This window comes from Microbacterium sp. CFSPD4_SD4 (assembly GCF_057364585.1).
The window spans coordinates 1-94,303 of record NZ_JBNFOC010000010.1; the positions used below are offsets into that span (position 1 = coordinate 1).

Below are 94,303 nucleotides of genomic sequence, written 5' to 3' on the forward strand. Positions count from 1 at the left end.
CCCTCGTCCTCGTGCTCACGGGCAGTTCCGCCGCCAGCCGGAGCTCGCCGCCGCGCCGCCGCACCCGCCGACCCCGCCGACGCTTGACGGCCGGCCGGCGCCGGGGGTTGGCTGAGCACATGGAATCCACTCCCGCCGCCTGGGCACGCGCCGACACCTTCCTCGCCGACATGCTCGTGGGTCCGGACCCGGCCCTGGCGTCGGCCTTGGAGGCGCAGCGCGCGGCGGGGCTGCCCGAGATCGAGGTCGCGCCGGTCGCGGGGAAGCTGCTGAATCTCCTCGTGCGGATGAGCGGCGCCCGCCGCGTGCTGGAGATCGGCACCCTCGGAGGCTACTCGACGATCTGGATGGCCCGCGCCGTCGGACCGGCGGGACAGGTCGTGACGATCGAGGCGGAGGCGGACAACGCCGCCGTCGCCCGGGCGAGCATCGACGCGGCCGGAGTGGGGGACCGCGTCGACATCCGGATCGGTCGCGGAGCCGACGTGCTGCCGACCCTCGCCGGCGCCTTCGACCTCGTCTTCATCGACGCCGACAAGGAGTCCAACACCGTGTACCTGGACTGGGCCGCGAAGCTCGGTCGCCCGGGCACCGTTGTCGTGCTCGACAACATCGGCCGCGACGGCGAGATCGTCCGCGACGACTCGACGGACCCCAAGGTGAACGGCACCCGCGCGGGGCTGCGGATGCTCGGGGAGGACCCGCGCTTCGACGCCACGGCGCTGCAGACGGTCGGGATCAAGGGATGGGACGGCATCGCGCTCGCCCTCGTCGTCTGACGCGGGCGGATCCCCCCGGCTCGTCTCCGGGTGCGGTCCGACGCCGGGGATAGACTGGGCGCGGATCGACGACGCTCCACACACCCTTCCATCCTGAGCAAGGAGCACATCAGTGGCACTGATCGAGGCTGTAGGCGCACGCGAGATTCTCGACTCGCGCGGAAACCCGACCGTCGAGGTGGAGGTGCTCCTCGACGACGGCATCGTGCAGCGCGCCGCCGTCCCCTCCGGTGCCTCGACCGGCGCCTTCGAGGCGTACGAGCTGCGGGACGGCGACAAGAGCCGCTACGGCGGCAAGGGCGTGCTCAAGGCCGTCGAGGCGGTCATCGACGAGCTCGGGCCGGCCATCGAGGGCGTGGAGGCGAGCGAGCAGCGCATCGTCGACGAGATCCTCATCGAGGTCGACGGCACGGACAACAAGAAGCGCGTCGGCGCCAACGCCATCCTCGGCGTGAGCCTCGCGGTCGCGAAGGCCGCCGCGGACTCCGCCGACCTGCCGCTGTTCCGCTACCTCGGCGGTCCGAACGCGCACGTGCTGCCCGTGCCGCTGTTCAACGTCATCAACGGCGGAGAGCACGCTGACAACGGCATCGACATGCAGGAGTTCTTCCTCGCCCCGATCGGCGCGGAGACCTACTCCGAGGCGCTGCGCTGGGGCGTGGAGACCTACCACGTGCTGCGCGCGGAGCTGAAGGCCGCCGGCTACGCGACGGGTCTCGGCGACGAGGGCGGCTTCGCCCCCGACCTGCCCAGCAACCGCGAGGGCCTCGACTTCCTCGTCAAGGCGATCGAGAAGGCCGGCTTCACGCCCGGCACCGACATCGCCCTCGGCCTCGACGTCGCCGCGACCGAGTTCTTCAAGGACGGCGTCTACCGTCTCGACAACAAGGACTGGGACGCCGCCGCACTCACCGAGTACTACGTCGGGCTCGTCAACGACTTCCCGATCGTCACGATCGAGGACGCGCTCGCCGAGGACGACTGGGACAACTGGAAGCACCTCACCGAGGCCCTGGGCTCGAAGGTGCAGCTGGTCGGCGACGACCTGTTCGTCACCAACCCGCAGCGTCTCGCCGACGGCATCACGCGCGGCGTCGCCAACTCGCTGCTCGTGAAGGTCAACCAGATCGGCACGCTCACCGAGACGTTCGACGCCGTAAGCCTCGCGCAGCGCTCGGGCTACACGGCGATGCTCTCGCACCGTTCGGGTGAGACCGAGGACACGACGATCGCCGACCTCGTGGTCGCCACGAACGCCGGCCAGATCAAGGCGGGTGCCCCGGCGCGCAGCGAGCGCGTCGCGAAGTACAACCAGCTGCTGCGCATCGAGGAGGAGCTGGGCGACGCGGCGGTCTTCGCCGGCCGTTCCGCCTTCCCGCGCTACCAGGGCTGAGCGCCCGCGACAGCGACCACGCCGCATCCGCGGCACGACCGCGCCGCCCGGATGGCGGCTGACACGAAGGAGGAGCCGTGGCACGACGACCGGCTCCTCCTTCGCCGTCGATCGGGGCGGCGACGCCTCGCTCGACGTCCTCGTCGCGACAGCCGCGGAGCGGCGCCCCCGCCGCACCCCGCGTGGACGTGCGCGAGTGGGCCTCGGGCATGCGGCTCTCGGCCTTCTCCGTGATCATGCTCTCCCTCGTGGTGCTGGGAGCCTGGGTGCTCGTGCCCACGCTGGGCACCTTCATCGACCAGCGCCAGAAGATCGCGGCGCTGGAGCAGTCCGTGCAGGTGAGCGAGGACGAGATCGCCGCGCTGACCGCGGAGCGCGAGCGCTGGGACGACCCCGCGTACATCACGACCCAGGCCCGTGAGCGCCTGTACTACGTCAAGCCGGGCGAGGTCGTGTACCTCATCGACAACGACCTCGATCCCTCCACCCTCCCGCGCGAGCAGGAGCCGGTGAGCGACACCCTCGAGGAGAAGCCCGCCGACTGGATGCCGCAGCTGCTGCGCACCCTCGTCTCCGCGGGACTGAGCGACACCGCCGTCCCCGCAGGCTGAACCCGGGCTCCGAGCATCCTCCCGGACGGCTCCCCTACGCTGGTGGGGTGACCACCCCGCCGTTCCCCGCGCCCACCTCCGCCGAGCTCGCCGTCGTCTCGACCCAGCTCGGACGCCCCGCCCGCGGTGTCGTCGGCATCGCGGCCCGCTGTCGGTGCGGGAACCCCACGGTGGTGGCCACCACCCCGCGCCTGCCCGACGGCACGCCGTTCCCCACGTTCTACTACCTCACGCATCCGGCGGCGACCGCCGCGATGTCGACGCTCGAGGCGAACCAGGTCATGCCCGAGCTCGCGGCGATGCTCGCGGAGGACGAGACCGTGGCCGCCGCGTATCGGTCCGCCCACGAGGCGTACCTCGCCGACCGTGCGCAGTTCGGCGAGGTGCCCGAGATCGACGGGATCTCCGCCGGAGGCATGCCCACCCGGGTGAAGTGCCTGCACGCCCTCGCCGGCCACGCCCTGGCGGCGGGAGCCGGTGTGAACCCGATCGGCGATGCCGCGCTGGCCCGCAGCTCGTGGTCTCCCGAGGTCTGCCGCTGCGAAGAGCCCGGCGCCGCGCTCCGCGACGATCCGGCACGTTCGGCATGACGCGGCGGCGGATGCTGCGCGGCGCCGTCGCCCTCGTGGCGGTGGCGGCATCCGTCCTGCTCCTCGGTTCCACGGCGACGCCGACGCCGACGCCACCTCCGGTCGCCGACGACCCGGCCGATCCGGTGCGGGCGGCGGAGTACTGGCTGGACGGTGCCCGCATCCGCGACGCCTGGCAGACGACCCGCGGGGAGGGCGTCACGATCGCCGTCATCGACACGGGCATCGGCAAGGTGCCGCAGGTCTTCGACGAGGCGGTCGTCGGGGGGACGGACGTGTCCGGAGCCGGGACGCCGGACGGACGCACGCCGCTCGGCGCCGTCGACGGCAATCACGGCTCGTGGGTGGCGTCCCTCGCGGCAGGACGCGGCAAAGCCGACGGCACCGGCATGATCGGGGTCGCGCCCGAGGCGGAGCTTCTCTCGATCTCCGTGGGGTTCGGCGCCGCCGCGGCGGTGCCGTTCACCGAGCAGGTGGCCACCGGCATCCGCTGGGCTGTCGACCACGGCGCCGACATCATCAACCTGTCGTTCACGACGAACACGCTCGACTGGGATCAGAGCTGGGACGACGCCTTCCTCTACGCGTTCGAGCACGACGTCGTGGTCGTCGTCGCGGCCGGCAACCGGGGGAGCGGCACGAACATCATCGGCGCGCCCGCCACGATCCCCGGCGTGCTCACGGTCGGCGGCGTCGACCAGACCGGCACCGCGAGCATCGAGGCCTCGACGCAGGGCATCACCATCGGCATCTCGGCGCCGAGCGAGGGCCTGCTGGGGGTGTCGGCGGACGGCGAGGTCGTCTCCTGGAGCGGGACCAGCGGCGCGGCTCCGATCGTCGCCGGCGTCGCGGCGCTCATCCGCTCGGCGCACCCCGACATCTCCGCGAACGACGTCATCAACCGCATCATCAAGACGGCGATGCCGGTGGCGGATGCGAAGAAGCCGCGCGATCCGCTGTACGGCTTCGGCCTGGTGGACGCGGAGGCGGCGATCTCGGCGAACCTGCCGTCCGTGAGCGAGAACCCCATGGGCGATCTCGCGGAGTGGGTGCGGCTGTACCGCCGCGCCGACAGCGAGCCCACGCCCGAGCCGTCGCTCGCCCCCGTGGAGGTGCCGCCGCTGCCCGACGCGGATGCCCCCACCGACCCCGGTTCACCGCTGCTTCCCAGCGCCGACTCCCTGCGCTACGGTACCCTGCCGCTCATCGCCCTCACGGTCCCTGGTATCCTGGTAGCGCTTGGCGTCACCGCAGCTGCCCGGCGCATCCGATCGGCGCGCGTTCCCGTACGCCACAATCCCGACTCCGAGGAGTAGTTCTTCTGTGCCTCAGAACAGCACTGTGCCCAAGATCCTGATCGTCGGCGGAGGGTACGCAGGTTTCTACACCGCGTGGAAGCTCGAGAAGCATCTGCGCAAGGGCGAGGCCGACGTGACCATGGTCGACCCGCTGCCGTACATGACGTACCAGCCGTTCCTCCCGGAGGTCGCCGCCGGATCGATCGAGGCCCGGCACTCCGTCGTCGCGCACCGCCGTCACCTGAAGCGCACGCACGTGCTCACCGCCAAGGTGACGAACATCAACCACGCGCAGAAGGTCGCCACCATCACGCCGCCCGTCGGCGAGCCGTACGAGTTCGCGTACGACCAGATCGTCGTCACCGCGGGCGCCGTCTCGCGCACGTTCCCGATCCCCGGCATCGCCGACAACGCCATCGGGCTCAAGACGATCGAAGAGGCCGTCGCCATCCGTGACAAGGTCATGTCGAACTTCGACAAGGCCGCCTCCCTCCCGGCTGGCCCCGAGCGCGACCGCCTGCTGACCGTCGTCGTCGTCGGCGGTGGCTTCGCGGGCATCGAGGTCTTCGCCGAGCTCCGCTCGCTCGCCTCGTCGCTGGTGAGCAAGTACCCGCAGCTGACCTTCGACGACACGCACTTCCACCTCATCGAGGCCATGGGCCGCATCATGCCCGAGGTCTCGCTGAAGACGAGCGAGTGGGTCCTGAAGGACCTCGCCACGCGCGGCGCGAACGTTCACCTCGACACCCAGGTCACCGGTGCCATCGACGGCAACGTCGAGCTGTCGACCGGCGAGGTCATCCCGACGGACGTCATCGTCTGGACCGCGGGCGTCATGGCCAACCCGACCGTCGTGCGCGGCGGCGACCTGCCCGTCGAGGAGCGCGGTCGCATCCAGACCCGTGCCGACCTGCGCGTCGGTACCCCCGAGGCGTTCGTCGAGGGTGCCTGGGCCGCGGGCGACGTCTCGGCCGTTCCCGACCTCTCGGGCGGCGGCGTCGGCGGATTCTGCGTCCCGAACGCGCAGCACGCCGTCCGGCAGGCGAAGCTCCTGGCGAAGAACCTCGTCGCGGTGCTCCGCGGGGAGACCCCCAAGGAGTACTTCCACAAGAACCTCGGTGCCGTCGCCGGCCTCGGCCTGTACAACGGCGTCTTCCAGTCCGGCAAGATCGCGCTGAAGGGCTTCATCGCCTGGCTCGCGCACCGCGGCTACCACGGCTTGGCCATGCCGACGTGGGAGCGCAAGTGGCGCGTGCTCTGGGGCTGGTGGAACAACCTGTGGCTGGGCCGCGACCTCGTGAACCTGCAGACGGTGCAGAACCCTCGCTACGTCTTCGAGGAGTTCGCCGCCCGCCCGCGTCCCGCGGCACCCGCCGACGCCACCCCGGCCGCCAAGGCGCCGGCCGCTGAGAAGCCGGCCGCTGCGCCCGCGGCGGAGACGCCGTCTGAGATCAAGAAGCCGGCCGCCAAGCGGCCCGCAGCGAAGAAGGCTCCGGCCTCCGTTGCGAAGGACTCCGCGGAGACCGCTGCGGCGAAGTGACCGTCCGGTTCTGAGGAGAAGGCCCTGAGCGCGTGAGCGCCAGGGCCTTCTCCTATTGACCGGGGACGGGAGTTGGTCGCGTAACATCTCACATTGTACGCTCGCAGGGGTGCTCAGGAGGGGTGTGTGCGAGGCACCCCCGATGCGGGGAGGAGGTCCGGTGAGCGCGCACGGGGGAGAATCACCGACCGTCAGTGTGTCGATCCGGACGGGTCCGGGCGAGGACGCGCATGCGGCACAGCTCGCGGCACGGCTCGACGGCGCTCCCGTCCGCATCTGCCCGACGGGCGCCGCGGCATGGCGGCCCTGGACGCGACGAGCCACGCATCATCTCGTCCTCGACGCTGCGGTGCGCCCGCACCCTCACCTTCTCGCCCAGGTGCAGGAAGCCGTCGCCGCGCAGCCTCGGGCGGTCCTGAGGCTCTTCACCCGCAGTGACGGCTACGCCTCGCATGCGTCCCGGGTGGCGGCGTTCTCCGGGTGCTCGTGGTTCGTGCCGCCGGGCCCCGATCCGTCGTCCGTCGCCGTCGTGCTGCCGATTCCCGAGGCGGCGGAGTTCGCGCGTTCCGTCCCGGGTGGCGATCTCGAGCCCGTCGGGCTGCTGCTGCAGCGGTTCGCGGCGGAACAGGGCCTCAGCCTGCTCGCGAGCACGGCCGATCTCGTGCAGCTCGAAGGGGCGGGGGCGCACGCTCCGGCCACCGCCTTCTTGTCTGCGGCGATGGCGCCGGCGGACTGGTGGCGGCGGCCGTCGCTCGTGTCGCCGTCGTCGATCCCGGTGGTCCATCTCCGGGACGGCGAGCCGCTGTCGTACGAGTCCGTGCCGGGCACGCCGGATGGTTGGCGTCTCCGCACACGCCGGGAGGTGCCGACGCCGCACGCCCGACGGCTCGCACGAGTGATGCAGGAACGCCTTCTCGGCACGGAGGTGGCCCGCAGCCATCTCCGCGCAGCGGCCGTGCTCCTCGGGGTGGCGGGAGTGCTGCGCGACCAGCTCCTCCTCGCCGCGGGGTGGGGCCGGCCGTCCGATGAGTTCGGCACGGCGGTGGCGCGGGAGGCCGCGGCGACTCTCGCCCTCGGGACGCTGGCGGAGGCGGTCCCGGCTGCGAGTCGACCGGATGGTGCCGCAGAGCTCCGCGACGCCTTCCGGGTGCTGTACGACGAGATGACCGCGATCCTGGGCACGGCGCCTCCCCGGCCGCGCGTGGAGCCGATCCATAGGCCGCCTCGCTAGCGTGTCGACCGCAAGGGGAGTACTCCCGTCTGCAGCGACGTCGTCATGACGGGCATGTCATCGTGCCCCGGCCCGCTGGCCCGCGAGGGTGGAGGAGACCTTGGCACCCGAATCGCGGGCTGCCCGGAACCTTGCGTCGACAGAGGTCGCGGAGAACGGCGGTCCGTCCCACGAAGGGACCCCCATGTCAAAGCTCTCCCGCCTGATCCGCCTCGCCACCGACGCCATCGACGCGAAGGGGGGAAGCCCCGGGGTGCGCGGCGGCGAGGGCGCGCGTGCCTCCACCGACTGGAGCGGGATGATCCGCGGCGCGGTCGACGCCGTGCGGGGCACCGATCCTCAGGGGCAGCGCCCGACCGCGCCTCCTCCCGCGTCCCCGGCGCCCACCCCTCCCGCCGGACGAGCATCCGCCGCAGGGGCGTACGCCCCGCTGCCCGCTCCCGCGTCCGGTGGTGCGTCGGACGTCTCCGCGGCGGACCGCGCGGCCATCGCCCGGTACGACTACCTCCTGCAGACAGCGGATCCGCATCGGATCGAGCAGATCCATCGCGAGGCCTTCGCGCGCCTCACGCCGTCGCAGCGCGCGCACGTCGACGCCCGCATGCGGGCGGAGCTCCCGGTGGAGGAGCGACCGCGCTCGTCGTCTGCGGACGACCTGGCCCGCGCGGCCGGACGGGCCGAGGCGATGCAGCCCGGCCGCCTGCGCGGACTCCTCTCCCGCGCCCGCGGCGGCGGGGCCGCGGTCGCGGCGGGCGGCGCGGCGGTCGGTCTCCTCGGCGTGGTGGCCGGCGGAGCCGTCGTGAGCACCGTGGCCGCACCGCTCCTGGAACAGGCGGCGGGGCTCGGGGTGGACTTCGACGCGCTGGCGCAGGGCATCGACCTGGATGCGCTCGCCTCCGGCGTCGACATCGACGCGCTGGCCGGCGGCGCCGACGAGATGCTCGGCTCGGCCGGCGAGGCCGTCTCGGGTCTCGGCGAGACGGCGACCGGCTGGGGGGAGCGGCTCGGCGATCTCGGTATCCCCGGGATCGGCGACATCCTCGGCCGCTGACGGTGCCCCCGCTGGGACTCGAACCCAGACTGAGGCGATTTTAAGTCGCCTGCCTCTGCCATTGGGCTACGGGGGCTGCGCCGCCAGCCTATCGTCGGCGGGGTCGTGACCCGGCGGGGCTCAGGCCGTAGGGTGGGGGAGTGCTCGACCTCACCGACGAACTGAGCCCCGTCCCGGGTGGCCCCGCGGTCGCCCCCGAATGGGAGGACCCGGGCCGCTACTGGCCGCGCCTGTCGGCCGCGACCGGGCACCTTCCGGCGCCCGTGGCGGTTATCGATCGCGAAGCGCTGCGCTACAACGCCATGGACCTGCTCGTCCGTGCCGGCGGTCTGCCGATCCGCGTGGCGTCGAAGTCGGTGCGGGTGCGTGCGGTCCTGGATGCCGTGCTGCGACTCCCGGGTTTCCGCGGGATCCTCGCGTTCACGCTGGAGGAGGCGCTCTGGCTCGCGGAGACCCACGACGACATCGTCCTCGGCTACCCGACCGTGGACCGCGCGGGCATCGAACGGCTGTGCGCCGACGAGCAGGCGGCGCAGCGCATCACGCTCATGATCGACGACCCCGTGCACCTGGACCTCGTCGACAGCGTGGTGGCCCCGTCCGCGCGCCCCGAGCTTCGCGTGGCCATCGACGTCGACGCGTCCTGGCGATCCGCGCTGCTCGGTCACATCGGCGTCCGCCGATCGGCCCTCTTCTCCGCCGGGGAGGTCGCCGCGTTCGCGCGGACGGTCGTCGCACGCCCCGGCTTCCGCCTCGTGGGGCTGCAGATGTACGACGCCCAGATCGCGGGACAGGGCGATGCCGGTCCCGATGGACCGCTGATCCGTCGCGTCCAGGCCCGCTCGCGCGAGGAGCTGCGGGAGCGAAGGGCGGCGATCGTCGCCGCGGTCGGCGCCGTGACGCCGCTCGAGTTCCTCAACGGCGGGGGCACCGGATCCCTGGAGTTCAGCGGCAGCGACGAGTCGCTCACCGAGGCCAGCGCGGGCAGCGGTCTGCTCGGCGGACACCTGTTCGACGGGTACCGGTCCTTCCACCCGGCGCCGGCCGCGGCCTTCGCCTTCGACGTCGTGCGCCGTCCCGCTGCCGACATCGCCACGGTGCTGGGCGGCGGCTGGATCGCCTCGGGTCCGGCGCTGGCCTCGCGACAGCCGCGCCCGGTGTGGCCGGCGAACCTCCGCACGCTTCCGCGAGAGGCTGCCGGCGAGGTGCAGACGCCGCTGCAGGGGCCGACAGCGGCGACGCTCGGCGTCGGCGATCGTGTCTGGTTCCGTCACGCCAAGAGCGGCGAGCCGGCCGAGCGCATCGCCGCGTACCAGCTCGTGTCCGGCGACGAGGTCGTGGACGAGCTGCCGACGTACCGCGGCGAGGGGAAGGCGTTCCTGTGACGAGAATCGGCGGCACCTGGCAGAACTGGGGCCGGTCGGCGTCCGTGCGCCCCGTGCGGGTCGAGCGCCCGCGCAGCCCCGAGGGCGTGCAGCGTGCGGTGCGGGCAGCGGTGCGACAGGGGCTCACGGTCAAAGCCGTCGGCGCCGGTCACAGCTTCACCGGGATCGCCATCGCCCCCGGTGTGCTCCTGGAACTGGACGACCTGCAGGGGCTCGTGTCCGCGGACGTCGCGAGCGGACGGGTCACGCTCCTCGCCGGTACCCGGCTGCACCGCATCCCCGGGCTGCTCGCCCGCTACGGCCTCGCGATGGAGAACCTCGGCGACATCGACCGCCAGTCCATCGCCGGTGCGATCTCCACGGGCACGCACGGCACCGGCGCCGGTTTCGGCGGACTCGCCACCCAGGTCGTCGGGGTGACCCTCATCACCGCCGACGGGGAGTTCCTCCGCATCGACGAGGCGCACAGTCCGGAGCTCCTGCCCGCGGTCGCTCTGGGGCTGGGCGCGCTCGGCATCATCGTCGAGGTCACCCTGCAGTGCGTGCCCACGTTCGTGATGCATGCGGTCGACGAGCCGCTGCCGCTGGACGAGGTGCTCGGCACGATCGACGAACGCGTCCCCGCCGCCGACCATTTCGAGTTCTACTGGTTCCCGCATACCGACGTCGCGCTCACCAAGCGGCAGTCGCGTCTGCCGGAATCGACGCGACGGAGGCCGCTCCCGGTCGTGGGCCGGTGGGTGGATGAGACCCTGCTCGCGAACGGCGTCTATCGCGTCGTCTGCGCGGCGGGACAGGCGGTGCCGGCGATCACGCCGCCGTTCAACCGGCTCGCGGTGCGGCTCACCGGCGACCGTGAGTACACCGACCTCTCGAATCGCGTGCTCACCCAGAGCCGGACCGTGCGCTTCCGCGAGATGGAGTACGCGCTGCCGGCGGCCGAGGTGGTGCCCGCGTTCCGCGCCCTCCAGGAGCTCATCGCCGAGCGCGGCTGGCGGATCGAGTTCCCCGTGGAGGTGCGCTTCGCTGCCGCCGACGACCGCTGGCTCTCCACCGCGTACGGCCGCCCCAGCGCCTACATCGCGGTGCACCGGTACTGGCGCGCGGACCCGACGGCGTACTTCGGTGCGGTCGAGGAGATCATGCGGGCCCACGGCGGCCGCCCGCACTGGGGCAAGCTGCACACCATGACCAGGGAGACGCTGCGGGAGAGCTACCCCCGCTTCGACGACTTCGTGGCGCTGCGCGACCGCCTCGATCCGGATCGCCGCTTCACGAACCGCTATCTGGAGCGGGTGCTGGGACGCTGATCGGGGGCGCTGGTCCGTCGCATCCCCAGTCCACGTGCAGGCACCGCGTCTAGGATGAGAGAAATACGGGAAAGGGTGGGGCACTGATGGAATGGCTCGTGCCGGTACTGATCGTCGTCGGGGTGATCCTGCTCGTCGGCGTCTATCTCTGGGCGACGTACAACTCGCTGGTGCAGCTGAACGTCCGCGTGGACGAAGCCTGGAGCGGCATCACCGTCCAGCTCAAGCGCCGAGCCGACCTCATCCCGAATCTCATCGAGACGGTCAAGGGCTACGCCTCGCACGAGAAGGCGGTGTTCGAGAACGTCACCCGCGCCCGCGCCGAGACCCTCTCCGCCGGCAGCCCCGGCGAGGCGGGGATCGCCGAGGGGCACCTGCAGCAGGCCCTGCGCAGCCTCTTCGCGGTGGCCGAGGCCTACCCGCAGCTGCAGGCCAGCCAGAACTTCCTCCAGCTGCAGCAGGCCCTCGTCGACACCGAGGACAAGATCCAGGCCGCGCGGCGCTTCTACAACGGCGGCGTCCGCGAGCTCAACACCAAGATCAAGGTGTTCCCCAACAACCTCTTCGCCAAGGGACTCGGCTTCACCGAGCGCGAGTTCTTCGAGGTCGCCGACAGCGGCGCCATTTCCGAGCCGCCGCGCGTGCAGTTCTGATCCTCGCCCTCACCACACGGTGAGGGCGAGTTCGTCTGCGGTGATATCCACGCCACCGCGCACGCTCCACGCGGTGCTGCGGTAGGTGACGGTGCGCGCGGCGCCGTCCTGGCCGGTGCCGGTAACGGTCGCCTCGAGGATGCCGTCGTCCGCGGTGAACCCGCCGGCGGAGAGCGTCACCGCAGGGAACCGCTCGACGCGGAACGCCACGTGGGAGACGTCCCGGAACTCCGTGCCCCACGGGATCCGGATGCCGCAGTTGTCGGGAATCGCGTGGCCCTCGGCGGTGCAGGTCTCCAGGTAGCCGTCGAGCTGCGTCTGCGCGGCCTCCGTCGCCTCCGGGCGGAGTTCGGCGGTCACGCGTGCGGTGGCGTCGTCGCCGGGGAGGACGACGGCCTCGGTCGTGCCGGCCAGCAGCGCCCGCGGCGCGGCCGCGACCGGGTACACGCCAGGGAGCAGAGCGGTGTCTTCGGTCACCGGGAGGACCGCATCGCCGACCTGGACCGCCGTCCCGATCGTCGTCGTGGCGCGGAGGGCACCGAGTCCGGAGGCGTCGACGGTCCAGCGGCCGCTCTCCGGCGTCAGCCGGACGCGCGCCTGGTGCTCGTCCCCGTCGAGTCGGAAGCGCACCGTCGCGGACGCGTCACCGTCTCCCTCACGCACAGCGGTGACCTCGGCGTCCGCGATGGTCGACGAGGCTCCGGCGAACGCGGTGAGGGCGGCGTCGGACACCGCGGTCCCCGTCGCCGCGACCGCCTCGGGATCGCCCGACTCCAGCGCCCGGAGATAGGCCAGCGCTGCGTCCTCCGCGGTCGGCGAGCGGAGCGCGGACAGCCCCCACCACACCGCCCCCGCGACAGCGACGGCCACGACGACACCGCCCAGGAGCCACCAGCGACGACGGGTCACGCGACGGCCTCCCGGACGTGGACGTGACGACGCACCGTGTCCGGGGCGGTGGAGGCGAGCGCGGTGTGGACGGCAGCGGTCGCATCGCCCCATCCGGAGACCGACACCTGTTCGAGACCCTGCCACCGCGCGGCGCGGAGGAGCTCCGCCGCGATCGCCTCGGCGTCGCCGGGACGCGCCTGCGGCTCCCACCACGCCGACTGCACCTGCAGCGTGGACGTGCCGCGGTCGGCCTTGAGGTCGACCCGCGCCACGATCCGGTCGCCGACGAGCACGGGCAGCGAGTAGTAGCCGTAGCGGCGCTTCGCCGCCGGCACGTAGATCTCGATGCGGTAGTCGAGCTCGAAAGCCCGCAGCGCGCGTTCCCGGAACCACACCACCGGATCGAACGGAGTCAGCAGGGCGGCGGTCTCGACCCGGCGCGGAAGAACTGCGTCGCGATGCCGCCAGGCGGGGAGGGGCCGGCCACCCCGCTCCCAGCCGCGGACGGTCACGGGCTGCACTTCCCCGGCGTCGACGAGGTCGGCGATCGCCCCGGTCACCGCGGCACGGTCGCGGAGGCGGTAATAGTCGGCCAGGTCGGCCGCCGTCCCGACGCCGCTGGACCGCGCGGCGCGTCGGACGAGCTCGCGGATGGCGTCCTCGCGCGGGATCTCGCGGGACCGGATGCGCTCGGGGATGACCTGCTCGGCGAGGGCGTAGGTGCGCTCGAACCCCCGGCGCCCGCTCACAGCGACGTCGCCCGTGCGCCACAGATGCTCGAGGGCGAGCTTGACCTCGTCCCAGTCCCACCAGGTGCCGCGCTCGCGCGGGGCGTCGGCACGGAGGTCGACCGGGCGGAGCGGTCCGCGCGCACGGAGCTCGTCCTGCACCCACTGCACCGTCCGGGCGTTCGTTCGGAGCCAGGAGTCCTCCGCGGACCAGCGCCGCCGGAAGTCGTCCATGCGGAACCGCCACAGGGGCCAGTCCTCGACGGGGATGAAGGTCGCCTCGTGGGCGAGGTACTCCACATAGTGCGTCGTGCGCGACAGGAAGAGGCGGTCGAGGAGTGCGGGATCGTAGGCGCCGAGCCGGGAGAACAGCGGGACGTAGTGCGACCGGGCGAACACGTTGACCGAGTCGATCTGCAGCACGCCGAGCCGGTCCATCACCCGGTGCAGATGGCGACCGGAGACGGTGGCCGGGCGTGCGCGGGTGAAGCCCTGAGCGGCGAGGGCGATCCGTCGTGCCTGGGCGGGACTGAGGGTGTCGGTCACGCCGCCAGCGTATCCCCGCTCTCCGACATCGTTGTGGCGTGCAGGATGCGTCGAACGGCATACGGCATGACCGTAGACTGAGGCGATGAGCGAGGACCAGCGACCCCGGCTGCGCGATCTGTTCCGTCCGCGCCCCGTGGTGACCGATCGGACCGTGACCACCGAAGCCGACGAGGCGGTGCCGCTGCCCCTGCGCATCACGGCGAGCTACGCCTGGCGCCTGCTGCTCATCGCAGCGGCGGCCGGCGTCTTCATCTGGCTGGTGATGCTGCTCAAGCTCCTCGTCATCCCGCTGATGGTGGGCATCCTCATCACCGCCCTGCTGTGGCCGGCGTTCTCCTGGATGCTGCGTCACGGATTCCCGCGCTGGCTCGCGATCGCTGTCTCCCTCATCGGCACGATCGCCATCGTCACCGGGCTGATGTGGCTCGTGGTCTGGCAGGTGCGCGCCCAGCTCCCGGACGTGCAGCAGCGCACGACCGAGGCCTTCGACCAGTTCCAGGTGTGGCTGCACGACGGTCCGCTGAACCTGTCGGACACGCAGATCGCGAACTACCTGCAGCAGGGCCTCGACTTCATCAGCGAGCAGGCTCAGGTCCTCTGGACGGGGGCCCTCGCGATCGGCACGACCGTCGGGCACGTCGCCACCGGCGCGCTGCTGTCGCTGTTCATCCTCATCTGCCTCCTCGCCGACGGCGCCGGCATCTGGCGCTGGACCCTGCGCATCTTCCCCCGGAAGGCCCGCCCCGCCGTCGACGGCGCCGCGCGCAACGGCTGGACGACGATCGTCAACTACGCCAGGACGCAGCTCTTCGTGGCGACGATCGACGCGATCGGCATCGGCCTCGGCGCCTTCCTGCTCCAGGTCCCGCTCGCGCTGCCCGTCGCCGTTCTCGTGTTCCTCGGCTCGTTCATCCCCATCGTCGGTGCGGTGGTGACCGGTGCCGTGGCCGTCTTCCTCGCGCTCGTCTACAACGGGCCGTGGATCGCCCTCTGGATGCTCGTCGTCGTCCTCGCCGTCCAGCAGATCGAGGGCCACATCCTGCAGCCGATCATGATGGGCTCCGCCGTCAAGGTGCACCCCCTTGCCGTCGTCCTCGTGGTCGCGGGCGGCGCGATGATCGCGGGCATCCCGGGTGCCCTGTTCGCCGTCCCGCTGGCCGCGTTCGTGAACGTGGCGGCGGTGACCATCAGCTCGGGATCCTGGCGCACCGGCGTCGGGCCGAGTGGAGATCTGATCTGGAGCACAGTTCCGCGTGAGCGGAGACGGAGGAATCGATGAGCGCAGTCCCCAGCCTGACCGAGTTCCAGGACGCGGCTCGAAGTCTGGCTGAGGTGATCTCGCACACCCCGACGCTGCCCTCTCGGGCGCTGTCCGACGCGCTCGGTGCCCCCGTGCTGCTGAAGATGGAGAACCTGCAGCGCACGGGGTCCTTCAAGATCCGCGGCGCGGCGTACCGGCTCTCCCGCCTCAGCGCGGAGGAGCGCTCCCGTGGCGTCGTGGCGGCCTCGGCCGGGAACCACGCGCAGGGCGTCGCTCTGGCCGCCCAGGCGCTCGGCATCCCCGCGACGATCTTCATGCCGCTCGGGGTCCCCGTGCCGAAGCTCCTCGCCACCCGCGGCTACGGGGCCGAGGTGGTGCTCGAGGGGGAGACCGTCGCCACGTCGCTGCGCCTGGCCGCCGAGTTCGCGGAACGCACCGGCGCCGTCCTCATCCACCCGTTCGACCACCGGGACATCGTGATCGGGCAGGGCACCCTCGGTCTGGAGCTGCTGGAGGATGCGCCCGAGATCGACACCGTCGTCCTCGGCATCGGCGGAGGAGGGCTGATCGCCGGCGTCGCCGCCGCGGTCAAGGCCAAGGCCGCCGAGCTCGGACGGACGATCCGCGTGATCGGCGTGCAGGCGGAGAACGCGGCCGCGGTGCCGCCGTCGCTCGCGGCCGGGGAGCCGGTCGACATCGTCACGCGCCCGACCATCGCCGACGGCATCCTCGTCGCGCGCCCGGGAGCTGTGCCGTTCGAGATCATCAAGGACCTCGTCGACGAGGTGGTGACCGTCTCGGACGACGACCTCGCGCGCGCCATGCTCGTGCTCCTGGAGCAGGCCAAGGTCGTCGTGGAGCCCGCCGGTGCGGCGGGCGTCGCCGCGATCCTCTCCGGACGTGTGTCGGCGACCGGCACGACGATGGCCGTGCTGTCGGGCGGCAACATCGACCCTCTCCTGCTGCAGCGCGTGGTGTCGCACGGCCTCGCCGCCTCGGGGCGGTACCTGACGATCCGCATCCCGCTGCCGGACCGTCCCGGCCAGCTGGCCCGCGTGTCCGAGCTCATCGCGGAGGCGGGAGCGAACGTCATCGAGGCGATGCACACGCGTCACGGCCACGGACTGCAGATCAGCGAGGTCATCCTCGAGCTCAGCGTCGAGACCCGCGGGGCGGACCACTCGGCCCACACGCTCGACACCCTCCGTCGCGCCGGCTTCGCCCCCATCGTCGTCCAGGACTGACCCCCGGACGCGCGACACCCCCTCGACCGTGGCGGTCGAGGGGGTGTCTCGTGAGGGCGCGTCAGCCCGTGTAGGTCTCCACCTTCACGATCTCGACGCTGATCGAGCGGCCGTTCGGTGCCTCGTACGACGAGGACTCGCCGACCTTGAGGCCGAGGATCGCCTGGCCCAGCGGGCTGGCCTCGCTGTAGACGTCGAGGTCGCTGCCGGCGGCGGCGATCTCGCGGCTGCCGAGGAGGAAGACCTCCTCGCCGCCCGCGACGATCGCGGTCACGACGGTGCCCGGCTCGACGATGCCCCGGCTGGCGGGGGCCTCGCCGACCTTGGCGGTCTTCAGCAGCGCCTCCAGGGTGCGGATGCGGGCCTCCTGCTTGCCCTGCTCGTCCTTCGCCGCGTGGTAGCCGCCGTTCTCCTTGAGGTCGCCCTCCTCGCGGGCCGCCTCGATGCGCTTGGCGATCTCGTCGCGACCGACGGTGGAGAGGTGTTCCAGCTCGGCGACGAGCCGGTCGTAGGCTTCCTGCGTGAGGAAGGGGACCTGAGCATCGGTGGACATGACGAAGCTCCTTCTATCGGGATCCCGCCGAGATGCCGCGGGGGATATGCCAAGACGCCCCGGCACGGTGCCGGGGCGTCGTCTGTCTGGCATCAGTCTAGGCGACCCAGCAGGTGTTCACCAAACCTGTCGTGGCCTCCGCGACGGTCGGGATGCGCTCCGCACGGGTGAGCGCATGGGCGTCTCCCGCCGGGATCTCCACGATCTTCCAGCCCACGACGCCGAACTCCTCGTCGAGGGCCTCGAGCACGCACACGACGTCCTTGCCCTGGACGCCGGTCACCTGGAAGCGCACGTCGACGGCGTGCTCGTCCACGAGCTCGAAGCCCAGATCATCGGCGTCGACCGAGCTCAGCGACTGGCCGACGATGGACCACGCGAGGGCCGCGAGGAGGAGGAGCGCGACGGCCCCGGCGAGGAACCACGGCCACCGGCGGCGGCGGGTGCGGCCATAGCGTTCGTCGAGCTGGAGGGCGGTCGTCACAGGTGGGGTCTTCCGGTCGTTAGGCTGGTGATACCAGGTTATGCGACCTGCGTACGAAAGGCCGATTCATGCGCTTCCTCTCCGAGACCCCGATGCCGACACCGTCGATGACGGTGGCCCCGGAGTCGGTCACGCCGGGCTTCGCGGGCTTCGCGGTGATCGTCATCGTGCTCGTCGCCGTGATCCTGCTGATCTGGGACATGAACCGCCGGATCCGCCGGGTGCGGTACCGCGAAGAGGTGCGCGAGGAGCTCGACGCGGAGGAGGCCGCCCGCGCCGCCGAAGACGCCCAGGACCAGGGTCGCACCGCACCGGAAGCGCCCGACGAGGAGCCGCGCGAGCGCTGACCCCCGCTCAGGGCGCGCCGAGCGACGGCGAGAGCGGGTGCAGGGCGATCAGCAGGCACGCGGTCCAGTGGCAGAGGAAGGCCAGGACCGTGCACACGTGGAAGATCTCGTGGAAGCCGAAGTGGCCCGGCCACGGGTTCGGCTTCTTCAGCGCGTAGACGATGGCGCCGCCCGTGTAGAGCAGACCGCCGACGATCACGAGCACCATCATGGCGACGTTGGCGTCGAGCAGGTCGACGATGTACATCACCGCGGCCCAGCCGAGCAGCAGATACAGCGCGACGTAGAGCCAACGCGGCGCGTGGATCCAGAACACGCGGAAGAGGATGCCGAGCAGGGCCCCGCTCCAGACCAGGGCCAGCAGCAGGACGCCCTTGGCCGGCGGCAGCGCCAGGGTCGCGAGCGGGGTGTACGTGCCGGCGATGAGCAGCAGGATGTTGGCGTGGTCGATCCGCTTGAGGACGCCCTTCACCCGGGGCCGCCAGTTGAAACGGTGGTACAGGGCGGAGTTCCCGAACAGCAGCAGCGAGGTGGCCATGAAGACCACCGCCGCCCACTTGGCCGCCGCTCCCTGGGACAGGGTGACGAGGACGATGCCTGCGGCGATCGCGACGGGGAACGTGCCGGCGTGGATCCACCCGCGCCAGGTCGGTTTGATCTCGGTCGCCGCGTCGGCGGCTGCCGCTTCGAGCAGCGGCAGCTTCGGGAGGTCGGCGCCGGTCTGGTCGGAAGTGCTCACGTGCTCACTCTAGGCGGGAGCGCATGCCCGTCTCCGTACATGTCCCCAGGTTCTGCACCGGCGCGGAAGGGCGGGGCAGGGTAGCGTAGGTGGGTGATGTCACGCGAGAGCCCGGGACGGGGACCGCTGTACCGGCTGTACACCAGCCGGCTGCGTCGCCACCTCGATCCGGCCTCGGTTCCGCACCACGTCGCCATGATGATCGACGGCAACCGCCGGTGGGCGCGGCAGCTCGGTTTCGACACCCCGGCCGAAGGGCACCGTGCAGGCGCCGCCAAGATGCAGGAGTTCCTCGGCTGGTGCGATGAACTCGGGGTGCGTGTGGTCTCGCTCTACCTCCTCTCCAGCGACAACCTCCGCAAACGGGACTCGGCCGAGCTCGCCGACCTCATCGAGATCATCGCGGAGCTCGCCGAGGCGCTCTCCCAGAAGGGGAACTGGCGGGTCAAGCACGTCGGCCGCTCCGACATCCTCCCCGCGGAGCTGGCGCGCGTGCTCGCCGATGCGGAGGAGCGCACGAAGGACCACACCGGCCTGCACGTGAACCTCGCGGTCGGGTACGGCGGCCGGAACGAGATCGTCGACGCGGTGCGCAGCATCATCACCACACACGAGGCGTCGGGCGGCACGCTGGAGGACCTCGCGGCGCAGCTCACTCCGGAGATGATCGGGGAGCACCTCTACACGGGCGGCCAGCCCGATCCGGACCTCGTGATCCGCACGAGCGGCGAGCAGCGGCTGAGCGACTTCCTGCTGTGGCAGAGCGCGCACAGCGAGTTCTACTTCGTCGAGGCGCTCGGGCCCGATCTGCGACAGGTCGACTTCCTCCGCGCGATCCGCGACTACGCCGACCGCGACCGCCGCTTCGGTCGCTGATCCGGGAGCCGCGGGGCGTGGCACAATGACGCAGTGAGCGCTTTCGACGACTACCTCAGCACGTTCGACGCGGAGCCCGGCTATCTGAACTGGGCGGCGTTCGGCCCCGTGTCGCCCTCCGTCCGTGCCGAGGTCTTCGCCGACGCGGACCTCCTCGGGAACGGCCGGCCGTCGTCGCTGGCGCTCGTGGGGGAGCGGATCGGACAGGCGCAGGAGGTCGTCGCCGAGCTCCTCGGGGCGGAGTCCGCGGAGGTCACGCTGCAGCCGTCGTCGACGCACGGCCTCATGCACGCGCTCTACGGGGTCTCCGGCGCGGTCGTCGCGAGCACTGCGGAGTTCCCGAGCGTGAGCCTCACCCTGGAGCGCGCGGCGGCCGCGTCACAGCACGCGGTCACGCCCCGCTGGATCACGCCCGACGACGGACGCGTCACCCCCGACGCTGTCGCCGCCGTCCTCGACGACGATGTCGTGGCCCTGGCCGTCAGCCACGTCGACTTCCGCACCGGGTACCGCGTCGACCTCGCCGCGCTGCGGGACGTCCTCGGCCCGGACCGCCTCCTCATCGTCGACGCCGTGCAGTCGTTCGGCGTGATTGACGCCGACTACAGCGTCGCGGACGTCGTCGTCGGGCACGGCTACAAGTGGCTGCGCGCGGGCCGGGGCACCGGGTTCGCCTGGTTCTCGCCGCAGGCGCGTGAACGGATCGTGCCCGTGCTCTCCGGCATCACCGGGACGGCGGCGACCGGGCTGGTCGTCGACGAGCGCCCGGCCCCGGCACCGGACGCGAAGGCCTACACGATCAGCGTGCCGGACACCCTCGCGGCCGGCCGGCTCGCGATCGGCGCGCGGGACGTCAGGGACGCCGGCGTCGCGGCCATCGAGGAGCGGCTGTCCGCGCAGGTGGACGCGGTGATCGCCACGGCAGACCGCCATGGGATCGCCGTCGCCTCGCCGCGCGAGCCCCGCGAACGCGCCGGGATCGTCGCGCTCGCTCCGGAGGAACCCGCGCGGCTCGCCGCGGCTCTCGCCAACGCCGGTCTCGTCGTGACCGCTCGGGGCGGGTCGATCCGCGTCGCGCCGCATGCCGGCACGGACACCGAGACCCTCGGTCTGCTCGACGAGGCGCTCGGGGCCTTCGGCAGGGAATCGTTCATCGTCCCGTAACGAATCGCTGGCGTGTCGAGGCCGGGGAAAACCCTCGGGCGGCCGTACCTTCAAGGCATCGGGCAAGGCGCCCGGTCGGGTCGGCCTCAGGTTCGCGACTCGTGACCCCCTGGTCGACTCGTTCGAATAGCCGGGAATCCCCGGGTCGGGAGTGGGTCGTGACCACACGTACAGCGCAGCAGTCCACCAGCATCGCGCAGCAGTCCACCCGTCAGACGCCGAGTCAGGCCGCGGCCGCAGAACCCGCTCAGGATCTGCGCACCTACGTCCTCGACACCTCGGTCCTGCTGAGCGATCCGCAGGCGCTCTTCCGGTTCGCGGAGCATTCCGTGGTGCTCCCGGTCGTCGTCATCACCGAGCTCGAGGGCAAGCGGCACGACCCGGAGATCGGGTACTTCGCCCGCCAGGCGCTGCGGCACCTCGACGATCTCCGCGTCGAGCACGGCCGCCTCGACTTCCCGGTGGAGGTCGGCGAGGGGGGCACGCTCCGCGTCGAGCTGGGCAACGCCGACCTCTCGGTCCTCCCGGCCGGCATCCGCCTCAGCGACAACGACAGCCGCATCCTCTCCGTCGCGATGCACCTCGCGCAGGACGGCCAGGACGTGACCATCGTCTCGAAGGACCTGCCGATGCGGGTGAAGGCCGCGTCCCTCGGGCTGCGTGCCGAGGAGTACCTCGCGGAGCAGGCCGTGGACTCGGGCTGGACCGGCATCGCCGCCCTCGATCTCTCCGGCGACGACATCAGCGACCTCTACGAGAGCGAGGTCGGGCTCAGCGAGGACGTGCACGGGCTTCCCGTCAACACGGGCCTCATCATCCACTCCGAGCGCGGGTCCGCCCTGGGTCGGGTCACCGGTGACGGCGAGTTCCGGCTCGTCCGCGGTGACCGGGACATCTTCGGCATGCACGGGCGCTCCGCCGAGCAGCGCATCGCGATCGACCTGCTCCTCGACCCCGAGGTGGGCATCGTGTCCCTGGGCGGGCGCGCGGGTACCGGCAAGTCGGCGCTCGCACTGTGCGCGGGGCTGGAGGCCGTGCTGGAGCGCCAGCAGCAGAAGAAGATCATCGTCTTCCGCCCGCTGTTCGCCGTGGGCGGCCAGGAGCTCGGGTACCTGCCGGGCGACCAGGGCGAGAAGATGAACCCCTGGGGTCAGGCGGTGTACGACACCCTCGGCTCCGTGGTCTCGGGGAACGTCATCGACGAGGTGGTCGAGCGCGGGCTCCTGGAGGTGATGCCCCTCACCCACATCCGGGGACGGTCCCTGCACGACGCGTTCGTGATCGTGGACGAGGCGCAGTCCCTGGAGCGGAACGTGCTGCTCACGGTGCTCAGCCGCATGGGCCAGAACTCGCGCGTGATCCTCACCCACGACGTCGGGCAGCGCGACAACCTCCGCGTCGGCCGGCACGACGGTATCGCGAGCGTCATCGAGACCCTCAAGGGACACGGTCTCTTCGGCCACGTCACCCTGACCCGCTCGGAGCGCTCCGCCATCGCCGCCCTCGTCACCGACCTCCTGGAGGGCGGCGAACTCAGCTGACCCGAGCCGTCGGGCGGGCTCTGCACGACCCGGGCCCGCCCGCACGACCTCGTCCCGCCCGCACGACCGCGCCCCGGCTGTGGGCCCCACCGGCCTCTTCGATCGTGCATCCGTGTCGGGCTCGTGCATCCGGAGGTCCAGATGTCACGTCCCACGAGCGGGTGGATACACGGCCCCGTCGGATGCACGATCTCCCGGATGCACGATCCGACGACAGTGGTGGGTCGATCAGGGGTGTCCCGCCGTACAGGCGTATCCAGCTCGTGCATCCGTGCCGCGGCCCCTCGGACGTCGGTAGCGACACCTGCACGATCCTGCACTGTCGGCCGGCCGCTGCGGCCCGAGGGGTCGTGCGGATGGAACGGGGTCGTGCGGGCGGAGCCGTGGTCAGAGGCGGTCGTTCGCCCGACGCAGGGCACCCTCGATCGCGGCCTGGACCGTCGGCCAGTCGTGCACGACCTGGGCATAGTCGAAGCGCAGCGTCTCGTACCCGAGTCGCGAGGCGGCGGCGTCGCGGGCGAGGTCGCGGTGGCGCATCGCCGGGGCACCGTGGTGCTCGCGGCCGTCGACCTCGATGATGAGGCGACCGTCGACAACGAAGTCGACGCGGCCGACACCGGAGATCGTGACCTGCGTCGTGAGCTGCACGTCGAGGATGTGGAGACGGAGGCGGAGGAGGGATTCCAGGCCGCTGTCCGCGTCGGAACGGGCGAAGTCCACGAGCCAACGCGCGGACCGGGGCAGCGCGGCGCGGATCCGGGCCCGTGCGGCCCGCCCGATCAGTCCCTGCCGCCAGGCCGACTCGAAGGACACGAAGAAGGCCTCGTCGCCCTCGCACACGTGCAGATGCCGAAGCGCGTCCTCGACAGACACGATGCCGAACCGGGTGCGTCCCTCGAAATGATGCGGGATGCACCGGCACTCGATGTGCGGGTGCGCGCGGCCGTTGCGACCGAGCCAGACGTGCGGTGCATCGCTCTCCGACAGCACCCAGACTCCGTGGGCACGGAGCGCGGTGCCGCAGCTGATGGCCCCTCCGTGGGCAGCCGCCGTGAGCACCGTCGCGTCGAGGTCGTGACTGGCGAAGATCCCCGCGCGGACCCGATGGATCCGACCGGCGCGCACCGCGCGGGACAAGGCGGAGCGGGAGATTCCGAAAGCCCCGAGGTCGCGGCCGCGGGCGATGCCTCCGAGACGGTGAAGGGTCGAGACGGGATCGAGCATTCGCCGATTCTGCGTCCTCCGGTGTCTCGGCGGGGCCCGAAGGGCGTCATGGGGACGAGTCGGGGTGTCCGGGGATCCGTGGAGGAAGAGTCACCTGCACGATCCGGAGCCACGGGTAGTCCTGATCCGGGGATGCCGTCGTGCAGACGGAACGTGGTCGTGCATCCGGGCCAGGAACCGAGACCGACGGAGAACGGGATCGGAGATGGACGGAGACGGGACGGGGCCGGAGACGACGGATGCCGCGAGGACCGAGGTCCTCGCGGCATCCGTGTCGGGTGGGGATCAGCCCGGGTGGGTCATCGACAGGAGGTCGAGCTTCTCGTCCAGCTGCTCCAGCGTGAGCTCACCGCGCTCGACGTAGCCGAGGTCGATCACGGCGTCGCGCACCGTGATGCCCTTGGCGACGGAGTGCTTGGCGATCTTCGCGGCGGCCTCGTAGCCGATCAGCTTGTTCAGCGGCGTCACGATCGACGGGCTCATGCCCGCGAAGGCGGCGGCGCGGTCGAGGTTCGCCTGCAGGCCGTCGATGGTCTTGTCGGCGAGCACCCGCGAGGCGTTCGACAGCAGACGGATCGACTCGAGCAGCGCGGTGCCCATGACCGGGATGGCGACGTTCAGCTCGAACGAACCGGAGGCGCCGGCCCAGGCGACCGTGGCGTCGTTGCCGATGACGCGCGCGCACACCATGAGCACGGCCTCGGGAACGACGGGGTTCACCTTGCCCGGCATGATCGAGGATCCCGGCTGCAGGTCGGGGATGTGCAGCTCGCCGAGACCGGTGTTCGGGCCGGAACCCATCCAGCGCAGGTCGTTGTTGATCTTCGTGAGCGACACGGCGATGGTGCGGAGCGCACCGGAGGCCTCGACGAGACCGTCGCGGTTCGCCTGCGCCTCGAAGTGGTCCTTCGCCTCGGTGATCGGCAGCTCGGTCTCGGCCGCGAGCAGCTCGATGACCTTCTGCGGGAAGCCGAGCGGCGTGTTGATGCCCGTGCCGACGGCCGTGCCGCCCAGAGGCACCTCGGCCACGCGGGGGAGCGCCGACTGCACGCGCTCGATGCCCAGGCGGATCTGGCGGGCGTAGCCGCCGAACTCCTGGCCGAGCGTGACGGGCGTCGCGTCCATGAGGTGCGTGCGGCCGGACTTGACCGCGTCCTTCCAGAGCTCCGCCTTGGCCTCGAGCGCGACGGCGAGGTGGTCGAGCGCCGGGATCAGGGTGTCGATGAGTGCCTGGGTGACCGCGATGTGCACCGAGGTGGGGAACACGTCGTTCGACGACTGCGAGGCGTTCACGTGGTCGTTGGGGTGCACGGTCGAGCCGAGGATGCGGCTCGCGAGCGTCGCCAGGACCTCGTTCATGTTCATGTTCGACGAGGTGCCGGAGCCGGTCTGGTACGTGTCGACCGGGAACTCGCCGTCGTGGCTGCCCGCAGCGACCTGGTCGGCGGCCTGGGCGATCGCGTCGGCGATGGCGCCGTCGAGCGTGCCGAGCTCCTTGTTCGCCAGCGCGGCCGCCTTCTTGATGCGCGCGAGTGCGGCGATCTGCGTCGACTCCAGGCCCTTGCCGGAGATCGGGAAGTTCTCCACGGCGCGCTGCGTCTGCGCCCCGTAGAGCGCGTTCACGGGCACTCGCACCTCACCCATGGTGTCGTGTTCGATGCGGTACTCGGTGTCGGTCATTCCGAACCCTCCTTGGTTGCGGGGTCGATCCCCTCGGCTTCGATGCCGACCGTGATGACAGGCGCTGCCTCACCCTCGGCCAGACGATAGTTGGCGCCGACGATGCCGAGACGGCCTTCGGCGACGGCGTTGCTGATGATCTCGGACGACTGCAGCAGGTCGTTGACGGTGTTGCGCAGGTGCTCGCGTCCGACGAGCTCCGCATCGATGTCGGCCACCGTGCCGCCGCCGCTCTCCGCGAGGACCTTGCGCGCGGCAGGGACGATCGGCGCGATGAGCTTCCAGATGTGCGGGGGGAGCGGGTCGGCATCGATGGCGGTGCCGTCGATGGCGGCGCGCACCGCACCGCAGGAGTCGTGTGCGAGGACCACGATGAGCGGCACCTCGAGGACGGCGACCGCGTACTCCAGGCTCGCCACGATCGACTCGCCGATCACCTGCCCGGCGTTGCGCACGACGAAGAGGTCGCCGAGGCCGAGGTCGAAGATGATCTCGGCGGCCAGGCGGGAGTCCGAGCAGCCGAACAGCGTCGCGACGGGGTGCTGGGCCGCGGTGAGGTCCTTGCGGCGGTCGACGTTCTGGTTCGGGTGCTGGGGCTCGTCGCGGACGAAGCGACGGTTGCCGTCCTGCATCTGCTTCCAGGCGGCGGCGGGGGTCAGCGGGTGGGTCATCGGGCCTCCGAGACGGTGCGGATCTGGGGGATGAGCGACTCCGCGAGCTCGGCGGTGGAGTCGGCCGAGCGGGAGCCGTAGAGAAGCACGTAGTCGTCGCCGGCCTGGGTGCCGAGGGCATAGGTGACGTTCGCCTCCGCGCCGGCGGACCCGGGCCGATAGACGTCCCACTCCCGGCCGCCGATGCGGATGGTGTCGGTCGGGGCGACGCCGTTCAGGCGCTGCGGGGCCCACGAGGCGTCGGCGTCGAAGGCCTGGGCGAGCTTGATGAACCCGCGCTCGTCCTGGGCCGCGGGGGCGAGGGTGACCTCCCAGACGACGGGGGCTCCGCTCTGGAGCTCAGCGGCGTTCACCCGCCAGAAGTCGTCCGTCTCGGGGACGATCGCCGGGCTGCCCATGGACGACTCGACGTCCGCGGCGATGGCGGCGACGTCGATCGGCTTCGCCGCGACCGGCTCGCCCCGGGGGACGAGCGCGATGATGACGACGACGACCGCGAGGGTCACCACGAGCGCGGCGACGAGGTTGCGGACGGTCTGGCTCGACCGGTAGGCCTTGCTCGACGCGGCCTTGCGTGCGGCGGTCTCGTCGAGCGTCTCCGGTCGACCGAGGTCGGCGTTGATCGCGGGGCCCTTGCTCATGACGCGTCGCTCTCGTCGGTGGTGGCGGTGCGCGCGGCTTCGAGGCGACGCTTCGCGCCGAGCAGCCACTCCTCGCAGCGGGCGGCCAGGGCCTCGCCGCGCTCCCAGAGCGCGAGTGAGTGCTCGAGGGTGGGCGCCCCCTGTTCGAGCTCGGCGACGACCCGGACGAGCTCGTCACGGGCCGCCTCGAACGACAGCGTGTCCACAGGGGTGTCGTTCACGGCGCTCACTCCTCCATCCTACGTCGTGCCCCGGACGCCGCCCGCTCAGGCGCCTTCCGCGATCTCGCCCTCCGAGCGCACCGCGAGCGACCCTCGGTCCACCGTGAGGGTGAGCGCGCTGCCCGCAGGCGCATCGGCCGCATCGCGGAGGATGACGCCGCCCTCCAGATGCGCGATCGCGTAACCGCGGGCCAGAGTGGCGGCGGGGGAGAGGGCGCGCAGCGAGGCGCGCAGTTCACCGGTCCGCCGGCCGGCGTCGTCGAGCTGCCGGGTGACCGCGTCGCGACCGCGAGCGAGAAGCAGGAAGGTCTCCTGCGCACGGCTGTCGATGATCGGATCGGGCGAGCGCAGCACCGGCCGGGACCGCAGCTGCTCGAGCTGGGCGATGTCGTGCGTGAGGCGCTGCGTGAGGCGGGTGGTGGCCCGGGACCGCAGCTGCGCGATGAGTGCGCGTTGCTCCCCGACGTCGGGGACGACGCGCTTGGCGGCATCGGTCGGCGTCGAGGCGCGGAGATCGGCGACGTCGTCGAGGAGGGGGTGGTCGTTCTCATGGCCGATGGCGCTGACCACCGGTGTGGAGGCGGCGGCCACGGCTCGGACGAGGCGTTCGTCGCTGAAGCCGAGGAGGGTCTGCGGGTCGCCGCCGCCGCGAGCGATGATGATGACGTCGACCTCGGGGTCGGCGTCCAGACGGGCGAGAGCCGCCAGCGTGTCCGGCACGCAGCGATCGCCCTGCACCGCGGCGTACGCGGTCTTGAACCGCACCTGCGGCCAGCGCAGCTCGGCGTTGCGGTGCACGTCCTTCTCGGCGTCGGAGCGCTCGCCGGTGATGAGTCCGATGACATGGGGGAGGAACGGCAGGCGCTTCTTGCGTGCGGGATCGAAGAGGCCCTCCTGGCGGAGCTGCACCCGCAGCCGCTCCAGGCGCTCGAGCTGGTCGCCGAGCCCGACGTGCTTCATGGCCGAGACCGCGAAGCTGAAGTCCCCGGAGCGGACGAAGTAGTCGGCCTTCACGGCGGCGACCACGTGATCGCCCACGCCCAGGTCGGCGGGGATGCGGCCGCGCACGCTCGACCAGACGCGGATGGAGATCTGCGCGTCGGACCGGGTGTCCTTGAGGCGGGCGAAGACGTTTCCGGCGCGCACGTTCCAGGACGTGATCTCGCCCTCGACCCACACCGTGTTCCATCGCGCCACGAAGTCGCGGATGGTGGCGTTCAGTCGGGCGACCGACGTCGGCGCCTGGGCCGTGGAGTCGCGCGGGGCGACGGCATCCGCCGGCGGGGTCTCGCCCGGTCCCGTCGTCGCTTCGAAGACTGTCATCTGCTCCCATTCCTGCCTGCGCGCTCACCGGCCCCGCCCAGCCGCACGACGGTAGAATCGAGGGGTGACTTCGACTGCCGTTCATCTTCCCGCTCCTCGCATCCCACGAGTGCGCGCCGCGGCCGGGCGGCTTCAGGATAACCCGGTGCCCGGACACAAGCGCGTCCTGCTCGCCGCCCCCCGCGGCTACTGTGCAGGCGTGGACCGCGCCGTGGTCGCTGTGGAGAAGGCGCTCGAGCGCTACGGCGCCCCCGTCTACGTCCGCAAGCAGATCGTGCACAACATCCACGTCGTGACGGAGCTCGAGGCCAAGGGGGCCATCTTCGTCGAGGAGGTCGACGAGGTGCCCGAGAGCGCGCACGTCGTCTTCAGCGCGCACGGCGTCTCCCCGGCTGTCGTCAACGCCGCATCCGACCGTGGCCTGCACGCGATCGACGCCACCTGCCCGCTCGTCACCAAGGTCCACCGCGAGGCCGTGCGCTTCGCGCGGGACGACTTCGAGATCCTGCTCATCGGCCACGACGGGCACGAGGAGGTCGAGGGAACGGCCGGAGAGGCACCGGATCACGTCACCGTCGTGAACTCCCCGGAGGAGGCCGACACCGTGCAGGTGAAGGACCCCTCGAAGGTGGTGTGGCTGTCGCAGACGACGCTCTCCGTGGACGAGACCATGGAGACGGTGAACCGGCTCCGCACCCGGTTCCCCGAGCTGCACAACCCGCCGTCCGACGACATCTGCTACGCCACCCAGAACCGGCAGGTCGCCATCAAGAAGGTCGCCCAGGGTGCTGATCTGGTGATCGTCGTGGGGTCCGCCAACTCCTCCAACAGCGTGCGACTCGTCGAGGTCGCGCTGGAGTACGGAGCCAAGGCCGCCTATCGCGTGGACTACGCCGAGGAGATCCGTCAGGAGTGGCTCGACGGCGTGGAGACGGTCGGCGTCACCAGCGGCGCGTCGGTCCCCGAGGTGCTCGTGCGCGAGGTGCTCGACGCGATCGGCGATGCCGGGTATCGCGACGTGGAAGAGGTCAAGACGGCGGAGGAGGACCTCATGTTCTCCCTGCCGAAGGAGCTCCGTCAGGACGCCACGGGCCAGCGCGACGCGCGCGCCCTCGGCGGCCGCGCCTCCGCAGGAGGGGGTGCGTAGCGGTGAACGCCGCGGAGGCGGAGCCGACCCTCATCGGGTCCGTGCAACGCGCTCTCCGCCTGGTCGACATCGTCGCGAACTCCCCGCGCCCCCTGCCGGCGAAGATGCTCTCGTCGATCACGGGCTTGACGCCGGGTACCACCTACAACCTCGTGCGCACGCTCGTGCACGAGGGGTACCTGAGTGCGGAGCCCGACGGCCTCGTGCTGGGGGACCGGTTCCCGTCCTTCCAGCAGCAGATCGGCTCCCGAGGCGTGTTCCTCGCCCGCGTGCGCGCCGCCTTGCGCGCAGTGACCGAGGACGTCGGCGCCACGGCCTACCTGTCGCGGTACGCGGATGGGGAGATCCACCTCGTCGACATCGTGGACGCCGTGCGGAACCCTCGGATCGAGCTGTGGGTCGGGCTGCACGCCAGCGCGCACGCGACCGCCCTCGGGAAGCAGATCCTCGCCGCCCTCCCGGAAGAGGACCGGCTGGACTACCTTGCCCGTCATCGGCTCGAGGAGCTCACGCCGCGGACGATCAGCGACCGGACAGCGCTCCTCACCCAGCTCGAGCAGACCCCGGGGTGGGCGATCGATCGCGAGGAGTACGCGATCGGCGCGACCTGTGTCGCGGTCCCGGTCATCGCCCCGGGCTTGACGGCATCGCTGGCCGTCTCCCTCCCGGCCGACCAGGCGGTGGTCAACCGGCGGCTCGTCTCGAACCTGCAACGCGCCGCCTCTCGGCTGTCGGTGCAGCTCGGGGCCGATGCGCTCGACACCGACGGGCCGGACGCCGAGTTCACCATCTGAATTCGTGACCCTGGTGCCCGCCACGTCGCTTATCTATGATCGAAGGCGTAGTGGCTGACAACGCCCTACTGATCGCCCATGGCGTCCCCAGCGCCGGCGACCGAACGGGATGAGGAGCGTCCCCAGCGCTCTCCGTCCGCGGCCCCGAGAAGTCCCCACTTCTCCGGGGCCGCTATCGGTTGGGCCCCCTTTTCCTGAACGGGCGGCTGAGCGCCGGCCGATACCATGGCGGCATGACCGACCAGCGCCCCCGCTACGGGGAACTCGCCACGCCCGAGGAGCAGCGGAGGGCCGCGGGGCTGCCGCCCGTGGCTGAGGTCGTCGCCCCGTCGGCTCCCGTCGCGGACCCCGCGCCCGCGGCTCCTGCTCCGGCGCGCCCCTCCTCGGTGGATCGGTTCGCGACGATCGCGCTGCTCGCCTACGGCCTCGTGAACGTCGTCGTCACCGGCCTGTCCTACCTCGACATCGTCCCCGTGATGAATCAGACCATGGGGATGCTGGGCATCGAGGGCGAGTTCACCAACTACGCCGCGGGCCGCACGTGGGGCACGATCGCGGCCGTCGTGCTGGCGGTCGGCTGGTGCGTCACGGCAGCCCTGTCGATCCGTCGCCTGCGTCGTGGCCGCCTCACCTGGTGGCTCCCGCTCGTCGGAGCCGTCATCACGCTGGGCATCGCCTCGTTCTGCCTCGTCGTGCCGATGATGGGCGACCCGGCCTTCATCGCCTACCTCGACCAGGCGACCGGGGTGCGTTGATCCCGAGCACGCAGACGAAAGGGGCCCGGCATGATGCCGGGCCCCTTTCGCGTGTCTGGTGGTGTCAGCTCTGCGACTGGCCGTACGAGCCGAGCTGGCGGGTGGACTCGACCACGCGGGCGGCCATGGCCGACTCCGCGATCTTGCCCCAGGCGCGCGGGTCGTACTGCTTCTTGTTGCCGACCTCGCCGTCGACCTTCAGCACGCCGTCGTAGTTCTTGAACATGTAATCGGCGATGGCACGCGTGTAGGCGTACTGGGTGTCGGTGTCGATGTTCATCTTGATGACGCCGTTGGCGACCGCGAGGGCGATCTCCTCGTCGGTGGAGCCGGAGCCGCCATGGAAGACGAGGTCGAGCGGCTTCTCGCCGGTGTTGTACTTCGCGGCGACCTCGGCCTGGATCTCGCCGAGCAGCTCCGGACGCAGCTTCACGCCGCCCGGCTTGTACACGCCGTGGACGTTGCCGAAGGTGAGCGCGGCGATGTAGCGGCCCTGCTCGCCGAGGCCCAGCGCCTGCACGGCCTGGTCCACGTCGGCGAACGTCGTGTAGAGCGCCTCGTTCGAGCCCTCGTGCTGCACCCCGTCCTCCTCGCCGCCGACGACGCCGATCTCGACCTCGAGGATGGCGTTGATGGCCTTCATGCGGGGGAGCAGCTCCTTGGCGATCTCGATGTTCTCCGCGAGCGGCACGGCCGAGCCGTCCCACATGTGGGACTGGAAGATCGGGTTGCGGCCGGCCTTGACCTCTTCCTCCGAGGCGGCGATGAGCGGTTCGACGAAGCCCGCGAGAGCGTCCTTCGGGCAGTGGTCCGTGTGCAGGGCGACGGTGACCGGGTAGTTCTTGGCGACCTCGGTGGCGTAGCGGGCGAAGGCGAGGGCGCCGGTCGCGCGGGCCTTGACCGTGTGACCGGCGAAGTAGTCGGCGCCACCGGTGGTGACCTGGATGATGCCGTCGGAGCCGGCCTCGGTCAGGCCCTGGAGGACGGCGTTGATCGTCTGCGAGCTGGAGACGTTGAACGCGGGGTACGCGAAGCCGCCTGCCTTCGCGCGGTCGAGCATGTCGGCGTACTGATCCGGGGTGGCGACGGGCATGAGAACTCCTGCGGTAGGTGAAGCCGGGACAGCTGCCACTCTATCGGGGCGGGTGTCCGGCTTCGGCAGGAGGCGTCGCGCGTCGGTGGGCGCCGTCCTTCGGTGGTGTTAAGAATCGCGATTTCTTCCTCGCGTGCGGGCGGAAAACGAGCCGAACGATCCCCTGCTCGCGGATAGGCTGGGGATCATGGTGAGTCTGACTGCCGACCTGAGCCCGCTGCGTCCCGACCGTAACCTCGCGATGGAGTTGGTGCGCGCGACCGAGGCGGCGGCGATCCGTGCCGTTCCGTTCATCGGTCGCGGTGCGAAGGAGGCCGCCGACGGCGCCGCCGTCGACGCCATGCGGGCGTTCCTCGGGACTGTCGACTTCCAGGGACGCGTGGTGATCGGCGAGGGCGAGAAGGACAACGCCCCGATGCTGTTCAACGGCGAGGTCGTCGGGACCGGACGGGGGCCGCTCTGCGACATCGCGGTGGACCCGATCGACGGCACGTCGCTGACCGCGGCCGGCCGGCAGAACGCGCTCTCCGTGATCGCCGTGTCCGACCGCGACACGATGCTCGACGCCTCCAGCGTCTTCTACATGGACAAGCTCGTCACGGGGCCCGCGGGCGTCGGCGTGGTCGACATCCGCCTGCCCATCGGCGAGAACATCCGCAAGCTCGCCGGCGCGCTGGACAAGCCCGTCGACGAGATCGTCGTCTCGGTGCTCAACCGTCCGCGGCACGAGCAGCTCATCCAGGAGATCCGCGACGCCGGTGCCGGTACGCGTCTCATGAGCGACGGCGACGTCGCCGGTGGCATCAACGCCGCCCGCCACGACGCCCGCACCGACATGTGCGTCGGCATCGGCGGCAGCCCCGAGGGCATCGTCACCGCGTGTGCGATCAAGGCCCTCGGCGGCCACATCCAGGGACGGCTCTGGCCGCGCGATGACGACGAGCGCCAGCGCGGTATCGACGCGGGGCTCGACATGGACAAGGTCTACGAGGCGGACGACCTCGTGCAGGGGAACAACACGATCTTCGTCGCGACGGGTGTCACGGACGGCCAGCTCGTGGCCGGGGTCCGGCGGGAGCGCGGTTACGTGTACACCGAGAGCGTGGTCCTGCGCGGAGCCTCCGGCACCCTGCGCCGCATCGCGTCGGAGCACCTCGTCTCGAAGTGGCTGTGACGGCTCTCCCGCGAGCCTGACCTTTAGTGAGGTCTCCAGCCATCGTTACCGACCCGGTATCGCCTCCGGCACGGGTCGGGCCCGGTTCGGCGAGCCGCCGTGTCACAATTGTCACTGGGTTTGTCGCCGTCGACGGAGCCGCCAGGCACCGCAGGCACAGGAGGGCGAACGCATGACAACGCAGCACACGAGCGGCTCGAAGAGCGCCGCGCCGACCAAGATCATCACGACGAACACCGGACGCATCCTCCGGGTGAGCGCCGATGCGGAGGCGGCAGCCGTAGCCCCGCCGGCACCGGTCGCGCAGCCGGCCGTCGATCCGGCTCGCCGCGCCGACGTGCTGTTCCGCGTCCGTCGCGCCGAGGGGCACGAGGTGAGTGCCTGGTGGATGATCGGCGCCTTCCTCGCCACGAGCGGCCTCGTCATCGTGCTGCTCAGCGGCGTGCCCGGCGTCGCCTGACGCACGCACGGTCGGAACATCCGGTCGCTCTCGTCGTCACTGCTCCCGGTCGTGGAGCGCGGCGGCGTGGTCCAGTCGCGCGCGGACCTCGCCGACGTCGGCCTGCATCGCGTCGGCGGCCTCTTCGGCTTCGGTCGGGGCCAGAAGCTCCGGAGCGGTGAAGCGCCGCCCGTCCGCGGTGATCGGCGACGCCGGTGCCAGGGCCTCCGCATCGACGCCGGGGAACTGCCGGGCGGTCACGAGCACCCGCGACTCCAGGGACCCGGCGAAGCGGTTGTAGCTGTCGACCGTGCGCTCGATCGCCCGCCGCAGGTCGTCGGCGTGGCCCGCGAGGGTGCCGAGGCGCTCGTACAGCTGCGTGCCGAGCGCCAGCAGACTCCTGGCCTCGGTGGACACCTCTTGCTGGGTCCATGTGTAGGCGACCGTCTTGAGAACCGCCCAGAGGTTGACGGGGGAGGCGAGGGCCACGCGGCGGCTGAAGGCGTAGTCGAGCAACGTGGGGTCCTCGTCGATGGCTGCCGCCAGCAGCGACTCGCTCGGCAGGAAGCAGATGACGAACTCGGGGCTCGCGTCGAGGCCGGACCAGTAGGCCTTCTTGGCGAGGGCGTCGACGTGGGCGCGGACGGCGCGGACGTGCTTCTGCATGTGGGCGCGACGCTGGGGTTCGTGGGCGTCGCCGAGGGGGAGCGCCGAGGCCTCGAGGTAGGCGTCGAGGGGAACCTTCGCGTCGACGGCGATCGACGTGCCCCCCGGGAGACGGACGACCATGTCGGGCGCCCTGGCCGCGGTCGGAGGTGATCGTCGCCTGGAGGTCGAAGTCGACGTGTCTGGTCAGCCCCGCCGCCTCGACGACGCGCCGCAGCTGGGTCTCGCCCCAGACGCCGCGCGTGGACGTGGAGCGCAGCGCACCCGCCAGTGACTCGGTCGTCGCGCGGAGCGCCTCATCCGACTCCTGGGCGCGCCGGAGCTGCTCGGCGAGCGTGCCGAACTGTGCCTGCCGCTCGCTCTCGATCGCGGCGACCTTGGACTGCATCTGCTGGAGACTCTCGCGGACCGGCGCCAGAGCCTGCAGCACGGCGTTCTGCTGCTGGACGCGCTGAGCCTCCGCCCGCTGCTCGGAGCGGGCGTGCTCGACGGCGTCCCGGTAGAGGTCGTACTGGCGATCGCGGTCGTCTCGCGCGGCCGCCAGCTCCGCCTGCGTGCGTGCGATGTCGGCGGCGCTGCGACCGGCTCGCAGGAACCACCCGAGAGCGACGCCCGCGGCGAGGGCCACGAGCAGGAGAACGATCGACAGGGCATCCATGGCTCCATGATGCCGGGGGCGTCCGACATCGCCGGGAGGACGCGAGGTGCGTCAGGCGACGGCGCGCTCCAGTGCCGGCACGGCGGGCTCGGTCACGCGGAGGCCGAGGACATCGGCGAGCGCGAAGACATCCGCGGCTCCGGCCCGCGCGGCCGCGTCCACGATGATCTGGGCGCAGGCGAGGGCATCCGCCAGCGCGTCGTGATGCGAGAACTCGGCGTATCCGGCCGCCGCGGCGGCGAGAGGCAGACGGTAGGAGTCGAGCTGGTAGGTCTTCCGCGCCACCTGGAGGCTGCACAGCGACCGGTACGGCGGACAGATCTGACCGGTGACCTCGGTCGCTCGCCGCAGGACGTTCAGGTCGAAGCCGGCGTTGTGGGCCACGAGCACGTCGGCACCCGCGAAGCCGCACAGACGGTCGAACTGATCGACCCACGTCGCCGCCGACAGCACGTGCTCAGGGCGGATGCCGTGGATGCGGACGTTCCACTCCTGGAACTCGTCATGGCCGGGCGGGGGCTGGATCAGCCAGTTCGCGGTGGCGACGACCTCCCCGTCCCGCACCCGCACGAGTCCCACGGAACACGCGGAGGCCGGGCTGGAGTTCGCGGTCTCGAAGTCGATCGCAGTGAAGTCCAGTGGCACGTCCTCACTCTCTCCCGGGCCTCCGACGTCGCTGTGCAGGCTCGCCGTATGCTGGCCACATGGCGGACGAACTCGCGAGATCCTTCGGCGCGGCGGCCGGAAGCTACGAGGCCGGACGACCCGAGTACCCCTTCGAGGCCGTCGCCTGGATGCTGGAGCCGATGGCGGACGGTACGCGGCGGGTGGCCGATGTCGGCGCCGGGACCGGCAAGCTCACGCGGGCGCTCGTCGCAGCTGCGGACGCCGAGGTGGTGGCGATCGATCCGGACCCCGCGATGCTCGCGGCCCTTCGCGACGCCGTCCCCGGGGTGCCCACGTTCGTCGGGACCGCCGAGGGGCTGCCGCTTCCGGACGCGAGCGTGGACGCCGTCGTCCTGGGTCAGGCGTGGCACTGGGTCGAGCCGGTCGCCGCGTCGGCGGAGATCGGTCGCGCGATGCGCCCTGGCGGTGTGCTCGGGCTCGTCTGGAACCTCCGCGACGAGCGCGTGGACTGGGTGCGCCGGCTCACCGACATCATGCACGGCAGCAACGCCGAGATCATGCTCGCCGCGGGCGACCCCGTGGTGGCGGAGCCCTTCGGCGCCCTGGCGCAGGAGCGCTGGGAGTGGTCGCGCCCCATGACGCGGGAGCTCCTGCACCGCATGGCCGCGTCCCGCAGCGCCGTGATCACCGCCGACGAGGCCGAGAAGGACCGGATCCGCCGCGAGATGGACGCCCTGTTCGACGAGCTCGGCCTGCACGGGGACGGTGTGATCGAGGTGCCCTATGTGACGAGGGCCTTCCGCGCGGTCCGCGACTGAACAGGCGTCCGCGCCGCATCAGGCACTTTTCCCACCCTGCCGCCTGACCCTGCGTGGGTGCCTGCCCTCGCGAGGGTGAGGTGGGGGAGAGCGGCGCAGGTAGACTCATACCCCGTGGCTCTCACTATCGGAATCGTCGGCCTGCCCAACGTCGGCAAGTCCACCCTCTTCAACGCTCTCACCAAGAACGACGTGCTCGCGGCGAACTATCCGTTCGCGACGATCGAGCCGAACGTCGGCGTGGTGAACCTTCCCGACCCGCGGCTCCAGAAGCTCGCGGAGATCTTCGGGAGCGAGCGCATCCTGCCCGCCGCCGTGTCGTTCGTCGACATCGCCGGCATCGTGCGCGGGGCGAGCGAGGGGGAGGGGCTGGGCAACCAGTTCCTCGCGAACATCCGCGAGGCCGACGCGATCGCCCAGGTGGTGCGCGGGTTCTCCGACGACGACGTGGTGCACGTGGACGGTGCCGTGAACCCGGCGTCGGACATGGAGACCATCAACGCCGAGCTCATGCTCGCCGACCTGCAGACCGTCGAGAAGGCGATCACACGGTACGAGAAGGAGGTCCGCGGCAAGAAGATCGACCCGTCGGTCCTCGAAGCCGCGAAGGCCGCCAAGGACGCCCTGGAGCGCGGGATCCTGCTCTCCACGAGCGGCCTCGACCTCGAGCCGATCCGCGAACTCGGGCTCCTGACCGTCAAGCCCGTCATCTTCGTCTTCAACGTCGACGAGTCCGTGCTGACCGACGACGCCCGCAAGGCCGAGCTCGCCGCCCTGGTCGCGCCGGCGCAGGCGATCTTCCTCGACGCGAAGATCGAGTCCGAGCTCAAGGACCTCGACCCCGAGGACGCCGCCGAGCTCCTCGCCTCGACGGGCCAGGACGAGTCGGGCCTCGACCAGCTCGCCCGCATCGGCTTCGACACGCTCGGCCTGCAGACCTACCTCACCGCCGGCCCCAAGGAGGCCCGCGCCTGGACCATCCCCAAGGGATCGAAGGCCCCGCAGGCCGCCGGCGTGATCCACACCGATTTCGAGAAGGGCTTCATCAAGGCCGAGATCGTGTCGTTCGACGACCTCGTGGAGACCGGTTCCGTGCAGGAAGCCCGTGCGAAGGGCAAGGCGCGCCTGGAGGGCAAGGACTACGTCATGCAGGACGGCGACGTCGTGGAGTTCCGCATCGGAAACACCTCTGGCGGATCCAAGTAGCCGGGCGTCGGTCGAGTCAGTCCGTCTCGAGAACGCGACGATTCGACTTGAGCCCGAGAACGGGCGAGCGAGCGCCGCGACGACGACGTTCGGTCGCGGCGCGGCTGATAGCAGGGCCAAAACCAAGACTCGAAGGCGTGAAGGAGGCGATCAATGCGCGATGTGACTATCGTTGCGCCTCTCTCCTCATTGGGAGGCAAACGCTTCGAGCCCCAAGCTGAGCTCACTCTGCACGACCTCGCAACGACTGCGGCTGCCACCCTTCCAGGTGGACAGGATGAAGTTATCTTGATTCCAGAGATGCCTAGCCCACTGGGTCTCCCTGATTTCATCGCTTTGGCTGGGGGCACCACTGGATGCATCGCCGTCAGGCCGCGGGCGTTCAGCCGATTCTTGCCGAGGCAGATTGCCTCGTGCTCCATGCTCCACGCCGGACAAGCGCTGTCATCAGCGACAGTCGCGCGACGCATCGGCTGGTCTGTCTCCGCCCTCCAGCCGGTGCTGGCGCGTCTTGAGAAGGCTGGGTCGCTGAGCACGACCTCGCGCGGAACACCGAATCAATCCCGCTCTCGTGTCGATCGGCACCGTCTTTGCTTTTGTATACGAAAGATGTTTCTTGGCTACGGAACGCTGAGGCGTTCTGCTTCAATACAGAACCGCGTCGAATTATCATGCGCCCATGCGGTGACTGAGGAGCATGGTGGGGTCATCTCACGCGCATGGGGCGGAGCCGGGACAACTATCGGCTCGGTGTTTACGCTCGGGTAAAGGACTCCTTGCCCATGCGTCAAGCGTGTCGGGTGGGAAGACCGATCTGATTGCAGGCATATCCGCGGTGACGCGCCGACACGATCACCGCTAAGTTGACCGAATGAACGTCGCGAAGTACCACCACATCAACCCGCAATTTGTCTTGCGTCGCTTCGCCACCGTGGACGAGAGGATCCGAGTTATTCGCCTGCCAGGACGAACGGGCTACTCATCGCTCGTTAAGAACACCGGTGGTGAGAACCACCTCTACTCGATACCTGAGCATCCAAGTGGCGCGGATGTCTTCGAGAAGGCGCTTGGCGCGGGAATTGAGGGTGAGACATCAGCGATTTTCGACCGCGTCGGAGAAGGAGAGTGGCCGCTCCCACAGGATGCACGCGACACGCTCGCGGAGTTCGTTGCGTTGCAGATGCTGCGCGGTCCTGAGCGGCGGCGACAGATGGAATCGGCGGCGGGCGACATTCTCTCGAAGGCGGCTGGCCAACTGAGTAGAGAGGATTTCGCAAGGTGGGCGTCTGACACTGCGGGACGCGCTCTCACCGAGGAAGAGGTTGAGGAACGTAGGGCCTCCGTTTTCAGCCCCGACGGCCTGACCCTCCCGCAGACGGCTCGCGACCACATCGAGATGATGGGTGAGACGACTGGGGAGGTCGCCGGGTTCCTCGCCAGTCGTCCTTGGACGTTGGTCCCGTTCACAGACCGCTCGCTCATTACATCCGACGCCCCAGTGTCGTTGGTTGCCCACCAGCAATCAGGTTCAGGGCTGGGAGTGGGCGTCCGGACCGCTCGACTTGTGCTCTATCCGATGAGTCGCAGCATCGGCCTTGTGATGAGAGATCCTTTCGACGGTCGCAACCCGACGGACGATCTCAGCAACCTCGTTGAGAAGGCGCGCTCGGGCGTCCTCGACGACCGGTCACCTGGCACTGCGGATATCGAAAGATCTATGAATGCACGCACCGCGGCCCACGCGGCGAGCAACATTTATCATCACCCCGATGACGCTGAGTTCGTGCCGTCGGACTACCGGGAGACGCAGTGACCGACCGGATTCTTCGACGCCCAAGGCCTTGAGCCCAAGACCACGCAGTCGGTGACGCTTCAATCTACTCGCGCCTTTTAGGATGACATCGTGCACATACAACAAGTCCAGATCAAGCGACTTCTAGGCTTCGAGGCGCTCACGCTTGACGTGGACTCGAATCTTCAACTGATCGCAGGACCGAACAACGCAGGCAAGTCCTCGTTCATCCGTGTGCTCGAGACGTTCTTCTCCGATCCGACCGCAAGCGATTTCAGACAGCTGAAGCCCCTGAACGACTACTACGTCCAGGGCGGTCCCAGGATGTTGTCGAGCATCAAAGTCCATTTCGGTGGACTCACCGAAGCCGAAGTCGATGAGCTGAATGACGTAGTAAGCCGCGAGGGAACGTTCTGGGTTGAGATCACCTGCACGAGGAAGGGCAAGATCACCTACCGCACTTGGACAGGTACAGATGCGCGATCTCGCGAGATCTTCGAGTGGGTTCTGCAGTCGTTCGACTTCGTGAAGATTCCGTCCGTCAGAGTGAGCGGCGACGACGAACACGATGCAGACCGGTCGTTGGCGCGGCTTCATGACACCCTAGAAGGTGTGCTTATCCGATCGGGCAGCTCCCGTTCCACGCAGCTCCAAAAAGACTTTGCCAATGCAATGGAGCCGGTCGAGAATCTGGTGCGAGGGGTCCTCAACGAGTCAGTAAAGGCGGTGGCGGCCGAACTTCCGTTCCAGGATCCTGTTCTCGGAGTGGACCTACCGGCGTCTCAGCACGCGCTGCGCGGAATGCTCAGGGAAGCCGTGATCACCAGTCACGATGATGTCGTGGTGCCGATCGCCGAGCGCGGCACCGGATTCCAGTCGGCTTTGGTTCTCGGTATTCTTCGCTACGTCTCGTCGAAGAGCAGGCAGGCAGGCACCAGCGTTCTCTTCGCCATTGAGGAGCCCGAGGCGTTTCTCCATCCACAGACGCAGCGAGCGATGGCAAAGATCCTCAAGGACATCTCGGCGGAAGCCCAGATGCTCGTCACTACCCATAGCCCCGTGCTTGTTGACTCGTTCTCCGTTACACGGATCGCGCGCCTTCCCCTTAGCCCGGAGGGCATGACTTACTCGGCGTGGAAGCCCGACCTGGCAGTTGACGAAGAAGGACGGCTGACGCGTTACTGCGACGCCACCAACAGCGAGTTGGTGTTTGCCAGCTCCGTGATACTGGTCGAGGGGCACGGTGACAAGCTCGTCGTCGACTACTTGCTGGAGAGCATCACCGGTGGACCGGGTGGTCACTACGCCCTTGGTATCGCAGTGATCGAGGCTTCCGGGATCACGACGATATCGCACCTGCTCCGGCTCGCTCAGCTCTTTGGCGTCCGCGCCTTTGTGCTTACCGACAAGGACGGTGTCCACAAGAGCGGCGACAACAAACGCGCGCTGGTCGAGATTCTGAAAGCCAAGGATCCCAAACCGTCCGTGACCTTCCTCAATGGCCTGCGTGATCTCGCCGACCGGCCGGTGGCGACCCTTAAGGCAGCACTCGAGCACCAGCAGGAACTCAACACGATGCTGCAGCCGTGGGACGCGTTCGTGCTGAGCTCCGACCTCGAAGGCCTGCTCCTCGACGTCGTCCCGCAAGAGAAACTGGCGGAAATGCTCGGCCCTGATGAGGCCAGTGAAGTGAGCAAAGAGACCGCTGAGGAGTTCGCGACGGGGGCCGCGGGGCGTGAAGCGATGGCGGCCCACCTCGGCTCAAAAGGATGGAACTCTGATCGTAAGAAGTCCGGCAAGGCAAAGCCGCACATTCCGTCGGCGCTGCTGCGGCAGCATCTCGGCTCGGTCTCGAGCCAGCATCGCGCCATCAAACCGCTGATGACTTGGCTGAGGGCGATCGTAGTCGCCCATAAGCGCGCGCCGCTCTGACCATCCGATCTACAAGTTCGTCAAGCCTCGTGGTCAGCTAAGGGTTTAGCAACTACGGAACGTCGTGGAGTTCCGCTTCAACAACTGATAGCGTTCCGGCTTATCGGAAGGCGGGCGATGTCTCGATCGACAGCACGAACGGCAGCGCTCGCGTCCGTGGGGGTGGTGGCCCTGCTCTTGGTCGGGTGCGGCGCAGAAGGAGCCGCGGACACGTCGAGTGCTCCATCCCCGCCCGCGACCCGCGAGCCCGAGCCCGAGCCCGTGACGGCGGGGGCACCGGAGCCGACCACGACGGACCGCTGCGTCCGGATGTCCGAGGTCGTCAGCTACACCGACGACTGGCGGTGGGAGCGTCGGCAGCCGCTCGTCGACCTCGGCGCCAGGGAGTTCGCGCAGGGGGAGGTGACCCTCGATGACGACGGTCATGTCGTGACGTACACGGTCGCGCCCGGCGACGTCGAGGCGGTGATCGCCGAACGGCTCTGCGCCTACCCGTCCCTCGCCTTGCTGAATCACGTGCGCGATCTCTCCCCGGGGCAGGTGCTCTGGCTCACCCCGGATCCCGACTCGCCCTGGGTGCCGTACTTCAGCCCACTGGATGCCGAGGCCGGATTCGCACAGATCCCCTACCAGAACGCCATGACCGCGGCGGGTCTCGCGGTCGACGCGGGCGACATCGACGGCGTGCGTGCGATCTGGAACGACACCCTGGCGGGCATGTTCACCGACCCCGCCACCATCGAGGCCATCCAGAAGGTGGTCGACGCCGGGGACCCCGACGCGCTGCGCCAGCTCTTCTCCTAAGTCCGCCGAACCCGCGGCCGGAGCGAGGTCTGGATCCCACTCGGTTCGCCTGGGAGAGTGGTGGGATGCAGCAGGCAGAGACGAGTCGACCGCGGCTCCTGAGGAGAGCCCTGCCGGCGGTCGTCGTCGTGCTCGTGACATGGCTGCTCCTCTGGCTGGCTCAGGGAGTGCCGACCGTGTGCGCCCTCGCGTTCCCCTGCCCCACGCCGGACGTCCGTGTCGCCCCGGCCCTCCTCTTCGGCGGGCTGCTGCTCGTGCCGACGGCCGTCCTGCTTCTCACGTCCGGATCGCGCCACGGGCGGAGCGGGGTCCGCGCCGTGGCGTGGGTGCTCCTGGTCGGCCTGGCCGTCGTGGGCCTCGGCGCGGTGCTCTTCTCGGGCGGCTTCAGCATCGGTCTCGGTCGCTGACATGCGACGGCTCAGCGCCGCACACCCGCGTCCGGCCCATGCCGATCCTCGAACGCGCGGAGCGCGCGCCTCGCGCGGCGGGTCTCGACGATACCGACGATGATCCCGGCGGCGAACACGACGATGCTGAGAACGCGCCACAACCCGGCGGGCGCATCCAGTAGGAACGCGACCGTCCAGCCGACCGTCATCACCGAGGAGAACACGATCGCGTAGACGCCCCAGTTCCGCCGCCGTTCCAGCGCCATGCGCTGCTGGATGAGCGACGGCTCCGGTCCGCCCGCGGGCCCGCTCATACCCGGAGGGAGGAACCCTCGTCGCTCGCGGCCGGAATCGGGACCGCAGCGCCGGAGCGGGTGCGGAACCACAGGGTGAGCTCGAACAGGGCGCGCTCCATCGTGGAGGCGTCCGCGCCGTCGACGAGGTCGTCGAAGGAGTCGCGGAAGCCCGTGGGGGCGGCGGTGCTCCCCGTGCGGAACGACCGATAGCCCATCGACCAATCGGAGAAGAGCCGGGCGGTGATCGGCGTCTCCAGCAGGATGCGCATCGCGCGGTGACGCGGATCGTCGGCGATAGCGTCGACGAGTCGGCGCACGGCCTCGACCGGTCCTTCGAGGACCTGGAGGAAGCGTCCCTGGCGGAAGAGGAGGAGGCCCGTGATGTCGCGGGCCGCGTTCGACCGGCGGCACTGCTCGAGCAGCTGCTCCAGAGCGGTCTCCCGGAACGGCTGCGCCGCCGTGCTGGTGTAGACGAGGCGGAGCAGCCCGTCGGTCCTGGCCGCCGTCACCCCTGCACCAGCTCCGGAGCGCCGAGGGCGGCGTCGCCCTCCGAGGGGCCGGCGTGGGCGACGACCTCCGTGGTCGCGTCGCTCAACGTGGCGTGCAGACCGAGCGGCTGCGCGGACGCGGAGAACGCGGCGAAGCGGCCGTCGGGCTGACGGTCGACGTAGCCGAGGAAGTCTCCGCCGCGGCTTCCGACATGGAAGCCGTCCTCGACGCACGCCCAGAGGACATCCGATGCGGGGTGGGGGGAATCAGGCACGGCTCCACACTACGGCGGGCGGCCGACATCGCCGCGGGCCTTGCGCTGACCCGCCTCGATATGGCACACGCACCGAACGCCGCCTCAGTCGCCGGCGCGCGGTCGTCCCGGTTCCCGCCAGCGTGGCGGCACCGGGGTCGGGGTGATCGGCTCGACGCGGTCCGGCGTCGGCAGGCTCGACGGAACGCCGGCGTGCAGGACGAGCTCCTCGCCCGCGTGCCGGATCGTCACCGGATCGCCAGCGCTCAGCCGGTAGGTCGTCTCCGCCGGCGTGATGTCGACGTGCAGGATGCAGCCGTGCAGCCGCACGCCGAACGCGAGACGGGTCACCCCGTCCGGGAGCTGCGGCCGGAAGGACAGGCCGTCGTCTCCCTCCCGCATGCCGCCGTAGCCGGCCGTGACTCCCGTCCAGATGCCGGCGAGGGCCGCGATGTGCAGTCCCTCGTCCGTGTTGCCGTGGAGATCGTCCAGGTCGAGGGCCGCGAGCTCCGCGAGGTACGCCGATGCGAGCTCGAGATGACCCACCTCGGCGGCGATCACGGCCTGCGCGGCCGCGGAGAGCGAGGAGTCACGCACGGTGAGGGCGTCGTAGTAGGCGAACGCCCTGGCCTTCTCCTCCCACGTGAACTCCTCGTGCGCGGTGTAGAGCGCCAGCACGAGGTCGGCCTGCTTCAGCACCTGCTTGCGATAGAGGTCGAAGTAGGGGAAGTGACTGTGCAGCGGATAGTCGTCGGGGCCGGTGGCGTCGAAATCCCACCGGGCGTGCGCGGTGAACCCCGCCGACTGCGGGTGCACCTTCCGCTCCTCGTCGTAGAGCACGGTCATGCCGTCGGCGGCGGCCTCCCACGCGGAGATCTCGTCGTCGTCCACGCCGAGGCGGGCGGCGACGTCCGGATGACGTCGGACGGCTGCCGCGGCTCCGCGGAGGTTCCGGCGGGCGGAGAGGTTGGTGTAGACGTTGTCGTCGACCACGGCGGTGTACTCGTCGGGCCCGGTGACCCCGTCGATGTGGAAGCCGCCGTCGTCGTCCCGGCGCCCGAGGGACAACCAGAGGCGCGCGGTCTCGACGAGGATCTCCGTGCCCGCCTCCCGCTCGAAGTCCTGGTCGCCCGTCGTACGGACGTAGTGCATCACGGCGCCCGCGACGGCGGCGTTGATGTGGAAGGCCGCCGTGCTCGCGGGCCAGTACCCGGAGCTCTCGCGTCCGTCGATCGTGCGCCAGGCGAAGGACGCCCCGCGCAGGCCGAGCGTGCGCGCCCGCTCCCTGGCGTGATCCAGCGTCGCATGACGCCAGCGCAGTGCCTGGAGCGCGGCATCGGGAGCGGTCGAGGTGAGCACGGGGAGCACGAACGCTTCGAAGTCCCAGAACGTGTGGCCCTCGTAGCCCGAGCCGGTGAGACCCTTGCCCGGCACGGATCGAGCCTCGGCTCTCGCCGATGCCTGGAACACCTGGAACAGCGCGAAGCGCACGGCCTGCTGCAGCCGGGCATCGCCGTCGATACGGACGTCGCCGCACTCCCAGTACCGATCGAGGACGGCACGCTGTCCCGCCACGAGCGCGTCCCACCCCAGGCGAGCCGCTTCCTCCACGGCCTCCTCCGCGCGGTCACGCAGCGTCTGCGGTGCGAGGGACGCCGACCACTCGTGTCCGACGAGCTTGACGACCTCGAGCTCCTCGCCGGGGGCGAGGTCGACGCGGATGCGCGTGCGCGCCAGATCGTCGTCCACCTCGGTCGTCACGTCCGGCGTCCCCTCTCCGGAGATCTGCACGAGATGGTCCGCGCTCACCGCCACACGCAGACCGCTGCGGCGGGTGCGGTGCAACAGCGTGCTCCGCGCGCCGCGCTCCGATGCCGCGACGGCCTCCAGCGGACGGGCGAGGAGCTCCTGCACCCGCGGATCGTCATGGGTCACGGGAAGGGGCTCGTTCGCGAGCACCTCGGACAGCACGGTGACCGTGAGCGGAGCGTCGAGCGCCTGCACGCGGTAGCGCACGGCCGCCAGCGACCGGTGTCCCAGGGAGACCAGACGGGTCGAATTGATGTGCACCCGACGTCCCTCCGCTGACTCCCAGTCGACCTCCCGGTGGAGGGTGCCTTCGCGCAGGTCGAGGCGGCGGGTGTGCGCATGGACGGTCCCGTGCTCGACGTCGAACGGCTCGTCGCCGACCAGCAGGCGGATGAGCTGCCCGTTCGGCACGTTGATCACCGTCTGCCCCGTCTCGGGGTAGCCGTATCCGTCCTCCGCATACGGCATCGGATGCTCTTCGAACACGCCGTTGAGGTAACTGCCCGCCACACCCCGCGGATCGCCCTCGTCGAGATTGCCCCGCCAGCCGATGTGGCCGTTGGACAGACCGAAGACGGACTCCTCCTGCGCGAGATGGGCCGTGTCGACGCTCTCGATGCCGACGGCCCACGGCTCGACCGTGAAGCGCGCCGTCATCGGCGCGCTCCGGCCCCGAGACGCCTGTCCGCGGAGGAGCTGAGGATGCCGAGGAGCATGGAGTTCCCTTCTGCCGGAGACCGTGTGCCTCGACGGTATCCGCGCCGATGCACCGGCACGAGGGAGTTGCGCCGCGTCGACCCGGTCAGGTAGGCGGTCGGCGACGCGAGCGGCGCCAGGGCGAGAGCACCGCGCCGAGGAGGGCGACGACCGCTGCGGTCCGCCACCCCGGGTGCACCCGTGCCCAGGTGCTGACGCTGCCGCGTCCGCGGTGCGGCAGCCCGCCGCGCTGGTCGGTGTCGCGGAGCGGAGCGACGAGGTTCCCGAACTGCGCCGGAGCGGCGTCGGTGGTGTGCATCATCCGCGGCCCGAACCGGCCGAGGGCGGCATCGAGCACGCCCGGCATGACGCGCTGGACCCCGGTGAGCAGCAGGGCGCCGCCACCGACGTGGATGGTGCGTGCGGGGTGCACGGCGGCATAGAGGATCGCTCGTGCCACGGACCGCGGACGGTAATGCGGATGCGGCCCGCTCGGCCGAAACGCCATCCGGCTGCGGGCATGACGGTAGATCGGGGTGTCGATGACGGCGGGTCGGACCACCGTGATCGCGACCGGCGCGCGCTCGGCACGCAGTTCACGGCGCAGCGCGTCGATCGCTCCTTCCAGCGCGTGCTTGGAGGCGGCATACGCGCCGTGCCACGGCATCGCCACCACGGCCTCGGCCGAGCTCACGACGATGATCGTCCCTCCCGAGCGCCGGAGCGCCGGCAGCGCCGCCTGGACGCCGTTGAGCTGTCCCACGACGTTGATGTCGAGGACGCGACGGAACTCCTCGGGCGAGGTGTCGGCGACCGGCGCATAGAGGAGCACACCCGCGTTGCCGACCCAGGTGTCGATCCGGCCGAACGCGTGCGTGATCTGGTCGACCGCGTCCTGCACCGCCCGGCGGTCGGAGACGTCGCACACCATCCCGCGGACGTCCCCGCCTCCCGCGGCGATCTCCTCGACCGTCTCGGTCAGCGCCTGCTCACCGCGGGCGAGCAGGACGACGGATGCCCCCGCTCGCGCGAAGCCGAGGGCCGCCTCCCGGCCGATGCCGCGGGAGCCGCCGGTGACGACGACCACCTGGGCGTCGAGGGGCGGCCGCCGTGCGCGTGTGCGCGGCGACCGCCCCTTCCGCGAGACCGATGGCGGCATCTCACTCCTTGTGGAGCGCGTCCTGCGCGGCGCCGGCCACCTTCTCCACGACGTTCGGCAGTTCGGTCGTGCCGTAGAAGCGCGCGTCGGGGTGGGTGGGCGGAGGCATCTCGGCCGTGGTCGTGGGGCCCTCGTGGTAGCTGAACTCGCCATGTCCGTCCGGCGTCGGTCCGGATGCCCATGTGCCTTCCGCGGCGGCAGGACCGTCGCTGAAGTTGAGGTACTGGTACGACACGTCGCGGTGCTCCTTGGACAGCGGGAAGTTGCTGGGCACGGGCAGCTTCTCGGCGCCCTCGGCCTTCAGCTCCTCCGCGGCGGCGAGCCACTGGTTCTGGTGCATGGTGTCGCGCGCCAGCAGGAAGCTCAGCAGATCGCGCACGCCGTGGTCGTCGGTCATGTGATAGAGCCGGGCGACCTGCACTCTGCCCTGCATCTCGGCGTTCGCATTGGCCATGAAGTCGGCGAGGAGGTTGCCGCTCGCGGTGATGTACGAGCCCTGCCACGGGTTGCCGTTGCTGTCCACCGGGCGGGCGCCGGCACCGGCGACGATGCCCTGCTGCACGTCCGTACCGCCGACGATCGCGGCGACCGTCGGGTCGTCCTGCACGGCGTCCTCCGTGATGCCGAGCGGGGACTTCTCGAGGAGTTGCGCGATCATGACCGCGAGCATCTCGACGTGGCCCATCTCCTCGGCCCCGATGCCGAAGACGAGGTCGCGGTACTTGCCGGGGATGTGCATGTTCCACGCCTGGAACTGGTACTGCAGGGCGACGGTGATCTCGCCGTACTGCCCGCCGAGGACCTCCTGCAGCTTGCGGGCGTACACGGCGTCCGGGGCCTCGGGCGTCGCGGAGAATTGGAGCTCCTGTCGATGGAAGAACATATCGAGCCTTTCTCTTCTGGGGATGGGCTGGCCATGCAACGCCCGGTCGGCCGATCCACTCAGGGCCTTTCCAAACCCGGAGTCGCCTGGGACAATCACACTCGGCCCGCAGCGCCGCGACGATCGATAGCGGGTGCGCAGCGACGGCGTCAAGTCCCGTCCGGAGAACCGGTCCTCCGGGCAGGCTGTCCTCCATGACGGAGGAGACGGCGGCAGCGCAGGATGCGATCGGCGCCTTCCTCGGGTCCCACGTCGACGAGATGGTCGAGCGTCTGTCGGCCTGGGTCGGGATCCCCTCCGTGTCCGCGGACGCCGAGCGTCGCATGGACGGTGTGCGGTCTGCTCACTGGATCGCCGGAGAGCTACGCGATGCCGGCTTCACGACGACGCTGCTGCCGGCGGGGGACGCGGTCACCGTGTTCGCCGAGCGGTCGGGCGCGCCGGGAGCGCCGACGGTCCTCGTCTACACACACCACGACGTCCGCCACGCCAAGCCGGAGGAGTGGAGCGAGACGGCGCCTTTCACTCCGGTGCTCCGCGACGGGCGGCTCTACGGTCGCGGTGCGTCGGACGCGAAAGGCCAGGCGCTCGCGCACGTCTGGGCCCAGCGCGCGCTCGCCGCCGCGGACGGACCTGATGCGGGGGTGCACCTCAAGCTGCTCATCGACGGCGAAGAGGAGATCGGTTCGCCTCACCTCCAGGGGCTGCTGGAGGGAGACCCCGCACGGTTCGCGTGCGACCTCGTGGTGTTCTCGGACACCCTCCAGTGGGAGGTCGATTCCCCGGCCCCGGTCACCACCATGCGCGGGACGCTCACGGCGACCCTCACGGTGCAGGGCCCTGACCGGGACGTGCACAGCGGTGCCGCGTCGGGCGTGACGGTGAACCCCGCGCTGGTGTTGTCCCGCGTGCTCGCGCAGCTGCACGCCGAAGACGGGAGCATCGCGATCCCCGGCTTCTACGACGACGTGCCGCCGCTCAGCGAGGAGCGTGCGGCGGAGCTGGAGGCGGTGCCGTTCGACCCGGATGACTGGGCGCGGCGCACCGAGACCAGGGTCATCGTCGGGGAGGAGGGCTTCACGCCGAAGGAGCGCCTCTGGGTGCGTCCGGCCATCGAGGTGATCTCGCTGCTCGCCGGAGACCCCGAGGGCATCGAGCGTTCCGTCATCCCCCGGGAGGCCATGGCGTCGCTGAGCATCCGGACCGTGACCGGCCAGCGCAATCACGACGTCGCCGACCTGCTCCGCGCCTTCGTCGCCGATGTCATGCCTTCGGAGGCGACGTATCGCTTGGAGGTCGACGAGGACATCGCGCAGGAACCGTACGCCTCCCCGCCCGGGCCGATGCGCGACGCCCTGGAGCGCGCCCTCGCCCGCGGCTACGGCCACGCGGTGCAGGGGCGGATGGGGAACGCCGGGGGAGGTCCGGCGGAGTTGCTGTCCCGGGAACTCGCCGCCCCGGTGATCTTCCTCGGTACAGGGCTGCCCGAAGACCACTGGCATGCGAGCGACGAGAGCATCGATCTGCGCATGCTCGTCCGCGGCGCCGCGACGCTCGCGCATCTGTGGCGTGAGCTCGCCGCCGCCTCATGACTCCGCCGGGGGATGCGAGGAGGAGGCTCGTCCCCCGGCGGGCTACGCTGGACGCAGGCGCCACCGCCCGGTGCCCGGTCGCAGGAGCCCGGCGCGGACGACGCCTGCGAACCTGACACCGACGGCTTGAGGAGAACGACGCCGATGACCGACACCCAGACCTTCGAGCCCGAGGGCCGCGCCATCCCCTTCGTCGACGAGGGTGACGGGCCGGTCAAGCTCGTGCTCATCCAGGAGCGCGGCCTGGCCGCCGACGTGCTCGGAGTGGTCGGTCACTACCTCGCCGAGGAGGCCGGATTCCACGTGGTGCGGATCGGCCATCGCGCGGATGACGCCGACGTCTCGATCGACGACCGCGTCGCGGACGCGCTCGCCGTCATCGACCACCTCGGCCTCGGCGACACGTGGATCGGCGGACACGGCTTCGGCGGCACGATCGCACGGTCATTCGCGCTGGCTCATCCGGAGCGCGTGAACGGTCTCGCACTCCTCGGCGTGGAAGACGTGGAGACGCCCCTCGCCCCGGTGATCCCGGTGCTGCTGATCCAGGGGACGGCCGACGAGGTCACCCCGCCCGCGAACGCCGAGAGCCTGCGCGCCACGGCTCCGGAGCGCGCCAGCATCAAGGTCGTCGAGGGCGGGGATCACCTCTTCCCGATGACGCACCCCATCGAGACGGCCGTCGTGCTCGAGGAGTACCTGGACTGGGACTGAGGGTGACGCCGCGGGTCAGAGGTCGCTGAAGTCGTTCGCGGGGACCATGATCTGCGTGACGGTGTCGCCGTCGAGCACGAACATCGTGTAGATGATCCCGGTGGAGCCCGGGCGGGTCAGGGACTCGGTGTCCGGCACCTCGCGGCCGCCGAGCCCGAGTTCGCTCGCCGTCTCCGGGTCCTCCGCATCCGTCAGCGCCCAGGCATCGGCGGCGCGGAGCTCGGCGCGGGTGCTGCCGACGCGGAATCCGTCCTCGGTGACGACGGGGAGGCCCGCCACCTCGGCCGCGGTGACGGAGACGCTCGCCGGGGCCTCGCCGGTGCTGTCGGCCAGGACGCGCAGGCCCTCCCAGTCGTACGCCTCCAGCGTGGAGGCCTCGCCGGGGAAGATCTCCACGCTCTCCGGCTCGGGAAGCTGGCCGGTGACCTCCTGGAGGAGCTCGAGAAGGGCGGCGGCGTCCGTGTAATCGGCGCTCCGGTCTTCCGCGCCGGTGACCGTCAGACCGTCCAGCGTCACCACGATCTGCGCGGACGTGGTCTCCGTCGGCGTCGGCGATGCGCTGGTGGTCTCCGAGGGACGAGAAGACGCGGACGGCTCGGCCGAGTTCGCGGGAGCACAGGCCGTCACCGCGAGCGCGGTGGCGGCAAGGGCGAGAAGAAGAGAAGCAGGTCGTCGCATGCTCCGATGCTAGAGCGTTTGCGGCCGGGTGCCCCGAAGGCGCGGACCTCGTTATCAGAGCGTGCTCGGAGACGGACGGACGCCGCGGCCGGGGCGGCCGCGGCGTCCGAAGTCTGAGGTCTCAGGCGACCTGAGGGAGCACGGCGAAGGACACGGAGCCCTCGTCGTCCACGCCCGCGTCGAGGACCTTGTCGTCGAGCGCGGAGGCGGCGGCCTCGTCGAGGAACAGGCGCGTGCCCGACAGCTCGACGACCTGATCGGCGGGCTCCGGGTCGGCGGTCACGGCGACGGCGAGCCGGGCCGCGCCCGAATCGTCCTGCGCATCGGCGGTGTGGATGCGCAGCCCGGCGGCCGGCGCGTCGTTCTGTCGACTCACAAGGGTCGACACGATGGCGGTGGCGTTGTCGGTGAGGGTGAGCACGAGCTCTCCTTTCCGGTTGGGGCATGACGCGGTCGCGACATGTCCCGGCTACGATTCCCCATCGCCCCGGATCCCCTCGACCCCCTTGCGCCGACGGGGGCGATGCCCTTAACCTCGCAGCCGCTTGCGGAGGAAGACCTGGGCGGTGCCGTCGCCCTGCGGCACCCGTTCGCGCTCCTCGTATCCGCAGGACTCGTACAGCCGGATGTTCGCCTCGCTGAGGCTTCCGGTGAAGAGCTCGGACTCGCGGGCGTCGGAGGCCTGCTCCGCCGCCTCGAGGAGCTTCCGGCCGATGCCCTCGCCCTGCATGTCGGGGGCGATCGCGATCCGTCCGATCAGGAGCAGGTTGTCGTCCTCGACGAACCGGATGGCTCCGACCAGGCGGCCGTCGATCCGGGCACCCAGGCTGCGCTCCGACGTGAGCTCGGCCTCCATCTCGGCGAGCGTCTGGGTCAACGGCGGCATGTCGACGCTCCCGTAGATCGCCGCCTCCGACACGAAGGCCGCCCGTTGGATCGTGAGCACCTCGCCGGCATCCGCCGCGGTCAGAGGGGCGATGACCACCTCGGGTCGATCCTCCTGTGCTGCTGTTCCCACTGTTCCGCCTCTCGTGATGGCCGTGTCGCCTCCCTCACGTTCGGGGGTGCGCCCGGTGGGTGTCAACCCCCTCGAATCGGCCGCGTGGCGGGGTTACCTTGACGGCAGGAGGTCACACCATGGCAGACACGAAGTCCAAGAAGACCAGCAGCTCCCGCAGCAAGGACGGGGCGGCGAAGGCCGGCGTCAAGACCACGCGCCAGCAGAACGCGGAGAAGGGGTTCACGGCATCCCCGACCCTCGCGGCGAACCTGCAGGCCGTGCTCGTCGATCTGCTCGAGCTCTCGCTGCAGGGCAAGCAGGCGCATTGGAACGTCGTCGGACGGAACTTCCGCGACACCCACCGGCAGCTCGACGAGATCATCGAGGACGCCCGGACGTTCAGCGACACCATCGCGGAGCGCATGCGCGCGCTGCACGCCGTCCCCGACGGCCGCAGCGCCACGATCGCGAAGACGACCACGCTGCCGGAGTTCCCGACCGGCGAGGTGTCCACGACGGAGACCATCGACCTCGTGACCGCGCGCCTCGAGGCCGCGGTCGGGACGATGCGCGACGTGCACGACGCCGTCGACGAGGAGGACCCGACGTCCGCCGATCTGCTGCACGCCGTCATCGAGCGGCTGGAGCAGTTCGCCTGGATGGTGAGCGCGGAGAACCGCAGTCCCGCCGGTCGCTGATCGACCCGCTGTCCGACCGCCGCCCTCGTCGCGCTCACGCCGACGGGGGCGGCGGTCCGTCATGTGATCGCGCCCGCGCTCGGGCGCGCCGCAGCAGGCCGGGCAGCGCCATCCACAGTCCGACCACGAGCACGAGGGACGCGACGAGCGCGATGATCCCGGCGGTCCGGCTGACCGTGAAGTCGATGATGAGGGTCGTGACGCCGATCGTGAGGGCACCGATCACGAACAGGTCGATCTTCACCAGCCGCGCCGCCGTCCGGACGAGCTCGGGCTTCAGCCGGCTGCCGAACAGGGCCCGGTGGATGCCGACGGGGGCGAGGGCGAGGATCGTCGCGAGAGCGGCGAGGGCCACGAGGACGACGTACAAATCGCGCTGGAACTCGTCCATGTCGGTGAAGCGCGGCTGGAAGGCCACCGCCAGGAGGAATCCGGTGAGGATCTGGGTGCCGGTCTGCATGACCCGCAGCTCCTGCAGCAGCTCCTCCCAGTTGCGGTCCGCGCGCTCGTTCGGGGTCTCGTCGCGGCCGTCGTCGCGGTCGTCGCGCTCGTCCGCGGCGCCACGGGGTTCTGCTCTCATGGCGATAGTCTCGTGGGCACGATCCGCCGCTGTCCAGGACCTTGCGCGGCCCGGCGGAGACGCCTCAGGAAAGGACCCCGGATGACGCTGCCCCCGATCGACGAATGGTGGCCCGAGCTGTCCGACGAGGCGCGCCGAGCGGTCATCGGCAGCGGCTCGCGGCACCTCGATGAGGACGTCCGCGAGGAGATCAGGGAGATCACCGGAGCGGTGGTCGGGATGATCGAGTCGCTGTCCGACGACGACCTCGCGTACGCCCGAGACCACGCGCCGGCGGAGGAGTGAGGCGTCAGCCCTCCGGCCGCTCGGCCGTCTCCTCGCGCAGCCGCGGCTCCGTGCGGCGCTCCGGACGCACGCCGTGCTTGTCGGCGTAGAACGCGCGGATCCGGTCCATGTCGGCGGCCACGTCTCCCGTGAGGTCGATCGTCGGCCCGAGGCCGGTCGTCATCGTGTGGCGGTCGACGAAGCCGAGGGTGACCGGCATGCCGGTGGCACGCGCGATCCGGTAGAAGCCGCTCTTCCAGTACTCGTTGCCGCCACGGGTGCCGTCGGGGGTGACGACGAGGCCGAACACGGTCCCGGCGTGCACTTGGTCCACGACCTCGCCGACGATGCGTGCCGGATCCGCCCGGTCGACGGCGATGCCGCCGAGGCCGCGCATGATCGGGCCGCGCCAGCCGCGGAACAGGCTCTTCTTGCCCAGCCAGTGCACCTCGATGCCCAGCTGCCAGGCGATCGCGAGCATGAGCACGAAGTCCCAGTTCGAGGTGTGCGGGGCGCCGATCAGGACGGTCGGCCGCGTGGGGGCGGCGTCGGCGACGAGGGTCCACCGGCTGACGGCCCAGTACACGCGGGCGAGGAATCGTCGGAGCATCCGTCCAGATTAAGGGGAGCGGCCTATCGATCACCTGGCGGCTCGGCCGCGGAGGCGTGCGTGAGCGCCGCGGCGAGAGCGGGGTCCAGCCCGGAGACCTCCTCGACGGGGACGGCCAGCGCGAGCAGTGCCCTGCTGAAGTAGTTGCGCGCCGCCGCCGCCAGGGTGATGTCCACGATCTGCCGGTCGCTGAAGCCCGCCTCGCGCAGCTCCTGCGTGTCCGCATCGGTCATCGCCGACGGAGCCGTCGACAGGCGTGCGGCGAAGCGGATCACGACCTGCTCCTGCTCCGTGAAACCGCGGTCGTCTCCGGCGGCGAAGGCGGCGAGTCCCGCCTCGTCGACGACTCTCGCGCGGAGGGAGCGGCGGCCGTGGGCGAGCAGACAGTGCGCGGAACCGAGGGCCCGCGCCGCACCGAGGGTCGCGGCTTCGTAGACCCCCACGCCGATCGACGGGACGACCGCGCGGACGAGCGCCTCGAAGGCGGCGTGGGCTTCGGGGTTCACGGCCATGGCCCGGGTGTGTGCGAACACGATCCCGTCGTCGGCGAGGTCGCTCTCGTACATCGCCGCGACATGTCCGGTCGCGGTGGCCCGTTCGGGCGGGTGGATGATCATGGCGCCTCCTCGGCTCCGGGCGCGCGGCGAGGGCGTGCACCCCTCGCCGGGAACGATACGCCGCTGTCGGCTCCCAGAGAAGAGCGTGCGGCGCCCGGTGCTCCTGGCAGGCGTACGATCGAGGGATGACCGAATCGAAGCAGGAGAGCACCGGGCAGGACGCGCCGCTCGGGCTGCAGCCGCTGCCGGGTGCGATCGAGCTGCTCGACGGCGGTGCCGCCGGCTACTGCAGCAACGGCGTCTGCCACATCCCCGCCCCGAAGGAGCGGTGAGCAGCAGACGCCGTCGGTGTCTCTGCGCGGTCAGTGACCGCCGTGCGCCGCGTCGCCGATGTCATCGGCGGGCTTGCGCACCAGCGGGCTGAGCGCGACCGCGGCGAGCGAGATGATCGCCGCGATGAGGAACGCCGTCCGCGCACCGGGGGCACCCGCCACCGCCCGCGACAGGCCCTCGTCCTCGCCGGCGTGCAGGATGGCCGAGTACGTGACCGTGAGCAGCGCGACGCCGGCCGCGCCGCCGACCTGCTGCAGCGTGTTCAGCACGGCCGAGCCGTGCGAGTACAGCGAACGGTGCAGCGACCCCAGCGACGAGGAGAAGAGGGGCGTGAACGACATCGCGAGGCCGACCGACATGGCCGCCTGCACGATGATCAGCAGCCACCACACGGTGTGCTCGCCGACCGTCGAGTAGAAGAAGAGCGACGCCGAGACGAGGATCGTCCCGGGGATGAGCAGCGGCCGGGTGCCCTTCGCGTCGTACACGCGACCCATGATCGGCCCGAGGAGGCCCATCAGCACCGAACCGGGGAGCAGGATGAGGCCCGACTCCAGAGCGCTGAGTCCGGCGACGTTCTGCAGGTACTGCGGCAGCAGCGTGAGCGTGCCGAACATCGACAGCGCCAGGATCGTCATGATGATGACGGCCAGCGAGAAGTTCGCCGAACGGAACACGCGCAGGTCGAGCAGCGCATCGTCCACCCGCTGCAGCACGAGCTGGCGCCAGACGAAGAGGGCGAGCGAGACGGCGCCGACGACCAGGGCGATGACGCCGGTCGTGCCGCCCGCACCGCCTTCGCCGCCGAACTGGCTGAGGCCGAAGACGATGCCACCGAAGCCGAGCGCCGCGAGCGGGATGGACAGCAGGTCGAGCGGAGCCTTGCGGGTCTCGCCGAGGTTCGTCATCCACTTCGCCCCCATGCCGAGCGAGATCAGGGCGATGGGCAGCACGATCGCGAACAGCGCGCGCCAGTTGAACGCGTCGAGCACGGCGCCCGCGAGCGTCGGGCCGATGGCGGGCGCGAGCGAGATGACGAGGCCGACGCGACCCATCATGCGGCCGCGCGACTGCGCGGGCACGACGTTCATGATCGTCGTCATCAGCAGCGGCATCATGATGCCGGTGCCGGCGGCCTGGATCACGCGACCCACGAGCAGCACGGAGAACCCGGGCGCGACGAGCGCCACGAGCGTGCCGAGCGAGAAGGCCGTCATCGCGGCGATGAAGACCTGTCGCGTCGTGAAGCGCTGCAGGATGAAGCCGGTGGTCGGGATGACCACCGCCATGGTGAGCATGAACGCGCTCGTCAGCCACTGCCCGAGCTCGGGCGGGATGCCGAGATCGGTGTTCAGGTGCGGGATCGCGATGCCCATCGTCGTCTCGTTGAGGATGGCGACGAAGGCGGCGACGAGCAGCAGCCAGATGACCCGCATGTCCTTGCGGGGGATGCCCCCGCTCGATGCGGGGGGCGTCGTGATGGAGCCGGTATCGACGGCAGACATGGGCGGCCTCCAGGGCATCGGAGAGAAGAGGAAGGTGCGAGAGTTCGCGAGAGTCATTCAGCGTAACGGGTCGGACGGACATTTCATTCCGAAATCTGGGATATCGCTGAACGCCGAGACAGCGGAGCCGGTGTCCTGGGGGGTGAGTACGCTGGCGCCATGAGCATGGGCGGGATGGGCGGTGGTCCGCGGGGCGGTTTCCGCGGCGTGGACGAGGACGCCCAGCGTCGGCTCAACGCGGAGGCTCCGAAGATCGACGGACTCGGCACCCGGGTCGTCGCCCTGTTCAGCGCCTACCGGTGGCGCATCCTCTTCACCGGTGTCCTCGTGGTGCTCGGCGCGGGCATCGCGGTCATCCCGCCGCTCCTCGTGCAGCGCATCTTCGACGACGCGCTGTTCCCCGTCGACGGCGGCGGCCCCCACCTCTCGCTGCTCGGCGTGCTCGTCGGCGCGATGGTCGGCCTCTTCCTCTTCTCGGCGGTCCTCGGCGTCGCACAGACCTGGCTCACGGCCACGGTCGGCAACAGCGTCACGGGCGATCTCCGGGTGCGGCTGTTCGAGCACCTGCAGGCCATGGAGCTCGGCTTCTTCACCCGCACGAAGACCGGCGTGATCCAGTCCCGGCTGCAGAACGACGTCGGCGGCGTCTCGGGCGTGCTGACGAACACGGTCACCAGCATCCTCGGCAACGCGGTCACGGTGATCGCCTCACTCGTAGCGATGATCCTCATCGACTGGCGCCTCACCCTCATCGCCGTCGTGCTCATGCCGTTCCTCGTGCTCGTGCAGCGACGCGTGGGACAGGTGCGCGCCCGCATCGCGGGGGAGACCCAGGAGTCGCTGTCCGAGCTGACCTCCATCACCCAGGAGACCCTGAGCGTCTCGGGCATGCTGCTGTCCAAGGCGTTCAACCGCCAGCGCACCGAGTCCGAGCGCTATCAGCAGGAGAACCGCAACCAGGTGCGCCTCCAGGTGCGGCGGGCCATGAGCGGTCAGGGCTTCTTCGCGGTCGTCCAGGTCATCATGGCGAGCGTCCCCGCCGTCATCTACCTCGTCTCCGGATACCTCATCGCGGGCGGCACGGGAGCGATCACCGCGGGGACGATCGTGGCCTTCACGACGGTCCAGGCGCGGCTGCTCATGCCGCTCATGGGTCTCATGCGGGTCTCGCTCGATCTGCAGACCTCGTCGGCGCTGTTCGCCCGCATCTTCGAGTACCTGGACCTCGTGCCCGAGATCACCGACGCCCCCGATGCGATCGCCGTGGCCCAGGCCCCCGGGCCGCGTGGACGCATCGAGTTCCAGGACGTCGTGTTCCGGTATCCGGATGCCGCGGCCGACTCGCGTCCCACCCTGCACGGGGTCTCCTTCGTGGCCGAGCCCGGGCAGCACGTCGCCTTCGTCGGCCCCTCCGGCGCGGGCAAGACGACGATCCTGTACCTCGCACCGCGCCTGTACGAGGCCAAGGGCGGCGCGGTGCTGTTCGCGGGGGCCGACGTGCGCACCCTCACGCAGGAGTCGATCATCGACGACGTGGGCATCGTCTCTCAGGAGACCTACCTGTTCCACGCGACCATCCGGGAGAACCTCCGCTACGCGAAGCCCGACGCGACGGACGAGGAGCTGGTCGCCGCCTGCACCGCGGCCAACATCCACCACATCATCGCGGGCTTCGAGAAGGGCTACGACACGGTCGTGGGGGAGCGCGGGTACCGGCTCTCCGGTGGCGAGAAGCAGCGCATCGCGATCGCCCGTGTGCTGCTGAAGGACCCGCCGGTGCTCCTGCTCGACGAGGCGACCTCCGCCCTGGACACCGTGTCCGAGCGCGTGGTGCAGGAGGCCCTCGACGAGGCGGCCAAGGGGCGCACGACCCTGTCGATCGCGCACCGCCTGTCGACGGTCATGGGGGCGGACGTCATCCATGTGCTGGAGGCCGGGCGCATCGTGGAATCCGGCACCCACGCCGAGCTGCTCGCGCAGGGCGGCCTCTACGCCGAGCTGGCGGCGCAGCAGGTGGCCGCGTCGCGCGTGCTCGACGCGGAGATCGAAGCGGAGGCCGAGGAGGAGGCGGCGATCCGGGGCGGTGTCGAGGAGGGCGTCGAGGCCGGCCTCGCCGCGCGCCGTGCGGATCGCGAGCCGGAGGATTCCGCCGCCGCCGATGCCGTCGTGGCGCTGACGACGGGCGTCCCGCTGCCGACGGCATCGAGCACCGACGCCCGGCCGCGCCCGACCGACGGGTGACGACCGCGAGGGTCAGTGCACGGAGAGTCCGCCGTCGATGAACAGCGACTGGCCGGTGACGTAGGCCGAACCCGGACCGGCGAGGAAGACCGCTGCCGCGGCGAAGTCCTCGGGAAGACCGTTGCGTCCGATCATCGTCCGGGCCGCGAGGGCCGCGATCGTCGCGGGATCCTCCTGCAGGCGGGCGTTCAGGGGTGTGAGGACGAATCCGGGGACGAGGGAGTTGCTCGTCACACCGGTGCCGCCCCAGGCCTCGGCCTCCGAGCGCATGAGCGACTCGACCGCGCCCTTGGAGGCGCCGTACACCCCGCTGCCCACGAACGCGCGGTGCGCCTGCTGGGAGCTGATGTGGATGAGTCGCCCGAACCCGCGCGCGGCCATGCCCTGCGCCCAGCGCTGACCGAGGAGGAACGGGGCGAGCGCATTGACGGTCATCGTCGCGTCCCAATCCGCCTCGGTGATCTCGGCGTAGGGCGGACGGATGTTGATGCCGGCGGAGTTGACGAGGATGTCCGGCTCGCCGAAGGGGACGGCCGCGGCCTCCGCGACCGCATGGATGCCTTCGCGCGTGCTCAGATCGCCGACCACGCCCGCGGCCCGGCACCCCTGCGCGTTCAGCTCCTCGACGGTCTCGGCGATGCGCTCCGCGCCGCGGGCGACGATCACCGTGGCCGCGCCGGCCCGGGCGAGCGCCGTCGCGATGCCGCGGCCGATGCCCGAGCTGCCGCCGGTCACGACCGCGGTGCGGCCGTCGAGCGCGAAGAGCGAGGAGAGGTAGTCGGTCATGCGGGGGTCCTTCCGGCGGGGCTCACCACGCGAGGGCGGCGGCGAGGGTGGGGTCGGGGCGGGCGTCGGCGAACTCGGGAAGGGCACGCAGCTCGGCCAGGAACGCGGAGACCTCCGCCGCGTAGGCGGGATCGGGATGGGTGTCCGCGATCTCCCGGAGCGGCGCGACGTCCATCGCGAGGATGAGGTCGAGCCGGGCGGTCACGGCGGCGTGTGCGCCCGCCTCCTGCAGCACGCGGATGCCGCCGCGGAGCGCGGCGAGGTAGTCGCGGAGCACGGGGAGCTGCGCCTTGCTCTGGGTGATCGAGGTGCCGTCCGCTCGGACGCGCCAGCGCACCACGACGTCCGGCAGCACGTCGAAGGCGCGTGCCCGGGTGTACATCGTCTGCGCGACGACCTGGTCCTCGTAGGCCACCCCTTCGGGGAACCGCAGGTCGGACCACATCTCCGTGCGGCTCACCTTGGACCACGCGACGATGTTCGACACGGCCTGCGGGTGCTCCGCCAGAGTGGTGCCGAGGCGGGCCGGAGAGGTCGCCGCGGCCACCCACGGCTGCACGCGGCCGGGCACGTATCCTCGCCCCTGGGGACGCAGCCGCACGTAGGCGCCGGCGGCGAAGTCGCTCTCCGTGCGCTCGAGCGTGCCCACGAGGGTCGCCAGCGCGTCCGGCATCAGCTCGTCATCCGCGTCGAGGAAGCCCGTGAAGGGCGTGTCGACCCGTGCGAGGCCGACATTGCGCGCGGCGCCGAGCCCGACGGAGACCTCATGCCGCACCACGGTGAAGCGGGCATCCCTCGCGGCGGCGTCGGCGAAGATCGCTCCCGTGTCGTCGGTGGAGCCGTCGTCGATGAGGATGGCACGCCACCGCTCGTCCGTCTGCGCGCGGAGGGAGTCGAGAGCGGCGGGGGCGAACGCGGCGATGTCGCGTCCTGGCACGATCAGCGTCACGATCGGGGTGGGGGCGGTCACTCCGCCGAGTCTAGAGCCGTCCGTCAGCCGCGGACCGCGGCGACCGCCTCCGCGACCAGTGCGGCGAGGCGCTCGGGAGCGTCCGCCGGGAGCGCCGTGCGCCCGAAGGTGAACCGCACGGCCGTCTGGGCGACCTTCGGGGTGATGCCGCAGGCGAGCAGCACGGGGGAGGGCTCGTCGCTGCCGGCCGCGCAGGCGGAGCCGCTGGACGAGATCACCCCGCGGCGCTCCAGCTCCAACAGCACCGCCTCGCCGCTCACACCCGCGATCGTGAAGCTCGCCGTCGCGGGGAGCCGATGCACGGGATGCCCGGTCAGCGTCGCATCGGGCACCCGCCGGGTCACCTCGGCGATGAAGCGCGCCGTGGCCTCTGCCGCTCGGGCCGCAGCGGCCGCGCGCTCCTGCTCCGCGAGCTCGAGCGCCGTCGCCAGGCCGACCGCTCCGGCGACGTCCACCGTGCCGGACCGCCGTCCGCGCTCCTGGCCGCCACCGTGCAGGAGCGGCTCCAGAAGGAGGCGTCCGCGGACGACGAGCGCCCCGGTCCCTTTGGGAGCGCCGAGCTTGTGCCCGGCGACCGACACGGCGTCGGCATCCAGATCGTGTAGGGGCAGCCAGCCGGCCGACTGCACGGCGTCGACGTGGAGGGGCACGCGGCGGGCGCGGACGACCTCGCGGAGCGCGGCGATGTCCTGGACGGTGCCGATCTCGTTGTTCGCGTGTCCGACGGACACGACGGCCGTGTCGTCGGTGAGCACCGTGTCCAGGGCGTCCGGCCCGATCCGCCCGGTCCCGTCCACCGCGGGCATCGCGACCGTCACCCCGTGGAACCGCGCGAGGTACGCCGCCGACTCCCGGATCGACTCGTGCTCGATGGGCGACACCACGACGCGCCGCCGCCCGGAGGCGAGCGCTGCCAGCGTGATCCCCTTCACGGCGAGGTTGTTCGCCTCCGTGCCGCCGCCGGTGAAGACGACGTCGCCCACCCGCGCCCCGAAGACGCGGGCGACCCTGGTGCGGGCCTCCTCCAGCGCCCGCGCCGCCGTCTCGCCCGCGGTGTGGTGGCTGGCGGGGTTGCCGAACACCGCGGTGAGGTAGGGCTCCATGGCCGCCTTCACCTCGGGGCGTACCGGCGAGGTCGCGGCGTGATCGAGGTACAGCACGGACTCAGTCGATCCGAAGGTCAAGTCCGAGGTCCAGCGCCCGCGCGGAGTGCGTGAGGGCTCCGACCGAGATCACATCCACCCCGGTCTCGGCGATGGCGCGGACGGTGGTCAGGTCGACGCCGCCCGAGGCCTCCACGGTGGCGCGCTCGCCGATGAGGGCCACCCCGGCGCGCAGGTCGTCGAGGGAGAAGTTGTCCAGGAGCACCGTGTGGGCACCGCCGTCGAGCACCGCCGGGATCTGGTCGAGACGGTCGACCTCGACGACGACGTGGGCCGTGTGCGGCAGCCGCGAGAGCGCCTCGCGAAGAGCCGTCGCGAGGTCGAGCCCGGACCGCTGGAGCACCGCGAGGTGGTTGTCCTTCGCCATGACCGCGTCGGAGAGGGAGTACCGGTGGTTCCGGCCGCCGCCGGACACCACGGCGTGCCGCTCGAACGCCCGCAGTCCTGGCGTGGTCTTGCGGGTGTCGGCGATGCGCGCCCGCGTTCCCTCGACTTCGCGGACGTAGGCGGCGGTGAGGGTCGCGATGCCCGACATCCGCTGCACGAGGTTCAGGGCGACGCGCTCGGCGGTGAGGACCGCGCGCGCCGGTCCGGTCACGGTGGCCAGCACGTCGGAGGCGGTGAAGGCGTCGCCGTCGCCCACGTGCAGGTCGACCGTGACGTCGGGATCGGTGAGGAGGAACGCGGTGGCGAAGGCCTCGCCGCCGCTGAAGACCCCGTCCTCGCGGGCGACGAGGTCGGCCGTGGCCGTCGTCTGCGCCGGGAGCAGGGTGGTGCTGGTGAGGTCGCCCCAGGGGGCGTCCTCCTCCAGCGCGGCTCCGACGACGCGGTGCAGGGTGGCGCGGGTGAGCATCAGGCGGTCTCCAGGATCGGTGCGTGTGCCGCGGTCGGTGCGGCGGGGGCGTGGTCGTCGCGGTGGTGGGCGCCGACCGAGACGGGGCGGGCCAGGGCGGCGCGGATGGCGGCCTCGGCGACCCGCAGCAGGTTCCGGTCCTCGTGCGAGCGGACGTCGGAGGGGGGAGGCGTCTCGACGTCCCATCCGCGCACGATCTGGAGCGCGCGCTGCAGGCCCGATCCGGTCCTGTGCAGGCCGACCTCGTCCCACAGCAACCGCTGCAGCCCGGCGCGGTCGAACGGGGGGGAGAGGCTCCGGTGCGACATCCGCGTCCGCCGAGTCGGTCGGTGACGGAAATGGGGTGATGTCGACGGCAGCGGGCCACGGTCCGTCCAGCGCGGCGGCGGCCCTGGCCCCGAACACGGCCCCTTCGAGGAGCGAGTTGGAGGCGAGCCGGTTCGCCCCGTGCACCCCGGTGCGGGCGGTCTCACCGACGGCGTACAGGCCCGGGATCGTGCTCCGTCCGTGCCGATCGGTGACGACGCCGCCCATGAGGTAGTGCGCGGCGGGGGTCACCGGCACGGGCTCCGTGGACCAGTCGAAACCGCGAGCGCGCGTCACCCTGTCGATGGTCGGGAAGCGGCGGGCGAGCGCGTCCGCCCCCAGAGCCGTTGCATCGAGCTGCACGGGCGCTCCCTGCCGGGCGGCCTGCCGGGCGATGGCCCGCGCGACGACATCCCTCGGCGCGAGCTCCCCGTCGGGGTGGCTGTCGAACACGAACCGTCGCCCGTCCTGGTCGCGGAGCACTGCGCCCTCGCCGCGGACGGCTTCGGAGAGGAGGAAGACCGGGCTGCCGGGAAGCGTGGTCGGGTGGAACTGCACGAACTCCAGGTCGGCGACGGCGGCACCGGCGCGCAGGGCTGCCGCGATGCCGTCGCCGGTCGTCTCCGCCGGGTTCGTCGTGTGCGCGTAGAGCTGCCCCGCCCCGCCGGTCGCGAGGATCACGGCGTCGCCCCGGATCTCGGCCGTGTCCTCGTCGCGGAGGACTGTGATCCCGCGGACCCGTCCCTCCTCGAGGATGAGGTCGAGGAGCATCGTCCCCTCGCAGACGGCGATGGGCGCGCGACGCACCGCTGCGCACAGCGCCGCGGAGATCGCGGCTCCGGTGGCGTCGCCTCCGGCGTGCAGGATGCGGGCATGGGTGTGCGCCGCCTCGCGCCCGCGGGCGAGAGCGCCGCCCGGAGTCCGGTCGAAGGCGACGCCGCGGGCGAGGAGCTCGGCGATCCGGGCCGCGCCGTCCGCCACGAGCGCGTCGACCGCGGCCGGATCGCACAGACCCCCTCCGGCGCGGATCGTGTCGGCGGCATGGGCGTCCGCGTTGTCGCCGGGCCCGTAGCTCCCGGCCACGCCACCCTGGGCGAGAGGCGTGCATCCACCCCCGAGGTCGCCCTTCGTCACGACGGTCACCGTGTGCCCGGCCTCGTGAGCGTGCAGCGCGGCGGTGAGCCCGGCGATACCGGAGCCGACGACGACGACGTTCATCGTGCCCCGGCGGCCACCGGCGGCTTGGCGGCCAGCATCCGCTCGAGCGCGAGGCGAGCCGGATCGGCGATATCGGGGGAGACCGTGATGCGGTTTGGTGTGCGTCCGGCCACCAGCTCCTCCAGGACCCACGCGAGGTAGCCCGGATGGATGCGGTACATGGTGGAGCACGGGCACACGACCGGGTCGAGGCAGAAGATCCGGTGCTGCGGGTACTGTGCGGCCAGGCGGCGCACGAGGTTGATCTCGGTCCCCACCGCGAACGTCGTCGGCTCCGTGGCCTCGGCGATGGCGCGGCGGATGTACTCCGTGGACCCGGCCTCGTCGGCCGCGTCGACGACCTCCATCGGGCACTCCGGGTGCACGATCACGCGGACCCCCGGGTGCTCCGCGCGGGCCTGGTCGATCTGCGCCACGGTGAAGCGCCGGTGCACGGAGCAGAAGCCGTGCCAGAGGATCACCTGCGCGTCGACGAGCTCCTCCGCGGTGGAGCCGCCGAGCGCTCGCCGCGGGTTCCACATCGGCATCCGGTCGAGGGGCACCCCCATGGCCTTCGCGGTGTTCCGGCCGAGGTGCTGGTCGGGGAAGAAGAGCACGCGGCGGCCGCGGGCGAACGCCCACTCCAGCACCGTGGCGGCGTTGGACGAGGTGCACACGATGCCGCCGTGTCGCCCGACGAAGCCCTTGATCGCCGCCGAGGAGTTCATGTAGGTGACGGGGATCACCGGCACGCGGCCGTCGGCGTCCGGGGTGTCGAGGTCGCCCAGCACATCGGCGAGCTGCTCCCAGCACGCCTCCACCTGGTCGATGTCGGCCATATCCGCCATCGAGCACCCTGCGGCGAGGTTCGGCAGGATCACCGCCTGGTCGGGACGCGAGAGGAGGTCGGCGGTCTCGGCCATGAAGTGCACGCCGCAGAAGACGATCGCCTCCGCGTCCGGCCGCATCGTGGCGGCGGTGGCGAGCTGGAACGAATCGCCCACCTCGTCGGCGTGCGTCACGACCTCCTCGCGCTGATAGAAATGCCCGAGGATCACCACGCGATCTCCGAGCGCGGCCTTCGCCGCCTCGATGCGTCGGTGGAGCTCCGCCTCGCCGGCCTCGCGGTAGGCCGCGGGGAGCTCTCCCTGCCGGGGAGCCCCGGTGGGGATGACATCGCCCATGGAGGAGCCGGGTCCGTAGCCGGGGCGTGTGTCGAAGTCCCAGGGGCCGACGGCGAGGTCGGTCGTGCAGGTGGCGTCGGTGGAGACCCCGCCGACGATGGCCTGGATGGCGTGGTCGACGGACGGATCCGACGACGGGACGGCGGGCATCGGGACGAAGGTGGTGCTCATCGGGTTCTCGTTTCCTCCGGGCGGAGCGGACCGCGGTCGGCCAGCTCGAGATCGGTGTCGTCGCGGTACAGGCGGGCCGGGCGGTGACTGCCCGTCCGGAAGCGGTCGGTGCGGGTCAGGTTGCCGGCGGACTCGACCTGCCGCCGGAAGTTGGCGGGGTCGAGTGCGCGCCCCAGGATCGATTCGTAGGCCTCCCGGAGCTCGGCGAGCGTGAACTCGGCGGGCAGGAAGCCCTGGGCCACGCGGCTGTACCCGACCTTGTTCCGCAGGCGCCACAGCGCGTACTCGATGATCTCGTGATGATCGAAGGCGAGCGCCGGCAGATCGTCGACATCGAACCACTCCACGTTCTCCGGCGCGCGGCCCGAGGCCCGGTGCGCGGTGATCTGGGCCTCGACGTCGTCCTGACGCAGCAGCGCCCAGTACACGATCGAGACGACCCGCGTGGGGGAGCGGTCGACGGCGCCGAAGGCGTAGAGCTGTTCGAGGTAGGTGGGCGCGAGGCCGGTCGTCTCGGCGAGCGTGCGGGCGGCGGCGTCGACCGGCGACTCCTCGGGGGTGAGCCACCCGCCGGGGAGCGCCCACCGCTCGGCGAACGGCTCGCGGGTGCGGCGGACGAGGGGGAGCGCGAGCACGGGCGGACCGTCGTCACCGCGGCGCAGCGTGAGGATGACCGTCGAGACGGCGACGCCGATGTCCGCACTTCGAGTCATAGGTACCTTAACCTCCGGATTCGATCTTAGTGTCATCGAGACCTTTAGTGCGCGCCTATGACGAGGGAAGACGTCGAGTCCGAAACGTTATCTCCTGCCCGCGGGAAGGCTTGTCCCCCCGGGGTGGGTTTGTTAGGTTACTGTCCTAACAAACCCCTTCGAGGGCGGCCGCAGGCCACCTCCCGGGGTTCCCGTGAACCCGCCCGGGGTTCGGCTCCAACCGGAGAATCCCTCCTGCAGTGCAGCACCGAGAGGAAATGAAGAATGATCCGTAACGGAAAGCGCAAGATCGCGCTCACGGCGGTCGCGGGGGCCTCGGTCCTCGCCCTGGGCCTGACGGCCTGCGGCAGCGGTGGAGGCGGCGACGACGGCGGCAACGCCGACGGCGACCGCGCACTCCGCGTCTGGGCAGGAAGCCAGACGCCGATCACCGCGAACTACAACCCGTTCGCGCCCACCGTGCTCCACGGTGCGCTCGGTCCCATCTACGAGCCGCTGTTCTTCTACAACAAGACGCAGGACGCCGAGCCCGTCGGCCTGATCGGCGACTCGTTCGAGTACAACGAGGACGGCACCCAGATCACGGTGAAGATCAAGCCCGACCTGAAGTGGAGCGACGGCGAGCCGCTCACCGCCGACGACGTCGTCTTCTCCTTCACGTACGAGGCCAACAACCCCGAGGGCAACGGACTCGTCTCGGCCGAGGCGACCGACGACACGACCGTCGTCCTCACCTACGCCACCGCCCAGTACACGACCGAGTTCCAGCGGATGGGATCGAGCTACATCCTCCCGGAGCACATCTGGAAGGACGTCACCGACTTCGCGAACTTCGCGAACGAAGATCCCGTCGGCTCCGGTCCGTACGTCGTGGACAAGACCACGAGCGAGTCGTACACCCTGGTCGCGAACGAGAACTACCGCGGTGCGGACGAGCTCGCGGTCAAGAAGGTCCAGTACATCGCGGTCGACAACAACCAGACCGCGCAGGACCTGCTCGCCGCCGGCAAGCTCGACTGGACCGGCATGTTCATCCCGAACCCGGACGACGTCACGGGCAACGGCAAGATCGAGTGGATCAACACCCCGCAGGACCCGACCGTCCTCTACACCTGCTCGAACGCCGAGCTCGGCTGCACGGGCCCGCAGACCGACGTCGCGGTGCGCCAGGCGCTGAACGTCGCGATCGACCGCGCCACCATCAAGGACAAGGCGTTCGTCGGCCTGACCGGCGACATCTCGCCCGCGTACACGCTGCTGCCGCGCGACGAGAAGTGGCTCGCCGACCCGGCCAACGAGGTCAGCCCGCAGGAGGCGGACGCCGCCGAGGCCGGGGAGATCCTCGAGGCCGCCGGCTACACCAAGGGCTCCTCCGGGATCTACGAGAAGGACGGCGCTCCGGTCGAGCTCAGCCTGATCTCGGTCGACGGCTGGACCGACTACAACGACGCCGCGAAGCTCATCGCCGAGCAGGCCGAGGCCGCGGGCATCAAGGTGACCGCGTCGACCGTGCAGTGGCAGGAGTTCTCCGACGCCCGACAGGGTGGCGACTTCCAGCTCATCGTCGGCGGCGTCGTCGGCACGTCGGTCGCCGACCCGTTCCAGATCTACCGTGACTGGTTCGGCGGCACCGAGGTCGAGTCCACCAGCCCCGTCGGCACGGAGATCCCGGCCGGTCGCTGGAACTTCAGCCGGTACAGCAACCCGACGGTGGATGCCGCCATCCAGTCCGCGATCAGCACGAACGACGAAGCGGAGAAGAAGGAGCTGTACGGCACGATCCAGTCCGAGATCGTGCGCGACCTGCCGTACATCCCGCTCGTGATCAACGCGACGCAGACCTTCTACAACACGAAGGACTACACGGGCTGGCCGACGGAGGAAGACCTCTACGCCTTCCCGCCGTCCTGGGGTGCGATCGCGGCCGGCTACGTGCTGACGCAGATCAAGCCCGCCGGCTGAGTCGATGAGTCGGGGAAGTAGGAAGTCAGGACAGGTGACATGAAGTTCTATGCACGAAGGATCGGGTTCTACGCGTTCACGCTGTGGGCCGCGATCTCCATCAACTTCCTGCTTCCCCGGCTCATGCCGGGGGACCCCGCCGACATCATGATCGCCAAGATGCAGCGGGCCGGCGGAGAGGTATCCGAAACCACCATCCGCAACATCAAGCTCCTGCTCGGCGGAGACGACTCGTCCCTCTGGGAGCAGTACCTCGCCTACTGGGGGCGCATGTTCCAGGGCGATCTGGGCGTGTCGGTGACGAAGTTCCCCACTCCGGTCACGGAGCTCATCGCGGGTGCTCTCCCGTGGACGCTGGTGCTCGTCGGAACCGCGACGGTGATCTCGTTCGGGCTCGGCGTCGTGCTCGGTGCGTGGGCCGGCTGGAAGCGCGGCACGTGGGTCGACCATCTCATCCCCGCGACCACCGTGCTGCAGTCCATCCCGTACTTCTGGCTGGCGCTCATCCTGGTCGCCGTCTTCGCCGTGGGCCTGGGCTGGTTCCCCATCTTCGGCGGCTACGACGTCTTCGACTTCCCGGACGGCCCGGAGCCGACCTGGGCGTTCTTCTCGGATGCCGTCGCGCACTCGATCCTCCCGGCGATCACGATCGTGATCAGCTCGGTGGGCGGCTGGATGTTCGGCATGCGCAACATGATGGTCTCCACGCTCGCCGAGGACTACGTCCTCACCGCCGAGGCGAAGGGACTCCGGCCGCGACGCATCATGACGACGTACGCCGCGCGCAACGCGGCCATCCCGTCGATCGCGGGCTTCTCGATCACGTTGGGGTTCGTCGTCGCCGGCTCCATCGTCATGGAGCAGGTGTTCACCTATCCGGGCGTCGGCAAGCTCATGTTCCAGGCCGTCACCAACAACGACTACGCGCTGATGCAGGGGCTGTTCCTCGTGATCACCCTCACGGTGCTCGTCGCCAACTTCTTCATGGACCTCGTCTATGGCTTCATCGACCCGAGGGCTCGCCAGAATGTCTGACACGAAGAACCCGCTCCTCGTGGAGGAGCCTCCCACCGTCGCCCCCGAGGGCACGGTCGCCCTGGCCACGCAGCGTCAGGAGCGCCGGCGCCGCCGGATCCTGCCCAGCACGTCGCCGAAGTTCATCGTCGGCTCCGTGCTCGTGCTCGCCATCGTGCTCTTCGCGATCATCGCGCCGTTCTTCACGCAGAACCCGCGCAGCACCGACAACCCCGCCCTCGCCGCGCCGTCGGCGGAGCACTGGCTCGGCAGACCAAGCTCGGCAACGACGTGTTCGCGCAGCTCGCCGTCGGCGCGCAGGGGTCGCTGCTCATCGGTGTGACGGCCGGCGGCATCGCCATCGTGCTGTCCCTCCTCTTCGGCGTCCTGGCCGGGTACCTCGGCGGCTGGCGGGAGGACGTCCTCGCTCTCCTGACCAACGTCATGATCGTCATCCCCGGACTGCCGCTGGTCATGGTGATCGCCTCCTTCGTGCCGCAGCGCAGCTGGCAGCTCGTGGCCTTCGTCCTCGGCATCACCTCGTGGGCCGGCGCGGCGTACGTGCTGCGGCTGCAGACCCGCTCGCTCCGCACCCGTGACTACGTGTACGCCTCGAAGGTGGCGGGGGAGAAGTCCCTCCGGGTGATCCTCGTCGAGATCATGCCGAACCTGCTCCCGCTGCTGACCGCGCAGTTCCTGTTCGCGATCATCTTCGCCATCCTCGGCGAGGCGGGGCTGTCGTACCTCGGCCTCGGTCCGAACTCCTCGATCACCTGGGGCTCGATCCTTAACGACGCCCAGTCCGGTCAGGCCCTCGGCCGCGGTGCCTGGTGGTGGTTCGTGCCGCCGGGCATCATGATCGCGATCCTCGGCGCGGGACTCGCGCTGATCAACTTCGCCATCGACGAGGTCATCAACCCGAAGCTGCGCAACGCGCCCGATGCGGCCCGTCGTCTGCGCAAGGCCGCGAAGGAGAAGGGGGTCACCGCATGAGCGACGCCGTGCTCACCGCCAGGAACGTCTCGATCGAGTACGAGGTCGATCCGCCCGTCAAGGCGGTCCGGGATGTCTCGCTGACCCTCCACCGGGGCGAGATCCTCGGTCTCGCGGGAGAGTCGGGCTGCGGCAAGACCACCCTCGCGTACGGGATGAACCGGCTGCTCAAGGCGCCGGCCCTGATGACCGACGGCGAGATCGTGTTCCACGATCGCGACGGCCATGACATCGACGTCGTCGGACTCGACGGAGACGGGCTGCGCGCCTTCCGCTGGGACAAGATCTCGATGGTCTTCCAGGGGGCGATGAACTCCCTCAACCCCGTCATCTCGGTCCGCGCGCAGATCTTCGACATCTTCGACACCCACCGCCCCGGAATGTCGAAGAAGGCCAAGCAGGAGCGCGCCGAGGAGCTGCTCACGCTCGTCGGCGTGGACCCCGGGCGGCTGACGAGCTTCCCGCACGAGCTCTCCGGCGGTATGCGCCAGCGCATGATGATCGCGATGGCGCTGGCGCTCGACCCGCAGGTCATGATCATGGACGAGCCCACCACGGCGCTCGACGTGGTCGTGCAGCGTGGCATCATCCGGGAGATCATGCGCCTGCGCGAGAAGCTCGGCTTCGCGGTCATCTTCATCACCCACGACCTGCCCATGCTCATCGAGATCAGCGACCGCATCGCTGTCATGCTGCAGGGCCGGATCGTCGAGCAGGGCACCGCGGCGGAGATCTACCGCAACCCGCAGCACGAGTACACCCAGCGCCTGCTGTCGAGCTTCCCGTCCCTCACGGGCGAGCGAGGCGACTTCGTCCGCAGCGGCGGCGTCAACCAGGAGGTCATCCGATGAGCGTGGACGGGACGAGGCGCGGCGGCACCCTCGAGGCGAGGAACCTCGTGAAGGACTTCCACCTGCGATCGGGGTTCCGCACGAGCGTGCTGCACGCGGTGAAAGACGTGTCGTTCACCCTGGAGGCCGGGCGGACCACGGCTCTCGTCGGCGAGTCCGGGTCGGGCAAGTCCACCATCGCCCGGATGCTGATGAAGCTGGAGACGCCGACCTCGGGCAGCATCCTCCTCGACGGCGAGGAGTCCGGCACGCGGGGGGCGGCCCTCGAGCGCTACCGGTCGGACGTCCAGATGGTCTTCCAGGACCCGTTCGCCTCGCTGAACCCGTTCCACACGATCGTGCACCACCTGGAGCGTCCGATCCGGCTGCACCACCCCAAGCTCGACAGTCGCGAGGTGCGGGCGCGGGCGATCGAGCTGCTGGAGCGCGTGCGGCTCACTCCGGGCGAGAGCTTCGCCGAACGGCGCCCGCACGAGCTCTCCGGCGGACAGCGGCAGCGTGTGGCGATCGCGCGGGCCCTGGCCCCCGGCGCCCGGTTCATCGTGGCGGACGAGCCGGTGTCGATGCTCGACGTGTCGATCCGGCTCGGCGTGCTCAACCTGCTCGCCGAGCTGCAGCGGGAGGAGAACCTCGGCGTCCTCTACATCACGCACGACCTGGCGACCGCGCGGCACTTCTCCGACGACATCATGGTCCTCTTCCGGGGCGACGTCGTGGAGCGGGGATCGGCCGACGAGGTGATCCTGAACCCGCAGCACGAGTACACCAGGACGCTTCTGGCGGCGGCCCCCGAACCGGAGAACCTCGGCAGGCTCCGCGACGAGGTCAGGGCGGAGCTCGCGCTGGGCTCCTGAGCGGGCGGGGGAGACCGCTAGACTGAACCCACAATCGAAGACAGGCCGAACGACCGACGCGGGAGAGCCCCGGCGCATGCAGCCGGGCACCGAAGGAGCAAGCCTCCCCGCCAATCTCTCAGGTACGCGTACCGCGGAGGTCCGGCCGCTCTGAAAAGCGATCCCGAGCACCGGGGGATCCGCCGACGGTGAAAGCCCTGCGCTCGCGCGGGCGAAGCTCTCAGGCCCATGACAGAGGGGGAGTTCCCAGGGACGACGTCGTCGTCCCGCCCGACCCAGCCCGGGAGAACTCCATGTCCGACCCCCGCTACACCCCGTTGCGCGAGCGCCATGAGGCGCTCGGCGCCTCCTTCACCGATTTCGGCGGCTGGCAGATGCCGGTGCGCTACACGTCCGACCTCGCCGAGCACCACGCGGTGCGGCAGGCAGCGGGCGTCTTCGACATCTCGCACATGGCCGAGTTCACGGTCCGCGGCACCGGCGCGGCGGCCTTCCTCGACTACGCCCTCGCCGGGCGGCTGTCGGCGCTCGCGGTCGGCAAGGCGAAGTACTCCCTGCTGCTGACGGCGGAGGGCGGCATCGTCGACGACGTGATCGTGTACCGGCTGGCCGACGACGACTTCCTCATCATCTCGAACGCCGGCAACCGCGACGCCGTGCGTCGGGCTCTCACCGAGCGGATCGCGGACGCGGACGCGGGCGCCGTGGAGGTCGACGACGTCTCGGACGACTACGCGCTGATCGCCGTGCAGGGCCGCGGGCCGAGGAGATCCTCGCGGCGACGGCGGGCATCGCCTACGTCAGCATCCCCTGGGCGGAGCAGAAGTACTACGCGTGGGCGACCGCGTCGTTCGCCGGCGAGCCGCTGCTCCTCGCCCGTACCGGCTACACCGGGGAGGACGGCTTCGAGCTCCTCGTCCCGGCCGCCCACGCGACCGCGCTGTGGGACGCCGTCCTCGACGCCGGCGCGCCGCACGGGCTCGTCCCCGCCGGCCTCGCCGCGCGCGACACGCTCCGCCTGGAGGCGGGCATGCCGCTGTACGGCCACGAGCTCAGCCTCGACACCGCACCCGCCCAGGCCGGCCTCGGCCGCGTCGTGGTCGTCGCGAAGGACCGTTTCGTCGGCAAGGACGCTCCGGCGCCCGCCGACGATGCCCGCATCCTCGTCGGACTGACGGCCGAAGGACGACGCGCCGGCCGCGCCGGCTACGCGGTCGTCGACGCCGACGGCACCCCGATCGGAGAGATCACCAGCGGTGCCCTGAGCCCGACGCTCGGCCATCCCATCGCGATGGCGTACGTCGACCCTTCTTCCGCGGAAGAGGGAACCGCAGTATTCCTTGATGTGCGGGGGACCCGCATCCCCGCGACCGTGACCGCCCTGCCTTTCTACCGGAGGACAAAATGACCGACCTCAGCGCACTCCGCTACACCGACGAGCACGAATGGATCGCCGGTGACGGCGACACCGTGACGATCGGCATCACCGACTACGCCGCCGAGAAGCTGGGGGATGTCGTCTTCGTCGAGCTCCCCGCCGTCGGCACCGAGCTGACCGCCGGCTCCGTGGTCGGCGAGATCGAGTCCACGAAGTCGGTCGGGGAGCTCTACGCTCCGGTCGCCGGCACGGTCGTCGAGGTCAACGACGCCGTCGTCGACGACCCTTCGCTCGTCAACGCCGAGCCGTTCGACGGCGGCTGGCTGCTCAAGGTGTCCGTCGCCGCGGGTGCGCTGGACGGACTGCTGGACCGCGACGCGTACGTCGCACTCACGGAGGGCTGATCCGGACGTGGTTGCATTCGCCGATCGTCACATCGGACCGACCGAGGCCGCCCAGCGCACGATGCTCGACGCGCTGGGTCTCGGCTCCGCCGGCAACGGGACGCTGAGCCCGGTCGAGGAGCTCATGCGTCAGGCCGTCCCCGCCTCGATCTACACGGGACCGGAGGACGCGGTCGCCGACTCCCGCATCCCGGTCGCCGCGTCGGAGACCGAGGCACTGGCCGAACTGCGTGCCCTCGCCGCGCGGAACACGGTGAACCGCTCGATGATCGGCCTCGGCTACTACGGCACCGTCACGCCGCAGGTCATCCAGCGCAACGTGCTCGAGAACCCGTCCTGGTACACGGCCTACACGCCGTACCAGCCCGAGATCTCGCAGGGGCGCCTGGAAGCGCTCATCAACTTCCAGACGATGGTGGCCGAGCTCACCGGCCTCACCACCGCGAACGCGTCGATGCTCGACGAGTCCACCGCGGTCGTGGAGGCGATGCTGCTCGCGCGCCGGGCCTCGAAGACCTCCTCCAACGTCTTCGCAGTGGACGCGGATGCGCTGCCGCAGACGAAGGCCATGCTCGCGTCCCGGGCCGAGGCGCTCGGCATCGAGCTGGTCACGGTCGACTTCGCCGCGGGGGAGGAGCTTCCCGCCGAGCTCTTCGGCGTCTTCGTGCAGTATCCGGGGGCTTCGGGCCGCGTGTGGGATCCGTCCGCGGTGTTCGACGCCGCGCACGTCGCCGGTGCGCTCGCCGTCGCGGCCGCCGACCTCCTCGCGCTGACGCTCCTCACCGCGCCCGGTACCCTCGGGGCCGACGTGGCCGTGGGCACGACGCAGCGCTTCGGTGTGCCGATGGGCTTCGGCGGCCCGCACGCCGGCTACATGGCCGTGCGGGCAGGCCTGGAGCGGCAGCTGCCCGGACGTCTCGTCGGCGTGTCCGTCGACACCGAGGGCAAGCCGGCCTACCGCCTCTCGCTGCAGACCCGCGAGCAGCACATCCGCCGCGAGAAGGCGACGTCGAACATCTGCACCGCCCAGGTGCTCCTCGCCGTGATGGCCTCGATGTACGCGGTCTACCACGGCCCGGACGGACTCCGCGAGATCGCCCGCGACGTCGCCGCCAAGGCGACGCTGCTGCGCGAGTGGCTCGTCGAGGCCGGCGCCGAGGTCGTCCACGAGCACTTCTTCGACACGCTGACCGTGCGCGTCCCGGGCCGGGCGGCGGAGTACGCCGACCAGGCGCGGGGCGGCTACGGCATCCTCCTGCGAGTCGCCGACGCCGACACGATCGGCATCGCGGTGGACGAGACGACCACGGTGGCCGAGCTGCACCAGGTCGCGCAGGTCTTCGGCGGGAAGCAGGAGCGCGCCTTCGGCTTCGGCCTCGGCGACGCGGACGCGCTGCCGGACGCCCTCCGCCGCGAGGACGAGTACCTCACGCACCCGGTGTTCCACAGCCACCGCAGCGAGACCGCCATGATGCGGTACCTGAAGAGCCTGTCCGACCGGGACTACGCCCTCGACCGCGGCATGATCCCGCTCGGCTCGTGCACGATGAAGCTCAACGCCGCCACGGAGATGGCCGCCATCACGTGGCCGGAGTTCGCGGGCATCCACCCGTTCGCCCCGGAGGCCGACGTCCGCGGCTACCTGGAGCTCATCGACCAGCTCGAGGGCTGGCTCGCCGAGATCACCGGGTACGACGCGGTGTCGCTGCAGCCGAACGCCGGCTCGCAGGGTGAGCTGGCGGGCCTCCTCGCGATCCGCGGCTACCACCGCGCGAACGGCGACGACCACCGCATCGTGTGCCTCATCCCGTCCTCCGCCCACGGCACGAACGCGGCCTCCGCCGTGCTCGCCGGCATGAAGGTCGTCGTGGTGGCGAGCGATGCGCTCGGCAACGTCGACCTGGACGACCTCCGCGCGAAGATCGCCCAGCACGCCGACGACCTGGCGGCGCTGATGATCACGTACCCGTCCACGCACGGCGTCTACGAGGAGCAGGTCGTCGAGATCACCGGGGCGGTGCACGCGGCCGGCGGTCAGGTGTACGTCGACGGCGCGAACCTCAATGCGCTCCTCGGGTACGCGCGATTCGGCGACCTCGGCGGCGACGTCTCGCACCTCAACCTGCACAAGACCTTCGCCATCCCGCACGGCGGCGGCGGCCCGGGCATCGGTCCGGTCGCGGCGAAGGCCCACCTCGCGCCGTACCTGCCGTCGCACCCGCTCGCGCAGCGCGCCGAGCACTTCGGCGGCCACACGTTCGAGGGCGCGGTCATCTCCGCGGCCCCGTACGGCTCTGCGGGCATCCTCCCGATCTCGTGGGCGTACGTGCGCATGATGGGCGCCGAGGGCCTCCGGCGCGCGACCGCCGCGGCGGTCCTCTCGGCGAACTACATCGCCGAGCGCCTCGGCGGCCACTTCCCCGTGCTCTACACGGGGGAGAACGGACGGGTGGCGCACGAGTGCATCCTCGACCTGCGTCCGCTCAAGGAGGCCACCGGCATCTCCGTCGACGACGTCGCCAAGCGCCTGATCGACTACGGCTTCCACGCGCCGACCATGTCGTTCCCGGTCGCCGGCACCCTCATGGTGGAGCCCACCGAGTCGGAGGACCTCGACGAGATCGAGCGCTTCATCGAGGCCATGATCATGATCAAGGCCGAGGCGGACGCCGTCGCCGCGGGGCGCTGGCCTGCGGACGACAACCCGCTCGTGCACGCCCCGCACACCGCGGTCTCGCTCATCGTGGGGGAGTGGGCGCACGCCTACACCCGCGAGGAGGCCGCCTATCCGGTGCGCTCGCTGGTGGCGGCGAAGTACTGGCCGCCTGTCCGCCGGATCGACCAGGCGTACGGCGACCGCAACCTCGTCTGCGCCTGCCCGCCGATCGAGGCCTTCGCCTGACACGGACCCGCACGACGAACGGCGTCGCGCCCGCCTCCCGGCGGCGCGGCGCCGTTCGCGTTGCGCCATGTTTCGGCCATGTGACAGATGGTCACCACTCAGTAACAGTTCGTTAGCCGAACGTCCTGGACGCGCGACCCCCGGGTTACGCTCAGGTATCCCTGCGCGCTCGATGATGAGCCGCGCAGAATTCCCACGTCCACAGGAGGACAAAAGTGAAGCGCAACAAGATCGCCCTCGCGGGCAGCGCACTGTTCGTGATCGGCGCCCTGACCCTGGCAGGCTGCGCCAGCGGCGGCGGCAACGACTCCACGGAGGAGACGCCCTCGGGTGACCCGACCGCGACGATCTCGGTCAACAACACCGAGCCGCAGAACCCGCTCATCCCGACCAACACGAACGAGGTCGGCGGCGGCCTGGTGCTGCAGAGCATCTTCGCGGGTCTGGTCTACTACGACGCCGAGGGCGCCGTGCACAACGACCTCGCCGAGTCGATCGAGACCGAGGACTCCCAGACCTACACGATCAAGATCAAGCCCGACCAGACCTTCGCCAACGGAGACCCTGTCGACGCCGAGTCCTTCGTCAAGGCCTGGAACTACGGTGCCGCGCTCGACAACAAGCAGCTCTCGAGCTACTTCTTCGAGTCCATCGAGGGCTTCTCCTACGAGGAGAACGTGCCGGAGCTGTCGGGCCTCAAGGTCGTGGATGACCTCACCTTCACCGTCAAGCTCAAGCAGCCGGAGTCCGACTTCCCGCTCCGCCTGGGTTACACCGCCTTCTTCCCGCTGCCGGCATCGGCGTGGGACGACCTCGAGGCCTTCGGTGAGAACCCCATCGGCAACGGCCCGTACGTCTTCGCCGAAGAGGGCGCCTGGCGTCACAACGAGAGCATCGAGCTCGTCAAGAACGAGGACTACACGGGTCCGCGTGAGGCGCAGAACGGTGGCATCGACATGCGACTGTACGCCAGCACGGAGGCGGCATACGCCGACCTGCAGGGTGGCGAGCTCGACATCATCCAGGAGATCCCGGACACCGCTCTGCAGACGTTCGAGACCGACTTCCCGGACCGCACGGTGAACCAGCCAGCCGCGGCGAACGCGACCATCACCATCCCGGAGCGCCTCGAGCACTGGAGCGGTGAAGAGGGCCAGCTGCGTCGCGCCGCCATCTCCCACGCGATCGACCGCGAGGAGATCACCGACGTGGTCTTCAGCGGCACGCGCACGCCGATGAAGGACTTCACGTCGCCGGTGATCGACGGCTACTCCGAGGACATCCCCGGATCCGAGGTGCTCGAGTTCGACCCCGAGAAGGCCAAGGAGCTGTGGGCGCAGGCCGACGAGATCGCGCCGTGGACCGGGTCCTTCCAGATCCAGTACAACGCCGACGGCCCCAACCAGGGTTGGGTCGACGCAGTCGCGAACCAGATCAAGAACAACCTCGGCATCGAGGCTTCGGGCAACCCGATTCCGACCTTCGCCGAGCACCGGACGCTGATCACGGAGGAGAAGACGCAGACCGCGTTCCGCACCGGGTGGCAGTTCGACTACCCGTCGATGTTCAACGGCCTCGGCCCGCTCTTCGGCACGGGTGCCGGCTCGAACGACGGCGACTACTCGAACCCGGAGTTCGACAAGCTCCTCGACGAGGGCTCTGCGGCTTCCGACGTCGAGGCGGGCATCGCCAAGTTCCAGGAGGCGCAGGAGATCCTCTTCCAGGACCTCCCGGCCATCCCGCTGTGGTACACCAACGCCATGGGCGCTTGGGGCGACTCGGTGGAGAACGTCGAGTTCGGCTGGGACACCTGGCCGATCCTCTACCAGGTCACGAAGGACGGCGAGTAAGTCTGACAGCACGAACCTGTGAGGCGGTGACGGTCTTCCGTCGCCGCCTCACAGGCTGTGTTCGTCACACTCACTCCGCCTCCTGACTACGGGACAGACGCATGCTCGGCTACATCCTGAGACGTCTCCTGCAGGTGATCCCGGTCTTCTTCGGGGCCACCCTGCTCATCTACTTCCTCGTGTTCGCCATGCCCGGCGACCCGATCCTGGCACTCTTCGGCGACCGGACCCCGAACCCTGCCGTGGTGGAACAGCTGCGCGAGCAGTACCACCTGAACGACCCGTTCCTGGTGCAGTACTGGTACTACATCACCGGCGTCTTCCAGGGCGATCTGGGCACCACCTTCTCCGGCCGGCCGGTGTCGACCGTACTCGCCGAGACGCTTCCGGTCACCGGTCGCCTCGCGGTGATGGCCATCGCCATCGAGTTCACGCTGGCGATCATCATCGGCACGGTTTCGGCGCTGCGCAAGGGCAAGCTCTTCGACCACACGATGCTCATCGTCGCGCTCGTGGCGATCGCGATCCCGATCTTCGTCGTCGCCTTCCTGGCGCAGTACTTCCTGGCGATCAAGCTGGGCTGGTTCAAGCCGACCGTCGGGTCGGACAACGACTGGGGTGGCCTGTGGCTGCCGGCCATCGTTCTGGGCTTCAGCCTGTACGCCGTGAGCATGCGGCTGATGCGCAGCTCGGTCATCGACACGCTCAACCAGGACTGGGTCCGCACGGCGTACAGCAAAGGGCTCTCGCGCGGTCGCGTGATCCCCGTGCATGTCCTCCGCAACTCCCTGATCCCGGTGATCACGAACTCCGCGACGAACTTCGGCGTGCTGCTCGTCGGCGCGACCGTGACCGAGGGAATCTTCAACGTCCCTGGTGTCGGCAACACCCTGTACCAGGCCGCGATCCGCAATGAGGGGCCGACGGTGGTCTCCTTCGTCACGGTGTTCGTGATCCTGTACGTCCTGGTCAACCTCATCATCGACCTGCTGTACGGTCTGCTCGACCCAAGGATCCGCTATGCCTGACCCCACCACGCAGAACCACTATGTCGCTCCGGTCGAGACCGAGACCATCTCTGTCGACGCCGTGCGGATCGCCGAGAAGCCGCGAAACCTCTGGCGAGATGCCTGGTCGGACCTCCGACGGCGTCCGCTGTTCTGGTTCTCCGTCGTCCTCGCGGTGTTCTTCATCGTGATGGCGCTCTGGCCTACCCTCTTCACGTCGGCGCCACCGAACTCCGACTGCCAGCTCGGGAACAGCAACGCCGGCCCCACCGAAGGACATCCGCTGGGCTTCACGTTCCAGGGGTGCGACATCTACTCCCGCATCGTCTGGGGCGCGCAGACGTCACTCTCCGTGGGCCTCCTCGCCACCGCGATCTCCTCGATCCTCGGACTCATCATGGGCGCGTTCGCCGGTTTCTACGGCGGCTGGCTCGATTCGGTGCTCTCGCGGATCGGCGACATCTTCTTCGCCATCCCGTACATCCTCGCCGCCGTCGTCGTCATGACGGTCTTCTCCCAGTACCGCTCGGTGCCCGTGCTCGCGCTCGCCATCGGTGGCTTCGCGTGGGCGGCAACCGCTCGCGTCGTGCGGGCAGAGGTGCTGCGCGTCCGGCAGTCCGACTTCGTCGTGGCCTCCCGTGCACTCGGGCGGTCGAAGTTCCGCACGCTGGTGGGACACGTGATCCCGAACGCGCTCGCACCGCTGCTCGTGGTGTCGACGCTCGGGCTCGCCGCCTCGATCGTCGCGGAGGCCACGCTGTCGTTCCTCGGCGTCGGGCTGGGAAGCAACGTGATGTCGTGGGGCAACGACATCGGTGCCGCGCAGGCATCGCTGCGGGTGGCGCCCATGGCGCTCATCTATCCGTCGATCGCGCTCACGCTGGCCGTGCTCGCCTTCGTCACGCTCGGCGAACTCATCCGAGACGCCATCGACCCGAAGGCGAGGGCACGGCGATGACCGCACGAGCAACCGCGCAGATCCCGCTGCTCAGCGTCCGCGACCTCAGGGTCGCGTTCCGCACTCAGGAAGGGGAGAAGGAGGTCCTCCACGGAGCCAGCTTCGACATCTTCCCGGGTGAGACCGTCGCCATCGTGGGCGAGTCCGGTTCGGGCAAGTCCACCACGGCGAGCGCCATCGTGAACCTTCTGCCCGGAACCGGTGTCGTCACCGGAGGATCAATCACTCTCGACGGCCGGGAGCTGACGAAGCTCGGTCGCCGGGAGATGGAGGCCGTCCGCGGTCGCGAGATCGGCTTCGTCCCCCAGGACCCGATGTCCAACCTCAATCCGGTGTGGAGCATCGGCTTCCAGGTGAAGGAGGCGATCCGTGCGAACGGGATCGCCCGCGGCCGCGAGGCCGTGAAGGCGCGGACGATCGAGGTGCTGAAGCAGGCGGGGCTGGCCGATGCCGAGAGGCGTCTGCACCAGTACCCTCACCAGTTCTCCGGCGGTATGCGTCAGCGGGCGTTGATCGGGATCGGCCTCGCGGCCGACCCCAAGCTGCTCATCGCCGACGAGCCCACCTCGGCGCTGGATGTCACGGTGCAGCGCGTCATCCTCGATCACATGGCGACGCTCACGCGTGACAAGGGCACCTCGGTGCTCCTCATCACGCATGACCTCGGCCTCGCGGCCGAGCGTGCGGAGAAGATCATCGTGATGAGCAACGGCAATATCGTGGAGGCCGGGCCGAGCCGGCAGATCCTGGAGAACCCGCAGCATCCGTACACCCAGCGACTGGTCGGGGCCGCGCCCAGCGTGGCGTCGCAGCGCATCCAGGCGGTCGTGGAGGACCGGGGTATCGAGACGCTCGACGACCTCGCCGCCATCCCGCCGACGGTGCGCGTCACCGGGCTCACCAAGGACTACAAGATCCGTCAGGGGAACTTCCGCAGCGAAGCCTTCCGGGCGGTCGACGATGTCTCCTTCGAGATCCTGCGGGGGAAGACCCTCGCGCTCGTGGGCGAGTCGGGGTCCGGTAAGTCGACCGTGGCGAAGATGGTGCTGAAGCTCGAGGAGCCCACGAGCGGCACCATCGAGATCGACGGGCAGGATGTGTCCCGCCTCTCGAACGCGCAGGCGTTCGGGTTGCGTCGCCGCATGCAGCCGGTGTTCCAGGACCCCTACGGCTCGCTCGATCCGCTGCGCAACATCGGGAACACGATCTCGGAGCCGCTGCAGATCCACGGTGTGGGCGACCGCACCGCGCAGCGCGAGCGCGTCGAGGAGCTCCTCGACCAGGTGGCACTGCCCCGTGCGCTGGCCACCCGGTATCCGAACGAGCTGTCCGGCGGTCAGCGGCAGCGCGTCGCGATCGCTCGGGCGCTCGCCCTCAAGCCCGACATCGTCGTGCTCGACGAGGCGGTGTCGGCGCTCGACGTGCTCGTCCAGGACCAGATCCTGCAGCTGCTCGCCGAACTCCAGTCGGAACTGAACCTGACGTACCTCTTCATCACGCACGACCTCGCGGTCGTCCGGGTCTCCAGCGACCTGGTCTGCGTCATGGAGAAGGGCAAGGTCGTCGAGCAGGGCACGGTCGACGAGATCTTCGCGAACCCGCAGCAGGAGTACACGGATCGTCTCCTCAAGGCGATCCCGGGCGCGTCGATCCCGCTCGGCGGCCGCTGAGGTGGCATCTCCCGGACACCCCGAGGGCGCACGGACCTACCGTGCGCCCTCGGGCACCGTCGTCTTCGTCCTCAGCGTCCTGCTGGTGCTGTTCCTGCTCGGGGACACCGTCGTCAACGGCAGCATCGTGCAGGCGCTTCTCGTGGCGCCCTGGCTGCTGCTCGGGCTGTGGATCGTGTACGAGACGGCCTTCGTCTCCTTCGTCCGCGTGGATCAGGAGGGGGCCGTGGTGCAGAACCTGCTGCGTCGCACGACCTTCGGCTGGGCGCGTGTGCAGGACATCGACATGCGCTGGCAGCTCGAGTTCACGCTGGACGACGGCCGCACCGTGAGCTGTTGGGGCGGACCGGCCAAGGCACGTCCGCCTCGTCGCTCCCGTGATGAGGATGCTGAGGTGAAGGTGCCGTCGGCGCTCCGGGTGCTCACCGGCATCCGCGACCTGTGGAGCGCGGCACCCTCGACGGCGGACGCCCCGATCCGGCGCAGCTGGGACGGCCCGGCCCTCATCGCCCTCGCCGTCATCGTGCTGTGGGCCGTCGCGGCGCTCGTCGTCGTCAACCTCGGCTGAGCGCGCCTCAGCCGGGAAGACCGAACAGGGCGGGCCAGGTGGCCGCGGCCCAGGGATAGCCGACGAACGCCGCCGCGTCGATGAGGAAGTGCGCCACCAGGAACGGCAGCAGTCGACCGGTGCGGTGGTAGAGCCACCCGAACAGCAGCCCCATCGCGAGGTTGCCGATGAAGGCACCGGGCCCCTGATAGAGGTGGTACGTCGCACGGAGCACGGAGGTCGAGACGATGATCGTCCACGGCGACCATCCGAGCTGCCGCAGGCGGGCGAACAGGTACCCGAGCACGACGAACTCCTCCTGGAGCGATGCGCGGGCGGCGGCGAGCAGGAGGATCGGCACGGTCCACCAGTGCGCGTCCAGACCCGCCGGGTTCACGGCCACGAACAGTCCGAGCGCCCGCCCGCCGAGGTAGAGCGCCAGCCCCGGCACGCCGATCGCGAGGACGAGGAGCACGCCGCGGCCGACGTCGCCGGCCACCCGGGTGCCGTCCAGGCCGAGGCGCTCCAGGTGCGGGCGACGGCGCTGCCAGAGGAGGAAGCACACGAGGAGCACCGGCACCAGGGCGAATCCGATCGACAGCACCTGATAGATGAGGTCGAACACCTCCCGGTCGCTGCGGGAGGGGTTGAGGGTGGCGGTCTGATCCGCGAGGGGGGTGTCGTCGGTGAGTCGATAGGCGAGCTGCACGATCGCGTAGACCGCGGACTGGCCCAGACCCAGGGCGAGCACGATGGCGATCTCCCACCACAGGCGTGCCCGACCCTCACGCGGTTCGTCCCGCCGAGTGGGCGCGGTCGACGGCGTCTGCGGCGCCGGGGGAGTCGGGTTGGGGAGGGTCACGGGACGATGGTACGACGTGCGTTCAGGAACCCGATCCGCGCGTACGTTATCCTGGAACGTCGGCTTCCCGGCGCAACCCCACACTCTTTGAGGACCCTTGTATGGCGCACGCCCTCCGCTCTGACCTCCGCAACGTCGCAATCGTCGCCCACGTCGACCACGGCAAGACCACGCTCGTCGACGCGATGCTCCGCCAGACGGGCTCCTTCGGCGAACACTCGCACGTGGAGGAGCGCGCGATGGACTCCAACGATCTGGAGCGCGAGAAGGGCATCACGATCCTCGCCAAGAACACGGCGATCACCTACAAGGGCAAGCACGCCGGCGGCAAGGAGATCACGATCAACGTGATCGACACCCCCGGCCACGCCGACTTCGGCGGCGAGGTCGAGCGCGGCCTGTCGATGGTCGACGGCGTCGTGCTGCTCGTGGACGCGAGCGAGGGCCCGCTGCCGCAGACCCGCTTCGTGCTGCGCAAGGCACTCGAGGCCAAGCTCCCCGTCATCCTCCTCGTCAACAAGACCGACCGTCCGGACGCCCGGATCGCCGAGGTCGAGGAGGAGGCGCACGACCTCCTGCTGGGCCTGGCCTCCGATCTCGTCGACGACGTGCCCGACCTCGACGTCGACGCGCTGCTCGACGTGCCCGTGGTCTACGCCTCCGGTCGCGCCGGTGCCGCGTCGCAGAACCGTCCCGCCGACGGCTCGCTGCCCGACAACGACGACCTCGAGCCGTTGTTCGAGGCCATCCTCGAGCACGTCCCGGCCCCGGCCTACGACGACGAGGCCCCGCTGCAGGCCTGGGTCACGAACCTGGACTCCAGCCCCTTCCTCGGTCGCCTCGCCCTGCTGCGCGTCTTCAACGGCACGCTCAAGAAGGGCCAGACGGTCGCGTGGGTCCGCTCCGACGGCTCGACCAGCAACGCCCGCATCACCGAGCTGCTGAAGACCCGCGCCCTGGAGCGCTACCCGGCAGAATCCGCCGGCCCCGGCGACATCGTCGCCATCGCCGGCTTCGAGGACATCACGATCGGCGAGACCATCGCCGACCCCGAGGACATCCGCTCGCTGCCGGCCATCACGGTCGACGACCCCGCGATCTCCATGACGATCGGCACGAACACCTCGCCGCTCATGGGCAAGGTCAAGGGGCACAAGCTCACCGCCCGCATGGTGAAGGACCGCCTGGACCGCGAGCTCATCGGCAACGTGTCGCTCAAGGTCGTCGACATCGGCCGTCCCGACGCCTGGGAGGTGCAGGGCCGCGGTGAGCTGGCCCTCGCGATCCTCGTCGAGAACATGCGCCGCGAGGGCTTCGAGCTCACGGTCGGCAAGCCGCAGGTGGTCACCAAGAAGATCGACGGCAAGGTCTACGAGCCGTTCGAGCACCTGACCATCGACACGCCGGAGGAGCACCTCGGCGCGATCACGCAGCTCCTCGCGAACCGCAAGGGTCGCATGGAGAACATGACCAACCACGGCACCGGCTGGGTGCGCATGGAGTTCGTCGTGCCCTCGCGTGGTCTCATCGGCTTCCGCAGCGAGTTCCTCACGACCACCCGCGGCACGGGTATCGCCAACGCGATCTCGCACGGCTACGAGCCGTGGGCGGGGCAGATCACCACCCGCCAGAACGGCTCGATCGTGGCCGACCGCTCGGGTGTCGTCACCCCCTTCGCGATGATCGCGCTCCAGGAGCGCATGTCGTTCTTCGTGCAGCCGACCGAAGAGGTCTACGAGGGCATGGTCATCGGCGAGAACTCGCGCGCCGACGACATGGACGTCAACATCACCAAGGAGAAGAAGCTCACCAACATGCGCTCCTCCACGGCCGACAACTTCGAGTCGATGACGCCGCCGCGCATCCTCACGCTGGAGGAGAGCCTGGAGTTCGCGCGCGACGACGAATGCGTCGAGGTGACTCCGGAGAAGGTCCGCATCCGCAAGGTGATCCTCGACCAGACCGTCCGCGGTCGCGAGGCCTCGCGTCTCAAGCGTCAGGACGCGAACGCCTGATCGCACCGCACTCCTTTCGAGAGGGCCCCACGCCGCCGCCTGGCCGCGTGGGGCCCTCTCTCATGAAAATCCCAGGTGAGGGCTAGTTTTCGTTCAGGTTGATGACGCAGACTCGTTGACTTGCGCCCGGGGCGAGCTCCCGATGAGTCCCCGATATGGGCGTACGACGACCCGAAAGTCAAAGCCTTGCTTCAGAAGACCCGTGCGCTTCGGCGCGCCTCCGACGCGGCAGCCGCTCGCGCCACCGTCACCCGTACACCCCTCATCGCCCTCGGCGCCGCCACGGCCGCGCTCGTCGGCATCACCCTCAGCGTGGGCCTCGCCTCCGCTCCGGCGGCCGGAGCGGAGCGCTCCGACGCCACCTCCGCCGTCACGAGCCACGAGCTCGGCACCGAGCCCCTCACCCGTATCGCCGATCAGGCCGTCATGACGGTCTCGAACGCGACCGATGCGGTCGCCGCGGCGAAGAGCCTGTCCACGGAGGTCGCCGAGTCGGGCCTCGACGTGGGCGCGGCGGCGTCCGTGGACACCACCGCTCTCGAGGACGACCTGGAGACCCTCGCCGATCGATCCACCCTCCCGCTGGTCCTCATCACCGTGACGGCCGAGCAGGCCGAAGCCGAGACCGAGAAGGTCGTGACGGCCACCGCAGACCTCCAGAAGGCCTTCACGGCCGCGCAGGAGAAGAAGGCGGCAGAGGACGCCGCCCGCGCCGCCGAGGAGAAGGCGGCGGCCGCAGCGGCCGCGCTCGCCTCCGCGAACACGCCGGACGGGGCTCGGGCCACCGCACAGCAGATGATGGCCGACCGCTACGGCTGGGGCGGCGATCAGTTCTCCTGCCTGAACTCGCTGTGGAACAAGGAGTCCGGCTGGAACTACCAGGCGTACAACAACGACGGCGGAGCGACCGGCATCCCGCAGGCGCTGCCCGGCAGCAAGATGGCCTCGGCGGGTGCCGACTGGCAGACGAACGCCGCCACCCAGATCGCCTGGGGCCTGCAGTACATCGCCGATGCCTACGGCACCCCGTGCAGCGCCTGGGGACACTCCCAGGCCATGAACTGGTACTGAGCCGCAGAGCGGGCCCCCTCGCGGACGATTGCCCCTAGCCGTCACCCGACACGGACGCTACCGTGACAGGGAGACGGCTGGGGGCGTCGCGATTTCCGAGGAGGAATGGTGCTCGACCCCACCGTCTGGCTCGACGTCCCGCAGGAGGTCTCCACGGGCACGCTTCCCGGATGGGAGCGGGTGGACGAGCTCGTGCGGGAGGCGCACGCCCGGTACGCGGACGAGGTGTCCGGGGAGGTGGCGGACTACATCCCCGTCCTCGCCGCGGTCGATCCGGAGCTGTTCGGGCTCGCGGTGATCGAGGTGGGCGGCGGCATCCACGACGCCGGAGACGCGCTGCACGCGTTCTCCATCCAGTCGATCTCGAAGATGTTCGTCTACGCGCTGGCGATCCAGGAGCACGGCCACGAGCGGGTCCGCGAGATCGTGGGCGTCAACAACACCGGCCTCGCCTTCAACTCGGTCGTGGCGCTGGAGCTCAACGACGGGCATCCGCGCAACCCGATGGTCAACGCCGGGGCGATCGCGACCACGGCGCTGATGCCCGGCGCCACGGCGGTGGAGCAGTGGGAGCGCGTCCGCGAGGGGCTGTCCGCGTTCGCCGGACGACCGCTGAGCCTGGACGGCGAGGTCTACGCCTCCGAGGCCGGGTCGAACGAGCGCAACCGCGCACTCGGATGGCTGCTGCGCAGCTACGGACGACTGGCCGGCGATCCGGACGAGATCGTCGACGTCTACACCCGTCAGTGCGCGCTCAGCGTGACCGCGCACGATCTCGCCGTCATGGGGGCCACGCTCGCCGACGGCGGGGTCAACCCCGTGACGGGAGAGCGGGTGGTCTCCGCGGACGTCTGCCGTGACACGCTCGCCGTCGTCGCGGCGAGTGGGCTGTACGAGCGGTCAGGGGACTGGCTGTTCGAGATCGGCCTTCCGGCCAAGTCGGGCGTCTCGGGCGGCCTCGTCGCCGTCTCTCCCGGCAAGGGCGCCGTCGCCGGCTTCTCGCCCCGGCTGGACGAGGCGGGCAACTCGATCCGGTCGCAGATGGCGATCGGCCACCTGTCGCGGTCGCTGGGGCTGAACCTCTTCGCCTCCGCGCCCGCGCCCGCGCATGCCGGCGAGGCGCGTGTCTCGTCAGCCTCGGAAGGAGAGCGCTCATGACCCGCACGGCCCCCGCCCCCGCGAAGACGTCCTGGCTGCCGATGGTCAGCCTGTTCCTCGCACAGGTGCTCATGTCCTTCAACGTCGCAGCGCTGCCGATCTCCCTCGGCGGCATGGTAAGCGACTTCGGCGTCCCGCCGACCGTCGCGAGCACGACGATCGTGATGTACGGCCTCGCCGTCGCGGCGCTCGTGATGACCGGGGCCAAGCTCGGGCAGCGCGTCGGCTGGGTGCTGATCTTCCGCGTCGTCGTCGCGCTCTTCGCGGGGTCGGCCGTGATGATGCTCCTCGCCCCGACCGTCTGGTGGGCCATCGCCGGGCAGGCCGTGGCGGGAGCGGCCGCGGCGATCATCGTCCCCTCGATCGTGGCTCTGATCGCCGAGAACTACCGGGGCCCGCAGCAGGCCACGGCCATCGGCGCGATCGGCTCGGCACGCGCGATCTCCGGCGTCAGCGCCTTCCTCATCGGAGGGACGCTCGGGACGCTCGTCGGGTGGCGTCCGCTCTTCGTCATCGTGCTGGCGATCGCCGTCGCGGTCTTCGCGCTGAGCTTCACGCTGCGCGGCGATCGCGGCGATGCGGCGATCCGCATCGATCTCGTCGCGGCCCTCCTCATCGGCGCCGCGATCGTGCTGCTGACCCTCGGATTCAACAACCTGAACAGCTGGGGAGCGCTCGCGGCGGCGCCGTCCGCCCCGTTCTCGGTCTTCGGGCTCTCCCCGGCACCCCTCTTCATCGTGCTGGGGATCATGCTGGGCCAGGGGTTCTTCCTGTGGACGCGGCGGCGGATGGCGGAGGGCAAGGTGCCGCTGATCGATCTGAGCGTGCTGGGGTCGTCCCGGGAGCGCGCCGCGGTGTACGCCATGTTCATCGTCGTGGCGCTGGAAGCCTGCGTGAACTTCACGGTGCCGCTGTACATCCAGATCGTCCAGGGGCGGACGCCCTTCGACACCGCCCTCGCGATGATGCCGTTCAACCTCACGGTGTTCGTCACGGCGACGCTCGTCGTGCGGTTCTACACGCGCTACCCGCCGCGCACGATCGGCGTCTTCGGGTTCATCCTCACGACGGCGGCGCTCGTCTGGCTGTCCGTCGTGGTGACGAACAACTGGGAGACCGTGCCGACCATCGCCGGCCTCATCGTGTTCGGCATCGGCCAGGGCGCGCTCGTCACCCTGGTCTTCAACGTGCTCGTGACCGCGGCGCCGCCCGAGCTCGCCGGCGACGTGGGATCGTTGCGCGGCACCACGCAGAATCTCGCCTCCGCGGTCGGGACGGCGCTCGCCGGGGCGCTGCTGGTCTCGCTGCTCGCGCTCAACGTCGGACGCGCGGTCGTGGAGCATCCGGAACTGCCGCCGTCGCTGGTGTCGCAGGTCGACCTGAACGAGGTGAACTTCGTCAGCAACGACGAACTGCGTGCGGTCCTGGAGACCACGGACGCGACGCCGGAACAGGTCGACGCCGCGGTCGCCGTGAACGAGGAGTCGCGCCTGCGCACCCTCAAGCTCGGCCTGCTGATCCTCGCCGCGGTGAGCGCGCTCGCGATCCTGCCGGCGTCGCGCCTGCCGAACTACCGTCCGCACGAGATCCCGGACCCCTCGCCGGCCGGGCCGGGGGAGTGATCCTCAGCGGAGCTCGGAGATGAGCACGGCGCTCGTCCCGGGCGCGATGGCCTCGAACACGTGCGCCGCGTCGCCGGCATACGTCAGGTAGTCGCCCGGGTTCAGCACCACGGCATCCTCGGGCGGGCCGACCCGCGCCTGTCCGGCGATGAGGATCACGTGCTCGATCGTGCCCGCATGGTGGGGGTCCGAGCGTCGGGGGTCGCCGGGCTCCGCCTGGATGAGGTACACGTCGCGCCGGGCGCCCGGAGGGCTCGCGGAGAGGAGGGTGGCGCTGTAGGCGGCGGCAGAGGAGGGCACCCCCGCGAGGTCGTCGGCGCGGATGAGGGTGGGGGCGTTGGCCTGCTGGTCGACGAGCACCGCGAAGGGCACGCCGAGCGCGACGCCCAGCGCCCACAGCGTCTCGACGCTCGGGTTGCCGGCACCGCTCTCGAGCTGGGAGACCGTCGCCTTGGAGATGCCGGCCCGCCGGGCGAGCTCGGAGACGGACAGGTTCGCCGCCTCGCGCTCGCGGCGGAGCGTGCGGGCGATGCGGGTGCGGAGATCGTCCATGCGTTCATCATGGCAAACGATCGTTCGCTTGACTATGCATCCAGGCATGTTCAGAATGATGATCGTGTGTTCAGTGAAGCGAACGTCGTGGCGGAGCGGACCCCGATGACCGCCGAGCGCGAGGTGTGGCGCGAGGCGCTCGGCGTCGTGCTCGCGACGAGCGCCTACGGGATCTCCTTCGGCGCGCTCGCCGTGGCCGCGGGCCTCGACGTGTGGCAGACATGCGTGCTCAGTCTCCTGATGTTCACCGGGGGATCGCAGTTCGCCTTCGTGGGAGTCTTCACCGCCGGCGGACTGGCCGCCCTGCCCTCGGCGATCGCGTCCGCCGCCCTGCTCGGGGTGCGCAACGTCGCCTACGGGATGCGCATGTCGCCGGTCGTCGGCGGGGGACCGGCACGACGAGCGCTCGCCGCGCACTTCACGATCGACGAGTCCACCGCCGTGGCGATCGCGCAGGACGATCCGCGTCTGCGCCGGGTGGGCTTCTGGGTCACGGGTGTCGGCATCTTCCTCGGCTGGAACCTCACCACGCTCGTCGGTGCGCTGGTCGGCGACGTGCTCGGCGACCCGAAGGCGTGGGGTCTGGATGCGGCGGCGGCCGCGGCGTTCCTCGCCCTGCTGTGGCCGCGTCTGCGTCAACGGCAGGCGGTCGCCGTCGGGATCGCGGCCGCCGTGATCGCGGCCGCGCTCACCCCGTTCCTCCTGCCCGGACTCCCGGTGCTCGTCGCCGCTCTCGTCGCGATCGTCGTCGGATGGTTCAACTGGCTCGGAACGCCGCGACCCGCAGGCGCCGGCGAAGGGGAGGGAACCGCATGACCCTCTGGAGCGCCATCCTCCTCGCGGCCCTGATCTGCCTCGCCCTGAAGGCCGTGGGCTATCTCGTGCCGCCGAAGGTGCTCGAAGCGCCGCGCCCCGCCCGTATCTCCGATCTCCTCACCGTCGCGCTGCTCGCCGCCCTCGTCGCGGTGCAGTCGCTCGGCGACGGGCAGGCCATCACCGTCGACGCGCGTGTCCCCGCCCTGCTCGTCGCCGCGGGACTCCTCTGGCTGCGGCAGTCGTTCCTCGTGGTGGTGGCCGCCGCCGCCCTCGTCGCCGCGCTGCTGCGGCTGTTCGGTCTCGCCGCCTGACACGTCGTTCCGCCGGACAGCGCCCGGGTAGGATCGGGGGGTGCGCGGGAAGTGGTTGTCGAGGGTGCTGTCCTGGGTGGCTGCTGCCCTGGTGGGTGGGGTCTACGGCGTGGCCGGGACCATCGCACACAGCGTCATGTGGGGGCCGATCCCGATCGGCCTCATCGTCGCCGCCATCGCCTGCGCCGCGATCCTCATCGCCGTGCGGGCGCTCACCCATGACCGGGGCGCCGCCGTCGCCGCCGGACTCGGGATGCTGGGCATGATCGTGCTCATCTCGGGCGTCGGTCCCGGTGGCTCCGTCGTCGTGCAGGACACTCTCGCCGGGCGCATCTGGACCTATCTCGCCGCCGGCATCGTGCTGCTCGTCATCGCGTGGCCGTCGTTCTCCCGGCAGCCGGTCCGCCCCGCCACGCCGTCCTCGGAGGAACCCGAGGTCCACGGGTCGTAGACTGAGGGGGTGACGTATGTGATCGCCCTCCCGTGCGTCGATGTCAAGGATCGCGCCTGCATCGACGAGTGCCCCGTTGACTGCATCTACGAGGGCGAACGGTCGCTCTACATCCACCCGGATGAGTGCGTGGACTGCGGAGCGTGCGAGCCGGTGTGCCCCGTCGAGGCGATCTACTACGAGGACGACCTCCCAGACGAGTGGCAGGACTACTACAAGGCCAACGTCGAGTTCTTCGACGAGATCGGCTCGCCCGGAGGCGCCGCCAAGGTCGGCGTCTACCCGTTCGACCACCCGATCATCGCCGCGCTCCCGCCGCAGGGCGAGTAGGCCCGCTCCGTGAGCGTCCGCGACCTCGCCGACTACCCGTGGGACGCCGTGGTCCCGTATCGCGAGCGCGCCGCCCGGCACCCGGGCGGGCTCGTCGATCTCTCCGTCGGCTCGCCGGTCGATCCCACGCCGGAGATCGTCCGTCAGGCCCTCGCCGAGGCGACCGACGCCCACGCCTATCCGCAGACCGTCGGCACCCCCGCGCTCCGGGAGGCGATCGTCGACTGGTACGCCCGCCGCCGCGGCGTCCCGGACCTCCGGGCCGACAACGTGCTGCCGACGATCGGCTCCAAGGAGCTCGTCGCGCTCCTGCCCACGCTGCTGGGGCTCGGCGCCGGCGATATCGTGGTGCATCCTCGCGTCGCCTACCCGACGTATGAGGTCGGCGCGCGGGTGGCAGGGGCGACACCTCTCGCGGTCGACGACCCGGCGGAGTGGCCGGAGGGCGCCAAGCTCATCTGGATCAACACCCCGGGCAACCCCGACGGCCGCACCTGGACGGTCGACGAGCTCGCCGCGGCGGTGCAGCGGGCGCGGGAACTGGGCGCCGTGCTGGCCAGCGACGAGTGCTACGCCGAGCTCGGCTGGGACGGCCCCTGGGCGGACGAGGCTATCCCGTCGGTGCTCGACCCCCGGGTGACCGGCGGCACGCGGGCGAATCTGCTCAGCGTGTACTCGCTGAGCAAGCAGTCCAACCTCGCGGGGTATCGGGCGGCCTTCGTCGCCGGCTGCGCCCGCGTGGTCGGCGAGCTCCTCGCCACGCGCAAGCACCTCGGCCTCATGCCGCCCGCGCCGGTGCAGCAGGCGATGATCGTCGCCCTCGGTGACGACGCACACGTCGCGGCGCAGAAGGAGCTCTACCGTGAGCGGCGGGCGCTGCTGCTGCCCGCCGTCGAGGCTGCCGGCTTCCGCATCGACGGCTCGCAGGCCGGGCTGTACCTCTGGGCGACCGAGGGGCGCGACGCCTGGGAGTCGATGGCGCGTCTCGCCGACCTCGGGATCCTCGCGGGTCCCGGGCACTTCTACGGCGCCTCGTCGCCTGCGCACGTGCGGCTGTCGCTGACGGCGCCGACCGACCGCGTCGCGGAAGCGGCGCGACGCCTGCGCGGCGCGGATCTGTAGGATCCCTCCCTGTTACAGCCATCCCTTTGGCGGTTGTCACAGTAGGCCTGCGTGACGACTAGGCTGTAAAGGCGATTCGGTCGGCACCCGGCCCGGCGCTCGGCGCCAGAGATATCGCCAGTTCCGGCTTGATCAAGAACTTGCTGACGCCCGCGATGCCGGGGCGATCAGACAGAAGGAGGAGGTCCGCGTGAGCGCTGCGGCAGACCAGACGGCGAAGCTGACGATCGGCGACACCACCGCCGAATTCCCCCTGGTGCGCGGTACCGCGGGCCACGACAGCATCGACTTCTCGACGCTGACCCGTCAGACCGGCTACACCGGGCTCGACTACGGCTTCGTCAACACCGCCTCCACGAAGTCGGACATCACCTTCATCGACGGCGACAAGGGCATCCTGCGCTACCGCGGCTACCCGATCGAGCAGCTCGCCGGCAGCACCAGCTACCTCGAGGTCGCGTGGCTGCTCATCTACGGGGAGCTCCCGTCCGCCGGAGAGCTGGCCGAGTTCGACGAGAAGATCCGTCGGCACACGCTGCTGCACGAAGACCTCAAGCGCTTCTTCTCCGCGCTGCCGCACACCGCGCACCCCATGTCGGTGCTCTCCTCCGCCGTCGCCGCCCTGTCGACGTACTACGAGGGGCAGACCGACCCGCACAACCCCGAGCACGTCGAGCTGAACACCATCCGCATGCTCGCCAAGCTGCCGGTCATCGCCGCCTACGCGCACAAGAAGAGCGTCGGCCAGGCGTTCCTCTACCCGGACAACTCGCTCGGTTTCGTGGAGAACTTCCTCAAGCTGAACTTCGGCGTGAACTCCGAGCCGTACGAGATCAACCCGACCATGGTGAAGGCCCTCGAACTGCTGCTCATCCTGCACGAGGACCACGAGCAGAACGCCTCGACCTCCACGGTCCGCCTCGTCGGCTCCACGGGAGCCAACCAGTTCGCCTCCGTCTCGGCCGGCATCCAGGCCCTCTCCGGGCCCCTGCACGGCGGCGCGAACGAGGCCGTCCTCACGATGCTCGGCCAGATCCGCGACTCGGGCCAGAGCGTCTCCCGGTTCGTCGAGCGGGTGAAGAACAAGGAAGAGGGCGTGAAGCTCATGGGCTTCGGGCACCGGGTCTACAAGAACTACGACCCGCGCGCCAAGCTCGTCAAGGAGGCCGCGGACGAGGTGCTGAGCTCGCTCGGCGTCACCGACCCGCTCCTGGACCTCGCGAAGGAGCTCGAGGAGATCGCCCTCGCGGACGACTACTTCCGTGAGCGTCGCCTGTATCCGAACGTCGACTTCTACACGGGCGTGATCTACAAGGCGATGGGCTTCCCCACGCGGATGTTCACGGTCCTCTTCGCGATCGGCCGCCTGCCCGGCTGGCTCGCCCAGTGGCGCGAGCTCCAGCTCGACCCGCAGACGAAGATCGGCCGTCCGCAGCAGCTCTACACCGGGTCGCCGGAGCGCGCCTTCCCGACGCGCTGAGCGCGGCGCCGCAGACGACGAAGGCCCCCTCGCACCGGAGTGCGAGGGGGCCTTCGTCATCGTCAGGCGCGAGCCGGGATCAGCGTCCCTGGCCGCCGCGCGCGCCCTGGCGGCCCTGGCCGCCCTGGCGCTGCGCACCCGGCGCGCCCTG

At 70.4% G+C, this 94,303-nt stretch carries 91 protein-coding genes, 1 tRNA gene, 3 pseudogenes and 2 riboswitches; of the genes and pseudogenes, 58 read left to right on the forward strand and 37 right to left on the reverse strand.

Annotated elements, in window-relative coordinates; all coding sequences use genetic code 11:
* Positions 1-119 precede the first annotated feature (119 nt).
* The 8 genes from AC2W7E_RS13465 (at position 120) to AC2W7E_RS13500 (ending at position 8,493) form a co-directional block, all read left to right on the forward strand.
* Positions 120-779, forward strand: coding sequence for an O-methyltransferase (locus AC2W7E_RS13465; protein ID WP_085606666.1), 660 nt, complete (start codon positions 120-122; stop codon positions 777-779).
* A gap of 112 nt (positions 780-891) precedes the next feature.
* Positions 892-2,172, forward strand: coding sequence for a phosphopyruvate hydratase (gene eno / locus AC2W7E_RS13470; protein ID WP_025103924.1), 1,281 nt, complete (start codon positions 892-894; stop codon positions 2,170-2,172).
* A gap of 77 nt (positions 2,173-2,249) precedes the next feature.
* Positions 2,250-2,783, forward strand: a complete 534-nt coding sequence (locus tag AC2W7E_RS13475; RefSeq protein ID WP_172400116.1) for an FtsB family cell division protein — start codon at positions 2,250-2,252, stop codon at positions 2,781-2,783.
* 47 nt (positions 2,784-2,830) lie between these two features.
* Positions 2,831-3,373 carry a DUF501 domain-containing protein gene (locus AC2W7E_RS13480; protein WP_025103926.1) on the forward strand — a complete coding sequence of 181 codons (543 nt, stop codon included), beginning with the start codon at positions 2,831-2,833 and terminating at the stop codon, positions 3,371-3,373.
* Positions 3,370-4,689 carry a S8 family serine peptidase gene (locus AC2W7E_RS13485; RefSeq protein WP_036292654.1) on the forward strand — a complete coding sequence of 440 codons (1,320 nt, stop codon included), beginning with the start codon at positions 3,370-3,372 and terminating at the stop codon, positions 4,687-4,689. Before AC2W7E_RS13480 ends, AC2W7E_RS13485 begins: the two co-directional genes overlap by 4 nt.
* A 25-nt stretch (positions 4,690-4,714) precedes the next feature.
* On the forward strand, positions 4,715-6,211 hold the full coding sequence (locus AC2W7E_RS13490; protein WP_025103928.1) for an NAD(P)/FAD-dependent oxidoreductase: 1,497 nt from the start codon (positions 4,715-4,717) through the stop codon (positions 6,209-6,211).
* A gap of 196 nt (positions 6,212-6,407) precedes the next feature.
* Positions 6,408-7,442 (forward strand): hypothetical protein, encoded by a 1,035-nt coding sequence (locus AC2W7E_RS13495; RefSeq protein WP_485989310.1) that lies wholly within the window; start codon positions 6,408-6,410, stop codon positions 7,440-7,442.
* Between the two features lie 184 nt (positions 7,443-7,626).
* Positions 7,627-8,493: a cation-transporting ATPase gene (locus AC2W7E_RS13500; RefSeq protein ID WP_485989311.1), complete on the forward strand. Its 867-nt coding sequence runs from the start codon at positions 7,627-7,629 to the stop codon at positions 8,491-8,493.
* Positions 8,494-8,496: 3 nt separating this feature from the next.
* On the opposite strand, the gene AC2W7E_RS13505 is transcribed toward AC2W7E_RS13500, so the two are convergent.
* A tRNA-Leu gene (locus tag AC2W7E_RS13505) sits at positions 8,497-8,569 on the reverse strand.
* A gap of 64 nt (positions 8,570-8,633) precedes the next feature.
* Here AC2W7E_RS13505 and AC2W7E_RS13510 point away from each other — a divergent pair.
* The 3 genes from AC2W7E_RS13510 (at position 8,634) to AC2W7E_RS13520 (ending at position 11,841) form a co-directional block, all read left to right on the forward strand.
* A complete protein-coding gene (locus AC2W7E_RS13510) occupies positions 8,634-9,878 on the forward strand; it encodes a type III PLP-dependent enzyme domain-containing protein (RefSeq protein ID WP_062633548.1) in 1,245 nt (414 codons plus the stop codon).
* Entirely contained in the window at positions 9,875-11,188 is a 1,314-nt protein-coding gene (locus tag AC2W7E_RS13515) for a D-arabinono-1,4-lactone oxidase (protein ID WP_126893971.1), read from the forward strand. Before AC2W7E_RS13510 ends, AC2W7E_RS13515 begins: the two co-directional genes overlap by 4 nt.
* 86 nt (positions 11,189-11,274) lie before the next feature.
* Positions 11,275-11,841, forward strand: coding sequence for a LemA family protein (locus AC2W7E_RS13520; protein ID WP_025103933.1), 567 nt, complete (start codon positions 11,275-11,277; stop codon positions 11,839-11,841).
* Positions 11,842-11,850: 9 nt separating this feature from the next.
* Here AC2W7E_RS13520 and AC2W7E_RS13525 read toward each other — a convergent pair whose 3' ends face one another.
* Positions 11,851-12,750 carry a hypothetical protein gene (locus AC2W7E_RS13525; protein ID WP_485989312.1) on the reverse strand — a complete coding sequence of 300 codons (900 nt, stop codon included), beginning with the start codon at positions 12,748-12,750 and terminating at the stop codon, positions 11,851-11,853.
* Complete coding sequence (locus AC2W7E_RS13530) at positions 12,747-14,006, reverse strand: winged helix-turn-helix domain-containing protein (RefSeq protein ID WP_485989313.1); 1,260 nt, start codon at positions 14,004-14,006, stop codon at positions 12,747-12,749. Before AC2W7E_RS13530 ends, AC2W7E_RS13525 begins: the two co-directional genes overlap by 4 nt.
* Before the next feature lie 85 nt (positions 14,007-14,091).
* Between AC2W7E_RS13530 and AC2W7E_RS13535 the strand changes: the two genes are divergently transcribed.
* Complete coding sequence (locus tag AC2W7E_RS13535) at positions 14,092-15,288, forward strand: AI-2E family transporter (RefSeq protein WP_025103936.1); 1,197 nt, start codon at positions 14,092-14,094, stop codon at positions 15,286-15,288.
* Positions 15,285-16,514, forward strand: a complete 1,230-nt coding sequence (gene ilvA, locus AC2W7E_RS13540; protein WP_025103937.1) for a threonine ammonia-lyase — start codon at positions 15,285-15,287, stop codon at positions 16,512-16,514. The genes AC2W7E_RS13535 and ilvA overlap by 4 nt, the downstream gene beginning before the upstream one ends.
* 61 nt (positions 16,515-16,575) lie before the next feature.
* Here the strand turns inward: ilvA and greA are convergent, their stop codons facing one another.
* Positions 16,576-17,067, reverse strand: coding sequence for a transcription elongation factor GreA (gene greA, locus AC2W7E_RS13545; protein ID WP_025103938.1), 492 nt, complete (start codon positions 17,065-17,067; stop codon positions 16,576-16,578).
* Between the two features lie 97 nt (positions 17,068-17,164).
* Positions 17,165-17,551, reverse strand: a complete 387-nt coding sequence (locus AC2W7E_RS13550) for a DUF4307 domain-containing protein (RefSeq protein WP_025103939.1) — start codon at positions 17,549-17,551, stop codon at positions 17,165-17,167.
* Positions 17,552-17,619: 68 nt separating this feature from the next.
* Here AC2W7E_RS13550 and AC2W7E_RS13555 point away from each other — a divergent pair, with 68 nt between their 5' ends.
* The gene (locus AC2W7E_RS13555; RefSeq protein ID WP_485989314.1) at positions 17,620-17,898 is read left to right on the forward strand and encodes a hypothetical protein; all 279 of its coding nucleotides are present in this window, start codon (positions 17,620-17,622) and stop codon (positions 17,896-17,898) included.
* Positions 17,899-17,905: 7 nt separating this feature from the next.
* Here the strand turns inward: AC2W7E_RS13555 and trhA are convergent, their stop codons facing one another.
* Positions 17,906-18,637 carry a PAQR family membrane homeostasis protein TrhA gene (trhA, locus tag AC2W7E_RS13560; protein WP_485989315.1) on the reverse strand — a complete coding sequence of 244 codons (732 nt, stop codon included), beginning with the start codon at positions 18,635-18,637 and terminating at the stop codon, positions 17,906-17,908.
* Positions 18,638-18,733: 96 nt separating this feature from the next.
* Here trhA and AC2W7E_RS13565 point away from each other — a divergent pair, with 96 nt between their 5' ends.
* The 3 genes from AC2W7E_RS13565 to phoH2 all read left to right on the forward strand — a co-directional run bounded on the left by AC2W7E_RS13565 (position 18,734) and on the right by phoH2 (position 22,218).
* A complete protein-coding gene (locus AC2W7E_RS13565) occupies positions 18,734-19,513 on the forward strand; it encodes an isoprenyl transferase (RefSeq protein WP_025103942.1) in 780 nt (259 codons plus the stop codon).
* Between the two features lie 33 nt (positions 19,514-19,546).
* A complete protein-coding gene (locus AC2W7E_RS13570; protein ID WP_485989316.1) occupies positions 19,547-20,677 on the forward strand; it encodes an aminotransferase class V-fold PLP-dependent enzyme in 1,131 nt (376 codons plus the stop codon).
* 191 nt (positions 20,678-20,868) lie between these two features.
* Positions 20,869-22,218: an RNA 5'-3' helicase PhoH2 gene (gene phoH2, locus AC2W7E_RS13575; RefSeq protein ID WP_371512175.1), complete on the forward strand. Its 1,350-nt coding sequence runs from the start codon at positions 20,869-20,871 to the stop codon at positions 22,216-22,218.
* A 387-nt stretch (positions 22,219-22,605) separates the two neighbouring features.
* Here the strand turns inward: phoH2 and AC2W7E_RS13580 are convergent, their stop codons facing one another.
* The 6 genes from AC2W7E_RS13580 to xseA form a co-directional block, all read right to left on the reverse strand.
* On the reverse strand, positions 22,606-23,442 hold the full coding sequence (locus AC2W7E_RS13580; RefSeq protein WP_485989317.1) for a DUF559 domain-containing protein: 837 nt from the start codon (positions 23,440-23,442) through the stop codon (positions 22,606-22,608).
* Positions 23,443-23,727: 285 nt separating this feature from the next.
* A complete protein-coding gene (locus AC2W7E_RS13585; protein ID WP_062633568.1) occupies positions 23,728-25,122 on the reverse strand; it encodes a class II fumarate hydratase in 1,395 nt (464 codons plus the stop codon).
* The gene (locus AC2W7E_RS13590; RefSeq protein ID WP_025103947.1) at positions 25,119-25,793 is read right to left on the reverse strand and encodes a carbonic anhydrase; all 675 of its coding nucleotides are present in this window, start codon (positions 25,791-25,793) and stop codon (positions 25,119-25,121) included. The genes AC2W7E_RS13585 and AC2W7E_RS13590 overlap by 4 nt, the downstream gene beginning before the upstream one ends.
* Positions 25,790-26,434 carry a DUF4245 family protein gene (locus AC2W7E_RS13595; protein ID WP_485989318.1) on the reverse strand — a complete coding sequence of 215 codons (645 nt, stop codon included), beginning with the start codon at positions 26,432-26,434 and terminating at the stop codon, positions 25,790-25,792. The genes AC2W7E_RS13590 and AC2W7E_RS13595 overlap by 4 nt, the downstream gene beginning before the upstream one ends.
* Positions 26,431-26,664, reverse strand: coding sequence for an exodeoxyribonuclease VII small subunit (locus tag AC2W7E_RS13600; RefSeq protein ID WP_060922691.1), 234 nt, complete (start codon positions 26,662-26,664; stop codon positions 26,431-26,433). The genes AC2W7E_RS13595 and AC2W7E_RS13600 overlap by 4 nt, the downstream gene beginning before the upstream one ends.
* Positions 26,665-26,700: 36 nt before the next feature.
* The gene (gene xseA, locus AC2W7E_RS13605) at positions 26,701-27,978 is read right to left on the reverse strand and encodes an exodeoxyribonuclease VII large subunit (RefSeq protein ID WP_062766407.1); all 1,278 of its coding nucleotides are present in this window, start codon (positions 27,976-27,978) and stop codon (positions 26,701-26,703) included.
* A 100-nt stretch (positions 27,979-28,078) separates the two neighbouring features.
* Here xseA and AC2W7E_RS13610 point away from each other — a divergent pair, with 100 nt between their 5' ends.
* The 3 genes from AC2W7E_RS13610 to AC2W7E_RS13620 all read left to right on the forward strand — a co-directional run bounded on the left by AC2W7E_RS13610 (position 28,079) and on the right by AC2W7E_RS13620 (position 30,674).
* A complete protein-coding gene (locus tag AC2W7E_RS13610; RefSeq protein ID WP_485989345.1) occupies positions 28,079-29,125 on the forward strand; it encodes a 4-hydroxy-3-methylbut-2-enyl diphosphate reductase in 1,047 nt (348 codons plus the stop codon).
* A gap of 2 nt (positions 29,126-29,127) precedes the next feature.
* On the forward strand, positions 29,128-29,919 hold the full coding sequence (locus AC2W7E_RS13615; protein WP_315104975.1) for an IclR family transcriptional regulator: 792 nt from the start codon (positions 29,128-29,130) through the stop codon (positions 29,917-29,919).
* Between the two features lie 233 nt (positions 29,920-30,152).
* Complete coding sequence (locus tag AC2W7E_RS13620) at positions 30,153-30,674, forward strand: DUF6264 family protein (RefSeq protein WP_315104974.1); 522 nt, start codon at positions 30,153-30,155, stop codon at positions 30,672-30,674.
* Between the two features lie 64 nt (positions 30,675-30,738).
* Here AC2W7E_RS13620 and fbaA read toward each other — a convergent pair whose 3' ends face one another.
* Positions 30,739-31,767 (reverse strand): class II fructose-bisphosphate aldolase, encoded by a 1,029-nt coding sequence (fbaA, locus tag AC2W7E_RS13625; protein WP_060922696.1) that lies wholly within the window; start codon positions 31,765-31,767, stop codon positions 30,739-30,741.
* 187 nt (positions 31,768-31,954) lie between these two features.
* Between fbaA and glpX the strand changes: the two genes are divergently transcribed.
* The gene (gene glpX / locus AC2W7E_RS13630; protein WP_025103955.1) at positions 31,955-32,941 is read left to right on the forward strand and encodes a class II fructose-bisphosphatase; all 987 of its coding nucleotides are present in this window, start codon (positions 31,955-31,957) and stop codon (positions 32,939-32,941) included.
* A 172-nt stretch (positions 32,942-33,113) separates the two neighbouring features.
* Positions 33,114-33,401: a hypothetical protein gene (locus AC2W7E_RS13635; RefSeq protein WP_060922698.1), complete on the forward strand. Its 288-nt coding sequence runs from the start codon at positions 33,114-33,116 to the stop codon at positions 33,399-33,401.
* Positions 33,402-33,437: 36 nt separating this feature from the next.
* Here AC2W7E_RS13635 and AC2W7E_RS13640 read toward each other — a convergent pair.
* Both AC2W7E_RS13640 and AC2W7E_RS13645 read right to left on the reverse strand, forming a co-directional pair.
* Positions 33,438-34,704 (reverse strand): annotated as a pseudogene (locus tag AC2W7E_RS13640) (DNA recombination protein RmuC).
* A 51-nt stretch (positions 34,705-34,755) separates the two neighbouring features.
* Positions 34,756-35,349 (reverse strand): exonuclease domain-containing protein, encoded by a 594-nt coding sequence (locus AC2W7E_RS13645; protein ID WP_025103958.1) that lies wholly within the window; start codon positions 35,347-35,349, stop codon positions 34,756-34,758.
* Between the two features lie 59 nt (positions 35,350-35,408).
* Between AC2W7E_RS13645 and AC2W7E_RS13650 the strand changes: the two genes are divergently transcribed.
* From AC2W7E_RS13650 to AC2W7E_RS13675, 6 genes are all read left to right on the forward strand, one after another.
* On the forward strand, positions 35,409-36,149 hold the full coding sequence (locus AC2W7E_RS13650; RefSeq protein ID WP_485989319.1) for a class I SAM-dependent methyltransferase: 741 nt from the start codon (positions 35,409-35,411) through the stop codon (positions 36,147-36,149).
* Between the two features lie 114 nt (positions 36,150-36,263).
* Positions 36,264-37,355, forward strand: coding sequence for a redox-regulated ATPase YchF (gene ychF / locus AC2W7E_RS13655; RefSeq protein ID WP_485989320.1), 1,092 nt, complete (start codon positions 36,264-36,266; stop codon positions 37,353-37,355).
* A gap of 871 nt (positions 37,356-38,226) precedes the next feature.
* Complete coding sequence (locus tag AC2W7E_RS13660) at positions 38,227-39,168, forward strand: DUF4238 domain-containing protein (protein WP_485989321.1); 942 nt, start codon at positions 38,227-38,229, stop codon at positions 39,166-39,168.
* 90 nt (positions 39,169-39,258) lie between these two features.
* On the forward strand, positions 39,259-41,079 hold the full coding sequence (locus tag AC2W7E_RS13665; protein WP_485989322.1) for an ATP-dependent nuclease: 1,821 nt from the start codon (positions 39,259-39,261) through the stop codon (positions 41,077-41,079).
* A gap of 261 nt (positions 41,080-41,340) precedes the next feature.
* Complete coding sequence (locus AC2W7E_RS13670; protein WP_126893981.1) at positions 41,341-41,883, forward strand: hypothetical protein; 543 nt, start codon at positions 41,341-41,343, stop codon at positions 41,881-41,883.
* A gap of 65 nt (positions 41,884-41,948) precedes the next feature.
* Positions 41,949-42,290: a hypothetical protein gene (locus tag AC2W7E_RS13675; protein ID WP_485989323.1), complete on the forward strand. Its 342-nt coding sequence runs from the start codon at positions 41,949-41,951 to the stop codon at positions 42,288-42,290.
* 11 nt (positions 42,291-42,301) lie between these two features.
* On the opposite strand, the gene AC2W7E_RS13680 is transcribed toward AC2W7E_RS13675, so the two are convergent.
* The 6 genes from AC2W7E_RS13680 to AC2W7E_RS13705 form a co-directional block, all read right to left on the reverse strand.
* Positions 42,302-42,586: a hypothetical protein gene (locus AC2W7E_RS13680; protein ID WP_378870187.1), complete on the reverse strand. Its 285-nt coding sequence runs from the start codon at positions 42,584-42,586 to the stop codon at positions 42,302-42,304.
* The gene (locus AC2W7E_RS13685; RefSeq protein ID WP_378870190.1) at positions 42,583-43,077 is read right to left on the reverse strand and encodes a BLUF domain-containing protein; all 495 of its coding nucleotides are present in this window, start codon (positions 43,075-43,077) and stop codon (positions 42,583-42,585) included. The genes AC2W7E_RS13680 and AC2W7E_RS13685 overlap by 4 nt, the downstream gene beginning before the upstream one ends.
* On the reverse strand, positions 43,074-43,331 hold the full coding sequence (locus AC2W7E_RS13690) for a hypothetical protein (RefSeq protein WP_025102908.1): 258 nt from the start codon (positions 43,329-43,331) through the stop codon (positions 43,074-43,076). Before AC2W7E_RS13690 ends, AC2W7E_RS13685 begins: the two co-directional genes overlap by 4 nt.
* Before the next feature lie 84 nt (positions 43,332-43,415).
* Positions 43,416-45,776: a glycoside hydrolase family 65 protein gene (locus tag AC2W7E_RS13695; protein ID WP_485989324.1), complete on the reverse strand. Its 2,361-nt coding sequence runs from the start codon at positions 45,774-45,776 to the stop codon at positions 43,416-43,418.
* A 145-nt stretch (positions 45,777-45,921) separates the two neighbouring features.
* Positions 45,922-46,974, reverse strand: a complete 1,053-nt coding sequence (locus AC2W7E_RS13700) for an SDR family oxidoreductase (RefSeq protein WP_485989325.1) — start codon at positions 46,972-46,974, stop codon at positions 45,922-45,924.
* Position 46,975: 1 nt separating this feature from the next.
* On the reverse strand, positions 46,976-47,857 hold the full coding sequence (locus AC2W7E_RS13705; RefSeq protein WP_085606628.1) for a manganese catalase: 882 nt from the start codon (positions 47,855-47,857) through the stop codon (positions 46,976-46,978).
* A 194-nt stretch (positions 47,858-48,051) separates the two neighbouring features.
* Between AC2W7E_RS13705 and AC2W7E_RS13710 the strand changes: the two genes are divergently transcribed.
* Entirely contained in the window at positions 48,052-49,449 is a 1,398-nt protein-coding gene (locus AC2W7E_RS13710) for a M20/M25/M40 family metallo-hydrolase (RefSeq protein WP_485989326.1), read from the forward strand.
* Positions 49,450-49,593: 144 nt separating this feature from the next.
* Positions 49,594-50,163, forward strand: a complete 570-nt coding sequence (locus AC2W7E_RS13715; RefSeq protein ID WP_485989327.1) for an alpha/beta fold hydrolase — start codon at positions 49,594-49,596, stop codon at positions 50,161-50,163.
* 15 nt (positions 50,164-50,178) lie between these two features.
* Here the strand turns inward: AC2W7E_RS13715 and AC2W7E_RS13720 are convergent, their stop codons facing one another.
* From AC2W7E_RS13720 to AC2W7E_RS13730, 3 genes are all read right to left on the reverse strand, one after another.
* Positions 50,179-50,841 (reverse strand): hypothetical protein, encoded by a 663-nt coding sequence (locus tag AC2W7E_RS13720; RefSeq protein WP_485989328.1) that lies wholly within the window; start codon positions 50,839-50,841, stop codon positions 50,179-50,181.
* A 121-nt stretch (positions 50,842-50,962) separates the two neighbouring features.
* Positions 50,963-51,262, reverse strand: coding sequence for a Fe-S cluster assembly protein HesB (locus AC2W7E_RS13725; protein WP_025102915.1), 300 nt, complete (start codon positions 51,260-51,262; stop codon positions 50,963-50,965).
* Positions 51,263-51,370: 108 nt separating this feature from the next.
* A complete protein-coding gene (locus tag AC2W7E_RS13730) occupies positions 51,371-51,826 on the reverse strand; it encodes a GNAT family N-acetyltransferase (protein ID WP_485989329.1) in 456 nt (151 codons plus the stop codon).
* A 152-nt stretch (positions 51,827-51,978) separates the two neighbouring features.
* Between AC2W7E_RS13730 and AC2W7E_RS13735 the strand changes: the two genes are divergently transcribed.
* On the forward strand, positions 51,979-52,539 hold the full coding sequence (locus tag AC2W7E_RS13735; protein ID WP_085606617.1) for a Dps family protein: 561 nt from the start codon (positions 51,979-51,981) through the stop codon (positions 52,537-52,539).
* A 34-nt stretch (positions 52,540-52,573) separates the two neighbouring features.
* Here the strand turns inward: AC2W7E_RS13735 and AC2W7E_RS13740 are convergent, their stop codons facing one another.
* Entirely contained in the window at positions 52,574-53,119 is a 546-nt protein-coding gene (locus AC2W7E_RS13740; protein WP_085606615.1) for a DUF6328 family protein, read from the reverse strand.
* An 81-nt stretch (positions 53,120-53,200) separates the two neighbouring features.
* On the opposite strand from AC2W7E_RS13740, the gene AC2W7E_RS13745 reads away from it, so the two are divergent.
* On the forward strand, positions 53,201-53,404 hold the full coding sequence (locus AC2W7E_RS13745) for a hypothetical protein (protein ID WP_025102919.1): 204 nt from the start codon (positions 53,201-53,203) through the stop codon (positions 53,402-53,404).
* A gap of 4 nt (positions 53,405-53,408) precedes the next feature.
* Here AC2W7E_RS13745 and AC2W7E_RS13750 read toward each other — a convergent pair whose 3' ends face one another.
* Both AC2W7E_RS13750 and AC2W7E_RS13755 read right to left on the reverse strand, forming a co-directional pair.
* Entirely contained in the window at positions 53,409-53,993 is a 585-nt protein-coding gene (locus AC2W7E_RS13750; RefSeq protein WP_378870213.1) for a 1-acyl-sn-glycerol-3-phosphate acyltransferase, read from the reverse strand.
* 23 nt (positions 53,994-54,016) lie between these two features.
* Entirely contained in the window at positions 54,017-54,610 is a 594-nt protein-coding gene (locus AC2W7E_RS13755) for a carboxymuconolactone decarboxylase family protein (RefSeq protein ID WP_485989330.1), read from the reverse strand.
* A gap of 125 nt (positions 54,611-54,735) precedes the next feature.
* Here AC2W7E_RS13755 and AC2W7E_RS13760 point away from each other — a divergent pair, with 125 nt between their 5' ends.
* Complete coding sequence (locus AC2W7E_RS13760; protein WP_164498172.1) at positions 54,736-54,882, forward strand: hypothetical protein; 147 nt, start codon at positions 54,736-54,738, stop codon at positions 54,880-54,882.
* Between the two features lie 30 nt (positions 54,883-54,912).
* On the opposite strand, the gene AC2W7E_RS13765 is transcribed toward AC2W7E_RS13760, so the two are convergent.
* The gene (locus AC2W7E_RS13765; RefSeq protein ID WP_485989331.1) at positions 54,913-56,388 is read right to left on the reverse strand and encodes an MDR family MFS transporter; all 1,476 of its coding nucleotides are present in this window, start codon (positions 56,386-56,388) and stop codon (positions 54,913-54,915) included.
* A 165-nt stretch (positions 56,389-56,553) separates the two neighbouring features.
* Here AC2W7E_RS13765 and AC2W7E_RS13770 point away from each other — a divergent pair, with 165 nt between their 5' ends.
* Positions 56,554-58,629 carry an ABC transporter ATP-binding protein gene (locus tag AC2W7E_RS13770; RefSeq protein WP_085606890.1) on the forward strand — a complete coding sequence of 692 codons (2,076 nt, stop codon included), beginning with the start codon at positions 56,554-56,556 and terminating at the stop codon, positions 58,627-58,629.
* 12 nt (positions 58,630-58,641) lie between these two features.
* On the opposite strand, the gene AC2W7E_RS13775 is transcribed toward AC2W7E_RS13770, so the two are convergent.
* The 7 genes and pseudogenes from AC2W7E_RS13775 to AC2W7E_RS13805 all read right to left on the reverse strand — a co-directional run bounded on the left by AC2W7E_RS13775 (position 58,642) and on the right by AC2W7E_RS13805 (position 65,972).
* A complete protein-coding gene (locus AC2W7E_RS13775; protein WP_085606609.1) occupies positions 58,642-59,415 on the reverse strand; it encodes an SDR family NAD(P)-dependent oxidoreductase in 774 nt (257 codons plus the stop codon).
* 22 nt (positions 59,416-59,437) lie between these two features.
* Positions 59,438-60,385, reverse strand: coding sequence for a glycosyltransferase family 2 protein (locus AC2W7E_RS13780; protein WP_025102925.1), 948 nt, complete (start codon positions 60,383-60,385; stop codon positions 59,438-59,440).
* Between the two features lie 23 nt (positions 60,386-60,408).
* Positions 60,409-61,545 carry a cysteine desulfurase family protein gene (locus AC2W7E_RS13785; protein WP_485989332.1) on the reverse strand — a complete coding sequence of 379 codons (1,137 nt, stop codon included), beginning with the start codon at positions 61,543-61,545 and terminating at the stop codon, positions 60,409-60,411.
* Between the two features lie 4 nt (positions 61,546-61,549).
* Positions 61,550-62,401 carry a carboxylating nicotinate-nucleotide diphosphorylase gene (nadC, locus tag AC2W7E_RS13790; RefSeq protein ID WP_025102927.1) on the reverse strand — a complete coding sequence of 284 codons (852 nt, stop codon included), beginning with the start codon at positions 62,399-62,401 and terminating at the stop codon, positions 61,550-61,552.
* Positions 62,401-63,925: pseudogene (nadB, locus tag AC2W7E_RS13795) on the reverse strand (L-aspartate oxidase). The gene nadC and the pseudogene nadB overlap by 1 nt, the downstream one beginning before the upstream one ends.
* Positions 63,922-65,259, reverse strand: coding sequence for a quinolinate synthase NadA (gene nadA / locus AC2W7E_RS13800; RefSeq protein ID WP_485989333.1), 1,338 nt, complete (start codon positions 65,257-65,259; stop codon positions 63,922-63,924). Before nadA ends, nadB begins: the two are co-directional and overlap by 4 nt.
* Positions 65,256-65,972, reverse strand: a complete 717-nt coding sequence (locus AC2W7E_RS13805; protein WP_085606599.1) for an NUDIX hydrolase — start codon at positions 65,970-65,972, stop codon at positions 65,256-65,258. The genes nadA and AC2W7E_RS13805 overlap by 4 nt, the downstream gene beginning before the upstream one ends.
* Positions 65,973-66,236: 264 nt before the next feature.
* Here AC2W7E_RS13805 and AC2W7E_RS13810 point away from each other — a divergent pair, with 264 nt between their 5' ends.
* The 14 genes and pseudogenes from AC2W7E_RS13810 to AC2W7E_RS13875 all read left to right on the forward strand — a co-directional run bounded on the left by AC2W7E_RS13810 (position 66,237) and on the right by AC2W7E_RS13875 (position 82,383).
* Positions 66,237-67,934 (forward strand): ABC transporter substrate-binding protein, encoded by a 1,698-nt coding sequence (locus AC2W7E_RS13810; protein WP_025102931.1) that lies wholly within the window; start codon positions 66,237-66,239, stop codon positions 67,932-67,934.
* 39 nt (positions 67,935-67,973) lie between these two features.
* Entirely contained in the window at positions 67,974-68,969 is a 996-nt protein-coding gene (locus AC2W7E_RS13815) for an ABC transporter permease (RefSeq protein WP_485989334.1), read from the forward strand.
* Positions 68,962-69,291 carry a hypothetical protein gene (locus AC2W7E_RS13820; protein ID WP_485989335.1) on the forward strand — a complete coding sequence of 110 codons (330 nt, stop codon included), beginning with the start codon at positions 68,962-68,964 and terminating at the stop codon, positions 69,289-69,291. The genes AC2W7E_RS13815 and AC2W7E_RS13820 overlap by 8 nt, the downstream gene beginning before the upstream one ends.
* On the forward strand, positions 69,240-69,941 hold the full coding sequence (locus AC2W7E_RS13825; protein ID WP_485989336.1) for an ABC transporter permease: 702 nt from the start codon (positions 69,240-69,242) through the stop codon (positions 69,939-69,941). The genes AC2W7E_RS13820 and AC2W7E_RS13825 overlap by 52 nt, the downstream gene beginning before the upstream one ends.
* The gene (locus AC2W7E_RS13830; RefSeq protein WP_025102934.1) at positions 69,938-70,792 is read left to right on the forward strand and encodes an ABC transporter ATP-binding protein; all 855 of its coding nucleotides are present in this window, start codon (positions 69,938-69,940) and stop codon (positions 70,790-70,792) included. The genes AC2W7E_RS13825 and AC2W7E_RS13830 overlap by 4 nt, the downstream gene beginning before the upstream one ends.
* Complete coding sequence (locus AC2W7E_RS13835) at positions 70,789-71,646, forward strand: ABC transporter ATP-binding protein (protein WP_303708283.1); 858 nt, start codon at positions 70,789-70,791, stop codon at positions 71,644-71,646. The genes AC2W7E_RS13830 and AC2W7E_RS13835 overlap by 4 nt, the downstream gene beginning before the upstream one ends.
* A 49-nt stretch (positions 71,647-71,695) precedes the next feature.
* Positions 71,696-71,790: riboswitch (glycine riboswitch) on the forward strand.
* 1 nt (position 71,791) lies between these two features.
* Positions 71,792-71,888: riboswitch (glycine riboswitch) on the forward strand.
* A gap of 51 nt (positions 71,889-71,939) precedes the next feature.
* Positions 71,940-73,054, forward strand: a pseudogene (gene gcvT / locus AC2W7E_RS13840) (glycine cleavage system aminomethyltransferase GcvT).
* Positions 73,051-73,428, forward strand: a complete 378-nt coding sequence (gcvH, locus tag AC2W7E_RS13845) for a glycine cleavage system protein GcvH (RefSeq protein WP_485989337.1) — start codon at positions 73,051-73,053, stop codon at positions 73,426-73,428. The pseudogene gcvT and the gene gcvH overlap by 4 nt, the downstream one beginning before the upstream one ends.
* Positions 73,429-73,489: 61 nt before the next feature.
* Positions 73,490-76,330, forward strand: coding sequence for an aminomethyl-transferring glycine dehydrogenase (gene gcvP, locus AC2W7E_RS13850; RefSeq protein WP_485989346.1), 2,841 nt, complete (start codon positions 73,490-73,492; stop codon positions 76,328-76,330).
* Positions 76,331-76,545: 215 nt separating this feature from the next.
* Entirely contained in the window at positions 76,546-78,180 is a 1,635-nt protein-coding gene (locus tag AC2W7E_RS13855; protein WP_485989338.1) for a peptide ABC transporter substrate-binding protein, read from the forward strand.
* Between the two features lie 101 nt (positions 78,181-78,281).
* Positions 78,282-79,208, forward strand: a complete 927-nt coding sequence (locus AC2W7E_RS13860; RefSeq protein ID WP_085606583.1) for an ABC transporter permease — start codon at positions 78,282-78,284, stop codon at positions 79,206-79,208.
* Positions 79,201-80,145 (forward strand): ABC transporter permease, encoded by a 945-nt coding sequence (locus AC2W7E_RS13865; RefSeq protein WP_085606581.1) that lies wholly within the window; start codon positions 79,201-79,203, stop codon positions 80,143-80,145. The genes AC2W7E_RS13860 and AC2W7E_RS13865 overlap by 8 nt, the downstream gene beginning before the upstream one ends.
* Positions 80,142-81,815, forward strand: coding sequence for a dipeptide ABC transporter ATP-binding protein (locus tag AC2W7E_RS13870; RefSeq protein WP_485989339.1), 1,674 nt, complete (start codon positions 80,142-80,144; stop codon positions 81,813-81,815). Before AC2W7E_RS13865 ends, AC2W7E_RS13870 begins: the two co-directional genes overlap by 4 nt.
* 1 nt (position 81,816) lies before the next feature.
* A complete protein-coding gene (locus AC2W7E_RS13875) occupies positions 81,817-82,383 on the forward strand; it encodes a PH domain-containing protein (RefSeq protein ID WP_485989340.1) in 567 nt (188 codons plus the stop codon).
* Between the two features lie 7 nt (positions 82,384-82,390).
* Here AC2W7E_RS13875 and AC2W7E_RS13880 read toward each other — a convergent pair whose 3' ends face one another.
* Positions 82,391-83,134, reverse strand: coding sequence for a CPBP family intramembrane glutamic endopeptidase (locus tag AC2W7E_RS13880; protein WP_036292450.1), 744 nt, complete (start codon positions 83,132-83,134; stop codon positions 82,391-82,393).
* A gap of 191 nt (positions 83,135-83,325) precedes the next feature.
* Between AC2W7E_RS13880 and typA the strand changes: the two genes are divergently transcribed.
* From typA to AC2W7E_RS13900, 4 genes are all read left to right on the forward strand, one after another.
* Complete coding sequence (typA, locus tag AC2W7E_RS13885; protein ID WP_485989341.1) at positions 83,326-85,239, forward strand: translational GTPase TypA; 1,914 nt, start codon at positions 83,326-83,328, stop codon at positions 85,237-85,239.
* A gap of 186 nt (positions 85,240-85,425) precedes the next feature.
* Positions 85,426-86,310, forward strand: a complete 885-nt coding sequence (locus AC2W7E_RS13890; protein WP_485989342.1) for an aggregation-promoting factor C-terminal-like domain-containing protein — start codon at positions 85,426-85,428, stop codon at positions 86,308-86,310.
* Positions 86,311-86,415: 105 nt separating this feature from the next.
* Complete coding sequence (glsA, locus tag AC2W7E_RS13895; RefSeq protein ID WP_126894002.1) at positions 86,416-87,468, forward strand: glutaminase A; 1,053 nt, start codon at positions 86,416-86,418, stop codon at positions 87,466-87,468.
* Entirely contained in the window at positions 87,465-89,090 is a 1,626-nt protein-coding gene (locus AC2W7E_RS13900) for an MFS transporter (protein ID WP_485989343.1), read from the forward strand. The genes glsA and AC2W7E_RS13900 overlap by 4 nt, the downstream gene beginning before the upstream one ends.
* 3 nt (positions 89,091-89,093) lie before the next feature.
* Here AC2W7E_RS13900 and AC2W7E_RS13905 read toward each other — a convergent pair whose 3' ends face one another.
* Entirely contained in the window at positions 89,094-89,642 is a 549-nt protein-coding gene (locus AC2W7E_RS13905; protein WP_025102949.1) for a helix-turn-helix domain-containing protein, read from the reverse strand.
* Positions 89,643-89,747: 105 nt separating this feature from the next.
* Between AC2W7E_RS13905 and AC2W7E_RS13910 the strand changes: the two genes are divergently transcribed.
* From AC2W7E_RS13910 to AC2W7E_RS13935, 6 genes are all read left to right on the forward strand, one after another.
* Positions 89,748-90,458, forward strand: a complete 711-nt coding sequence (locus AC2W7E_RS13910) for an AzlC family ABC transporter permease (protein WP_485989347.1) — start codon at positions 89,748-89,750, stop codon at positions 90,456-90,458.
* Positions 90,455-90,769, forward strand: coding sequence for an AzlD domain-containing protein (locus tag AC2W7E_RS13915; RefSeq protein WP_025102951.1), 315 nt, complete (start codon positions 90,455-90,457; stop codon positions 90,767-90,769). The genes AC2W7E_RS13910 and AC2W7E_RS13915 overlap by 4 nt, the downstream gene beginning before the upstream one ends.
* Positions 90,770-90,809: 40 nt before the next feature.
* Complete coding sequence (locus AC2W7E_RS13920; RefSeq protein ID WP_060922743.1) at positions 90,810-91,220, forward strand: hypothetical protein; 411 nt, start codon at positions 90,810-90,812, stop codon at positions 91,218-91,220.
* Between the two features lie 9 nt (positions 91,221-91,229).
* Positions 91,230-91,550: a ferredoxin gene (fdxA, locus tag AC2W7E_RS13925; RefSeq protein ID WP_017203330.1), complete on the forward strand. Its 321-nt coding sequence runs from the start codon at positions 91,230-91,232 to the stop codon at positions 91,548-91,550.
* A gap of 9 nt (positions 91,551-91,559) precedes the next feature.
* A complete protein-coding gene (gene dapC / locus AC2W7E_RS13930) occupies positions 91,560-92,672 on the forward strand; it encodes a succinyldiaminopimelate transaminase (RefSeq protein ID WP_485989344.1) in 1,113 nt (370 codons plus the stop codon).
* 190 nt (positions 92,673-92,862) lie between these two features.
* The gene (locus AC2W7E_RS13935; protein WP_025102954.1) at positions 92,863-94,152 is read left to right on the forward strand and encodes a citrate synthase; all 1,290 of its coding nucleotides are present in this window, start codon (positions 92,863-92,865) and stop codon (positions 94,150-94,152) included.
* Positions 94,153-94,303 lie beyond the last annotated feature (151 nt).

What these genes read in the sequence shown, in the direction of transcription:
- AC2W7E_RS13755 (WP_485989330.1), bottom strand. Translation starts at nt 54,610, where the DNA reads ATGATCATCCACCCGCCCGAACGGGCCACCGCGACCGGACATGTCGCG.
- AC2W7E_RS13905 (WP_025102949.1), bottom strand. Translation starts at nt 89,642, where the DNA reads ATGGACGATCTCCGCACCCGCATCGCCCGCACGCTCCGCCGCGAGCGC.
- gcvH (WP_485989337.1), top strand. Translation starts at nt 73,051, where the DNA reads ATGACCGACCTCAGCGCACTCCGCTACACCGACGAGCACGAATGGATC.
- AC2W7E_RS13675 (WP_485989323.1), top strand. Translation starts at nt 41,949, where the DNA reads ATGCAGCAGGCAGAGACGAGTCGACCGCGGCTCCTGAGGAGAGCCCTG.
- AC2W7E_RS13815 (WP_485989334.1), top strand. Translation starts at nt 67,974, where the DNA reads ATGAAGTTCTATGCACGAAGGATCGGGTTCTACGCGTTCACGCTGTGG.
- AC2W7E_RS13590 (WP_025103947.1), bottom strand. Translation starts at nt 25,793, where the DNA reads ATGACCCACCCGCTGACCCCCGCCGCCGCCTGGAAGCAGATGCAGGAC.
- AC2W7E_RS13770 (WP_085606890.1), top strand. Translation starts at nt 56,554, where the DNA reads ATGGGCGGGATGGGCGGTGGTCCGCGGGGCGGTTTCCGCGGCGTGGAC.
- AC2W7E_RS13500 (WP_485989311.1), top strand. Translation starts at nt 7,627, where the DNA reads ATGTCAAAGCTCTCCCGCCTGATCCGCCTCGCCACCGACGCCATCGAC.
- AC2W7E_RS13680 (WP_378870187.1), bottom strand. Translation starts at nt 42,586, where the DNA reads ATGAGCGGGCCCGCGGGCGGACCGGAGCCGTCGCTCATCCAGCAGCGC.
- AC2W7E_RS13520 (WP_025103933.1), top strand. Translation starts at nt 11,275, where the DNA reads ATGGAATGGCTCGTGCCGGTACTGATCGTCGTCGGGGTGATCCTGCTC.
- AC2W7E_RS13775 (WP_085606609.1), bottom strand. Translation starts at nt 59,415, where the DNA reads ATGACCGACTACCTCTCCTCGCTCTTCGCGCTCGACGGCCGCACCGCG.
- AC2W7E_RS13695 (WP_485989324.1), bottom strand. Translation starts at nt 45,776, where the DNA reads ATGACGGCGCGCTTCACGGTCGAGCCGTGGGCCGTCGGCATCGAGAGC.
- AC2W7E_RS13485 (WP_036292654.1), top strand. Translation starts at nt 3,370, where the DNA reads ATGACGCGGCGGCGGATGCTGCGCGGCGCCGTCGCCCTCGTGGCGGTG.
- AC2W7E_RS13870 (WP_485989339.1), top strand. Translation starts at nt 80,142, where the DNA reads ATGACCGCACGAGCAACCGCGCAGATCCCGCTGCTCAGCGTCCGCGAC.
- AC2W7E_RS13620 (WP_315104974.1), top strand. Translation starts at nt 30,153, where the DNA reads ATGACCGACCAGCGCCCCCGCTACGGGGAACTCGCCACGCCCGAGGAG.
- AC2W7E_RS13765 (WP_485989331.1), bottom strand. Translation starts at nt 56,388, where the DNA reads ATGTCTGCCGTCGATACCGGCTCCATCACGACGCCCCCCGCATCGAGC.
- AC2W7E_RS13805 (WP_085606599.1), bottom strand. Translation starts at nt 65,972, where the DNA reads ATGACTCGAAGTGCGGACATCGGCGTCGCCGTCTCGACGGTCATCCTC.
- xseA (WP_062766407.1), bottom strand. Translation starts at nt 27,978, where the DNA reads ATGACAGTCTTCGAAGCGACGACGGGACCGGGCGAGACCCCGCCGGCG.
- AC2W7E_RS13740 (WP_085606615.1), bottom strand. Translation starts at nt 53,119, where the DNA reads ATGAGAGCAGAACCCCGTGGCGCCGCGGACGAGCGCGACGACCGCGAC.
- AC2W7E_RS13835 (WP_303708283.1), top strand. Translation starts at nt 70,789, where the DNA reads ATGAGCGTGGACGGGACGAGGCGCGGCGGCACCCTCGAGGCGAGGAAC.
- ilvA (WP_025103937.1), top strand. Translation starts at nt 15,285, where the DNA reads ATGAGCGCAGTCCCCAGCCTGACCGAGTTCCAGGACGCGGCTCGAAGT.
- AC2W7E_RS13820 (WP_485989335.1), top strand. Translation starts at nt 68,962, where the DNA reads ATGTCTGACACGAAGAACCCGCTCCTCGTGGAGGAGCCTCCCACCGTC.
- AC2W7E_RS13735 (WP_085606617.1), top strand. Translation starts at nt 51,979, where the DNA reads ATGGCAGACACGAAGTCCAAGAAGACCAGCAGCTCCCGCAGCAAGGAC.
- AC2W7E_RS13710 (WP_485989326.1), top strand. Translation starts at nt 48,052, where the DNA reads ATGACGGAGGAGACGGCGGCAGCGCAGGATGCGATCGGCGCCTTCCTC.
- gcvP (WP_485989346.1), top strand. Translation starts at nt 73,490, where the DNA reads ATGCTCGACGCGCTGGGTCTCGGCTCCGCCGGCAACGGGACGCTGAGC.
- AC2W7E_RS13910 (WP_485989347.1), top strand. Translation starts at nt 89,748, where the DNA reads ATGACCGCCGAGCGCGAGGTGTGGCGCGAGGCGCTCGGCGTCGTGCTC.
- AC2W7E_RS13580 (WP_485989317.1), bottom strand. Translation starts at nt 23,442, where the DNA reads ATGCTCGATCCCGTCTCGACCCTTCACCGTCTCGGAGGCATCGCCCGC.
- AC2W7E_RS13715 (WP_485989327.1), top strand. Translation starts at nt 49,594, where the DNA reads ATGACCGACACCCAGACCTTCGAGCCCGAGGGCCGCGCCATCCCCTTC.
- AC2W7E_RS13565 (WP_025103942.1), top strand. Translation starts at nt 18,734, where the DNA reads ATGTCACGCGAGAGCCCGGGACGGGGACCGCTGTACCGGCTGTACACC.
- nadA (WP_485989333.1), bottom strand. Translation starts at nt 65,259, where the DNA reads ATGAGCACCACCTTCGTCCCGATGCCCGCCGTCCCGTCGTCGGATCCG.
- AC2W7E_RS13865 (WP_085606581.1), top strand. Translation starts at nt 79,201, where the DNA reads ATGCCTGACCCCACCACGCAGAACCACTATGTCGCTCCGGTCGAGACC.
- AC2W7E_RS13535 (WP_025103936.1), top strand. Translation starts at nt 14,092, where the DNA reads ATGAGCGAGGACCAGCGACCCCGGCTGCGCGATCTGTTCCGTCCGCGC.
- AC2W7E_RS13555 (WP_485989314.1), top strand. Translation starts at nt 17,620, where the DNA reads ATGCGCTTCCTCTCCGAGACCCCGATGCCGACACCGTCGATGACGGTG.
- AC2W7E_RS13810 (WP_025102931.1), top strand. Translation starts at nt 66,237, where the DNA reads ATGATCCGTAACGGAAAGCGCAAGATCGCGCTCACGGCGGTCGCGGGG.
- AC2W7E_RS13860 (WP_085606583.1), top strand. Translation starts at nt 78,282, where the DNA reads ATGCTCGGCTACATCCTGAGACGTCTCCTGCAGGTGATCCCGGTCTTC.
- AC2W7E_RS13595 (WP_485989318.1), bottom strand. Translation starts at nt 26,434, where the DNA reads ATGAGCAAGGGCCCCGCGATCAACGCCGACCTCGGTCGACCGGAGACG.
- AC2W7E_RS13635 (WP_060922698.1), top strand. Translation starts at nt 33,114, where the DNA reads ATGACAACGCAGCACACGAGCGGCTCGAAGAGCGCCGCGCCGACCAAG.
- AC2W7E_RS13585 (WP_062633568.1), bottom strand. Translation starts at nt 25,122, where the DNA reads ATGACCGACACCGAGTACCGCATCGAACACGACACCATGGGTGAGGTG.
- AC2W7E_RS13750 (WP_378870213.1), bottom strand. Translation starts at nt 53,993, where the DNA reads ATGCTCCGACGATTCCTCGCCCGCGTGTACTGGGCCGTCAGCCGGTGG.
- AC2W7E_RS13650 (WP_485989319.1), top strand. Translation starts at nt 35,409, where the DNA reads ATGGCGGACGAACTCGCGAGATCCTTCGGCGCGGCGGCCGGAAGCTAC.
- AC2W7E_RS13900 (WP_485989343.1), top strand. Translation starts at nt 87,465, where the DNA reads ATGACCCGCACGGCCCCCGCCCCCGCGAAGACGTCCTGGCTGCCGATG.
- greA (WP_025103938.1), bottom strand. Translation starts at nt 17,067, where the DNA reads ATGTCCACCGATGCTCAGGTCCCCTTCCTCACGCAGGAAGCCTACGAC.
- AC2W7E_RS13720 (WP_485989328.1), bottom strand. Translation starts at nt 50,841, where the DNA reads ATGCGACGACCTGCTTCTCTTCTTCTCGCCCTTGCCGCCACCGCGCTC.
- fbaA (WP_060922696.1), bottom strand. Translation starts at nt 31,767, where the DNA reads ATGCCCGTCGCCACCCCGGATCAGTACGCCGACATGCTCGACCGCGCG.
- nadC (WP_025102927.1), bottom strand. Translation starts at nt 62,401, where the DNA reads ATGCTCACCCGCGCCACCCTGCACCGCGTCGTCGGAGCCGCGCTGGAG.
- AC2W7E_RS13745 (WP_025102919.1), top strand. Translation starts at nt 53,201, where the DNA reads ATGACGCTGCCCCCGATCGACGAATGGTGGCCCGAGCTGTCCGACGAG.
- AC2W7E_RS13915 (WP_025102951.1), top strand. Translation starts at nt 90,455, where the DNA reads ATGACCCTCTGGAGCGCCATCCTCCTCGCGGCCCTGATCTGCCTCGCC.
- AC2W7E_RS13660 (WP_485989321.1), top strand. Translation starts at nt 38,227, where the DNA reads ATGAACGTCGCGAAGTACCACCACATCAACCCGCAATTTGTCTTGCGT.
- AC2W7E_RS13700 (WP_485989325.1), bottom strand. Translation starts at nt 46,974, where the DNA reads ATGCCGCCATCGGTCTCGCGGAAGGGGCGGTCGCCGCGCACACGCGCA.
- glsA (WP_126894002.1), top strand. Translation starts at nt 86,416, where the DNA reads ATGGTGCTCGACCCCACCGTCTGGCTCGACGTCCCGCAGGAGGTCTCC.
- typA (WP_485989341.1), top strand. Translation starts at nt 83,326, where the DNA reads ATGGCGCACGCCCTCCGCTCTGACCTCCGCAACGTCGCAATCGTCGCC.
- AC2W7E_RS13830 (WP_025102934.1), top strand. Translation starts at nt 69,938, where the DNA reads ATGAGCGACGCCGTGCTCACCGCCAGGAACGTCTCGATCGAGTACGAG.
- AC2W7E_RS13760 (WP_164498172.1), top strand. Translation starts at nt 54,736, where the DNA reads ATGACCGAATCGAAGCAGGAGAGCACCGGGCAGGACGCGCCGCTCGGG.
- AC2W7E_RS13465 (WP_085606666.1), top strand. Translation starts at nt 120, where the DNA reads ATGGAATCCACTCCCGCCGCCTGGGCACGCGCCGACACCTTCCTCGCC.
- glpX (WP_025103955.1), top strand. Translation starts at nt 31,955, where the DNA reads ATGGTGAGTCTGACTGCCGACCTGAGCCCGCTGCGTCCCGACCGTAAC.
- AC2W7E_RS13705 (WP_085606628.1), bottom strand. Translation starts at nt 47,857, where the DNA reads ATGTTCTTCCATCGACAGGAGCTCCAATTCTCCGCGACGCCCGAGGCC.